The sequence below is a fragment of the Peribacillus sp. TH16 genome, assembly GCF_016651095.1.
Taxonomy (GTDB): Bacteria; Bacillota; Bacilli; order Bacillales; family DSM-1321; genus Peribacillus; species Peribacillus butanolivorans.
In genome coordinates, this window is the sequence record NZ_JAEKEM010000009.1 from 1845488 (window position 1) to 1960830 (window position 115343).

108 protein-coding genes, 6 pseudogenes and 2 riboswitches are annotated in these 115343 nt (G+C 37.0%); of the genes and pseudogenes, 30 read left to right on the top strand and 84 right to left on the bottom strand.

Annotated elements, in window-relative coordinates:
• Positions 1–556 precede the first annotated feature (556 nt).
• From JFV29_RS22910 to JFV29_RS22930, 5 genes are all read right to left on the bottom strand, one after another.
• Entirely contained in the window at positions 557–1435 is an 879-nt protein-coding gene (locus JFV29_RS22910; RefSeq protein ID WP_201186577.1) for a phosphatidylinositol-specific phospholipase C/glycerophosphodiester phosphodiesterase family protein, read from the bottom strand.
• A gap of 417 nt (positions 1436–1852) precedes the next feature.
• Positions 1853–2044, bottom strand: coding sequence for a hypothetical protein (locus tag JFV29_RS22915; protein ID WP_201186579.1), 192 nt, complete (start codon positions 2042–2044; stop codon positions 1853–1855).
• A gap of 308 nt (positions 2045–2352) precedes the next feature.
• Positions 2353–2964, bottom strand: a complete 612-nt coding sequence (locus JFV29_RS22920) for a hypothetical protein (protein WP_201186580.1) — start codon at positions 2962–2964, stop codon at positions 2353–2355.
• A 679-nt stretch (positions 2965–3643) separates the two neighbouring features.
• Positions 3644–3961: a protealysin inhibitor emfourin gene (locus JFV29_RS22925; RefSeq protein ID WP_201186581.1), complete on the bottom strand. Its 318-nt coding sequence runs from the start codon at positions 3959–3961 to the stop codon at positions 3644–3646.
• 32 nt (positions 3962–3993) lie between these two features.
• A complete protein-coding gene (locus tag JFV29_RS22930) occupies positions 3994–5055 on the bottom strand; it encodes a M4 family metallopeptidase (RefSeq protein WP_201186582.1) in 1062 nt (353 codons plus the stop codon).
• Between the two features lie 482 nt (positions 5056–5537).
• Here JFV29_RS22930 and JFV29_RS22935 point away from each other — a divergent pair, with 482 nt between their 5' ends.
• From JFV29_RS22935 to JFV29_RS22950, 4 genes are all read left to right on the top strand, one after another.
• A complete protein-coding gene (locus JFV29_RS22935; protein ID WP_201186583.1) occupies positions 5538–6911 on the top strand; it encodes a PepSY-associated TM helix domain-containing protein in 1374 nt (457 codons plus the stop codon).
• A 27-nt stretch (positions 6912–6938) separates the two neighbouring features.
• The gene (locus JFV29_RS22940; protein WP_201186584.1) at positions 6939–7409 is read left to right on the top strand and encodes a FixH family protein; all 471 of its coding nucleotides are present in this window, start codon (positions 6939–6941) and stop codon (positions 7407–7409) included.
• A gap of 315 nt (positions 7410–7724) precedes the next feature.
• Complete coding sequence (locus JFV29_RS22945) at positions 7725–8261, top strand: DUF4309 domain-containing protein (protein WP_342366598.1); 537 nt, start codon at positions 7725–7727, stop codon at positions 8259–8261.
• A 323-nt stretch (positions 8262–8584) separates the two neighbouring features.
• Complete coding sequence (locus JFV29_RS22950; RefSeq protein ID WP_098175535.1) at positions 8585–9004, top strand: VOC family protein; 420 nt, start codon at positions 8585–8587, stop codon at positions 9002–9004.
• Positions 9005–9308: 304 nt separating this feature from the next.
• On the opposite strand, the gene JFV29_RS22955 is transcribed toward JFV29_RS22950, so the two are convergent.
• The 11 genes from JFV29_RS22955 to JFV29_RS23005 all read right to left on the bottom strand — a co-directional run bounded on the left by JFV29_RS22955 (position 9309) and on the right by JFV29_RS23005 (position 19219).
• The gene (locus tag JFV29_RS22955) at positions 9309–10508 is read right to left on the bottom strand and encodes a phosphoglycerate dehydrogenase (RefSeq protein WP_053347601.1); all 1200 of its coding nucleotides are present in this window, start codon (positions 10506–10508) and stop codon (positions 9309–9311) included.
• A 172-nt stretch (positions 10509–10680) separates the two neighbouring features.
• Positions 10681–10759, bottom strand: a riboswitch (ZMP/ZTP riboswitch).
• A 186-nt stretch (positions 10760–10945) separates the two neighbouring features.
• A complete protein-coding gene (locus tag JFV29_RS22960) occupies positions 10946–12286 on the bottom strand; it encodes a sugar porter family MFS transporter (RefSeq protein ID WP_200964801.1) in 1341 nt (446 codons plus the stop codon).
• Positions 12287–12313: 27 nt separating this feature from the next.
• Complete coding sequence (locus JFV29_RS22965; RefSeq protein WP_201186586.1) at positions 12314–12739, bottom strand: RbsD/FucU family protein; 426 nt, start codon at positions 12737–12739, stop codon at positions 12314–12316.
• Positions 12732–13646 carry a fumarylacetoacetate hydrolase family protein gene (locus tag JFV29_RS22970; RefSeq protein ID WP_201186588.1) on the bottom strand — a complete coding sequence of 305 codons (915 nt, stop codon included), beginning with the start codon at positions 13644–13646 and terminating at the stop codon, positions 12732–12734. The genes JFV29_RS22965 and JFV29_RS22970 overlap by 8 nt, the downstream gene beginning before the upstream one ends.
• Positions 13647–13661: 15 nt before the next feature.
• Positions 13662–14435 (bottom strand): SDR family NAD(P)-dependent oxidoreductase, encoded by a 774-nt coding sequence (locus JFV29_RS22975; RefSeq protein ID WP_201186590.1) that lies wholly within the window; start codon positions 14433–14435, stop codon positions 13662–13664.
• The gene (locus JFV29_RS22980; protein ID WP_201186591.1) at positions 14432–15247 is read right to left on the bottom strand and encodes an SDR family NAD(P)-dependent oxidoreductase; all 816 of its coding nucleotides are present in this window, start codon (positions 15245–15247) and stop codon (positions 14432–14434) included. The genes JFV29_RS22975 and JFV29_RS22980 overlap by 4 nt, the downstream gene beginning before the upstream one ends.
• Before the next feature lie 28 nt (positions 15248–15275).
• Entirely contained in the window at positions 15276–16439 is a 1164-nt protein-coding gene (locus JFV29_RS22985) for a UxaA family hydrolase (RefSeq protein WP_201186593.1), read from the bottom strand.
• Positions 16436–16765 (bottom strand): UxaA family hydrolase, encoded by a 330-nt coding sequence (locus JFV29_RS22990; protein WP_190270905.1) that lies wholly within the window; start codon positions 16763–16765, stop codon positions 16436–16438. The genes JFV29_RS22985 and JFV29_RS22990 overlap by 4 nt, the downstream gene beginning before the upstream one ends.
• Complete coding sequence (locus JFV29_RS22995) at positions 16758–17612, bottom strand: amidohydrolase family protein (protein WP_201186595.1); 855 nt, start codon at positions 17610–17612, stop codon at positions 16758–16760. Before JFV29_RS22995 ends, JFV29_RS22990 begins: the two co-directional genes overlap by 8 nt.
• A 283-nt stretch (positions 17613–17895) precedes the next feature.
• Positions 17896–18390: a VOC family protein gene (locus JFV29_RS23000; protein WP_201186597.1), complete on the bottom strand. Its 495-nt coding sequence runs from the start codon at positions 18388–18390 to the stop codon at positions 17896–17898.
• Between the two features lie 310 nt (positions 18391–18700).
• Positions 18701–19219 (bottom strand): DinB family protein, encoded by a 519-nt coding sequence (locus JFV29_RS23005; protein WP_201186599.1) that lies wholly within the window; start codon positions 19217–19219, stop codon positions 18701–18703.
• A 236-nt stretch (positions 19220–19455) separates the two neighbouring features.
• Positions 19456–19542: riboswitch (cyclic di-GMP riboswitch) on the top strand.
• An 18-nt stretch (positions 19543–19560) separates the two neighbouring features.
• On the opposite strand from JFV29_RS23005, the gene JFV29_RS30740 reads away from it, so the two are divergent.
• Positions 19561–19689 (top strand): anti-repressor SinI family protein, encoded by a 129-nt coding sequence (locus JFV29_RS30740; RefSeq protein WP_242485378.1) that lies wholly within the window; start codon positions 19561–19563, stop codon positions 19687–19689.
• A gap of 301 nt (positions 19690–19990) precedes the next feature.
• Positions 19991–20383, top strand: coding sequence for a YybH family protein (locus JFV29_RS23010; protein WP_201186600.1), 393 nt, complete (start codon positions 19991–19993; stop codon positions 20381–20383).
• Positions 20384–20478: 95 nt separating this feature from the next.
• Here the strand turns inward: JFV29_RS23010 and JFV29_RS23015 are convergent, their stop codons facing one another.
• The 5 genes and pseudogenes from JFV29_RS23015 to JFV29_RS23040 all read right to left on the bottom strand — a co-directional run.
• Positions 20479–21495, bottom strand: coding sequence for a LacI family DNA-binding transcriptional regulator (locus JFV29_RS23015; protein WP_201186601.1), 1017 nt, complete (start codon positions 21493–21495; stop codon positions 20479–20481).
• 157 nt (positions 21496–21652) lie between these two features.
• The gene (locus JFV29_RS23020) at positions 21653–22069 is read right to left on the bottom strand and encodes a VOC family protein (protein WP_201186602.1); all 417 of its coding nucleotides are present in this window, start codon (positions 22067–22069) and stop codon (positions 21653–21655) included.
• Between the two features lie 462 nt (positions 22070–22531).
• The gene (hmpA, locus tag JFV29_RS23030; RefSeq protein WP_201186603.1) at positions 22532–23752 is read right to left on the bottom strand and encodes an NO-inducible flavohemoprotein; all 1221 of its coding nucleotides are present in this window, start codon (positions 23750–23752) and stop codon (positions 22532–22534) included.
• A gap of 321 nt (positions 23753–24073) precedes the next feature.
• Positions 24074–25057: a ketoacyl-ACP synthase III gene (locus JFV29_RS23035; RefSeq protein WP_201186604.1), complete on the bottom strand. Its 984-nt coding sequence runs from the start codon at positions 25055–25057 to the stop codon at positions 24074–24076.
• Positions 25058–25271: 214 nt separating this feature from the next.
• Positions 25272–25568: pseudogene (locus tag JFV29_RS23040) on the bottom strand (DinB family protein); the annotation flags it as partial.
• Between the two features lie 42 nt (positions 25569–25610).
• On the opposite strand from JFV29_RS23040, the pseudogene JFV29_RS23045 reads away from it, so the two are divergent.
• A pseudogene (locus JFV29_RS23045) lies at positions 25611–25832 on the top strand (DinB family protein); the annotation flags it as partial.
• Between the two features lie 115 nt (positions 25833–25947).
• The gene (locus JFV29_RS31260) at positions 25948–26073 is read left to right on the top strand and encodes a hypothetical protein (protein WP_255263999.1); all 126 of its coding nucleotides are present in this window, start codon (positions 25948–25950) and stop codon (positions 26071–26073) included.
• A gap of 242 nt (positions 26074–26315) precedes the next feature.
• Here JFV29_RS31260 and JFV29_RS31800 read toward each other — a convergent pair whose 3' ends face one another.
• The gene (locus JFV29_RS31800) at positions 26316–26522 is read right to left on the bottom strand and encodes a DUF6980 family protein (protein WP_446728262.1); all 207 of its coding nucleotides are present in this window, start codon (positions 26520–26522) and stop codon (positions 26316–26318) included.
• Between the two features lie 177 nt (positions 26523–26699).
• A complete protein-coding gene (locus tag JFV29_RS23050; protein WP_201186605.1) occupies positions 26700–27239 on the bottom strand; it encodes a hypothetical protein in 540 nt (179 codons plus the stop codon).
• Between the two features lie 371 nt (positions 27240–27610).
• Between JFV29_RS23050 and brnQ the strand changes: the two genes are divergently transcribed.
• Positions 27611–28945: a branched-chain amino acid transport system II carrier protein gene (gene brnQ, locus JFV29_RS23055; protein WP_201186607.1), complete on the top strand. Its 1335-nt coding sequence runs from the start codon at positions 27611–27613 to the stop codon at positions 28943–28945.
• Positions 28946–29541: 596 nt separating this feature from the next.
• On the opposite strand, the gene JFV29_RS23060 is transcribed toward brnQ, so the two are convergent.
• From JFV29_RS23060 to JFV29_RS23095, 8 genes are all read right to left on the bottom strand, one after another.
• The gene (locus JFV29_RS23060; RefSeq protein ID WP_201185507.1) at positions 29542–30816 is read right to left on the bottom strand and encodes an IS110 family transposase; all 1275 of its coding nucleotides are present in this window, start codon (positions 30814–30816) and stop codon (positions 29542–29544) included.
• A gap of 190 nt (positions 30817–31006) precedes the next feature.
• Positions 31007–32401: an amino acid permease gene (locus tag JFV29_RS23065; RefSeq protein WP_201186609.1), complete on the bottom strand. Its 1395-nt coding sequence runs from the start codon at positions 32399–32401 to the stop codon at positions 31007–31009.
• Positions 32402–32607: 206 nt separating this feature from the next.
• Positions 32608–33567 carry an L-threonine 3-dehydrogenase gene (locus JFV29_RS23070; RefSeq protein WP_201186610.1) on the bottom strand — a complete coding sequence of 320 codons (960 nt, stop codon included), beginning with the start codon at positions 33565–33567 and terminating at the stop codon, positions 32608–32610.
• A gap of 41 nt (positions 33568–33608) precedes the next feature.
• Entirely contained in the window at positions 33609–34799 is a 1191-nt protein-coding gene (locus JFV29_RS23075; RefSeq protein ID WP_098177981.1) for a glycine C-acetyltransferase, read from the bottom strand.
• 524 nt (positions 34800–35323) lie between these two features.
• Positions 35324–35749: a 3-hydroxyacyl-ACP dehydratase FabZ gene (gene fabZ, locus JFV29_RS23080; RefSeq protein WP_201186611.1), complete on the bottom strand. Its 426-nt coding sequence runs from the start codon at positions 35747–35749 to the stop codon at positions 35324–35326.
• A gap of 213 nt (positions 35750–35962) precedes the next feature.
• Positions 35963–36502: a DUF1697 domain-containing protein gene (locus JFV29_RS23085; protein WP_098177984.1), complete on the bottom strand. Its 540-nt coding sequence runs from the start codon at positions 36500–36502 to the stop codon at positions 35963–35965.
• Positions 36503–36585: 83 nt separating this feature from the next.
• Entirely contained in the window at positions 36586–37101 is a 516-nt protein-coding gene (locus tag JFV29_RS23090) for a histidine phosphatase family protein (protein ID WP_057219775.1), read from the bottom strand.
• A gap of 108 nt (positions 37102–37209) precedes the next feature.
• Positions 37210–37539: a MazG nucleotide pyrophosphohydrolase domain-containing protein gene (locus JFV29_RS23095; protein ID WP_201186612.1), complete on the bottom strand. Its 330-nt coding sequence runs from the start codon at positions 37537–37539 to the stop codon at positions 37210–37212.
• Between the two features lie 97 nt (positions 37540–37636).
• On the opposite strand from JFV29_RS23095, the gene JFV29_RS23100 reads away from it, so the two are divergent.
• Complete coding sequence (locus tag JFV29_RS23100; protein WP_201186613.1) at positions 37637–38218, top strand: LOG family protein; 582 nt, start codon at positions 37637–37639, stop codon at positions 38216–38218.
• 371 nt (positions 38219–38589) lie between these two features.
• On the top strand, positions 38590–38748 hold the full coding sequence (locus JFV29_RS23105) for a hypothetical protein (protein WP_157444057.1): 159 nt from the start codon (positions 38590–38592) through the stop codon (positions 38746–38748).
• Positions 38749–38821: 73 nt separating this feature from the next.
• Here the strand turns inward: JFV29_RS23105 and JFV29_RS23110 are convergent, their stop codons facing one another.
• Positions 38822–39406 carry a LysE family transporter gene (locus JFV29_RS23110; protein ID WP_201186614.1) on the bottom strand — a complete coding sequence of 195 codons (585 nt, stop codon included), beginning with the start codon at positions 39404–39406 and terminating at the stop codon, positions 38822–38824.
• A gap of 110 nt (positions 39407–39516) precedes the next feature.
• On the opposite strand from JFV29_RS23110, the gene JFV29_RS23115 reads away from it, so the two are divergent.
• Positions 39517–40071 (top strand): helix-turn-helix domain-containing protein, encoded by a 555-nt coding sequence (locus tag JFV29_RS23115; RefSeq protein WP_201186615.1) that lies wholly within the window; start codon positions 39517–39519, stop codon positions 40069–40071.
• Positions 40072–40281: 210 nt separating this feature from the next.
• On the opposite strand, the pseudogene JFV29_RS23120 reads toward JFV29_RS23115, so the two are convergent.
• The 3 genes and pseudogenes from JFV29_RS23120 to JFV29_RS23130 all read right to left on the bottom strand — a co-directional run.
• A pseudogene (locus JFV29_RS23120) lies at positions 40282–40500 on the bottom strand (GMC oxidoreductase); the annotation flags it as partial.
• Positions 40501–40637: 137 nt separating this feature from the next.
• On the bottom strand, positions 40638–41456 hold the full coding sequence (locus JFV29_RS23125) for an alpha/beta fold hydrolase (protein WP_201188035.1): 819 nt from the start codon (positions 41454–41456) through the stop codon (positions 40638–40640).
• Between the two features lie 170 nt (positions 41457–41626).
• The gene (locus JFV29_RS23130; RefSeq protein WP_201188036.1) at positions 41627–42082 is read right to left on the bottom strand and encodes a DUF4279 domain-containing protein; all 456 of its coding nucleotides are present in this window, start codon (positions 42080–42082) and stop codon (positions 41627–41629) included.
• 401 nt (positions 42083–42483) lie between these two features.
• Between JFV29_RS23130 and JFV29_RS23135 the strand changes: the two genes are divergently transcribed.
• The gene (locus tag JFV29_RS23135) at positions 42484–43665 is read left to right on the top strand and encodes a YhgE/Pip domain-containing protein (RefSeq protein ID WP_201186616.1); all 1182 of its coding nucleotides are present in this window, start codon (positions 42484–42486) and stop codon (positions 43663–43665) included.
• A gap of 46 nt (positions 43666–43711) precedes the next feature.
• Positions 43712–44242: a PadR family transcriptional regulator gene (locus JFV29_RS23140; protein WP_201186618.1), complete on the top strand. Its 531-nt coding sequence runs from the start codon at positions 43712–43714 to the stop codon at positions 44240–44242.
• 498 nt (positions 44243–44740) lie between these two features.
• Here the strand turns inward: JFV29_RS23140 and JFV29_RS23145 are convergent, their stop codons facing one another.
• The 14 genes and pseudogenes from JFV29_RS23145 to JFV29_RS23210 all read right to left on the bottom strand — a co-directional run bounded on the left by JFV29_RS23145 (position 44741) and on the right by JFV29_RS23210 (position 61438).
• Positions 44741–45484 carry an amidohydrolase family protein gene (locus tag JFV29_RS23145; RefSeq protein WP_056530002.1) on the bottom strand — a complete coding sequence of 248 codons (744 nt, stop codon included), beginning with the start codon at positions 45482–45484 and terminating at the stop codon, positions 44741–44743.
• A 340-nt stretch (positions 45485–45824) separates the two neighbouring features.
• Positions 45825–46733: a PhzF family isomerase gene (locus tag JFV29_RS23150; RefSeq protein ID WP_201186620.1), complete on the bottom strand. Its 909-nt coding sequence runs from the start codon at positions 46731–46733 to the stop codon at positions 45825–45827.
• Positions 46734–46889: 156 nt separating this feature from the next.
• On the bottom strand, positions 46890–47393 hold the full coding sequence (locus tag JFV29_RS23155) for a DUF2716 domain-containing protein (RefSeq protein ID WP_201186621.1): 504 nt from the start codon (positions 47391–47393) through the stop codon (positions 46890–46892).
• 592 nt (positions 47394–47985) lie between these two features.
• A complete protein-coding gene (locus JFV29_RS23160; RefSeq protein ID WP_201188038.1) occupies positions 47986–48627 on the bottom strand; it encodes a formylglycine-generating enzyme family protein in 642 nt (213 codons plus the stop codon).
• Between the two features lie 358 nt (positions 48628–48985).
• Positions 48986–49123, bottom strand: coding sequence for a hypothetical protein (locus JFV29_RS23165; RefSeq protein WP_207205167.1), 138 nt, complete (start codon positions 49121–49123; stop codon positions 48986–48988).
• Between the two features lie 884 nt (positions 49124–50007).
• A pseudogene (gene tnpB / locus JFV29_RS23170) lies at positions 50008–51293 on the bottom strand (IS200/IS605 family element RNA-guided endonuclease TnpB).
• A 467-nt stretch (positions 51294–51760) separates the two neighbouring features.
• The gene (locus JFV29_RS23175; protein ID WP_201186622.1) at positions 51761–52756 is read right to left on the bottom strand and encodes a D-cysteine desulfhydrase; all 996 of its coding nucleotides are present in this window, start codon (positions 52754–52756) and stop codon (positions 51761–51763) included.
• 93 nt (positions 52757–52849) lie between these two features.
• Positions 52850–53203: a RidA family protein gene (locus JFV29_RS23180; protein WP_201186623.1), complete on the bottom strand. Its 354-nt coding sequence runs from the start codon at positions 53201–53203 to the stop codon at positions 52850–52852.
• A gap of 94 nt (positions 53204–53297) precedes the next feature.
• Positions 53298–54683, bottom strand: a complete 1386-nt coding sequence (locus JFV29_RS23185; protein ID WP_201186624.1) for an amino acid permease — start codon at positions 54681–54683, stop codon at positions 53298–53300.
• A gap of 316 nt (positions 54684–54999) precedes the next feature.
• The gene (locus JFV29_RS23190) at positions 55000–56445 is read right to left on the bottom strand and encodes a sigma-54 interaction domain-containing protein (RefSeq protein ID WP_201186625.1); all 1446 of its coding nucleotides are present in this window, start codon (positions 56443–56445) and stop codon (positions 55000–55002) included.
• Positions 56446–56508: 63 nt separating this feature from the next.
• Positions 56509–57768, bottom strand: a complete 1260-nt coding sequence (locus tag JFV29_RS23195; protein WP_309558132.1) for a MalY/PatB family protein — start codon at positions 57766–57768, stop codon at positions 56509–56511.
• A gap of 149 nt (positions 57769–57917) precedes the next feature.
• Positions 57918–59351, bottom strand: a complete 1434-nt coding sequence (locus JFV29_RS23200) for an MBL fold metallo-hydrolase (protein WP_201186626.1) — start codon at positions 59349–59351, stop codon at positions 57918–57920.
• 62 nt (positions 59352–59413) lie between these two features.
• Complete coding sequence (locus JFV29_RS23205) at positions 59414–60613, bottom strand: FAD/NAD(P)-binding oxidoreductase (protein WP_201188043.1); 1200 nt, start codon at positions 60611–60613, stop codon at positions 59414–59416.
• Positions 60614–60655: 42 nt separating this feature from the next.
• A complete protein-coding gene (locus JFV29_RS23210; RefSeq protein ID WP_201186628.1) occupies positions 60656–61438 on the bottom strand; it encodes a sulfite exporter TauE/SafE family protein in 783 nt (260 codons plus the stop codon).
• 970 nt (positions 61439–62408) lie between these two features.
• Between JFV29_RS23210 and JFV29_RS23215 the strand changes: the two genes are divergently transcribed.
• The 5 genes and pseudogenes from JFV29_RS23215 to JFV29_RS23235 all read left to right on the top strand — a co-directional run bounded on the left by JFV29_RS23215 (position 62409) and on the right by JFV29_RS23235 (position 66049).
• Positions 62409–63002 (top strand): YdeI/OmpD-associated family protein, encoded by a 594-nt coding sequence (locus tag JFV29_RS23215; protein WP_201186630.1) that lies wholly within the window; start codon positions 62409–62411, stop codon positions 63000–63002.
• 130 nt (positions 63003–63132) lie between these two features.
• A pseudogene (locus JFV29_RS31265) lies at positions 63133–63459 on the top strand (ArsR/SmtB family transcription factor); the annotation flags it as partial.
• Complete coding sequence (locus JFV29_RS30755) at positions 63460–63852, top strand: SRPBCC family protein (RefSeq protein ID WP_242485487.1); 393 nt, start codon at positions 63460–63462, stop codon at positions 63850–63852. It abuts the pseudogene before it with no gap.
• A gap of 366 nt (positions 63853–64218) precedes the next feature.
• Complete coding sequence (locus JFV29_RS23225) at positions 64219–64614, top strand: DoxX family protein (RefSeq protein ID WP_201186634.1); 396 nt, start codon at positions 64219–64221, stop codon at positions 64612–64614.
• 901 nt (positions 64615–65515) lie between these two features.
• Positions 65516–66049 (top strand): YhcN/YlaJ family sporulation lipoprotein, encoded by a 534-nt coding sequence (locus tag JFV29_RS23235; protein WP_201186636.1) that lies wholly within the window; start codon positions 65516–65518, stop codon positions 66047–66049.
• 480 nt (positions 66050–66529) lie between these two features.
• On the opposite strand, the gene ppsA is transcribed toward JFV29_RS23235, so the two are convergent.
• The 3 genes from ppsA to JFV29_RS23250 all read right to left on the bottom strand — a co-directional run bounded on the left by ppsA (position 66530) and on the right by JFV29_RS23250 (position 71657).
• Positions 66530–69145 (bottom strand): phosphoenolpyruvate synthase, encoded by a 2616-nt coding sequence (gene ppsA / locus JFV29_RS23240; RefSeq protein WP_201186638.1) that lies wholly within the window; start codon positions 69143–69145, stop codon positions 66530–66532.
• An 814-nt stretch (positions 69146–69959) separates the two neighbouring features.
• Positions 69960–70988, bottom strand: a complete 1029-nt coding sequence (locus JFV29_RS23245; RefSeq protein WP_201186640.1) for a D-alanine--D-alanine ligase family protein — start codon at positions 70986–70988, stop codon at positions 69960–69962.
• Between the two features lie 453 nt (positions 70989–71441).
• Positions 71442–71657 carry a hypothetical protein gene (locus JFV29_RS23250; protein WP_201186643.1) on the bottom strand — a complete coding sequence of 72 codons (216 nt, stop codon included), beginning with the start codon at positions 71655–71657 and terminating at the stop codon, positions 71442–71444.
• A gap of 284 nt (positions 71658–71941) precedes the next feature.
• On the opposite strand from JFV29_RS23250, the gene JFV29_RS31270 reads away from it, so the two are divergent.
• Positions 71942–72070 (top strand): hypothetical protein, encoded by a 129-nt coding sequence (locus tag JFV29_RS31270; RefSeq protein ID WP_274607077.1) that lies wholly within the window; start codon positions 71942–71944, stop codon positions 72068–72070.
• 49 nt (positions 72071–72119) lie between these two features.
• On the opposite strand, the gene JFV29_RS23255 is transcribed toward JFV29_RS31270, so the two are convergent.
• The 8 genes and pseudogenes from JFV29_RS23255 to JFV29_RS23285 all read right to left on the bottom strand — a co-directional run bounded on the left by JFV29_RS23255 (position 72120) and on the right by JFV29_RS23285 (position 76978).
• Positions 72120–73409, bottom strand: coding sequence for a M56 family metallopeptidase (locus JFV29_RS23255; RefSeq protein WP_201186644.1), 1290 nt, complete (start codon positions 73407–73409; stop codon positions 72120–72122).
• Between the two features lie 11 nt (positions 73410–73420).
• Entirely contained in the window at positions 73421–73780 is a 360-nt protein-coding gene (locus tag JFV29_RS23260) for a BlaI/MecI/CopY family transcriptional regulator (RefSeq protein WP_201186646.1), read from the bottom strand.
• A 300-nt stretch (positions 73781–74080) separates the two neighbouring features.
• Positions 74081–74263, bottom strand: a pseudogene (locus tag JFV29_RS23265) (SLOG family protein); the annotation flags it as partial.
• Between the two features lie 280 nt (positions 74264–74543).
• A complete protein-coding gene (locus JFV29_RS30035) occupies positions 74544–74726 on the bottom strand; it encodes a hypothetical protein (RefSeq protein ID WP_207205168.1) in 183 nt (60 codons plus the stop codon).
• A gap of 129 nt (positions 74727–74855) precedes the next feature.
• Entirely contained in the window at positions 74856–75272 is a 417-nt protein-coding gene (locus tag JFV29_RS23270; RefSeq protein WP_201186648.1) for a VOC family protein, read from the bottom strand.
• Positions 75273–75432: 160 nt separating this feature from the next.
• The gene (locus JFV29_RS23275; RefSeq protein WP_201186650.1) at positions 75433–75648 is read right to left on the bottom strand and encodes a hypothetical protein; all 216 of its coding nucleotides are present in this window, start codon (positions 75646–75648) and stop codon (positions 75433–75435) included.
• Between the two features lie 469 nt (positions 75649–76117).
• Positions 76118–76489: a VOC family protein gene (locus JFV29_RS23280; RefSeq protein ID WP_056529927.1), complete on the bottom strand. Its 372-nt coding sequence runs from the start codon at positions 76487–76489 to the stop codon at positions 76118–76120.
• Positions 76490–76768: 279 nt separating this feature from the next.
• Positions 76769–76978 carry a hypothetical protein gene (locus JFV29_RS23285; protein WP_201186653.1) on the bottom strand — a complete coding sequence of 70 codons (210 nt, stop codon included), beginning with the start codon at positions 76976–76978 and terminating at the stop codon, positions 76769–76771.
• Between the two features lie 397 nt (positions 76979–77375).
• On the opposite strand from JFV29_RS23285, the gene JFV29_RS23290 reads away from it, so the two are divergent.
• Positions 77376–77882: a hypothetical protein gene (locus tag JFV29_RS23290; RefSeq protein ID WP_201186654.1), complete on the top strand. Its 507-nt coding sequence runs from the start codon at positions 77376–77378 to the stop codon at positions 77880–77882.
• A gap of 615 nt (positions 77883–78497) precedes the next feature.
• Positions 78498–79454: a patatin-like phospholipase family protein gene (locus JFV29_RS23295; RefSeq protein ID WP_201186656.1), complete on the top strand. Its 957-nt coding sequence runs from the start codon at positions 78498–78500 to the stop codon at positions 79452–79454.
• Positions 79455–79648: 194 nt separating this feature from the next.
• Here the strand turns inward: JFV29_RS23295 and JFV29_RS23300 are convergent, their stop codons facing one another.
• Positions 79649–81007, bottom strand: coding sequence for an IS1182 family transposase (locus JFV29_RS23300; protein ID WP_201186660.1), 1359 nt, complete (start codon positions 81005–81007; stop codon positions 79649–79651).
• Positions 81008–81932: 925 nt separating this feature from the next.
• On the opposite strand from JFV29_RS23300, the gene JFV29_RS23305 reads away from it, so the two are divergent.
• From JFV29_RS23305 to JFV29_RS23315, 3 genes are all read left to right on the top strand, one after another.
• Positions 81933–83276 carry an APC family permease gene (locus JFV29_RS23305; RefSeq protein WP_201186663.1) on the top strand — a complete coding sequence of 448 codons (1344 nt, stop codon included), beginning with the start codon at positions 81933–81935 and terminating at the stop codon, positions 83274–83276.
• A 168-nt stretch (positions 83277–83444) separates the two neighbouring features.
• On the top strand, positions 83445–85058 hold the full coding sequence (locus JFV29_RS23310) for an amidohydrolase (protein WP_201186664.1): 1614 nt from the start codon (positions 83445–83447) through the stop codon (positions 85056–85058).
• Entirely contained in the window at positions 85055–85900 is an 846-nt protein-coding gene (locus JFV29_RS23315; protein WP_201186665.1) for a carbon-nitrogen hydrolase, read from the top strand. The genes JFV29_RS23310 and JFV29_RS23315 overlap by 4 nt, the downstream gene beginning before the upstream one ends.
• A 541-nt stretch (positions 85901–86441) precedes the next feature.
• Here JFV29_RS23315 and JFV29_RS23320 read toward each other — a convergent pair.
• The 4 genes from JFV29_RS23320 to JFV29_RS23335 form a co-directional block, all read right to left on the bottom strand.
• Positions 86442–87062, bottom strand: a complete 621-nt coding sequence (locus tag JFV29_RS23320; RefSeq protein WP_201186666.1) for a hypothetical protein — start codon at positions 87060–87062, stop codon at positions 86442–86444.
• A 517-nt stretch (positions 87063–87579) separates the two neighbouring features.
• Positions 87580–88440 (bottom strand): transporter substrate-binding domain-containing protein, encoded by an 861-nt coding sequence (locus JFV29_RS23325; RefSeq protein WP_201186667.1) that lies wholly within the window; start codon positions 88438–88440, stop codon positions 87580–87582.
• Between the two features lie 336 nt (positions 88441–88776).
• Positions 88777–89040 (bottom strand): hypothetical protein, encoded by a 264-nt coding sequence (locus JFV29_RS23330; protein WP_201186668.1) that lies wholly within the window; start codon positions 89038–89040, stop codon positions 88777–88779.
• A gap of 45 nt (positions 89041–89085) precedes the next feature.
• Entirely contained in the window at positions 89086–90279 is a 1194-nt protein-coding gene (locus tag JFV29_RS23335) for an oxalate decarboxylase family bicupin (RefSeq protein ID WP_201186670.1), read from the bottom strand.
• Between the two features lie 916 nt (positions 90280–91195).
• Here JFV29_RS23335 and JFV29_RS23340 point away from each other — a divergent pair.
• Entirely contained in the window at positions 91196–91645 is a 450-nt protein-coding gene (locus JFV29_RS23340; protein ID WP_201188045.1) for an AraC family transcriptional regulator, read from the top strand.
• 72 nt (positions 91646–91717) lie between these two features.
• Here the strand turns inward: JFV29_RS23340 and JFV29_RS23345 are convergent, their stop codons facing one another.
• The 3 genes from JFV29_RS23345 to JFV29_RS23355 form a co-directional block, all read right to left on the bottom strand.
• On the bottom strand, positions 91718–92182 hold the full coding sequence (locus JFV29_RS23345; protein WP_201186671.1) for a DUF3291 domain-containing protein: 465 nt from the start codon (positions 92180–92182) through the stop codon (positions 91718–91720).
• 165 nt (positions 92183–92347) lie between these two features.
• Positions 92348–93103 carry an AAA family ATPase gene (locus JFV29_RS23350; RefSeq protein ID WP_053347677.1) on the bottom strand — a complete coding sequence of 252 codons (756 nt, stop codon included), beginning with the start codon at positions 93101–93103 and terminating at the stop codon, positions 92348–92350.
• 317 nt (positions 93104–93420) lie between these two features.
• Entirely contained in the window at positions 93421–94785 is a 1365-nt protein-coding gene (locus JFV29_RS23355) for an aminotransferase-like domain-containing protein (protein WP_201186672.1), read from the bottom strand.
• A 173-nt stretch (positions 94786–94958) separates the two neighbouring features.
• On the opposite strand from JFV29_RS23355, the gene blaOXA reads away from it, so the two are divergent.
• Entirely contained in the window at positions 94959–95753 is a 795-nt protein-coding gene (gene blaOXA, locus JFV29_RS23360) for a class D beta-lactamase (RefSeq protein WP_201186673.1), read from the top strand.
• Positions 95754–96151: 398 nt separating this feature from the next.
• On the opposite strand, the gene JFV29_RS23365 is transcribed toward blaOXA, so the two are convergent.
• The 4 genes from JFV29_RS23365 to JFV29_RS23380 form a co-directional block, all read right to left on the bottom strand.
• Positions 96152–96697 (bottom strand): response regulator, encoded by a 546-nt coding sequence (locus JFV29_RS23365; RefSeq protein WP_201186674.1) that lies wholly within the window; start codon positions 96695–96697, stop codon positions 96152–96154.
• Between the two features lie 84 nt (positions 96698–96781).
• Positions 96782–97813, bottom strand: a complete 1032-nt coding sequence (locus JFV29_RS23370) for a fatty acid desaturase (RefSeq protein ID WP_053347681.1) — start codon at positions 97811–97813, stop codon at positions 96782–96784.
• Positions 97814–98220: 407 nt separating this feature from the next.
• Positions 98221–99651 carry an aspartate ammonia-lyase gene (gene aspA, locus JFV29_RS23375; RefSeq protein WP_053348174.1) on the bottom strand — a complete coding sequence of 477 codons (1431 nt, stop codon included), beginning with the start codon at positions 99649–99651 and terminating at the stop codon, positions 98221–98223.
• Positions 99652–99671: 20 nt separating this feature from the next.
• Positions 99672–100661 carry an asparaginase gene (locus tag JFV29_RS23380; RefSeq protein WP_053347682.1) on the bottom strand — a complete coding sequence of 330 codons (990 nt, stop codon included), beginning with the start codon at positions 100659–100661 and terminating at the stop codon, positions 99672–99674.
• Between the two features lie 219 nt (positions 100662–100880).
• Here JFV29_RS23380 and JFV29_RS23385 point away from each other — a divergent pair, with 219 nt between their 5' ends.
• The gene (locus JFV29_RS23385) at positions 100881–101279 is read left to right on the top strand and encodes a helix-turn-helix domain-containing protein (protein ID WP_201186675.1); all 399 of its coding nucleotides are present in this window, start codon (positions 100881–100883) and stop codon (positions 101277–101279) included.
• Positions 101280–102174: 895 nt separating this feature from the next.
• On the opposite strand, the gene JFV29_RS23390 is transcribed toward JFV29_RS23385, so the two are convergent.
• The 11 genes from JFV29_RS23390 to JFV29_RS23440 all read right to left on the bottom strand — a co-directional run bounded on the left by JFV29_RS23390 (position 102175) and on the right by JFV29_RS23440 (position 113493).
• Entirely contained in the window at positions 102175–102966 is a 792-nt protein-coding gene (locus JFV29_RS23390) for an ABC transporter ATP-binding protein (RefSeq protein ID WP_057214114.1), read from the bottom strand.
• A gap of 15 nt (positions 102967–102981) precedes the next feature.
• Positions 102982–103929 (bottom strand): FecCD family ABC transporter permease, encoded by a 948-nt coding sequence (locus tag JFV29_RS23395; protein ID WP_274607078.1) that lies wholly within the window; start codon positions 103927–103929, stop codon positions 102982–102984.
• 62 nt (positions 103930–103991) lie between these two features.
• On the bottom strand, positions 103992–104996 hold the full coding sequence (locus JFV29_RS23400; RefSeq protein WP_201186677.1) for a FecCD family ABC transporter permease: 1005 nt from the start codon (positions 104994–104996) through the stop codon (positions 103992–103994).
• Between the two features lie 85 nt (positions 104997–105081).
• On the bottom strand, positions 105082–106056 hold the full coding sequence (locus JFV29_RS23405; protein ID WP_201186679.1) for an ABC transporter substrate-binding protein: 975 nt from the start codon (positions 106054–106056) through the stop codon (positions 105082–105084).
• Positions 106057–106464: 408 nt separating this feature from the next.
• Positions 106465–107316 carry an HAD family hydrolase gene (locus tag JFV29_RS23410; protein ID WP_201186681.1) on the bottom strand — a complete coding sequence of 284 codons (852 nt, stop codon included), beginning with the start codon at positions 107314–107316 and terminating at the stop codon, positions 106465–106467.
• A gap of 109 nt (positions 107317–107425) precedes the next feature.
• Positions 107426–108694 (bottom strand): PTS ascorbate transporter subunit IIC, encoded by a 1269-nt coding sequence (locus JFV29_RS23415; RefSeq protein ID WP_053347685.1) that lies wholly within the window; start codon positions 108692–108694, stop codon positions 107426–107428.
• Between the two features lie 30 nt (positions 108695–108724).
• Positions 108725–108991, bottom strand: coding sequence for a PTS sugar transporter subunit IIB (locus JFV29_RS23420; RefSeq protein WP_053347686.1), 267 nt, complete (start codon positions 108989–108991; stop codon positions 108725–108727).
• 17 nt (positions 108992–109008) lie between these two features.
• Positions 109009–109275 (bottom strand): PTS sugar transporter subunit IIB, encoded by a 267-nt coding sequence (locus JFV29_RS23425; protein WP_056520029.1) that lies wholly within the window; start codon positions 109273–109275, stop codon positions 109009–109011.
• Entirely contained in the window at positions 109272–111338 is a 2067-nt protein-coding gene (locus JFV29_RS23430; RefSeq protein WP_201186683.1) for a BglG family transcription antiterminator, read from the bottom strand. Before JFV29_RS23430 ends, JFV29_RS23425 begins: the two co-directional genes overlap by 4 nt.
• 241 nt (positions 111339–111579) lie before the next feature.
• Entirely contained in the window at positions 111580–112935 is a 1356-nt protein-coding gene (locus JFV29_RS23435) for a DHA2 family efflux MFS transporter permease subunit (protein ID WP_201188047.1), read from the bottom strand.
• A 36-nt stretch (positions 112936–112971) separates the two neighbouring features.
• A complete protein-coding gene (locus JFV29_RS23440) occupies positions 112972–113493 on the bottom strand; it encodes a TetR/AcrR family transcriptional regulator (protein WP_242486933.1) in 522 nt (173 codons plus the stop codon).
• A 274-nt stretch (positions 113494–113767) separates the two neighbouring features.
• Between JFV29_RS23440 and JFV29_RS23445 the strand changes: the two genes are divergently transcribed.
• Together JFV29_RS23445 and JFV29_RS23450 are read left to right on the top strand one after the other, a co-directional pair.
• Entirely contained in the window at positions 113768–114127 is a 360-nt protein-coding gene (locus tag JFV29_RS23445) for a hypothetical protein (protein WP_201186685.1), read from the top strand.
• A complete protein-coding gene (locus JFV29_RS23450; RefSeq protein ID WP_201186687.1) occupies positions 114114–114764 on the top strand; it encodes an O-methyltransferase in 651 nt (216 codons plus the stop codon). Before JFV29_RS23445 ends, JFV29_RS23450 begins: the two co-directional genes overlap by 14 nt.
• Here the strand turns inward: JFV29_RS23450 and JFV29_RS23455 are convergent.
• Complete coding sequence (locus JFV29_RS23455) at positions 114745–115101, bottom strand: hypothetical protein (protein ID WP_201186689.1); 357 nt, start codon at positions 115099–115101, stop codon at positions 114745–114747. The two genes, JFV29_RS23450 and JFV29_RS23455, sit on opposite strands and share 20 nt — an antisense overlap.
• Between the last annotated feature and the right edge of the window lie 242 nt (positions 115102–115343).

The window sequence follows — 115343 nt, forward strand, 5'->3', positions numbered from 1 at the left end:
ACTGCGCGATTATTATTTTCTTCCTGAACTGGGTAATACTCTTCCCTGAAGTTGTAACTTTCATTTCTTGATATGCATTTCACATCACCTACGCGACCATTATCCTATTTTTCGCAATTTTTGTAAAACTTCTCTCATTTGAATCTCTTTCAATTTTCATTATCTTTCGACCTAAATGACTAGTTAAATTGGCTTACTCTTTATAAAATCCTATTAGAAAGCTATAATGATTGATTTCCTCATGGAAACTGGTAGTCAGTTTCAACATATAGTTGTTAACTTGTGTCTATTTTTTGAAATAATAAGCAAAAGCTATGTGAAAAGTGAGTAAAAATGAAATTTCGGTGAACATATGATTCGAACGCAAAAAAGCCTATTTTTGATAGACTTTATTGGTTTCTATTATCTTTTTCCCACTCTAAGAATCTCCTTCAATCTATCTGATATATGTTTTACTTCAAAGAAATATGGCTTAGGGAGGCATCAAAAATAAACCAGATAACCCGCTTCACTAGGATAGGGATCGTCTGGTTTATTAATAAATAATATGAATTGGCTACCACTTAATATGCTGTTTCGTAGGGTGTGGATCATTTTCAAGCAGGTATTGCTGTAAGGCTGGAAGGTCATCTGTGTTTACAAGGTCTACTCCTGCTTTTAGCATCTCATCCCATACAGCTTCACGGCTTGGTAACGCTGCGTCTGGAGTTGCCCAGAAACGAACCATTTGACCGTTAGCATGCGCCGTTTTGACAATGTGATCCAGCTTTTCTAGTTCAGCTTGAGGCATCTTACCAACACCCTGCCATGTAAAATACTTTGTCCAGTTGTCACTGATTACAGGTATGAATTCATTAGGTGCATCAGATCCCAGGTCACTCATTCGGCCATCGAATGTGGCATAACGTACCTTCTGGTTTTCCATTAGCTCACGCGGTCGGTTTCCAGAAATAATGACGGTAACAGCACCTTGGTTTACCTTTGATTTTGAAAATTTTGTAACCATTTTCTTGTATTCTACAAGTTGTTTATTAATTTCTTCATATGTAGCTTTGTCCTCGGATTTAATATCGATCCACAGTAAGAAATCTTGGTCACGATTTTTGTAAACAGAGCCTCTGTTTTGCTTCACTTTTTCTTTTAATGGATCTAAATAAAGGGACTTAAGTGTCCGCTCTGGTTTAACATTGATTTCATCATGGGCTACTAGTAATTCACCGTCTTTTAGCCAGACGTCCGCTTCTACACTTGTGAACCCATGATCCAGTGCATCATAGAGAGGACGTGCATGCTCATAATCATTGTGTGCGTGCGCTTTTGCAAGCGGCACTATAACTTTAGGTTCCTTCTTAACCTGTTCAGCGGAAGCATTTGTTGATGAAAAGGGCATAGCAACAGCAACTGCTAAAGACATCGTTAGCCACCATTTATTCATATTCATTTTCCTCCTCTTTATCATTTCACTTCTATCGTAGCTTTTTATTCTAAGAAAACAATGGTATTTACAGAACCTTAACGGAATTTGAAAAAAGTGTTTACATGAATTAGTTCTTTTACACAAAAACAAGCGTAACTGAAATGCTCAGTTACGCTTGTTTTAAGAGGGTAATCTAGGTAAACCTTTCCTCAATCCACCTGCGATCCTTCATTCCACTACGTCCGGCCCTCAATTCCCTTTTTCGGCGTTCTTGTATTTATTATTATTACTTTTCGACAAGAAGGTTGGCGACCTGAAAGGGCGCAATCTGTTAGTTCTTTATACTGATTAAGATGAACCAGAATTACGAATAAACTCTGTATACCTTGGCGCTGTAAGGCCCGGTCCACTTTCGTAATGCACCCGAAAAGACACCTATTTTTTCGAGTCTTCCTCACCCGTATAAAACTCTCGATAAAGTTCATTGCCTAGTCTGTCTAACCTCAATAGGTCGGGATTACCTGCAGCACGTTGCTCCTTGAGCCATTGATCTCGCTCTTCTTCAGTCATGAACAACAACTTCGAATAGACAATGGATGAAAAAATGACCGCCGGGCTCTTACCCACACAAAAAAGACCCCCTTAAAACGGGAGTCTAAAAGAAATTTGAAATTCGGTCATTTGTAAAAAGCTTCATTCTTTTCTTTAAATCGTTTAATAAAAAAGCTAAATAAAATGCTCGTAAATAAATAATATAACCCTAAAATCGATAAAGAATCTGTTAAAACCAACCATAGATCATTACCTTGAATAACAAATCTCCATAAAAAAATGCTAATCATAAAAATTATTGGGATTAATAGATAATACCCCAAAAAGTATAAGATTTCCTTTGCCATTGTAATCACCCTTTTCAGACCTATAATACCTTATGTTCAAACTATACTATAAAATTCTTTATTTAAAATAGAATCATTCATTTCAACCGTATTAATAGCCCAAGGGCCTACACCCTCTAGACATCTAGTTCCATACCAAGTAAGAGTAGCAGCTAAACCAATTGCATTTCCACCTATACCAATTTTAATTAATAGTTTGGCTGCTTCTTTATACGCCTTTTTCTGTAAATAAGCCCATAAGCCTCCAGTCATAGCTACTTCAATAAGTGCTACTCCAAAATGGTCTTTTAAAGAAGCTACCATACAACTTTTCCAACTCTTCTTAGCAGCTAATGGCTGTATAGGATTAATCACTGTAGTTTCTGCAAGCTTACAACTTGAAGACTCAATCTCTTGTTGGAGAATTTTAAGTTCGTCTATTTCACCAAATTCAGCTTCTAATTTATCAAAATGAAAGCCTACTACATTATTTTCCGAATCATAGATAGCAGCTTCCTCCATTAGAAATTTAAGATCTTTCTCCAACTTAGCTACTTCTTCACTTTCTTTCGTAGACATTGATTCTGCACTCACTGAGGGCCCTACAGATAAAAAAACTAACATCAAAGCTATTAAAGATAACAATCCAGTTTTAAACTTTTTTTTCATTTACTTTCTCCCTTTCCAATTAAATGTAAAACACAGCATAGATTAGGAAATTATCAGCTTAATATGCTTAAAGTTATAATTTTACTATTCAGGTAATTGTTTTAAAAAAAGTTCTCTTTAACAATCACAATGGCAGCCAACCTACGAGAAAACGCCACCCGGATTGAGTGACGTATCTATATCATATATTTGCGCTGGATCCTACCGCGCTATCGCTTGCTTGCCTTACTCAGGCCGAGACTGTGTTTCCCCACCCTTAACAAGTAAGCTTTATGTAGTTATCGTCTATTTTTTTACTAAATAATCGCTATTTTGCTTGACCGCCCTTACGCTCTTTGACTTACTGAGCCGAAGGATTGGAAACGGCTGAGAGCAGACTTTGCCCCTTACACACGTCAAACGGATAGTCTGAGGCATATAAGAAGCAAAGTCGCATTCCTTACGTCGCCTCGTTTGGTATCCGTATGATATGCCCTTCTGAACTTCCGATCTTTCGACCGACTGCAGCTCGTACAATATCGCCCCTGTACGGATTAAAACCTGCCGCAGCACCCTAGAACCGTAGTTCCAACGATAACCGCCCCGACCTTTAATGGATGTCCTCTCCTGCCGCCACCAGCACAGAAGGATTGCTGTTAAATTATTAACTCCAAAATTTGATTATAGTTATCCTTTGTTGTTATTCTGCCATTTTTATTTCAATGGCTAAATTACGTAAATAATCTAATAAGGGCCGTACTTCCTCTGGAGCTGTTGTGTCAGTAAATGAGAAGGACTGTTTCTTTTTTTCATTTACTATATCCAGCTGATATGAAAACGCGTCCGCTCCTTGAGATTTAGCTCCGACCATTTTACTTAGATGAGGATTAGAAAGATCAGCTGTCTTCATTAAATTCTTTAATTCTTCATTTTTCTCCTGCGGCAATTCATTTGTATCTATCTGAAAATTCAAGTCGAGGTTGGCAAATCCCCCTATGCAGCTAAATTGGATATGCATGCTGAATGAAGCCTCCTATTCATAGAATATAACTACTCAGGCAGTCCAACCGCTTTGAAAGCATCTTCAATTGTTTTTATAGCTGTCTCAGTAACTTCTCCACTATCAACAAGTTTTTGTGCTGCCTTGATAACAATTTGTACGAATTGATTGAAATTCGCCGTTGCAAATAAATTCTGCATGGCATTGAACCAAATCAAAGCCGCTTTGTCCGTTCCAATCTCCATAGATACAAGATAAAAAGCCTTGTTTGGTATCCCACTATTGATATGGACACCATGATTATCTCGCTCTCCTCGATAGAAGTTCTTCATATGATCAGGCTGCATATCTTTCCCCATTAATTTATTGTCAAATGCAGTACCTGGAGCTTTCATGGAACGGAGAGCTTGTCCTTTTAGTGTTGGTCCCATTATATCAGCACCGATTAACCAATCCGCATCTTGTGCTGATTGCTTTAAATGAAATTGTTTGATAGTCACTCCAAACACATCTGAGAGATGTTCATTCAAAGCCCCTGACTGGCCTTCATACTCCAACCCACTGGTGAACTGCGTAACACCATGTGTAAGTTCGTGTCCAATTACATCGAGTGAATTTGCAAAATTGCTAAAAATAACCCCATCGCCGTCACCAAATACCATTTCATCTCCGTCCCAATAGGCATTTGTAAATTTATCCCCATAATGAACGTTCAGAATTAGATCAAGGCCTTCGTTATCTATTGAATTACGGTGTAAAACATCCTTAAAATAGTCACGCACAACTCCACTATAATCATATGCATGGTTAACTACAGAATCCCCACTTGATCGATCTCCTTCTTTCCTAGCCTCATTCTGTCGGAGTTTGGTCCCTCCTTTACAATCATAAACATGGCGAGCAGATTCACCTTTACGTTCTGACCCTGCATCAGTTAAAGCAACAACACCGTTAATATCATATTCTTTCATGATTCTACGTCTGCGCACTTGACGGCTTTTCGCTAAACTGATCCGTGCTGCTTCTACTTCATTTTGTGCCAAATTCTCAAGAATGTAGTTAGGTACAATGAAACACTGGCACAGCGATTTCGAACAATCTTTTTTTGGCATATTTGACACTCCTTCATAATTTTTTTTACAAACAGCGCGCCTAGTCTTCACCGTAATTCATGGTAATTAGTAGATTATCTGATTCGTTAACATTTGGTTTTGCTGCTCTCCTTTTATCTACAACACATTTCTATAGATTACTTTCGCCGCACCTACCTCATTTCCCTCCATTCTATCCTACTCTACTACTTGCAAATTTCTTTCTCAGCACGTTCAGTCCTTAGTTCCAGTTGTTCTTGTTTTTCGGTTTGATCACTCATTTTCATTTCCTCTTAAAATAAGCCTCTGTTATAGGATGTTGTTGATTTTCTTGTTGAAATAACTGGGGAGTTTAGTTGAAGTGGGAAATTTATTTAAATAATGAAATGCGCGGTAGAATAACTTTAATTTCCTTTTTTTAATAAAACTTCATATTTTTCTCACAAATATTTTTTATCATCAATATAGTTGAATTTTATAAAGAAAAAGGAGGTCCTGTATAAATGGAAACTGTTAAAACAAAAACTACTATACAAAATCAAAAACAAACAAACACCTCTCTGTATAGAACAGTATGGAGATGGCATTTTTATGCTGGAATTGTTTTTGCACCCTTACTTATTATTCTTGCAGTTACTGGATCAATCTATTTATTTAAGCCACAGATTGAACAATTACTTTATCAAGACTACCACGAGGTTACCCCTCAAGGAGATAAAATACCAGCATCCCAGCAGATTGAGAAAGTGAAGAAACTTTACCCTGATGCAGTGGTGACAAAATATCATCCCGGAGAAAGTGCCTCTCGTTCGAGCGAAGTAAGCATTACTTCTAATAAGGAGTCACTTACAATTTTTATAGATCCCTATACAGGTAAATCTATTGGAGAGTTAAATGATGAAGACAGAATTATGGATAAAATCGAAGAAATTCATGGTGAACTAATGGCTGGCACCTTAGGAGATAGAATTGTAGAGTTAGCTGCGTGTTGGGCAGTTGTGTTAATTGTCTCTGGTCTTTATTTATGGTATCCCAAAAATAAGCTAAGTCTTTCTGGTGTTCTTTTTCCAAGAATAAATAAAGGAAAAAATATTTTCAGAAGAGATTTACATGCAGTACCTGCCTTTTGGATATCAGCAGGAATGTTATTTTTAATTATGACAGGTTTACCTTGGTCAGGTTTTTGGGGAAGTAATTTTCAATCTTTAGCTACCAATTCTGGATCTGGGTATCCTCCTTCTATATGGTCAGGAAGTGCTCCAACATCCTCAATTAAAACAAAAGATATTGCAGATGTACCTTGGGCAGCAGAAAATTTAGATGTACCTATCTCAGATATTCAAGGTTTTATCCCACTGTCCATTGATGATGTAGTTACGATAGCGAATCGTGAGGGTATGCATCCAAGTTATAGCATAAATATTCCAAATAAAACAGATGGCGTCTATACATTGTCAGCTTTTCCACCGAAAGCACAAGATGAAGCAACTATTCATGTTGACCAATATTCTGGGGCAGTTTTAGCTGATTATCGTTATGATCATTACGGTTTTATTGGAAAAATAGTTGCATGGGGAATTACCTTGCACAAAGGGACTCAATTTGGTTTGATTAATCAAATATTCAGCCTTCTTATTTGTTTAGGAATTATTTTTGTTGCCGTTAGTGGTTTTTATTTATGGTTGAAGCGAAAGCCGAAAAAAGGATTAGGTGCACCTAAAGCTCCTCATATAAAGAACATGAAATCCTTTCTAATTCTGTTAATAGGTCTAGGAATTTTGTTTCCTTTGGTTGGTTTGTCGCTTATTGTTGTGTGGCTAATTGACTGGTTAATTATTAAAAGAATATCTGTAGTTAAGAAGTTTATGAATGCATAATTCGAAATGTAAAGGGTGGCTTTTGCCGTGAAAAAATATATATGTATCTTTTTAATTTTTATTTTCATCCTATTGCTAAGTGCGTGTTCACTTGAAAAGAATGTCACTACTCTATACAAAGAAGAAACACCTCTTGAATCGGAAATAATCATACCAGAATCCTTTTCAGCTAATACACAGGAGACTATAAAGGCTGTTCTTACTCAAGGTGGTAAAAGGGTTGTAGGCGCAGATTTTGTTCATTTTGAAATATGGAAACAAGATGGCTCTCTCAAATATAGTATGGAACAAGCTGAGGAAGAGGGAAAAGGCACATATAGTTTAAGGAAAAACTTTGATAGTGATGGTCTATACTATATAAAAGTACATGCTAGTAACGATGGTTCAATAATTATGCCTCAAAAACAGTTTATCGTAGGAAAACTTTCTGAAAGTGATTTAAAAATCTTGCAAAAAGGTATGCATAAACAAGAAGAAAGTCATGAACATCATCATTAAATTTATTTAAAAATCCGGTTTTCTTTGAAAACCGGATTTTTTATGGATATTTGCTTACCGTTGTAAATCCGTTTTTTGTTGTTACTACTAATAAAAGGGGTAATAATTTTGGCTATTATTTTTCTTTACTTTAATAAGTGATTAACTGCAGCATCAGAATTTTGCGGGGATATCGGTTGAAGCAGTATGTTCCCTCCTGTAGAGTACGGTTGGGTTAACAAGAATTTTCAGTGTTCTTTTTTTTTGAAAAATACGTATTATATTTAGGGTGATTCGTCAATTCCTGTTTAGAAAGGGTGTTTAATTTTGAAACAAGTGAAAGGTTTTATCCGAAGCTTCACCATTTTAACACTTGCTTTTCTCATGTTTAGCGGAGGCGCAACTTTTGCTTCTGCTGCTTCAGAATCATCGAAGTCTACGCCAGATCTCTTGATACGAAAAATCATGGGTTTAGCTTATGAATCCCAACAATCGATTAACAGTAAACCTTTTTCTGTTGGTGATTCGTTGAAAAAAGTAGAAAAAGCCTGGGGTCCACCGGAGGATCTAAGTACCGTTGCAGCCAATTATTGGAGCCGCAATGTTCGATTCCTTTATGACGATTCAACAGGTAGAAAAACGATTACCGCCATTGATGATTTTGATCCCCAGCTGCAAACCATTCATTTATCTGAGTTGAAGGGATTGATTGGTAAACCTGTAAGTGAAGAGGAGCAAGAGGGAATGTACTATGTCACCTATACTGATAACAAAAATTATAAAGTTGTTTTCGTGTTTGAAAGCGCCTGGATTAACCCCGATCCAAAATTGTATATGTATACGCTTGAATTGGCAGAAAAATCATGTAAATAATAAGTAACAAGCCACATAAGGAATCGTCTCTGTAATTCATAGGGGACGATTCTTTTACTTAGAACAAAAAAATCATGATGTTTAAGACAAGATCGGCACTTATTCTTACGCATCAAGCTGGGCAGGTTAGCACAATACGAAAAGTTGAAAGTGAATCCAATTAATGGTATTTTTACATTAAAGCTGTACAGTGCTACGACCAAAGTTGCAAGGGAATCATCCCAATTACTGAAGGTTCCTAACGTATTCATTTGATAAAATTTTTAGTAGTTGCCAAGTAAATAGATTTAATTATGAAATGATATACAGAGAGGGATGAGACAATGGAAAATAAATGGCCAAAAGAAATGAAAGTAGCGCAAATCCGAGTTGCACGTCCTACTGATCAACTAAAAAAGGTTGTAAACTTCTATTGTGAGGGATTAGGCTTGAAAAAAATCGGTTCTTTTGAAGGACATGAGGGATATGACGGTATAATGATTGGGCTTCCCAATTCAAACTATCATTTAGAGTTTACTCAACATAAAGATGGAAGTCCATGTCCTGCTCCAACGAAGGATAATCTGCTTGTCTTCTATATTCCTGAAAGTAAAACTATTGAAGAAATCACAAATAGATTGAAAGGTATGGGTTATGATTCAGTATCTCCAGAAAATCCATATTGGGAAAAATCAGGTGTTACAATTGAAGATCCAGATGGTTGGAGAATTGTATTAATGAATTCGCCCGGCATAGGAAATTAAAATAAAAAAACTGCAATTGAAAAGTAAGGTTATCTGAGCATGTTACTAAAAGGATTACACCTTTTCCTCATTCAACCAACGGGCGCGATTCTTTAATAGGAATCGCTTTTCTTATAGAAACAGGTGCTAGTTCTATAGAAGACCACAATAAGTAGTCTCTTATATTTGTTCAAAAATCAACAGCATTACTGTCTAACAAAGCCTAAAATAAAAAAGCCTCAACTCCTTAAAGGAATTGAGGCTTGTACTAATATTTATCATTTGAGCAGGAAAGTACGCTTTCTTCCTGTTCAATTAAAGTATGTTAAATAATACGAGTTGTAACGATGCCTGTGATTTGTTTGATTTTTTCCTCTAAACCAGGAATGATATCGCCGTTTACTTCACCGTCAATGTCAATCATCGTATACGCGTATCCACCACGGCTTCTGTTAACCATGTCAGCGATGTTCAAATTATAGTCTGATATAGCCAGTGTGATCTGCCCAACCATGTTTGGAACGTTTTCGTGGAAAGTTGCCACACGACGCTTTCCTGTATAAGGAAGGGAAGTGTTTGGAAAATTCACTGAGTTTTTGATGTTCCCTGTTTCTAAGAACAACTTCACTTGACGAGCTGCCATAATAGCACAGTTTTCCTCTGATTCTTGCGTAGAGGCACCAAGATGTGGGATTGGAACTACATTTTTCATTTTCAATACATTTTCATTCGGGAAGTCTGTAATAAACCTGCCAACTTTCCCGCTTTCAAGTGCAGCTTCCATATCCGTTTCATTCACAAGCTCACCACGTGAGAAATTCAAAATATGTACGCCCGGTTTCATGATGCTAAATGTTTCTTGGTTAAACATTCCTCTTGTATCATCAGTTAATGGCACGTGTACAGTAATATAATCAGATTCAGCAAACAACTGTTCAATCGTCATAGCGCGCTGTACATTGCGGGACAAGTTCCAAGCTGTATCGACAGAGATGAACGGGTCAAATCCAATCACATCCATGTCTAAACCTAGTGCATCATTAGCTACAAGCGCACCGATCGCTCCTAAACCGATTACACCAAGAGTTTTCCCCTTGATTTCTTTTCCAACAAATTGTTTCTTTCCTGCTTCTACAAGCTTTGGAACTTGTTCTCCTTCACCTTCTAACGTCTTTGTCCAGGCCACACCGGCAAAAAGGTTACGAGATGAAGCCATTAAAGAGGTTAGTACCATTTCTTTTACAGCGTTAGCGTTAGCACCAGGGGTATTAAAAACAACAATTCCTTGCTCTGTGCATTTGTCGACGGGAATATTATTGACACCCGCTCCAGCCCTTGCGATTGCTTTTAAATTATCGCCTAATTCTAATGCATGCATGTTAAAGCTACGAAGAACAACAGCATCAGGGTTTTCACTGTCATTGTCGATAGTAAAGTTATCCTTATTGAATACATTTAACCCGCTTTCAGCAATATTATTTAAGGTTTTGATTGTTTTCAGTTTTTCTAAAATTAATGTGCTCATATTATTTCTCCTCTTTTAATTTATGATAGTTTTTAAATTCCTAAATTAATTAACAAGATGTTAAGCAAGCTACTAATCAAATTTCATAAAAATCTGTGTATTCTCTAATAATGGATTTTAGTCTTCACTATCCTCTCCTAATAAACAGAAAGAGGCAAGGGATAATTTCCCTTACCTCTGCCCAGGCGAACGGCTACGACACTATATGCTCCCTCACGGTTATCCGCGTTTCGCCAGTCACACATAGTCTTTTTAATTAATTATATTTTATCAAATTCTCCATCAACCTTCAACTACAATTTTAAAAGGTTATCCTATTTCAGTTCCTTTGGCAGAATTATTTAGTAGAATTCCCCATTGCTCAGTCCCCTTAGCAAGAAGAATATTCTTCCAATAGATGTTCTATCTTTAGTTCTTGTATTGGAAGGGTTAAACCCTTAAGCAGGTTTAATAGCTTTTTCCATATCTTGCTGACGCCAGTACTCTTCAATTTCTTCTAAAGTTTTCCCTTTGGTTTCTGGTGTTTTATAGTGAATAAATACGCAAGCAACTATTGATAATACCGCGTATATTAAGAAGACATTATTTCCAATGACACTTAACAATGGCGGGAAAGTATACGAAAAAAGAAAATTCAATGTGTACTGTAAAAATGTAATGACTCCCATTCCGATCGCTCTTGCCTGCAAAGGTAACACTTCAGGTATGAATAGCCAGAATACAGGACCTAGACCGATTCCAAACGCGAAGACGTATAAGAACACACAAACCATACTAAATATCGTAAAATCTGAAAATAGTGCTAAACCGATTAATGGTAGGACCTGCCCGCCAATACTATAGATTAATAATGTTTTTCTTCCCAGTTTATCAACAATGAATAGCGATATAGCCGTGGAAATAACTAAGGCAGTACCTATCCCGAAGTTGGCTATATTCGATCCGCTCCACCCGTTAATTTCCACTCCTTCAAAGATGATTGGAGCAAAGTATACTACTGCATTAATCCCAGTGAAGACCTGAAAAAACGTTAATATGAAGTTCATATTTAGAATCTTTTTATACTGGCCAACTAAATGTTTGAATCCGACAGTTTGCTGTTTTAGTGAATAATTAATATCGCTTATTTCATCTTCCACTTCTTTCTTCGATCCTCTTAGTTTCATTAATACTTTTCTTGCACGTTCTTCTTTTCCTGCAGTCATTAGCCAACGTGGACTTTCGGGTGAGATTAGCATCCCAATCGTAAAGATTGCAGCAGGAATAATACCTATTCCTAGCATGATTCTCCAAGAACCACTAGCAGAAAAGGAAGCTCCTACAATGTAAGCACTTAAAATTCCGACATTTACACTTAATTGATATAATGCACCAATTAATCCTCTGATTTTAGGTGGAGCTAATTCAACCAGATATATCAACGAACACATATTGGCTATTCCGCATCCGATTCCAAGGATAAATCGCGATCCTATTAAAACGCTTACATTAGTAGCGAAGGCACAACCAATAGACCCAACAATAAACGTGATGCCTGCTCCTATTAAGAGCGATTTCCTTCCTAATACTTTAGATAAGGAGGTTGAAAGAACAATAGCAGGCAATGCTCCTAAAAGAAGGAAACTTACAATCAATCCTTGGCCGGCTGGGCTTAATCCAAATTCCTCGGTAATAAAGGGAATCGCTGGAGAAATGGCACCAGAATCAAAACCATATAAAAGTCCAGCCAAGCCACCAAAAATCGCATAAACATACATAATATTCGGAATTTTTTGCAAATAACTCACTCCTTTTAGATTCACTAATTAAAGTACACCTTTTTTCAATATAAGATTCGCATACTGTGCACGTTCACTTGTAGCGATAATGGCATATGCCGCCTTACTTCTTTCGTAAAAATCCGTTCTTTCGACTTTTTCTATTTGGACAGGAAAGTCGCTCGTTTTTTTTATTATATCTTCATAGGTCTGCCAGATTACAGGGTTTTTTTCATCGCCTTGAACAGGATTCATCAGCATGACTGGAAACGTAACATACGTATCTAGTGGAAAAAACTCTAATATGGCCCGTAAAAAATCAGCAACGCCATGTCCATGACCATTGATTATCCGGTTGGAATGACTTGCAGCCGGATAGTTTCCGTCTGCAAGTACAATCTCATCACCGTGCCCCATCTCCATCATAACTTTCATCAATTCTGGAGAAATAATAGGCGGGATTCCTTTAAGCATTAGTCAAAACCTTTTCACTTTCTTGAACAAATTTGTTCGTTAGTGTTCCAAGCTTTTCGATTTCAACAGTGACCACATCTCCTGGCTGAATATAAACGCGCTGATCAGCCGGTAAGCCTAATACGACTCCTTCAGGTGTACCTGTTAAAATAAGATCTCCCGGCTCTAACGTCATGTGCTGGGAAATATAACTTACGATTTCTGCGCATGAAAAGATCATATCGGAAGTATTAGAGTTTTGTCTTATTTCATTATTTACGTACGTTTTCAAATTAAGGTTGTTTGGATCTCCTACTTCGTCCGCTGTCACTAAGAAAGGTCCTACTGGACTAAAATCATCACAGGTTTTTCCAAGCAGCCACTGCTGTGTTCTCATTTGCAGATCTCTTGCAGACAAATCATTGACTGTACAATAACCAAAAACATGAGAAAGAGCAGCTTCTTGTGTTACGTTCTTTGTCTTTTTTCCAATTACAATTCCCAGTTCAACCTCATAGTCCAGTTCATTCGTTACATTTGGTATAACAATTTCACTTTGATGACCTGTTAACGTATTATCAAATTTGTTAAACAAGATAGGCACTTCAGGATACGGTGCATTGGTTTCATCTGCGTGTCTTCTGTAATTCAATCCGACGCAAATGATTTTATGAGGTTTTGTAACACTAGGACCGTATATAAGCCCTTCCTCTTCAATAGCTACTGCACTTCCATTTGTGACAGCTTCATTAACCTTTATTTCAAAATCTTTTAGTTCGGATTGATTGAATTCAATTACTTGCATCACATCTGTTACTATATTGTTCCATTCATTCTTCTTAGCAGTTTCTTCGATATCTATTAAGTTATTCTCAATCTGAACAGCCAGTTTCTGCTTTTCACCTTTTATAAAAGTAGCTAGTTTCATAGTTTCATTCTCCTTTTATGCATTTTTCCCAAAAACAACTCCGCCATCAATATATAAAGGCGATCCCATCATGAACGTAGACTCATCTGAAGCTAGAAATAGTGCAGCCTTTGCCACATCACTAGGTCTTCCTAATTCTCCGCTTAACTGTCTTTTCTTGATCGATCCGATTGCGATTTCAGGATCGTCATATGAATTTTTCAAATAATCTTCAACAAATGGAGTTAAGATGGTGCCCGGCAATAAAGCATTTACTCGAATATTATAAGGGGCATAGTCCACTTGCATGGCTTTTGTCAGAGCAAGTACAGCGCCTTTCGTTGCTGAGTATGCGGCACGTTTAACTAGACCCATTTCCGCAGCGCAAGACGACATATTGATGACTACTCCACTTTTTTGTTCCATCATATAAGGAAGCGTGTATTTAGAGGGTAAATAAACTCCCTTCACATTTACACTCATAATTCGGTCCCAGACATCTGGCTCTACTTCGTCCACTCTACCCACATTGCTGATTCCTGCATTGTTGAATAGAATATCTATTTTTTTATACGTCTCAATAATCTGTTGTATTGCAGATTGAACCGCTTCAGGATTCGTCACATCTACTTCGTAAAATGCTGCTTTTCCGCCATTTTCTTCTATTTCAGAAACTGTTCCTTGCCCATTTTCAGCATGAATGTCTGTGATGATAACAAATGCGCCTTCTTTTGCGAATAAACGGGCTGATTCCTTGCCTATACCGCTTCCTCCGCCAGTGATAACTGCTATCTTGTTGAGTAGTCTCATAATGTTACCTCCTGTTCATGATTCATATGATCTTCAGGCTGTGCCGCTTTAACCGTTAATCCGCCATCTACCATTAACAGATGCCCATTGATTTGCACGGCTTCATCAGAGGCTAAAAAGACAACAGAATCTCCAATTTGTTTTTCTGTACCAAGTCTCTTCATTGGATTCGCTTCAATCTCTTTTGCTAGAATTTGAGGATCTGCCAAATATTCATCACACATATCCGTTGCAACGGTGCTCGGTCCGACTGCATTTACATTAATATTGTATTTGCCTAACTCAATCGCCAAGGCCTTTGTTAAATGCGAAGCTGCTGCTTTTGATGAGATATAATGCGGGATTACTGGACTTGTCACAAGAATACTCGCAGTTGATGTAATATTAATGACTTTTCCGTATTTATTTTCGATCATTTTTTTCGCCGCTCTTTGTGTTGTCAAAAAGATCGATTTTACGTTCGTCTGATAGGTATCATCCCATGTTTTTTCTGAAAGACTCAAAAAAGGTTCAAATGGAGCAATACCAGCATTATTCACTAGGATCTCTACCGATCCTAACTCTTTTTCCACTTGGTCTATCATTTGGTCAACTTCTTCTTTCACCCCAACATTTGCTTTCACAACAATCGCTTGAATATGAAACTCTTTTTCTACTTTTTCTTTTAAAGCGTTTGCTTTTTCAAATGAACCGGGTGATGTATAATTGATAGCCACATTAGCGCCTTCTTCAGCTAATCTCATGACAATTGCTGCTCCAATCCCTCGGCTACCGCCTGTGACAAGAGCTGTTCGATTTTTTAATTTACTCATATATAGATCCTCCTTCTCCTATTTGTTTCTACAGGCTGATGCTGATTCGGCTGATACTAAATTCTTGATGGCCTAAAATTTCAGCTTTTGTCAGCTCACCTTGTGCTGTTTTAAGAACCGTTTCGAAAATACGATTTCCTGCTTCTTCTGTTGTTTCTTTTCCTTTCATTACAGGACTTGTATCTATATCAATGTTATCGATCATTTTGATGGCAGTATGTTCATTTCCCGTTATTTTGATGACCGGAATAATTGGATTCCCAGTTGGTGTCCCTCTTCCTGTCGTAAAGCAGACCATATGAACACCAGCGGCAGCCATACCCGATACACACTCGATATCATTCCCTGGTGAATCCATGAAGTAATAGCCGTTCCCTGGAATTTCTTCTGCAAAAGATAATACATCGTTCAAAGGAGCAGTACCTGCTTTGCTTATACATCCAAGAGATTTTTCTTCGATAGTAGACAGGCCTCCCTCTATATTGCCCGGGCTTGGATTTCCGCCACGCATATCTGCCCCAATGCGTTCTACTTCTTTTTCAAATTTATTAACATAGGCATATAGCTTATTTGCCACTTCTTCGCTCACAGCTTTTTGAGCGACAATATGTTCAGCCCCGATAATTTCAGTTGTTTCACCCATTACAATGGTTCCGCCCTTATTTAAGAGCTGATCAGCTGTTTTTCCTAAAGCGGGATTGCTGCAAAGACCAGATGTAGCATCGGAACCGCCGCATTTCACACCTAGTATTAATTCTGATATAGGAACATCTACTTGTGGCACTTTTTCGATTTCCTTGAATAAGCTTTTTGCCAATTCAGACCCTTTTTGAATAGCTTTTATCGTTCCGCCTGCATTTTGGATATCAAGCCACTCAACAGGTTTTCCTGTTTCTTCTTCAATTTCTTGTTTCAAAACTTTGGCATCAATAACCTCACAGCCTAAGCTAATTAAAAGAACTGCACCAACATTTGGGTTTTTCCCCATACCTCCAAGAAGTCTGTGTGTACGTTCCTTGTCATCACCAATCTGGCTGCAGCCATGCTGATGCGGAATAGCCACAGAGTCTGGTACTGCTTGCTGGATTCTATTGGCTACGTGATTTGCACAAATGACAGTCGGGATAATTAACAGATGATTACGTATTCCAAATTTCCCGTTTGAACGACGGTACCCTTTTATCATGCTCATCGTTGTTTCTCCCCTTCCGCCTTATCTCCTCTTCCTCTGATTCCTTCAATATTATGTACATGTACATGTTCACCAGGTTCGATATCACTTGTCGCTGCACCGATTACTTCTCCATATTTGATAACCGTTGCTAATTTTTCAATCGGTTTAATTGCGATTTTATGTCCAAATGGAATCGATTGCTTGGCTGTCAATACCGCTTTTTGGCCATTGATGACGTATAGTAATGTTTCTTCTTCTTCTACATCTTTCAAAAGAGTCGCTACATTATCTTGATCAGACATAACGATGCTCGTAACGTCCTGTTCATAGCCTACTTTACTCATGGCTATCTCCCCTTTCTTTTAATTTGTAAAAGGCTTTCGCATTATTAGAAAATATTTTATCCATTTCCTTATTGGTTAAATTTTCCGGTAAATTTCTTTTGATAATCTGCAGTGCTTCATCATAGCTTCCAGCTGATAAACATACAGGCCAATCGCTGCCGAAAAGCAAACGGGATGGACCAAATGTTTGCACAATATGATGAATATATGGCTCAAAATCTTCAGTTTTCCACATAGCTGGATTCGCTTGCGTCATTAAACCCGACATTTTGCACCAAACATTCGGAAACAGTGATAAAGAGTACATATCCTCTTTCCACTCGCTTAAATCCCCTTTAGTAATATTCGGTTTAGCCATATGATCTATTACTGTCATTAAGTTCGGAAGCGTTTTCAATAAAGTTAAAATCGATGCAATGTGTTTATTATTAATTAATAAATCTAATGGAAGATTATATCTAATAAGCCATTTTAAATTTTCTATCACTTGCTCTTGTAATATCCAATCACTATTTTCTAAATCCTGGAGCATTGGACGCAAACCAACAATTCCCGGTCGTTTCATTAACGAATCTAGTTGCTTCGGAAAAGCTGGAGAAGATAAGTCTATCCAGCCAACTACACCATAAATCCAGTCATACCGTTCATACAATGATAAAAGAAATAAAGTCTCTTCATATGTAGGAGCAGCTTGGATAAGAACAGTTCCAGCAATACCCTGTTTTTCTAATAAGGGATCTAAATCTCCTGGAAGATAATCTTGATAGAGGACTCCCATATCTTTTGAAAGCCAAGAATAGTCAGCTCGGTCAATCTTCCAAAAATGCTGATGAGCATCAATAATCATTTTGACCTCCTATTGTTACTAGAATGTTACCGGTAACATTAAAATAACAACAATATTTTAAATTGTCAATAAATTAATTGCAACAATATCAAAATAAGGATTTGTTAAACAACACTGTTAATATTTAGAGATAAGAAAAAGGACCTATAGCGAGGATAGTTCAGTGGAACAATCTAAAAAAACCTGTATACATTTATACAGGTTTTTAATCAAGCTTTTTATTAAATGGTCTTGTAAAGTGACAACAAAGAAATTCATTTTTAATACCTCAAACAATGTAATCTTATCCCTCATACGCTTGCTTTAATGTTTTGATGTCAATTTTTTTCATTTGGAGCATTGCATTCATAACTCTTGCTGATTTTTCTGGATCGTGGTCGCTTAGCATCTCAGTTAGGGCCGTAGGAATAATTTGCCACGAAACACCATACTTATCTTTCAGCCAACCGCACACTTGTGCCTTCTCGTCTCCGCCTTCGGAGAGTTTGTCCCAAAAATAGTCCAATTCTGCTTGTGACTCGCAATTGACTATAAATGATATTGCCTCTGTAAATTTGAATTGCGGACCGCCATTTAATGCTACGAATTCCTGGCCCTCCAGTTGGAATTCCACGGTCATTACTGTTCCTTCTAATATCCCGTGGATTTCATGCCCCTCTTTTCCATAGTGAGTGATTCTTCCAATCTTGGAATTTTTAAAGATAGAAGCGTAAAATTTAGCCGCCTCTTCTGCTTGTGTATCAAACCACAAGTTTGTTGTGATTTTTCTTATACCCATTTTAAAGCACCTCCATATATTCTCTAAGTCTTAACAAAAAAGGATGTTTTTATTTCCGCTAAGTCTAAAGCTGAAGTTGCAGTTATCTTAGAGTTATCCGTTATTCAAGAATATGGTCCCATTCAAAAAGGACACCTTCTTTTTTTCATAAAGGCGCCCTTTAATGGAATAACTACACCACTTGAAATAGCTGGTAATGCGGAATAATGTGCTAATGTTCATAAACAAGCCACCGCTTAGTGGGTTTGATAATTAACTGGAGCCAATCAGTTAGTTAAAGATGGATAAAAAGTTCCCACTCTTTAACATCTTAATCATTCCGTAATTTGCTTAGCAATTGGAAAATCTGCCCCCTATGATGTGATTCATGTTCAATCAAATGGTACACAACCCACTCAGGTGTGACGTCATATTGTTCAAGAACCCTCGGTTTACGCCAATCTGTTAGATCCATTGAACGAAAGTGGGAAAGAAACACTTCACGTACCTTATTAAGTCGGTTAACATGTTCTTCTACAGTTTGTCCCTCAATATGGGTTAAAGAGCCCTCCTCAGAACGGCATTCTAACGGAAACAACGAGCGTATTTCAGAATCCCATTCAGTAACAAGAACCTCTTCATATAACCAATCTGCCTCGACCAATGCAATGTGATATAACAGCGAGCCAATCGTTTGTCTTTCATCCATTTTTGTATCAAGGATCCCTTGGCTGATTCCAGTTAATTCTGTTAAAAGAGTACGGCGAACATCTTCTAAACACCATAGCCATCCGCCAATTTCTTCTTCATATTCTGGAAATCGAGATACCAGTAAAGCTCTTCTCTCCAAACTGATCATCCTCCTCTTAATCAAAGTCTTACATTCTATTAAAAATGGATGGTTCCTTCTTTAATACAAAAAATCATATTAAATATAATAGTTTTATTCCCCATTAAATATCTTTATTGTCATTCAACAGGTCTCCCAATCGAATTAACAATTTGTTTTTAAAGAATAATAATTACATTTCTACAATTTACGACAACATTAGCACTATCTAGATAGTAATATATAACTATAATAAAATGAGAAAACGGCAAACTAATCGAAAGGTTAGGACGCAAAGCTAACAGGTCTAAGGTCAGATTGACTATGATAGCTGGGCTACCTCTTCAACGGAGGAATAGGTAATGTTACTTCAGACAAATGACAGAGTAAAAGAATTAGATACAGAATGGATTGAACTCATTCAAATGGCTATCAATGTAGAAATACCGTTAGAGGAAATTAGGGGATTTTTATTAGAAGGTAGACAATAGGCCTATGCTTGCTGCCTGACACATTTTTTACACATTAACGCCTTTTTTCTATTTCTTTACTTTATCAAAATAGAAAAGCTAATAATTCACCTTTAGCTGTAATAACTAGGATGGTTTGCTACGGTAATTATTTTCATTGCTACCCTATAGGCAGATTGCCCTTCAAAAATGGCTTTATAGTAATGAAGTTGATTTTTCTTATTTGGCCAAGAGAAGGATTCCTCAACAAGACAGTCGAATATTCTTCACTAAGGGGTAAATTGGAATCCCTATAAATTACCTATCGGATAGGAGGGCAAATATGCAAACTCATGAGTTAGAACTAGTAATAAAGAATGCAGACCGAGCAATAAATAATGAGGATTTCGATCAATTAATGGATTTCTATTCAGAGGATGCTACATTAGTTGTAAAACCTGGAACGTTAGCTAAAGGAAAAGAAGAAATACGTCGGGCATTCGTTGCTATCGCTGATTATTTTAATCATAGTTTAATTGTTAATCAAGAAAAGATGGCAATAATCGAAACAGGTGATACGGCATTAGTTGTAGCAAAAGCCCTTCTGAGTGCCAATCAAAAGACTGATTCGGTATTCTCAATGGAAAGAATGGCTACCTATGTTTTTAAAAAGGATTCGACAGGTACCTGGCGTTGCATAATTGATAATTCTTACGGTGCTGAATTACTTGAATAAGTCATGTACAGATATTTGAATAAATAGAAAAGGCTCACCTTCTTTTAGGTGGTTTTTTCATTTGTATTAATCTCCGCAGCAGAGAAAAACTCCTATTATTTTATAGGAGTTCCAGATGATTTTCTGATTACCAATTCAGGCTTTAAATTTATTGTTCGATAATCAGCTGGACCGACTTCATCTACTCTTTCAATCACTAATTGTGTTCCTAAATATCCGAAGTCATAAGCAGGCTGCGAAGATACAGTCAAAAAAGGATCAAAGTCTGAAAATAATTCTAAATCGTCAAAGCAAACGACAGCTATGTCTTCTGGAACTTTAATCTTTTTTTCTCGTAAACTTTTTATAATTTTAATGGCAATGAAGTTATTCGCTGCAAAAATCGCTGTTGGACGATCAGCAGGAGAAACATTAACCAAATGAGCGATTCCATTCCATCGCTTTTCTTGTTTATAATGAGTCTCTACTAGGAAAGCGGGATCTATCTTTAAATCATTAATTTTTAACGTTTCAATATACGCCTGATACCGCTCTTTCGAAGTGGAAATCGTAAGTGGGCCATGAACCATCGCTATTCTTTGATGACCATAATCAATTAAATGCTGAAGAAGCAATTTTGTCCCTTCATAGTTATCTCCAAGTACTCTATCACACGAAACATCTTCAATTTGCCTATCTATTAATGTAAATGGGATTCTGTTTTTAATAAGTTTCTTTAAGTTTTTGGTCGATTGATCACCTGTTGGAGCAATAATTACGCCATCTACCCTTTTAGAAATTAATGCATTGATATACTCACTTTCTTTTTCGTAGTTTTCATCTGTATTACATAAAATAAGCTGATATCCCATTTGATTAGCCTTATCCGCAGCGCCTCTTGCAACCTTTGTAAAAAAGGGGTTAGTGATGTCAGTTATGATTAATGAAAGTAACTTGGTTTTTTTAATATTCAAACTTTGAGCAGCTGAATTTGGTATATAGTTTAACTCTTTTATAACAGCTTCTACTTTTTCTCTAGTCTTTTCACTGATATTTCCTTTATTATTAATAACTCTCGATACAGTCATCGGTGAAACATTCGCTTTTTTTGCAATATCGTAAATTGTCGTCACTTTTTGTACCCGCCTTTACATTTTCCCTTATATTGTATCATAAGTATAAATTGTTATTTTATACTTTAACAAGCAGGCAATCATGTTGACTCAGGTACGACACTGAACTTCAAAAAAAGACACAGTCCTTAGTGAAGGATTGTGTCTTGAAATAGATTTAATTTTGATTAAATCCGCTTTCATCCATGTAAAATATCTCCCAAAGATGTCCATCTATATCCTGAAAACTCCAACCGTACATGAACCCATGATCAATGGCTTCATTAAAAGGCTTTCCACCAGCATCCAGGGCTTTATTCACAATCTCATCCACTTCTTCCTTACTTTTAACCGATAATGCCACAATAGCTTCCGTACTTTTTGCTGAATCCGGGATTTCTCTCTTGGTAAACGTTTTAAAGTAATCTTCAACCAATAACATGACATATATAGATTCACTGATAACCACACACGTTGCATTTTCATTGGTCATTTGCTCGTTAAACTCAAAGCCAACTTTTGTGAAAAATTCTATTGAGGCATTCAAATCTTTAACAGGCAAGTTAACAAAGATCTTTTCCGCTTGAACTCCCATCAAATTCACCCTCACTCGTTTATTTTATGTTCATTACCCTACTATTCGTTGCTTTTTTCGATAATCCTGCTCGCAACAAAAAAAGGAGATACCGCAGTACCTCTCATCCTAATGTAATATGTACAACAAAGGTTTTTCAAGAACCGTTGGCGAACGCTAATCCTTTCTCAGAAAGAGCACGACGAATTTGCTCCGATGCTTTAGCTCCCATACCATGTAGCTGCAAGACCTCTGCTTCACTTAGCTTAGTAAACTGCTCAAGTTACAAGTACCCACCTCCAGCGAGTGCTCGTTGTGCAGGTTTAGCTAATCCTGTCGGGAGATCGCTTTCGTTATTCTTCATAATCCTTTCTCCTTCTTGTGTAATTAATAAATAGTATTTCAAGACTTCCCTTTCTTCTTATTATCCATGAAAAAAGGACCTTCAATCAAAGATCCTTTTTATTCACAAATTTAATTTACTTATTTTTCTCCTAAAATAGCGAGTGGACTAAATACTTCATAATGAATATGGTCTTTCGATACACTCCATTTACTTAGGGCCTCATTGATTGCTTCCATAAAAGGAATAGGTCCGCAGAAATAAAATTCACTTTCTTTTGATGGAACGATAGATTGCAGGAAGTCTAAACCCACGTATCCTTCTTTATCAAAATGGCCAGAGGTCCGATCGGCTTCTGTTGGTGCACCATAGACGACAATTGATTTTATATGTTGATGATCATTCACAATTTGTTGCAGATGCTCTTTAAAAGCATGTGTTTGGCTGTTGCTTGTTGCATGGATAAACGTAACCTGACGTTGTGGTTGCTTTTCTATAATGGTATTTAACATGCTAAGCAATGGTGTAATTCCAATACCGCCACTAATTAGAACGACAGGTAAATCTGTGTTATCAAGTTCGAAGTCACCTGCAGGAGCAGAAAATTGCAGCGTATCTCCAACTTGCAGCTGTCTATGTAAATAGTTTGATACAATTCCAGATGGAGCATCCCCATGGGCATCTTCACGTTTAACACTGATTCGGTAGTAATCCTTACCAGGTGAATCCGAAAGACTGTAATGGCGTATATGCGTATATTTCTCGCCAGGAATTTCCGCCTTTAGTGTTAGGTATTGCCCAGCATGATAGGAGGCAATGGGTTTTCCGTCTGTAGGCTTTAGGTAAAAGGAGGTTACCGCATCACTTTCTTTTATCTTTTTATCGATATTGAAGCTTCGGTATCCTTCCCATCCACCAGGCTGATGTTCTGTTTCCTCATAGAGGTTTTTTTCAATATCAATAAAGGCATTTGCAATATAGCCATATGCCTTTCCCCATGCCTCTATGATTTCATCTGTGGCTGCGTCACCCAACACATCTTTAACTGCTTGAAGCAACGTTTCACCTACAACCGGATACTGTTCAGGCTTTACCCCTATGGCACGATGTTTCTCAGTAACTCTTTTAATTACAGGTTTTATCGCTTCAAGGTTCGTAATATGTTCACCTGCAGCATAGACAGCATACCCCAAGGCCTCCTGTTGAATTCCTCTTTTTTGGTTGGTTTGGTTAAAAAGGTTATACAAATCAGGCGCTTTTGAAAATAGTAATTCATAAAATCTCTTTCCTATTGGTTTACTATGTTCCTTGAGAACAGGTGCTGTTGACTGAACGATTTCTATGGTCTTAGCATCAAGCATGTTAAAATGTCCTCCTCAAATTTCAGGGATATTTACTGTAAATAGCATTCCCGCTAAATATAGGAGTAAACATGATATTTTGGCCACATTCAACTTATCACTAACCAACCCAAACTTCTTACTAAAGGCGTTCTTCCGCCCATTTGGAGATTTTGAAATTCCCTTAAGATAATTCAAAGACACCATACCTAATAGTACGATGTCTTTGTTTAGTATCCTTGTTAAATTAAATGGGCTCCATTAGCTCAACAAGAAAATAAACTGCTGATCAGTAGCTCTTGATTTTTAAGTAAAGCATCGATTAGTTGAAGAAAAAAAGCGTTATAGAGTCCAATTGATGAGCAATCCTGCTTGTGCTAATCCACCACCGAAACCATATAATAAAATCTTCTCACCATTACTGAGCTTTCCTTCACTTACTCCTTTATCTAAAGCTAATGGTATTGATGCTGAGGAAGTATTTCCATACTCCACTAAGCTATATAATGTACGCTCAATTGGAAAACCACTTCTATCACATATTGACTCAATCATTCTTAAATTTGCACTATGCGGAACAAACCAATCAACATCATTCAAATGAAATTCAGTATTCATCATCACAGTTTGCATTCCTTTTGGAACAGTAGTAACAGCCCATTTATAAACCTCACGTCCATTTTGTACAAGGTTGCCACTATTATTCAAGTCTTCACCATTTATACGTGTCGATAGGTTTGTACTATATAAATGTTTTCCGCCTGCTCCTTCCGAATATAAATGTGAAGAAATAAAACTTGGTTGTTGTTCATCATATTCTACAAGAACTGCTCCTCCACCATCTCCAAATAAAATACAAGTGGCTCGATCTTCATAGTCCATAAGTTTAGATAAAGTATCAGCTCCAATAACAAGAACTTTCTTGTTTAAACCAGATGTTACTAATCCATTAGCTACATGCAACCCATAAGTAAATCCTGCACAAGCAGCGTTTAAATCAATAGCTCCAGTATTCTTAATACCTAGCTTTGCTTGGACTAAAGAAGCTACACTTGGTGTGTTGAAATCAGGTGAAAAGGTACAGACAATAATCATATCAACATCTTCGACTGATTTATCATACCGTTCCATTAAATCCTTTACAGCTTTATAACTTATATCACTAGTAAACTCTTCTTCATGTGAAATTCTTCGTTCTTTAATACCAGTACGTTTAACAATCCATTCATCATTGGTTTCAATCATTTTTTCTAAGTCCTTATTTGTTAACCTTTTTTCTGGAACATAAGAACCTATCGCAGTAATACGTGCTTTGGATTTGAACATAAAATAGCCACCTCGTGTTATGAATTGCATCAATTTTATAACTGATATTAATACCTGGTACTAATTATAAAGTAAAAAAATCTTATGCAACTACCCTTAACCTTTAGCCCCATAAGAAAAAGAGTTGCCACGCCACTCCCTTATTGAAGTAGAGCACTCGTTAGTGAAAGAACTTTTCCATTTAAAGAGGATTTTGTGCTTGAGCTACTCTGTACTATTTAGAATATAGGTAAAGTCCAAAATCTTGCATCACTGAGGTGTGCCCCATTTGACGCAGCATGGTAGCTATATTGCCACGGTGATATGATCCGTGAGTAACAACGTGTAGTACCGATTCAGAAATAGAAGTTTCAAGCAACCCAGCATATGGATTATCCACCACAATCAATTTTTCAAAATCTTTTTGACTGTTCAGAAGTGCTTTGTTTCGCTCAGATAAGTCTAGAAATATTTTTTTCATTTCCTCAATACTTTTCGTTTCCACCTCTTTTCTTAATTGATCCGCATCAATTGTTTAACACGAAATAACTTATGAAAATGGAGGGGAATTAAATTGACACAACCCGTATTAAAAATGTACAACTACCACGTGTGGGCATATGGAGTTATAATTGATCGTTTAAAAGAACTTCCACAGGAAATTTATCATCAGGAAATTCAAAGTGGTTTTTCTTCTGTATCAAAGGTGTTGTCTCACATTTATCTCACAGATTACGCATGGTTTGACATACTCTCAGGCAAAAGTATGAATGAAGCAATGGGGTCTACTGATAAATAATTTTCCGGTAAATCATTTAAGGGAATTATCCCCAACTACTCCTCTTATAGCGAATCATCGAATAATACTCATAAGTTTGTACAAAATACTTATGTTCAAAGGAGGTGTTTATATGCCTAATCTAAATGATAATAAATTCAAAAAAATTCAATCTGAAAGTCAAAAGCAAGGAAAATCACAAGAAGAATATGCTGCAGAACTTGAAATGAACAAATTGAAAAGTCAAAAAAGGAAGTAACCACACCAAATAATGATCATTGGCAGGAAGTTGTTTCCTGCCTTTAATTTACGCTTTTATTGGAATTTATCTTCCAGTGTTTAAAACTCCAGTATTTCTTAAACTCCCTCAGTTTAATACGATAATGCTCACGAATACTCGTTAATTCACAGGTTTCAAACCATTTGGAATAGGATTTATAAACGAACCCTGCTCTGTTATTCAAGTAGAGCACCAACTAATTCAACAAGGGTTTCAACTGATTATTTTCCTTCTGATAACTTTTTACTACACCACGGGCAAAACAAAATTTCGACAGATGATGAACCACCATCGTGAATTATCAACCCGTACTCATTATCTTTTTCATAATAGATTACAAGTTTATCTGGACATTCAAATGGGTTTTCGTGTATCTCACATTTGAAATTCGCGTGATATGCCATATCATCACAGCAATGTTTTTTCATTCAAATTCTCCTTAGGTAATCCACACTTAGTTTGTTTTTTATATTATATTATCAAACTTTATTCAACTAACCGCCCTGTTTGTTACATAAGTAAAAGTGCATTTCATCATATCTCTTTAAAGAATGATTACACCCGTTAGTTGAAGTAAGTCGTATGTTTATTTTATATATCCCACTTTACTTATCCCATTCCTTTAAAAGCTCTTGGTCGATTTCTTCAATGATTTCTTCAGCACCATCTTTTTTTACTACCTTTACTTCTATATCTTTGACATCACTGATGGCATACCAAAACCGTTTATCACCTTCGACCTTGATGATTTTCGCTGGTTCATCACCTGCATATATTTCAGAAATAGAATTATCACTAATTGCTCCTGAATAAATGTATGGAACTTGGTTCATTGAAGACCATTTAACAGGTGTATTCCATCCTGCTCCTCTTGTTTGTTTCCATTCCCATTTATCATTTTCTTTTTCAAAGTAAGCAATAAATATTTGTTCCCCTTGTGCATTATTTTCTTTAAATACTGCAATGGCATCATCTTCATGCAACACATTCATTTGCTTATGAACGAGCGAATAAGAATAATCCTTTTCCCCTAAGTGCATTTCATCTATCGATTTGTGAAAGAAATCTTCAAATGTTTGTTCTTTTGAACAACCAATTAAAAATGCTATACAAATTAAAAACGAAAAAAATATCTTTATTTTCAATCTTATCCCCCTTTGAAATCGTTCTCTTTATTCTATTTTAGCATCAATTCCTAATACATTCTCTCGCTCAAACTTTCGATATCCATCTAGAAAATCAAGCATATACTCACCTCCTATTTTAAATGTTTTATTATTATTAGGAAAAAATTATGCCGCTCTCGGTTATAAAATACTGTCAACTAATTCCTATATGGAATCAACGTAGACTATCTAGTCAATAGGGTATATAATAAAAATTAAATTTTATATTGAAATATTAAAATTATCTGGTTATAATACGATACGTCTTATTAATTTTGTTCGTGTTTAATTTTTAGAAAATTTAATATTTTTTAAAAATAGTAAAATTTAGTTATCATGGAGGTTTTAATTTGTCTAATAAAGTACCATCTTCATTTATAGTAGTGATTGGTTTCATGTTATTCGCGCTATTCTTTGGGGCAGGAAATTTAATTTTCCCGCCGATGCTTGGTCAATCAGCAGGAATGAATATCTGGACTGCTAATGCTGGGTTTTTAGTAACAGGGGTTGGATTACCGTTACTAGGTGTGTTGGCACTTGGTTTTTCTGGAAAAGATGATTTACAATCATTAGCAAGCCGCGTACATCCTGTGTTTGGGATTGTATTCACAACCGTTCTTTACTTAGCAATCGGTCCATTATTCGCAATGCCTAGAACAGGAAACGTTTCTTTTGAGATAGGTGTAAAACCATTCTTACCCGAAAATTCTGGACCGCTTCCTTTGCTTATTTTCACAATCATCTTTTTTACAATTACGTGTCTTCTTTCGCTCAATCCCGCGAAAATTGTCGAAATTGTGGGGAAAATATTAACACCTATCAAGTTAACGTTCATCGGAATCCTGGTAGTAGTAGCTTTTGTTAATCCAATTGGGGATTTTCAAGCACCTGTTAAGGACTATACAGTTCAGCCATTTTTTAATGGGTTTAGAGAAGGTTATTTAACAATGGATACTCTTGCATCTTTTGTTTTTGGCATCATTATCATTAATGCCATTAAAGAAAAAGGAGCAAAAACAAAAAAACAAATTATGATTGTTTGTGGAAAAGCAACTGGAATTGCTGCCGTTATCCTAGCAACCATTTATACAGCTCTTTCTTACATGGGTGCTTCAAGTGTAGAAAAACTTGGACACTTGGATAATGGAGGTATTATCTTAGCAAAAGTCTCGGATTACTATTTTGGAGCTTATGGTGGGATATTATTAGGATTAATGATTACAGTAGCTTGTATAACAACGAGCGTAGGACTTGTTACATCTTGTTCTTCGTACTTCCATAAACTATTTCCAAGGCTACCTTACAAAACAATTGCTATTAGTTTATCGATTTTTAGTGCAATAGTTGCCAATATTGGACTAACACAGTTAATTGCATTTTCTGTACCTGTAATGACAGCTATTTATCCATTAGCTATTGTATTGATTTTCTTAACATTCCTTCATTCTTTATTTAAAGGGAAGGCTGAAGTTTATCAAGGTAGCTTACTTTTAACTTTTATTGTTAGTTTATTTGATGGATTAAATGGAGCCGGTATACACATTTCATCCATTAATAATTTCTTTAATGCAATTCTTCCTTTGTACGAGGTAGGACTAGGGTGGATTATTCCAGCTATTGTTGGAGGATTCATAGGGTATGCCGCTAGCATATTGAAATTCCGTCTTAATCATCAAGTAGATTAATTAAATAAATAATGTATTTTAAAAAGCAGTCTAGGATTAATGCCTAGACTGCTTTTTTATGAATATGGATATAACAAATGATCTCAAATTGGCCGACCACTTTGCCTTGTTTACATCTTTTATCTTTACTCTTATAGAACTCCCTCAGTATGATAGCTATATCTCTCGAATGCTCACTTATTCGCAGGATTTCATAACCCTTGAAAATACATTAACGGTTAAAAGCAATGAGCTCAGATCATTTTGGTTTCATGGAGGCATAGTGAAATAAAGGAGCAATAGGAAACTCCATATTCTACCATATAATGCACATAATCTCCACGCCGCCCCTGGAGGCTTTCCCTCCCATGTCTCAACGGGTCATCGAAAAATATGCCCTCTCATTCCTTCGTCATGCCTATCCAAGGGGTGGAGGCCAGTTATGCTAACCTAATGGGTCGGTGCCCTTTTGTTCAAGAAATCTGGTACTCCGTGCATCTTTGAAATCCTACGAATAAGAAAACATTCGACAAAAAATAAGCTGAAAATAAAGTGTTAATTATTTTCAAGTGAGGTTCCCTTCGAGAACCTGTAAAGCATGATTTATTCAATAAAAACTAGGCTGCTAGAGCTGAAAAAGGTTGTAATTTTTCTGGGGAATAAGATTCATTTCGTTTGGCTATGCCTACAAATACTCGAGCCAGTTTACCAACCAATTTCATAATGGATTTCATTTTCTTTATTTTTTTCACCTTAACATTATTAGCGTGCAACGCTTTAAACTCAGGGTTATTCATGACAAGGCACATCGTCGCTAGGTATAAGAAACGCCGCAGTCTGGATCTCCCACGTTTAGAAATGACAATCTGACCTTTCCATTTACCAGAGCTCGCCTCGGAAAGATGTAACCCTGCATGACGAAGTAGAGAATTACCGTGGGCGAATCCACTTAAATCTCCAGCTTCCCCTAAAATTCCAGCTAAAGAGATTTCACTGATCCCTTTAATAGCCAACAGTTTCTTTGCGAAAGGAATTTGTTGAAGCACGTTAGTGACTTCTTGTTCCACTCTTTCGAGTTGCGTTGTAGCTAGATCATACTCTTCCAGTAGTTGTTCTAAATGTAGCTTGTAAGCATCATGTGCTTGGTGGGATCCGATAGAGCGTTTAGCTAAATCTATAAGTTGATAAGCTTTTTTCAACCCAGGCTGACGCTTCATTACCGATTTCCATTTGGCTACAATATCTTGAGGTTGCATCGATCTTAACTCGATTGGTGTCGGAAACAAACGTAGAGTTGCGATTGCCCCTTTTCCTTTCACATCTTTAAACACTTGTCGTAGCTCAGGAAAGACAACATCTACCCATCGATTTAATTGATTAATAGAACTAACGAGACGTTTTACGATTACGTCACGGTTGGACATAAGAACTCGAAGTTTTTCGAAAGACTCTGAAGCCACATGAACAAAAGAATAGTATCCATTCTTGACCATATCCGCAATCACGAGAGCGTCTTTTTTATCACTTTTGGACTGAGTGTTATCTCGATTTTCTTTATTTCTTTTTACAAGGTGAGGATTGACTGTTACGACATCAATCTTTTCGTTAGATAACCATTTCGATAGATTAATCCAGTAATGACCTGTAGGTTCCATACCGACAATAGTTGTGTCTAAGCTGTTTTTACCTTTTAGTTTATTAATCCATTCTAGAAATCTGTTAAAGCCTTCTTCGTTATTTTCAAAAGTAAGAGGATCACCTACCACGATTCCTCGATAATTTACAGCTCGAGCAACGTGAAATTGTTGGGCGATATCCACGCCAACAACGAGATGTCGATCAGAAATTCGTTCAATGAGTTGATTTTGTTTGTCCTGCATTTTAAAATTCATATTAGGGTTCCTCCTAAGGTTTTGAGTTAGAGTGATGTCTTACTCATATCTTACTGAGGAGCCCTATTTTTTTCAAAGTTAATAATTAACGCTCTACAGGAATGCTAACCTACTTATTTGATTTCAAAAAAAAGGGCTGCCGCAGCAACCCTGGTTTTGAAGTAAATCAATAATTTAAAATCCAAGTAAATTATAGGTTAGCCACTTTATCATCTGTCTGAGCAGCATCTACTGGTATACGTTTGTCTATTCCAAAAGCGTAATAACTAATTACAACGATACCTAGAAAACCAATTCCTACAATAAGCGATATACGTGTTTCATCATTAAACCACATTCCGATTAATACCATAATTAAGAAAGCAATGGTCAAGTAGTTTGTAACAGGTGCAAAAGGCATTTTGAATGGATGATTGACCATTTCAGCACTTTTTACTTTTCTGAATTGAATTTGACTAATCAGAATGACAAACCACGGAATCATACCAGGAAGTACACTGGCACTGTATACATGCACAAATAAATTTTCTGGTGCAACATAACTTAAAACAACACCAATTGCTAACCCAACAATCACACCGAACGTACCGAATAAAGGGACACCACTATTAGATACTTTCGCAAAGAATTTTGGCGCTTGTCCATTTATTCCCAAAGTATAAAGCATACGTCCTGCACTGTAGATACCACTATTGCAGCCTGACATTGCAGCTGTGATTACGACAAAATTAATAATTCCAGCTGCTGCTGTAATACCAACTTTCGCAAAGGTTGCAACAAATGGGCTACCAATTGAACTTAGCTGATCCCACGGGTAAACGGTTACAATAATAAAAATCGCACCGATATAGAAGATTAAAATACGCCAAATGGTACTTTGAATCGCTTTAGTTATCGTGTTTTGCGGATCTTTCGCTTCCCCAGCTGTAATCCCGATTAGTTCTACACCTTGATACGCTGCAACAACTAGTGAAAGAGCAAAGAAGAACCCTTTCCAACCGCCTGTAAATAAACCACCATGTTCCCATAGATTTGATAACCCTATAGCTTCTCCTCCGTTACCAATTCCAAAGAAAATAAGTCCAAATCCTGCAACAATCATTAATATAATTGTTACGATTTTAATCAGTGCAAACCAAAATTCAATTTCACCAAAGGATTTAACAGAAATTAGATTCGCTGCTCCAAGAATCACCATTGCGATCAAACCTGGAATCCAAGCAGGAAGATCCGGGTACCAATACTGCATGTACGTCCCAACTGCAATAATTTCAGCCATCCCAACAATAACCCACTGGAACCAGTTACTCCATGCAGTCATATACCCTGCTAATGGATGAATATACTTATAACCAAATGTTGCAAATGAACCTGTACTTGGCTCTAAATACAACATTTCCCCCATTGCACGCATAATCAAAAATATAAAAATCCCTGAGATTGCATAAGCTAACATTACGGACGGACCTGTCCATTTGATCGCGCTGGCTGAACCCATAAATAAACCAACACCAATTGTACCGCCCAAAGCAATCATCTGAATATGACGACCTTTCAACTCCCTGTTCAAATCTTTGTTGGCCATTCCAATTCCCCCTACACTACTAATAGTCGAAATTTGATGCACGGCATATCGACCGATTGTTTAATTTTATACGCCAATAGAAAGCGCTTACTTTTTAATGGCTGTAAAAAGTGCATCACATAACGTTTAAAAAAAATTCAAAACATCTGAATATAGTAACTCGAATAAAAGAGTTTTACAACTCTTTTATTCGGCTAGTAGCTTATTTATGCCGTAACTAAAAGTGACTTTAATCTCAGCTTTATCAGCATATCCCTCGTCATTTTCTCCAAATCATATTCCGCCTTAAATCCCCACTCTTCCTTTGCACAAGTTGAATCTATTGTATTAGGCCAACTGTCGGCAATACATTGTCTTGCAGGATCGACCTCATAATTCATGACAAATTCCGGAATATGCCTTTTAATCTCGGCTGCAATTTGCTCCGGATCAAAGCTCATAGCAGACACATTGAAAGAATTCCGATGTTTTAATTTTGAGGCATCTGCCTCCATTAATGTAATGATGGCAGCTAAAGCGTCAGGCATATACATCATATCCATATACGTTCCCTCAGCAATGTAAGAAGTATATCTTTTATTTTTAATCGCTTCATAGAAAATTTCAACTGCATAGTCGGTTGTTCCACCGCCAGGAGGTGTAACATACGAAATCAGTCCCGGGAATCGAAGACCTCTCGTATCAACCCCAAATTTATGATGATAATAATCACATAATAACTCTCCGGATACTTTATTCACTCCGTACATCGTATTCGGTCGTTGAATGATGTCTTGTGGAGTCAAATCTTTTGGCGTGGTTGGACCAAACGCGCCAATAGAACTAGGTGTAAATAATTGGCAATCAAGTTCTCGTGCCGCTTCCAAAGCATTAACCAATCCGCCCATGTTTAAATGCCAAGCTAAAAGTGGCTTCTTTTCAGCTGTTGCTGACAATAATGCAGCTAAATGAATAATCGTATCCACTTCATGTTTTTTTGCCATATTAAACATCGCTTTTTCATCTGTAACATCTAAAATCTCAAATGGACCTGATTGGGCAACATCGCTCTCCGTTTTTCGAATATCTGTTGCAATGATATTGTCTGATCCATAAATCTCTCTCATTTTCAGCGTTAGTTCTGAACCAATTTGACCTAAAGCCCCTGTTACTAAGATCTTTTTCATCAAAAATCCCTCCCCTTTTTCACTCTGCAGCAAGCAATTCCTTAAATAATCGACATCTCTTTTCCTACTTTTTCATAAATGGCTAATGCACGATCCAGCATCTCTTTTGTATGAGCAGCTGTCGGCATATTCCGCACTCTTCCTGTTCCCTTTGCAACAGTAGGAAATACGATAGATTTAGCATACACACCTTCTTCATTCAGCCTCTTACTGAATTGCTGTGTTTTTGCTTCATCTCCTATTATGCAAGGTGTAATCGGTGTTTCGCTCTCTCCAATATCAAACCCTAATTCTTTTAGGCCCTTTTTCAAGTAATTGCTGTTTTCCCACAGCTTATTTTGAAGATCTGAGCTATTCATCAAAATATCAATGGCTTCTATACAAGCTGCAACTGCTCCTGGTGTGACAGCCGTTGAAAATAAAAACGGACGGCTTCTCACTTTTAACCAATCAATTAAATCTTTCTTTCCTGCTACATAGCCTCCTACAACACCAATGGCTTTGGATAATGTTCCAATCTGGAAATCCACCTTATCCGATAACCCAAAATGTTTTACTGTTCCTGCACCATTACCTAATACACCCGAACCATGAGCATCATCAACATACGTAATTAAATCAAACTCTTCGGCAATCTCCACAATTTCAGGAAGCTTGGCAATATCCCCATCCATCGAGAAAACTCCATCGGTAATGATCATGACTTTGTTATACAATCCGGACTCCTTTGCTTGACGTGCTTTTGTCCGTAAATCGTCCATGTCGGAATGTTTAAAGGGAATGATCTTTGCTTTAGATAATCGACATCCATCAATGATAGAAGCATGATTCAGTTCATCTGAAAGAATGGCATCATGTTTATCCATCACTCCTGAAATCGCTGCCATATTACAATTAAATCCAGACTGGTAAGCAATGGCTGCTTCTGTATGTTTAAATTCGGCAAGCTTTTCTTCTAATTTGACATGAATATCTAATGTTCCGTTGATCGTACGAACCGCACCGGATCCGACACCATATTTTTTCGTTGCTTCAATGCATGCCTCTATTAATCTCTGATCTGTTGCTAAACCTAAATAGTTATTGGATGATAAATTAATTAACTCTCTGCCTGCAATGGTAATTACCGGACCATTTGGACCTTCTACCGGATCAATAACGTTGTAAAGTCCTTTTTCTTTTAAATCTTCCAAATTTTCATTCAAAAATTGATTTAATATTTCACTAGACATTTCACATACCCCCTCATTGATGGTTGGAATAAATGCAGGATTTTTTTTATGATTTACCTCTATTCTCAAACATTGCATTTAAGAATATTGAATTTTACTCATTTTCAAGAAAATACATGTGTCCTCTCCAAAAATACACGAAGAAGTAACCTAAATCCTTTTGTACTAATAGTTATAAGAATCATAATAATAGAAAAAATTATAGTTGTCCATATTGTGTGGACAAAAAAATTTGGAATTTTTGTAGCTTTGTAATAAATCCCGGTCAAAAATGCGTTTAAATCGTAGAAAATACGAAGAGAATTCCATCATCAATTTCGAAGTTAAACATGGCGATAGATGTGAAAAATGAATACTAAAGGCAGTTTTCTTGTTTATTAAAGTGAACTTCGAAAGAGACCTGATCAGTACGTGTTTCATCGCATATGAAATATGTTTTTAAAAAAAGAGTTGACATGAAATTTGTACCTTTCTTAAACAAAAAAAGCTTCCAGAAGGAAACTTTTACCAAAAATTAATAACTTTTAATCACCAAATGCAAATATTATTTCTGTTTCGCAAACTAATTCCCCATCAACTGTAGCTATACCTTTGCCTTTCCCAATAGGACCTTTTAATCGCGTGATTTCAACTTCAAGAAGGAGTTGGTCTCCTGGTTTTACTTGCTGTTTAAAACGACATTTATCTATACCTGCTAAAAGCCCTAATCGTCCTTGGTTTCCTTCATTAGTTAACATCACAACTGCACTTACTTGAGCCAATGCCTCTACAATTAATACACCTGGCATAACTGGATAATTAGGGAAGTGCCCGTTAAAAAAATCCTCATTTGCTGTAACATTTTTTATACCAACTGCTCTTTTTCCTTCTTCAAATTCCAAAATCCTATCCACTAAAAGAAATGGATAACGATGTCTAATTACTTCCTTAATTTTTTGAATATCTAACATCATTAAAGCCCCCATAACAATAATAATATTTTATTACTAACTATTCATTCAATTCTATCATCTGGTATTAATAGTTGGTACTAAAAACGGTCCTTCTTCAACCTATACTTCCCCTTTAGTCCATAAGAAAAGGAGCTACTGATCAGCTCCTAATAATGAAGTAAAGCACTGGTTTGTTGAATAACTTATTTTATCTGAATTTCTTCAAACTACTCATTGCATCGCTTTTACCATGGTTTCAAGCTTTTTGATCGTTTTCCAATTGCGTGCTGTGGCTGGAACACCTAACTTTTGAAGCTGTGAAGAAAGCTTGGAATTTCGAACACCTTGACGTAAATATAGATAAACTTCTTTACCCTTTATATAACATTCTTCCATTTCACTTTTAAAGTCGAGTAAATGATTTATACCTTCCTTTGAAGGCTCTTTTGCCAAGAGAGAAAGGTGCACACTCTCACCTTCCAATAACAAGTTAACTGGGTATGGACAATTGTTAATAATCTGTTCCAACTCTGTAACCGTTCTCAAGATAACGGTTACTGAAAAACCAAAATAATTTCTAATCTCTTGCTCAATTTGATGTTGTAATTGTTCTGCATTTTCCTCAGACTGAAATACAATATTTCCACTTTGAATATAAGTATTAACTTTATCTAACCCCATATTTGTTAATAAGTTCCTTAATTCTTGCATCTTTATCTTATTGTGCCCACCTACGTTAATCCCTCGCAGAAAGGCGATATAGATAGTCATTTTTGCCCCTCCTTTTTTTCATTTCACATTTAACCTATTTCTAGCATTAACTCCTACCTCACTAATCTGCCCTTCTAGCTATATTAATTTAAGTGAGATGTACTATTAGTAAATCGGATAAGTTGCACGTTCCTAATATATTCAAGGAGATGAATTCCTGTATTATCAGAATTAAACCATACATTATTATTAACTGTTGGTAATTGCAGAAAACTTTCAATAATTTTAGTTATCATTCCACCGTGTGAAATGATAGCAATTCTATTGAACTCTTTACTGTTTTCTTTAATAAAAGAAAAAATTTGTTCACCACGAACCCTAAATTCTAGTTTACTCTCAGTTTCTTGCTTTTCTATAAGGTCATCTAAGTATTCCACTGGGCAACCGATAGTATTGGATAGAATCTCAGCTGCTTTACTAGCTCTTTTCAAAGTACTACTCCAAATAAAATCTGGTGGAAACTCGTTTAATACACGATTAGACATTTTCTTAACTTGAATGAGACCTTTACTTGTTAATGGTAGATCAGTAGAACCTGTGTAATCCTTCTCTAAAAAGTCATCTTCTGATTCACCGTGACGAATCAATAAAATTTGCATTTAATCACCTCTACTTTATTTATATTCCTATATAAATTCTTCAAGGTACTATATGATTCCTCTTACTGGTTCAACTGCTTAACTTTATCAGGTTACTTAATTATGATTCTATACGCTATTCGCATTAGAATAGCGTTCAGATAGTTTCTTTTTATGGGCATTAAACACTTCTTCTAAAGGGATGTTGTACTTGTTCGCAATCACAATTAAATTACCTAACACATCTCCTAATTCTTCGGTTAACTCCTGTTTATTCTCCTCAAACGAACCACTTACTTCATCTGGTCTATCCCTGCCAATCTCAAGTGAGCGAATAGCCCGTGCGACCTCGCCAGTTTCTTCTGCTAAAAAGCCAATCCGAATAAAAATGTCTAATTCAGACCAGCCCCTTTCTTCATAATACTCTCTTACCCATTGTTGAAATTCAGTTACGTTCATATTAACCCACCTTCCATTTTAATAATTTTAGTTTAACAAAATTCCCATATTTCTGTATGATAAGTAAGGAAGACTACTTATTAGGATGTGATATTAATTGAAAACTCTAGCTGTATTTTGTGGATCAAGTAAAGGAGCATCTAATGTCTATTTAGATGCTGCAAAAAAGCTGGGTAAAGAACTGGCTAAACGTAATATTACACTGGTATATGGGGGAGCATGTGTAGGAATTATGGGGGCAGTTGCAGATTCCGTTTTGGAAGCTGGTGGAAAAGTAATTGGAGTAATGCCTAGTTTTCTAGAAAAAAGAGAAATCTCCCATAAGAACCTAACCGAACTAATTGTAGTGGACTCCATGCATGAAAGAAAAGCAAAAATGGCAGAACTTGCCGATGGTTTTATAGCTTTGCCAGGTGGGCCAGGAACATTAGAAGAGTTCTTTGAGATTTTTACCTGGGCTCAGTTAGGACTTCATCATAAACCTTGTGGATTGTTAAATATTAATCATTATTATGATCCTCTTGTTGCTTTATTTAATCATATGTCTGATGAACAGTTCCTGCATGAAAAATACCGTTCTATGGCGCTGGTAGATGTAGAACCAAATGGCCTACTTGATCAATTTAATACATATGAACCACCAACCGTAAAATCTTTTATTACTGAAAAACAAACCTGATTATTCAAAAACAACAGGCCCGTACTCTTCTGCCCCTTTAGTTGAAGATGTAACAATCCCGGTACATATCCAACAGGATTTTTATCAAACTTTATTCAAAATCCACAAAAAGTCCCTATCAACATAGATAGGGACTTTTATTATTTTGATTTAGCAAACTACGATTCTTTTGGTTTTTTGAAGAGCTACCTAAATATCCAAAAATGATAATGGGCACTTGGTTAACTTTCCTGTTTGTCAATTCACTTCATATTATAAGAACAATTATAAGAAATCATTTTAGCAATTACAAACTCATTTCACCTTAGTAAATATAACCTATTATATGGCTCAATCACGTAAGCCTAGCGAAGAAGGGGGGCAGGGTATCAATGAATTTCATAGAAATTATAAGCTTTACTGCTGAATTAGTAGGATTATTGTCAGATATAAATGAGTTTCTAATATCAGATTCTAATGCTAACTTAGGTATAGTATTTGTTGGATTTTTTCATAATAAAAAAGAAAAGGACTCTAATTTAGGAAATTAAGGTACAGTAAACAACTTTTCTTTTTAGGGTAACCACCTATGAGTTAATGCACCCGTTTAACAAGAAACCTGTTTTATTCTACAAGAATCGAAATTGCACTATACACTAATAACAAAGCCATAATTAGATTAAACTGACTTCTATACTTTTTTAGGAACCTTTGAAACAGCGAACCAAACACACTCCAGCTCATAGTACTAAGGAAACCAACAAAAGCTAGAAAAAATGAAAAAAATAGTAAGCTGAAATTTGAAGTATGATATGGAATGATAAAGGTTGATACTGCTGTTATGCCATATAAAATACCTTTCGGATTTACGAATTGTAAAAGCATAGCTGAAAAAAAGCGGTTATTTTTATCCCCATCATCGTCTTTATCATTATTTTTACTACTTATTATTTTTATAGCCAGATACAACATATAGATTGCAGCTAGGAACGTCATAAAAAATTCAATTTTCGGAATGAAATTTTTAAGCAAAAGATTAAAATAACTGGACAATATCATGATTACAAAGAAACCTGCACCTACTCCTAAACAAAATCCAAGTGTCTTTTTAAACCCGTATTTGGTAGCGAATAACATTGCCATAATATTATTAGGACCTGGTGTAAAACTAGTAACAAAAACATATAGCAAAAACGACAATAAAGGCATATTGGACCCTCCTTCTGTGATGTATGTTATAATGTCTAAAATGAACAATATAACGTTTTACTTTTTATTGTACAATACGGACGTTATATTGTATATAAAGGAGTGTATTTATGGAGGAAATAAATCTTATCCTTGCAAAAAACTTAAAAGCCTTTAGAGAAAGTAAAAAATTAAGCCTTGAAAGAGTCGCAGAGCTGACTGGAGTAAGTAAAACAATGATTGGTCAAATTGAAAGAGGAGGATCGAGTCCCACTATTACAACGATCTGGAAAATTGCAAATGGCTTAAAGATCTCTTTTACTTCTCTAATAAATAATCCGCAGCCAGATACAAAAGTTGTTCTAAGAAGTGATATTCAAACATTATCTGAAGACAACGGAAAATATCGAGTCTATCCCTACTTTCCCTTCGAAGATGATAAACGCTTTGAAGTTTATTCAATCGAGATAGAAAAAGGTGGATTCCTAAGTGCTGATTCGCACAGAGAGGGAACTGAAGAGCTCTTAACTGTTTTTGAAGGGGAACTAACTGTACGTGTAAATAACAATGAATACACAGTAAGAAATGGTGATTCTATCAGATTCAAAGCTGACAAACCCCATGACTATCTTAATTCAGGGGAAACATTAACTCGATTAAGTATGATCTTATATTATCCAACTTAAAAAACCCCGTCTTACAAGAACGGGGTTTTTCTTCTGTTTTTATTTGTGCCTTTGTAACAATGAAGCTATTACTAAACCTGCCAATTGAGGCCGCCAAAAAGGCGGCCTTCTTATGGCGCTAACGCACCGGTGAAGAAGAAGGTGTTATTTTCTACTTAAATAAAATGTAAACCTCTCTTAGAGTCTATAATCCAAAATTCATTCCATGTTTTACTCGTCTGATTCACTTTCTTCGAAATCCTCAAATTCATCATCATCAACTACGATAGGGTGAGGATTATTTTGAATGAATCTTACAGCATTTAAACCGATCATCTGAGTAGGTATTGAAGTGTTACCGTCTGGTAAAATAGGAGCGACAGAAAGATCAGCGACTTTAAGATTTTTGGTACCAAAGACATTTAGGAATTCATCAACAACTCCTTTTTCATTGATATCCTTGTTGACCTAAACTGCCCCGTTAGTGCCATAAGAAAAAGGCTGCCTCAGCAACCTGCCTTATTGAAGTAAAGCACCCATTAGTTTAAGTACTATATTTCACAAACTACACTTTTCTGCGTTAATGATTAGTTTTGGAACTCTTCAATTCTATCCAACCATTCATTTAATAGAGTGCTAAAAAGTTGTGGTTGATCAATTTGTAAATTGTGACCTGCTGTATCCAATACAGCAAATGTTCCTCGCGGATACTTGTTTATTATGTCAAGAGCATCTTTATATCCAACCGAAGAGTCTTGTCTTCCTAACAGGAATACACTGGGTTTAATAAAATCAGACTGGTCAATCTTAAAAGAAAACCCATATTTATTCTTAACCTTATTTAGAAACTTTTCATCTCCAATTTTACAACCACTTAGAATTTCTTTGTTGTACCTTAACCATGTATACTCATCAAGTACAATGTTGTTATTTCTAAAATCTTCTAATTCATCCTTTGATAAATTTTCAATAAACTTTTCATCTGTTCTCAATATTTTATGTTTCTCAACTGTTCTATTTTCTGGAAGAGGAATAATAAGAGGACATATAAATGCTGCACCGAGTATTTGTTCTTGATGCTTTTCAATAATGCCCCTAGCTATATAGCCACCGTAAGATTCCCCAGCAATTACGTACTCTTGGTTAGGAATTACAGCTTGAATAAAATCTAAAACAGCATTCAACATTTCATCAGAACTGCTTATTTCGTTATATTCTTTTGTTAATCCCATTCCAGGTAGGTCAATATAAATACGTCGCCACCCCTCCCTCTTAGTAAATATAGGTTCCATACAACCACTCATTAATCGATGGTCCGGAGAATAACCGTGTATCAATAAAATTGGTTTACCTTCCCCTAAATCTTCATAATAAATTTCAGCTTGCCGAACTTTGCAATATGCCATATTAATCCTTCTTTCTATAAAAATCATTCTAACTAACAGTACCTATTCTCTTTTTGTTTCTTCAATTCCTTCTTCGACAACCTGCCCCTTTTGTTGCATAAGAAAAGGAGCTGCTGATGCTCCTGGTAATGAAGTAAAGCGCCTGTTAGTTGAAGAAGGTTTGTGCTTTTTTAGTCTTCAAAATCATTTTCATAAGGGTTTGCATACAAATCAATATCAATTTCAGCCTTAACACTATTTGCAAATTCAATCTGTTCGTGATCCAGATACAAACCCGGTGAATCTCCATTTTCCATAATAATAACAATGAAGATTTTACATTCCAGTTTATACTTTGTTTTTAACTGATTTATTATAGCCGCTTTATTTTTTAACGGTCCTAAAATCTGGTCCATTTGTTCCTTCACATCAAAGGATTCTTGATAGCCTGTACTTAATTCCCAGGCTGTTTCTTTTCGATAAAGAGTTTTCGCTGAAATAACATTTGGATTATAAGGTCTTACGATGACTTCACCCTTTTTATAGGTTTTTGTTGGTTTAATTTCCAACGTTTTGGTCGCATAATCTATTGGAAATTCAGCTGCTCCATACAAGCTGAAGTAAACCATTACTTGAGTTTTGTCCAAGGTCAAATTTCCACTCCCGATAGTTCTCATTTTCCATCTTTTATATGAGAATTATTATATCACCCTTATTCAACTATCCTGCCCCGTTAGCTGCATGAGAGTTACTGTTGCTCCTTTTTGGGTAATCATGGTCATATACGGGAGTTAGAGAAGGGTTTTTTTGCATACAAGGTTGCCGAAGGAATTCAAGTTACAAATGATCTCCCTAATAGTTACCCCCAACAAAGTAGAAGATTTGACGTCCTGCTTTGTTGGGGGTTTTTTCCTCTGCATAAAATTTTTCAATTGACTTATTGAAAAAAATAAAATAAAATTCAAAGTACTTATTTTAAACTACTCTAACTTGAGTACTTTGAATGGAGTAACATGTTAAAATTAACTCAAAAGGATGGATTCAACAGATGAAATTTACTAAATTCTTAAAAACAAGAGGGGCAACTGCGGCAATCTTTATGGGGATTTTCTATGCTGTTGCCATGCTAGGCATCTTCTTGCCTGGGTATACAGCCATTCCAGGAAATGTCGATAAATTACCTATCGCTATCATCAATGATGATGCCGGTAAAAATGGTTCGATGATTGCCGAAAAGTTACAAGAAAATTTACCCTTTAAAGAAATCGAGACGGATATAACCAATAAACAAGCCTTAAAAGATTTAGAGAAAAATGATTTGGCATTAGTCGTACACATCCCAAAAACCTTCTCTGCGAATATGCAAAAAGGTGAAGCATCATCAAGCATTGACTTTACAATCAATGAGGCAGGGGCAACAGTCGTTTCTTCTACCATGAATGCTATCGTAACTGAAATTAACAATCAGTTAAGCACACAATTCTCACAACAAACAGCCCAGGGCGTATTGATGAACTTTAATGTACCAGAAAAGCAAGCCGCTGAATTAGCGGAAAAGATTGAGAAATCCTATGTCGGAAATGTAGTTACAATCAACGAAATACCAGATGGTATGAATAATAATATGCTGCCAATGTTCTTAACAATGGCCGGTTATGTTGGGGCGATGATTGGAGCGATGCAATTAGTAGGTGCATTTAAAGCCAGTCGAGGAAAAGCTAGTAAAACACGTTTATTCATTTATGTGCAATTAGCTGCATTATTGATTGCAGTTATTTCATCACTCGTTGCTGTAGGTGTAGCGTATTTAATTGACAAGCCAAGCGGTGACCTATTCTTCAGTATAGTAGGTCAACAAATTTTAAACTATATGGTATGTTTTAATTTCACAGCGATTTTAATCTTCTTATTAGGTGAAGGCGGCATGATTTTAAACTTACCGATTTTATTAATTCAAACAATAGCAAATGGTGCCACTATTACACGTGATATGATGCATTTACCATATGAATGGATGAGCCACATTTCACCAATGTATTACTCGGTGCAAGCGTACTTTGCAAACCTATATGGCAGCATTAGTCCAAGTCCGTATATTTGGTCAATGGTTGCGGTTGGTGCTGTTTCGATGTTAATTAATATGACTATTGTCGCGTTTATTCAAAAACCAATGCCAGGACAGGTTTCTGAAACAGAAGCTGAAAAGAATGCGGCTGAAATCACAGCTTAGGTTTTGCTACAATAAGGAGATAATACTTCTTAAAGGAGCGTAGGAAATGTCTATTCAAATTTTTATATTGAGCAAGCTTATGGAAGATAAAAATTATCCTTATAAATTAAAAAAGCAGCTTTCAGAACCCATTCCGTTGGATCGCCTAGGCGGGTTAACTGAAAGTAAACTGTACTACCATTTTGAATCATTAGTAAAACAAGGTTTAGTCGAGCCAGTTGAAGTGATAAAAGAAGAACATCGGCCTGATAAACAGGTATTTGCGATTACGGCTAAGGGTCGCGAAGAACTACCAAATAAAATCTATAAATTATTTGAAAGTTCGAATGAAATTAAGGAAATGATTGTTGGTTTAGCCAACATCAAGTATGTAGACCGGGATAAAGTAGTAGATATATTAGAAAAAAAAGTAAAGTCCATCAAGGCTATTTGGGAGCAGCTTGAGAATTTCGAGCCAGACCCTAAAGGCAACGAGAATATTCGTGAATTTTTGGATGGTTATTTTTCGACCAGAACAGATCACACAATATATTGGTTTGAAGAGTTAATTAGAAGGATTAAGACTAATGAATTATAAGTTTACTCAGAGCATGATTTTTGGCAGGAGTTCCATACATTAGATCAAAAAGTAATTAGAGGTTCACAAAATGAATAATGTATATGTCATTACTGGTGGTTCAGGCGGAATGGGCAAAGCGATTGCTGAATTAGTTGGTAAAAAAGGAACACTATTATTAGCTGATATAAATAAAGAACGACTAGAATAAGCAAAACAAGAATTAGCAGTCGCAGGGGTTACTGAATTGTAGATGAATTAACCAACTTTGTTAACCCATTGAAAATTAAAAATTTTAAAGAGCCTTACTAACATTCTTGGTAGTAAGGCTCTTAGTTTTCTATTCATAATTAAATTGTTTCCCTATATGATTACAAAAGATTAAATTAAGTTTTCCCATCATGAAGCTTAATAAAATGGAGTGCCTAGGCGCTTTTCCCTTTAGCTCCATACAAAAAAAAGAGTTTACGTGTACTCACTCACAAACTTTAAATTTTCATTCTAAATCTTAAGGCTGAATTACTTAAAATACCATTTTAACGCATTCGTGTACAATATTTTATCGGATGCTTTTTCATCAAATAGACGCTGAATCAATTCAATGTCTGCATACTCAAAAGGTCTTTTCGCCCTTGTAGATGGCAAATCTGTTCCGAACATAAGAGCGTCTGGATTAATATCATAAATAGAGTGTAAGGCATTCTCAATATTCAATTCTACACGACCAAAACCAGTTGCTTTAACTCGAATGCCTTTATCCACCAGCCTTAATAAATGAGGTAATCCTTCTTCAGATAATCCTAAATGGTCAATTGATATGGCAGGTAATTTTTCAATAGTAGATGCAATTTCGGGTAACTCTTTTGCATCAATATAAAGTTCGCTATGCCACCCTACTAAATCATAAACTCTCCTTGCAAAGTAATCGAGCTTCGATAAATCTTCTGAACCACCTCGTTTTATATTAAAACGTAATGCTTTTACCCCATTTTTATTTAAACTTATAATCTCTTCGTCCGTCACAGTAAAAGGCAATTGCGTAACGCCACAAAATGTTGAACCCATTTGTTTAAGTGCCTTCAATAAATATTCTTGGTCAAACCCTTGGAATGACCCAGATACAATCGCTCCACCTAATACATTCAAATCAGCAGTTTCATTTTGATAATCTTCTACAACATAGCTGGGTGGCAAATATCCTTGGTTTTCGATGATTGGAAAATCAAAATCAATAATATGAAAATGTGCATCAAAAATTCTCATTTCAAATCCCCTTTCTTTTCTTTAACATATCAATTATGGTGCATAAATAAAATTGTGGGTTATTAATACAGATTCATAAGTTTATCTTATTGCACTATCCTGCCCCATTAGTGCCATAAGAAAAAGGCTGCCTCAGCAACCTGCCTTATTGAAAGAAGAAAACTAATAGTATTTGTAACAAGGAATTATTCACTCAACCTCGAGGTAGTTGTAAGGTTATTAAGGGCACAAAATCTAAATACGCTACAATAATATTAATGGTCCAGGTTAAGCTAACCTGAACCATTAAAAAGCTGCCTTTTAAGACAGCCTCGATCTTAAGCTAACGCACGTTGAATGGCTATTCAAGTAATAACTCGGACTTAAATACGATTACAGCATTTCCCGCAATCCTTACTTCCTCTGGTTCCTGATTACAAATTTTCACTTGAACTTCAATGACACCCGCCCGGTTTATAGCTTCGCCCTGCACTGCTTTAAAACTAAATAAAGTATTATCATGTTTGACAAGTCCATGGTGTATTAAGTATGCGCCTAAAGGGCCGTTCGCATTACCTGTAACAGGGTCTTCGTTAATACCAATTGCTGGAGCAAACATTCTTCCATGAATTAAGATTTCGGAGTCGGGAGCATTCATCGTAAACACATAGAAACCATTGCAATTAATTAATCCACTGACTTTTGTTAGTAAATCCATATTAGGGTTTAATCGGTGAAGAAGTTCCGAATTTTTAATTCCAATCATCACCTTGGAATGCCCGGTAGAAACGATTTGTACTGGACAATCTTCTAATAAATCATTTTCACTAATATTGAAAGCTGTAAATATGTTTTCTAAAGCTAGACCATCAATCACCGCATCAAAACTTATTCTACCCTGGGTCATTATAATTTTGTAATCATTATCTTCATTAATCACATCGACTGGTAAAATGCCGGCACCAGTTTTATGATAAACTTTACCTGTATTTAAACTATTTTCAACTGCACGAGCATAGTGGGCAGCGATCGTCGCATGTCCACAGATAGGAACCTCATGAGTAGGCGTAAAAAAACGAATATGTACATCAGATTCGCTATTGTCTGATTTAAATATAAATGCCGTTTCCGAATTGTTAAGCTCTCTAGCAATCCTCTGCATCTCACCCGAAGATAAACCATCTGCATTTGTAATTACACCAGCAGGATTACCTGATAATTTTTCTTTCGTAAATGAATCAATTTGATATAATCGGTACTTTCTTGCCATGTCATTTCCCACCTTTAATATAGTGAATTTCCGGTCCTTTATACTATCTATAATTCTTATTATATTAAAAATTACCCCGTTAGCTCCACAAGAAAAAGGAACCGCAGCAACCACAGTTATTGAAGTAAAGCACCTGTTAGTTCAACAAGGTTTACATTATCCCTGACGTAATATTTTTTGAAACATTTTTGGTTGATGTTTTTCCAAAACCTTTATCAATTCTTTTCCAAAAATAGTTATGGTTCTTTCCCAAGGGTGCCCTAATAATCCCCATTCAAAATTCTTATGAATAAAAAAGTAATAATCACCGTTTGGAAAAATAGGTACTGTCCATTCATCAAATTCACTTTTCGGAAACTCCAAACGGGGGTTTATCCAATAACCTGGATGTTGCCAATCTAACGCATACATATATTCATTTTTCTGTGTGAGTTCTTGAAAGACAAGCAATGATTTTTCCTCTAGGTCATTATAAATCTCATCATAAGTATCTAAATCTACGGACACGTTTAAATACTTGGATACATCATAAGTGATAAATGGATTTGGCACTTCAAAAGATGGAAAGTCTGACATAGCCGGTTCAAATTTAAATGCATCATATATCCTATCCCATACCGCTTTATATTCTAATGTAGATAATTCAATCCAATTTTCCATTTGAATAGCCACCTTTACGATGCTTTTAATGAGGGTTATTATATCATTTCTTGTAGAACTAACCTGCCCAGTTAGTCCCATAAGAAAAAGGCTGCCACAGCAACCCCTGTTTTTGAAGTAAAGCACCCGTTAGTTCAATAACAAAGTCTAGGAATCTCCTCATTCCAAGAACAAAATAGATAAAATTGAATAAAATGCATCCCATTATAAATGGTTACATTAATAAATCTTAGCATATATAATTCTAAGTTTGTGTTGTATGAGAAAGGTAGAGGATCTAGCCAGGGTGGATTTTATTCATATAATTTCAGATGCAATCATAATGAGATCTACTTCCTATTCCAAGATAAAAATGGCAATAGAAAATCTAAGCTCTGAATGATGGTTCGGGAGCTATATGAGGGATCTTTTCTGTTTTAAAGAGGGCTTAAATAAAAAATTATTTAGGTTTTATCAATAAAAAAAGCAGATTTTCCTACGTGGAATGAACCCGTTTTTTTGGATTTCATCTCATTAAACAAACACGTGTAGCCAGTCACTGTTATCCGTTAGTTGTGCTGTAAAACCTCGTAGGTTGACTTGTTTGTTGAAGTTAAAAAGACTGGGCAAGACGGAATCCAAGGTCGTCTATACAAAATGACGGATGGCTACGTCGACGACACGAAGCCCCACAACCCCTGGCCTCTTCAGCCCAGCTACCCCCTCGGAAAATTCGGTAGGAGCCGTACACTTGTTCATCATATAAATCCCAACACCACTCCCAAACATTCCCTAACATATCATACAGACCCCATATATTCGGTTCCTTTCTTCCTACTTCATGGATCTTGCCTCCTGAATTTTCGTTATACCAGGCAATCTTATCAAGCTCTCCGTATCTATAACCAGTAGTCCCTGCTTTACATGCATATTGCCACTCTGCTTCTGAAGGAAGTCGATAACCGTTTGATTCCCAATCACAAATAATGTTTTCACCATCATTACTTATAGAATAACACTCTTTCAGTCCAGCTTTCTGTGACAGTAGATTACAAAAAGAAATTGCATCATTCCAAGAAATATTCACAACCGGTTTTAGATCTCCGTCAAAAGAATTAGGTGATTTATTTGTAATAGCATAGTATAGACCCGTTACAGGATACCGGGCAAGAAGAAACGGTCTTATTTCAGCTTTCCATTTGCTTTTTATTCTATCGTCTCTTAATTCTATTTCTCCCCCTGGAATTTTTACCATAGGATAGTCAATATAACTCTTTATTTTATTAGACACTCTACCTTCCTCCTAATGATCTTGATTTTATAACCTTATTTCATCTTTTCTTAATCCTAATCTCATTATTTCAACTCCTTTAAATATTAAATTCACTCTTTCACTAAGAAATTCCTTCTTAAACTAACCTCCTAGTTCATTAAGGAAAACCAAAATCAAATCGGTACATCTTTTTTATAAACAGTACGACTTAATTTTAAAACTACACTTAAACACATGACAAAACCCCACCTGTTTCCATTTAGCAACTGGTGGGGTTTCTATTTGGCTTCTACATCTACATCAACCGGGAGGTCCATCTTGTGCAATCACGCCCTTTCATTTAAATGGCTAATTTACTGTATTCATCCAACTGATCTTTGGTTAAATTTTTGATGAAGTGGTCGAAGTTGATCGACTCCATTTCATACCTTTCACAAATCTTTAAATAACTTTCATAGGCTTTATCATAAATGTTCATCATCTGATTCCTCCTTCTGTTATATAACAATAAATTTAACTTATAAATAATATATAACAACGTCATTTTATTGTCAATATTATTTTCTGAAAATTCTAAATAAGCATCCTTCCCTTTAGTATTTCCCCCATTGTTCTTCGCTAACCGTCTACTTTAAAAAAAGCCTGACACAGCTCTTCAATTGGATAATTTGCCTTCAATGGGTAAAGTAGTATTATGAATGCCCCCCTTTGTGTAGCTTTAAAATAAAGTTTGCTTAAATTAACGCTTTTAACCTGGATATAAAAACAAATATGAAGAGCATGTTTTGAAAATAGATTAATCAAAACATGCCCTTATTAATTGGATTTATTCTTTTATAAAAAAGATTGATCATTATTGTGTTCCTTCATGAATGAACTAACGCACCAGTTAGTTCAACAAGGATTTACTCTGTGTAGATAATTCCTACTAACTTCGACTTATTGTACAAAAAACTAAAAAAGGTTCGTGGTATCTAATGATAAAAGGAAATGGTTATATTCTTGTTTTCACTGTACTTGTCTCTTTAATAATCATACTTGTTTCGACTACACCAATAATAATTTAAATTTCTTTTATCAATCCCATATCCAAAAAAGAACTACCCCAGCTATAAAAAGAATAGGGAATATTATGATTAATACTCCTATCGTTGCACATCCACTACCCTCACTTATTACTAGAGAGTAACGACTATGCCCAAAATAAAGGGGCTATTACGAACATTGTAGTTATCCCCCAAATGCTGTACTTCAATCTACAAACAATCAGACTTAATTTTGAACTACCCACCACTTATCGACCTTACGGTCTGATTGAAGTGGGGGATTCCTAAGAACATTAGCCTATCGGCCAATTTTTAATTAGGCTACTCCCGTAGTTCCTACGGTTAGAAGCCTTATGGCTTCATTCATTAGATTGAGTCCTGCGTTAATATCTCGATCGTGGTGAGTAGAGCAAAAAGGACAATCCCATTCACGAAGATTCAGATGTTTAACGTCTTTATTTTGGTAACCGCAGCTAGAACACAAATGGCTAGAAGCAAACGTTTTAGATACGGTCACGATTTGTTTACCATACCAGTTTGCTTTGTATTCCAACATTTTTTTGAATTGGTACCAAGATACTTCACTAATAGCTTTAGCTAGTTTGTGATTTTTCATCATATTCGACACTTGCAAGTCTTCCATTCCAATACATCGTGGTTTTTGATGATTTCGGTAGAAACTTTTTGTAAGTAATCCATTCGGGCATTTGAAATTTTTTCGTGTAGGATAGCCACTTTTCGTTTTTGTTTTTGATAGTTTTTGGCTTCAGCCAATGGTTTATTTTGATTCAAGGCTATTTCTTGTCGCCTTGAAAGAATCCGTTGTGCTTTGGCCAATTCCTTTTCGACCGTCCGGAAGAATTTTGGATTTTGATAGACCGTACCATCTGAAAGAATAGCAAAGTTCTTCAAACCAACATCTACACCGCACGAACGATTCGTTTTAGGAAGTACTTGTACATTGGTTTCGGCTAAAACGGAAATGAAATATTTACCCGAAGGGTTCCGCCTGATTGTGGCATTGATGATTCGCCCTTCGACTTCGCGGCTTTTAGCAAAACGCACTAGACCGAGTTTTGGCAATTTGATTTTGTTTCCAACAATTTCAATATTCCCATTCGTATGTTTAGTCGTATAGGACTGGATAGGATTCTTTTTCGATTTGAAGCGTGGTGACTTGTTTTGCTTTTTATAATATCGACTATAGGAATCTGCTAAATTTTCCACCGATTTCTGTAAGGCAATACTGTCTACTTCTTTTAGGAAAGAATACTCTTTCTTTAAAGCTGGAAGTTCTTTGATTGTTGCGTATTTATTCAGAAAAGAACTTTTCCATTCATTAGAGGGCAGTTGGCCGTTCTGCTTCATTTCTTCACAAATATACCAGTAGGCATCTTTCTCCTTTTGTTTGCCTAAAAAGAAGTTATAGACAAAACGGGAGCAGCCAATCGTTTTATTGATTAGAACTAGTTGTTCTTTAGTTGGATAGATTCGAAATTTATAAGCTTTGTTTACGACCATTGGTTTCACCCCCTTATAGTTATAATCAACCACAGAACGTATGTTTGTCAAAAGATTACTTTGGCTTATGCCAACCTCCATTCATCTCCCCCTTACCGTTGGGCTCTCGCCCTTCACACGCTTGAAGAGGGAGTCTTCTGGCGGGAAATGATAAATTATCAAAATCCACAATAAACGAAATAGAGTTGATTCTACTGTATTGTAGAATCAACTCTATTTTTAATTTCTAACTAATCAACATTAAAATTTGACATAGACTTTATAAAAGTTTGATCATTTTTTCTATGCACTTACAAATCTATTAAATTTATATGACTCATAGCTTGTCCATTAAAGACCTAGCAATATTAAAACACTTAAACAAGTTTTTTCAAACATAAAATACTGCTTTTAAACTGAATCAGCAAGCTTCTAATAAAAGGAATCAACTATTTGGAATGGCTGCATAAAAACCAAATTCTATAAGAAACATAGACTACTTTCAATAAATGCAATTTTAACACGAGAACCGGATATTACCTTTCACATCTTTCTTTTTGTTTTAAATTTCAATAAAAGAGAGAAGTATTGGCATATAGCGATGAGGCGCCGCCAGAGTGTACAAATAGTATATTATCATCCGGCTTAAAGGTGCCTTTTTGTATTAAATCAATGAGTCCCGCTACCGCTTTACCCGTATATACCGGATCTAATAAAATCCCTTCTGTTCTTGCCATGAGTTTGACAGCTTCCACCATTTCTGGCGTAGGTAAAGCATAGCCAGGTCCGACATACTCATCAAAACACATAACAGCCTCACGAGGGATTGAATTTGGAATGCCGATGTGTGTTGAAGTTTCTTTAACAAGCTGAAAAACTTTCTCTTCTTGTTCAGCTTTTCCTCTGCTTACGTTTATTCCAATTACCGATATTCCACTTTGATTTCCATGAAATCCGGTCACCAAACCAGCATGCATTCCCCCACTGCCGCTTACACAAACGACTGACTTCATATCGATTCCTTGATTAAATGACTGTGCCAAAATTTCCTGAGCGCAAGCAGCATATCCCGTTGCACCAATCACATTGGATCCCCCGACTGGTATTATGTAAGGTCGATTCCCTTTCTCCGTTACCTCATTAGCTACTTTCTGCATTTCTTGCATTAAGTCCGCTCCATTAGGCACAATTTTGATTTCTTCAGCGCCCAATAAATGATATAAAAAATAGTTACCGTTAAAATCTGGCTCAGGACTTTCTGAAAGTCCTTCTTCCAACACAAGGATGCACTTCATTTTCTCTTTAACTGCAGCGGCTAGTGTTAAGCGGCAATGATTTGATTGAATGCCTCCACATGTAATTAACGTATCCGCACCTTTTTCCATTGCATCGGCAACAAGGAACTCTAGTTTTCTTGTTTTATTTCCCCCAGCCGTCAGACCCAGTAAATCATCTCGTTTAAGATAAATGGATGGGCCCCCAAGAACTTCAGAAAAATGATGTAATTTCTCAATAGGTGTATCGGTTGGTGTATATCGCCGTCTAGGGAATTGTGCTAAATTCATATTAAATCTCCTCCATATTTCTCTGTTTAAGACTAACCATATGTAAATTAAAGAAAAGAGAATTTCATTCTAACATTCTCTTTTCAATTATTATTAAATCATAGCATCTTTAGGCAAACGAGCAACTTCAATCGCACTTCTAGCTGGATAATTATCTGTAAAAAATTCTCCATATACATGATTCATCGTGGCAAAGTGACTCATATCACTTAAAAAAACCGTTGTTTTTATTACCTGCTGTAAGCTTGCTCCCGCCGCTTCCACAACCTTCTTAAGATTCTCCAATGACACCCTTGTTTGCTCCTCAATATTATCAGGCATTTCTCCAGTTTCAGGATAAATTGGAAGCTGCCCTGAAGTATACACTACATTTCCTACTTTAATGGCTTGTGAATAAGGACCGATAGCCTTGGGGGCTTCTTTGGTTATGATTGTTTCTTTTAACATATAAAACACCTCTTTTTTTGTAATCCTATTTATACGGAATTGAATTTAATTTCCCTTTGAATAAAACGCTTACATTTAATTACAGCCTTACCTCTTATTCTTTGCGCTCAAAATCACACTCCATAAGCGGAACTATTTTTGTTTTCTTAATGATTTTATAACCAAGCCAGAGAAGCAAGAAAATAGGAAGACCAATGTACGTCGCTATAATTTCTGCCCAGCTAATTTGATGTCCAGAAAAAAGTGTCTGCCCAAAAATGAAAACCACAAAAAATAACAGCGTGATAACCGGGCCCAACGGGTACCATTTGGCTTTAAACGGCAATTCATTTAGATCTCTGCCTTGAGCTACATATGCCTTACGGAAGCGGTAATGACTAACGGCAATCCCGAACCATTTGATAAATCCGGTAAGGGCTGAAGCATTTACCAACCAAATAAACACTGAACCATTTCCAAAAAGGGAAGCTAAAAAAGAGGCAAGTCCTATAATAGCAGTTGTACAAAGGGCCAACATGGGAATTCCCTTCCTGTTAAGCCGTGCAAAGATTCGTGGTGCCTTTCCTTCTTTCGCCAGTGCCCATAGCATACGTGAAGAAGCATACATTGCTGAATTTGCTGCTGATAAAACAGATGTAAGCAGCACGGCATTCATGACGGAAGCGGCAAATGCCAACCCAGCTCTCTGAAGAACAAGCGTGAAGGGGCTGATAGATACATTTTGAACGCCGGATTTAAGCAGGTTTGGATCCGTATAAGGGATAATCAAACCGATAACAAAAATCGTCAACACGTAGAAAATAAGGATTCGCCAGAAGATTGACCGAATCGCTTTCGGTACATTTTTCGATGGATTTTCGGTTTCACCGGCTGCCGTCGCAATAACCTCAGTTCCCTGGAACGCAAAGCCCGCGATGAGCACTACACTAAAGATAGATACAAGCCCGCCATTGAAAGGAGCATCTCCATGGGTAAAGTTACTGAACCCGACCGAATGTCCTCCCATAATTCCAAAAATCATAGCAACCCCAATAACGAGAAATACGATGATCGAGATGACCTTAATACCAGCAAACCAGTATTCACTTTCCCCATATGCCTTGACTGATAAGACATTTAACATTAGCAACAAACCCAAAAATAGTGCGCTCCACAAGATAGAAGGTGAGTCCGGAAACCAATACTTCATAATAAGAGTAGAGGCCACCAAATCTGCAGGAACCGTTATCGCGGTTGTATACCAATAGTTCCAACCTAACGCAAAGCCTAACGCAGGATCAATATACTTTGAGGCATAGATATCAAAGGCCCCCGGGACCGGTAAGAAGGCCGATAGCTCTCCTAAACTATTCATGACAAAATAGACCATGATTCCTACCAGAATGTATGCTGCTAGCGCTCCTCCCGGCCCCGCAGTGCTAATCGTCGATCCGCTGGATACAAACAATCCTGTTCCAATAGCGCCACCAATAGCCATCATCGTTAAATGTCTGGGTTTCAGCTTCCTTTGTAAGGATGCTTTTGAATTTCGCTCTTATAGGGTGTTGCTTATCTCTGCTTCTAATTTCCCCATAGTGTATCCCCCTTCAATTTGTATGCAAGGCTCATCTGGCTGTTCTTTTAAAAAATCTCTTTATTGATTATTTTCAGAACTTTCAGTCATTTAACAAAATACCTCTACCTTCTGCTTTTGCCCTGACCCCTCTCAAATCCAGGCGAGAAAATGATATATATGCACTCTCCCGCTTTAATTTTAAGTAACTATTAATTGAGAAAAATAGATATTTTTTATGAAGTTAACATAATTTATATTTTTCCAACTTGCGATAAAGAGTAGAAAGGCTAATCTGTAGTTCCCGGGCAATTTGTTCTTTATCATGCCGATATTTTTCAGCTAAGAAATAGCTCTGGATTACGTCTTTTTCATATTCTGAAATCATTTGTTCTAAACTTAATCCGCTACTCTCCACAGTGAGATGATCCTGTTGAAACAGATAGTCAGGTAAATCATGGAAGGAGACGGTATCTGATTCAGCCATATTTGCCATATATTCTACGGCGTTTTCCAACTGCCGTATATTCCCCGGCCAATCATAGCGTATAAGCCATCGCTCCAGCATTGGGTCCAGTCTCAAGGGGTGCCTTTGCATGATCTTACAATGTTTATGCATGAAATGTTCAAGATACAAAGCGATATCATCACGCCGCTCTCGCAAGGGTTTGGTATGTAGAGGGATGACATTGAGACGATAATATAAATCCTCGCGAAAAGTTCCGTTTCGCACCATTTCCTCCAGGTTTTGGTGAGTGGCTGCAATCACCCGTACATTAATCTCGATTGCTTTTTTTCCACCGATTCTTTCAATCTCTCTTTCTTGTAAAACCCGTAATAACTTTGGCTGCAAGAAAAGCGGCATATCTCCAATTTCATCAAGAAAAATGGTTCCGTTGTGCGCTAATTCAAATTTCCCCATTTTCCCATTCCGACTTGAGCCGGTAAATGATCCGCCCTCATAACCAAACAACTCACTTTCCAACAAGCTTTCAGGTATGGCAGCGCAATTAACTGCTACAAATGAATGCATCCGGCGTTTGCTTTCAAAATGAATCGCTTTGGCTAATAATTCCTTCCCCGTACCGCTATCTCCCCTAATCAGGACAGTGGATGGGCTGTTTATAATCCGTCTTGCTTTTTTAATAACATCTTGAAGCCCGGAATCTTTACCAAGAATGTTTTCAAAAGTAATAGATTTCGGGGGGATCGGGATATCTTCTTGTATTTTGCAACCCGGTTCTTTATCAGGGTCCAGCATTGCTAATTTATTGACTAACAATGTACTAACATTGCGTAAAAACTGGATCAGATTCTCTGATTCTATAATCATTTTCTCCTTTTGTTCATGGGAAAAACCAATCATGCCGATGACGCCAACTGGTTTGTCTTGCTTTACAATAGGAAACCCGATGGTAGCGAGTTCTTTGCATTGATTTACGAATTTACAACTCCTACACTGCGACTCATCTTTTTTCACATCATAAACCACTCCAGGCTCCCCTGTTTCCAATATCATTCTGAAAAAGGAGCCTTCCGGAGCCGTTTTGCCAATGAGATCTTTATAGTAACCAGTTCCGCTAATACGAACGCCCTTTTCATCAAGCACGGTTATATCCAGACCAAGGATTCCTGCTGTGTTCTCAGCGTAATCTTGAATAAACTGCTGCATGCCGATAAATCCTGCCATATTATCCTCCTCTGCTATAGCGGTATATGAAATAATAAAATAAATTTATTATAAAATAAATTTCTACGCATTGCACAAAGAGGAGAAAGCTTTTTCTATGCCACCCAAAGCATTTTTCAACATCGAACGCGGGCAAGCGATATTAAGTCGCATAAACCCTTCACCTTCCATACCAAAAATGTGCCCTTCATTCATTGCAACCCTTGCTTCTTGCAACATAAATTGATCCATTTCTTTAATTGAAAACCCTAATTCCCGGCAATCCAGCCAGACAAGGTATGTGCCTTCCGGCTGGATGACTTTGATTTGAGGGATGTTTTTGCTGAAGTAACTCAGAGTGAACTCCAAATTCTCCTGCAAATATTCAAGGAGCTGATCGAGCCATTCTTCTCCGTATCGGTAAGCAGCCTCTAACGCAACAACACCAAATATGTTCGGCGAACCAATGGATAATGTATTAAGTTCTCGATCATACCTATCGCGCAGTTGCTGATTTGGAATAATGATACTTGACGTCTGTACACCCATCAGGTTAAAAGTTTTGCTTGGCGCAATGCAGGTAAGAGAATGATTCGCAAACTCTTCTGATATAGAGGCAAAAGGAATGTGAGTATGTGTCTTATAAACAAAGTCAAAATGAATTTCATCTGCCACAACGAGAATGTTATGCTTCATACAAATCTGTCCCAATCTGGTCAATTCTTCTTTGCTCCATACCCTTCCGATTGGGTTATGAGGACTACACAAAATCAACATTTTTACCGTTGAATCTATCTTTGCCTCTAAATCTTCGAAATCTATGGAATAATGCCCATTTTCAAGCTTAAGCGGGTTGTTTACAATTTCACGGCCGTTCGCTTGGATCACCCGGGCAAAATGATGGTATACAGGAGGTTGGATAATTATTTTGTCACCTGCCTGCGTGAAGGACTGAATCGCCAACGATAGGGCTGGAATCACTCCTGGGCTGTGGGTAATCCATTCTTTCTCAATGGACCATCGATGTCTTCTTTTTAGCCAACCAACAATGGATTCCATATACGAGTCCGGTCTAAGCGTGTAGCCATATACACCGTGCTCCACACGTTGTTTTAATGCTTCGATGATAGGTTGTGGAGACTGAAAATCCATATCGGCCACCCACATCGGTATAACATCCTTTATGCCAAAATGATTTTCTAGATCATCCCACTTTTCGCAGGCTGTACCCAGTCGACAGATTTCTTGGTCAAAATTATATTTCATCGAGTATCTCTCCTTCTTATGTTTGTTTGCACTATGCCTCATTACTAATTTATATAAGCAATTGTCATGCCAACTCATTTCACTTATAAAATCTCCTTATTTTTATAGAGGTTCTTGGTTGAATCCCCTAATGCCGCGGTCATTATTTAAAGACCCTTTCATCCTAAGCATTACCACATTTGCAATTATGGTAAGTATTTTCGCATGGATGATAAAATTCAAAGATTTCATTTAGCATCTCTGGTGGGTCGTAACTTCTTCTGTTTATTCCATTCCTCATAACCACCTACAAGGCTTTGTACTTCTTTAAAACCATGAACTTGTAGAAGGCTTGCAGCGATGGCTGATCTTCCGCCGGTTTTGCAATAAACCAAAATTGGTTTATCATGCGGAATTTTGTGTGCCTGTTCCTGTAAATGACCAAGCATCACATGCTTCGCCTGCGGAATATGGCCTTCCTCCCATTCGCCCATGCTTCGGACATCAAGCACATATATGCGTTCTGTTTGAATAGTGCCATCTATCTGGTCCATTGTCACTTCTTCATACTTCATAACACGTGAATCAGATTCTCCTTCCTGCTCAATGATATATGGTTCCATTGTTGCAACGACACGATCCAATCCAATGGACTGGAGATCATTTATCATATCTGCCACATCAGCATTGCATGCCAGAAGATATATTGGTCGGTCATAATCCAACAGCCATCCCGCCCAAGTTACAAATGATTTGTTATAAGGGATATTAATTACCCCTCGTATATGCTTGGTGGCAAATTCACTGGCCGGACGTGTATCAATGACAATTCCCTGTTCCGTCCATTCCTGCACAATATCTATTGAAACCTCCATACAAAGTGGTGCTGCTATACTTCGAATTTGCTGCGCTCCCTCTTTATTCAACCGCTTCATCATTGAAAAATATGGGGGTGCCTCCGGCTGTCCAGCCAACAGCGCTTCTATAAAGCGATCCTCATTATCATATTGCAGTGCCCAATTTGTCCGTTTTTCATATCCAATGGTTGACGACGGGATTGCACCTAGCGCTTTTCCACAGGCACTGCCCGCTCCATGCCCCGGCCATACTTGCAGATAGTCAGGAAGGTTTTTAAACTGCTGTAAAGACCGATACATCATGCGTGCCATTTTTTCCGAGGACCCGTGCACCCCTGCGGCTTTTTCTAATAAGTCGGGACGTCCCACATCACCGACAAATACAAAATCTCCGGTAAATATGCCGAGTGGATCCTTGGTAGATGCACCCCCATCTGTTACGAGCAGCGATATATGTTCAGGTGTGTGTCCTGGTGTATGTACCACCTCAAAATTGATATTTCCAATGGAAAATACATCTCCATTTCTTAGAAAGCAGTGTTGATATTCAGTTGCGTACTCATATTTCCAGTCCGCCCCTCCTTCATCAGACAAATACAATGTGGCCCCAAGCCTTGAAGCTAGCTCCTTTGAACCAGACAAAAAATCCGCATGGATGTGTGTTTCCGTTACACCCACGATCCGCACACCATGTGCTCTTGCCGTTTTTAAGTAAGCTTCTATATTACGTGACGGATCAACAATGATCGCTTCGCCAGTAGCCTGACATCCCACAAGGTATGAAGCTTGAGCCAGTTTCTCATCATAAAAATACTTGAGTAGCATAAATCATCCTCCTTTTAAGGGCCTTGCTTACTTTTGTTTTGTTATGCCTATCAGAAATGTTTTTACATCATACCTTTAAGCATCCCGTTCCAATACATAACGGGAAGCAAGTTTTTCTTCAATACATACATACTGAACCTCTCACGGGATTGATCGATAGGAAAGGTTTCTTGAGGCTGTAAATCATAATTGAATTCAGCCAGTATAAGCCGCCCGTATCCAGTAACAAGTGGACATGATGTATAGCCGTCATATTTATGAACCATTTGTTTGGCACGCATCCGATGAAGTAAATTTTTCACAAGCACGGGCGCTTGTTTGCGAATTGCAGCCCCTGTTTTTGAAGTAGGCAAGTTTGTGCAATCCCCTATGCCAAATATATTGTCAAAGTGTTCATGCTGCAGCGTATATTTATCTACATTCAGCCAACCATTACTAGCTGCGAGGGAACTATTCTTGATAAAATCAGGGGCGCTCATCGGTGGTACCACATGAATCATGTCATATTGCATATCCACACACTCTTTTGTGTTCAGATTTTCAAATGTCGCTCGTTTCTTGTCACCATCAATTTCAATGAGATGATGCATAAAACATGTCTCGATTTCTTTCCGTTCAATTATTTTATTTAGTGCCTGTTCATATTTTTTTACATTGAAAATGGATGGGCTACCTGAAACAAAAATAACCGAAGATTGCGAGCGAACTCCTGATTTTCTGAAATAATCTTCTGCCAAATACATAATTTTTTGAGGAGCTCCACCGCATTTTACCGGCGTGTTCGGATTGGTAAAAATGGAAGTCCCCCCCTTGAAGTTTCTGATCGCCTCCCAAGTGCTATCAACATAATCATAAGAGTAATTACTACATACCCCATTCTTTCCAATACTCTCTTTTAACCCCTTGATTTCATGCCAGTTAATTTGAATCCCGGCAGCGACAACTAGATATTCGTAGTGCAGTTTCTTTCCGGATGCTGTTACAACAGCATTTTCATCTGGCTGAAATGTGGTTATCGCATCCTGTACCCACACGGCTCCGCTCGGAATAACGGATGCTTCCTCCCTTTGTGTCACAGTTTTGTCAGCTTCGCCAGCTCCCACAAGTGTCCATAATGGCTGATAATAATGTTTCGTCGCAGGGTCAATGATGGCAATGTTTCCGCTCAGAGTGCGAGATTCACGCAGGAGACGGGCTGCAACCGTAATTCCGGCACTGCCCCCTCCTACAATCAAAACTTTGTAATGTGTTTCATTCTTCATATTTGCCATTCTAATCTCCTCATCTCAATTTTATTAAGTAGCTCACCAATCTAACGCTTCAGCATTAATGATTAGCATGTAAATGGCGACCAACATTACAACACCGGAAAATACATAATGGAGCGTACGCTGCTGTTTGCTTAAGCGCACTGCCAGCCAAGCCCCAACTGTTCCGCCGACAACTCCCCCTCCAACAAATGCGAACACAATCCACCAGTTTACAAGGCCAGATAAGGTATAGCTTATAGCTGTCATAAGCCCAAATGTGCCCACAGATACCAGAGAAGATCCAATTGCTGCAATCATTGGCATCCTTGTTACAAAAATTAAACCGGGAACAATCAAAAATCCGCCACCAATCCCGAAAAAACCGGATAACAGCCCCACTAGAATGGCCATGGTGATCAACAGTGGAAGCTTCACTTGATTTTGAAAATCATCTTCCTGACTCTTCGTTTTCTTTGGCATAACCATTTTTACAGCTATGACGATCATCAAAATGGCAAAAAGAAATAACAACTGTTTACCAGGTACCAACTTTCCGATAATCGATCCCGTATAAGCACCTATTGCACCAGGTAGGGCAAAAGTAATCGCCGATTTCCATTGCACATGGCCGGCTCGTGCGTATGGAATAAGGTTTGCATAGGCATTTATAGCCACGGCTGACGCTGACGTGCCAATTACCACATGCGGATCTTTCATACCAACAACGTAAAGCAAAAGTGGAACAGCAAGTATTGATCCACCTCCGCCGAGCAAACCAAGTACGAATCCGACAATAGTTCCTGAAAAAATGGAGAGGAGCACTTGAATAGTTGTCATTCTTTCCTGAGACTCTTACCAACAAAGCTGAGTAGTTGGTGATTCATCTCTCCCTCCTTTCTCTATTTACTCACTATTTATATAAGCAAAAACCATGCCAACTATTTTCTCCTGTAAAACCGCTTGTTTTGCACACTGAACTCTTTGGAAATTCCCAATTTTGCTATCAATATATAAAAAAAGCCTTTATCATCAAGTTTAAATTCTTCCTAGGACTAGGAACTATTTTTGCATCTGTGATAAACTCTTCAAGCTATTTCTATAAAGTGTTTTAACTAACATATCTGATACCAAAAATTTTTTTAGATTTCGTATAACTGAAATAGCGTACAGGAACTTGTTAATGTGTTAGAAATGAGATAATTCACCTTTTGACATACAGATTAGAGCTATCATTCTACGTGTCATAAAGTATGCTTTTTGACAGTAGCTACAACATTGAAAAAAACCTTACATTTGTTTAAAAACGTTAATCATGCTATTCCATTAAAGGGCCATTTAATGGAATAAGACTCTCAAACAAAACTGGATATTTATGTGACATTGTTAAGAAATGCACTTAAACTAACGGGCAGATTATCGACATAAGTTCCCTGTAACTTTCAAGCCAGGTCTGCTTGACATGACACCAATTAATGTCCTACTATAAATCGGACACCAATCGGAGTCTCTTTATAATCCGAAAGTAAGGGGAGGGTGATTTTGACCCATACAAAAAAAATGAGGGATGTGTATGTTGCCCTTGCCGACCCGACCCGACCCGACTCGACGTGAACTGATGGCAGACGTAGAAGAATTACCTCTTCACGTCCGCCTTAACCGATTCAAGCAAGCTTGCCAAGTGGGTCATATGATTCAAGGTTGATGAATATTCAAGTAAAGCCAAAAAGTGACAGAAAGAATTGGAGAAATTGAGAATGATCATTCTTGACGGTCAGCTGATTGAAAAATTGAAGAGGAGTGTTCCTTGATGACAAATAGTAGAATGAATCCTAAGGTTGATGAATTTTTAAGTAAAGCTAACAAGTGGAAGGAAGAATATGAGAAGTTGAGAAATATCGTTCTTGACTGTGAGCTGACCGAAGAATTTAAGTGGATGCATCCTTGTTACACGTTTGAGAAAAAAAACATTGTTTTAATACATGGATTTAAAGAATATTGTGCGCTTCTGTTTCACAAAGGTGCCTTGTTACAGGATACCCATGGGATTCTAATCCAACAAACGGAGAATGTACAGGCGGCGCGCCAGATTCGGTTCACCAATGTTCAAGAAATAGTTGAAATGGAAACCATCTTGAAAGCCTATATTTATGAAGCCATTGAAGTTGAAAAAGCCGGTTTGGAAGTGAATTTTAAGAAGACGACAGAATTCATAATTCCTGAAGAATTTCAAAATAAATTCGATGAAATCCCTGCCTTGAAAACTGCTTTTGAAGCATTGACGCCGGGACGGCAAAGAGCATACATTCGTTATTTTTCTGAACCCAAACAATCCAAAACTCGAGTGTCAAGGGTTGAAAAATGTATGCAGCAAATTCTCAATGGAAAGGGATTAAATGATTAGGGCACTTATATACTTGATGATAGGAGAATAAAACTAATGCTATTATGGAAAATAAAGAAAATGACAGGACACCAATTAGTGTCATATAATAAAGGCACCAATTGGTGTCTAATTTAAAGGGGGGGTGATTTTGAACGATAAAAATCAAGAGCGTGATGTTTATGGAGCCATCGCTGACCCAACAAGACGTAAATTACTTCGTTTGTTGGCAGATGCAGAAGAGTTACCTCTTCACGAATTAACCGCTCAATTTCAAATGGGTCGTACTGCTGTTTCTAAACATTTGGCTATCCTTAAAGAAGCTGGTCTAGTTGCCGACCGTAAAGTTGGTAGAGAAACAAGGTATCGGCTGAATGCTGCTCCGTTAAGAGAAATTGAGGATTGGGTATCGTTTTACAGGAAATTCTGGAATGAAAGAATATTGCTTTTAAACCAAATATTACAGGAGGAACAAAAAATGAATTTAACAGTATCACAAGATTTTAATTTTAAGAGCCCGATCAATAAGGTGTGGAACGCATTAACAGATTCGGATACTCTTGCAAAATGGATAATGGAAAATAACTTTAAACCAATCGTAGGACATAAAAGTCAATTCCGAAATGAGCAGTGGAATTTAATTGTAGATTGTGAAGTATTAGTAGTGGAAGAGCCTTATAAGTTATCTTACACATGGGTAGGTGGTCCGATAAACACTATAGTCACATGGACATTGAAACAAGAGGATGGAACAACCTACTTACATCTTGAACAAACAGGATTCGAAAAAGAAGATCAAGCGTTCAATGGTGCGAAACATGGTTGGGCGAAAATGGGCGAAGAACTAAAAAAAGTGTTAGAGGAAATGTAAGACCAAACCTCTGAACCTGTTTTTTTTTAAGCTAAAAACGTAGAGGAAAAAGCAAACGGCTCAGTATAGGACTGATGCGTTTGCTTTTTTAGTAAAAATATTGATACAAAACACATTACAAATTCAGATGCAATTTTGATTACAATTTCGGATTTTGCAATAGGATATGGAACCCGTCCTCTTTTATGAAAATGGATTTCAAGAAAAGACAATATAATAGGGGAACCGTCAGGCAAATGCGGATTTACAACGCTAAGCCGATTGTCCTGACGAATGTGAAGAGTTGTAAGGAACTACCCAGTAATGGTATTTCATTTTTAAATCAATGATTAAAGGAAGGGATCAAAGGATGAAAACAAAAGAAAAATGATTGCTTATTGGACGGTCACATTACTACTCGCAGCAGCTATTATGTTAAGTGGTATCGGGCAACTGATGCAATATGGGGGAAACGTCGAGTTAGTGACGAATCTTGGTTACCCATTATACATCTTGACCATTCTCGGGATTTGGAAAGTGCTTGGAGTCATCGCTCTCGTTGTGCCAGGTTTTCCTCGGCTTAAAGAATGGGCTCACGCTGGTATCTTCTTTTTAATGACTGATGCGGCTTTATCTCATGCGTTTGCTAACGATTATGGTGATTACGGGTTTCATATTATCCTTCCGCTTTCATATGCTGCACTCAATATCGCTTCATGGGCGTTGAGACCACAAAGCCGCATCTTCTACACCAATAAACGAGGCATTGAGCCAAATTGTTAATCAAATCTCCCAAACAAGAAATTAAAGTTTTATATAAAAGAACTAGGAGGCTTTATTTTCAAAAGAATGCGAAATAATGTATGTGAACTAAGGGCGCAATTGTTGAATAATTAAATCCCAATTTCTCATTTATATCACTGAGAGATTGGGATTTTTAATGCTGGAATATCCTTAATGTTGTAAATCCGCGTATTGCTGGCGGTACCCCCATTGCCATCAAGTTAAAGTTTTGTAGTACCCCCAGAACGAAATTTTTACCACTCTACAGTTATTTATGAGAATTAAATTCATTTTTTTCATTACTAGGGAACAAACATTTTTTTAACGTGATGGAGATAGGGTACAATACCAAATGGAATATCGCGTCCGGTAATCATACCTGCTAACCAGCCGATAATACCTCCAATAATGACCATAAAAAGGACATTTTTCTTCCTCCTTTGAATTTTTAAAAGAATAATCGTTTAAGTCTTCAAGCATTTTTTAATATATTGCTTTTATGAAGCTTATTTATTTTGCCGTTATATTTCCCTCCGTATTAAAAATTATTATCCGACCTAGAAAGACGAATAAAAGATGGAAATAAAAGAATTATTTTTAGAATAACAAGGTACTTTTTTGTTAGTAGCCAACACGAGCTAACCCCCACATATTGATTACAAATAGTTATTATAGTGATTAAAATACAGCGTTTTTTTCGATATTTGCCTAGCTTGATGGGCATGTGGTAGGACACCCGTAAGATCAGAAACAGCAATTATTGAAATAAAATTAATTTCGTTTATTCCCCGTGAAAACTAGGGCAGTATCCTTAGCGATGATATAAAGTTCTTTTTTTATGAATATTTCCGGAAATCCAGCAGATAGTACTAGGGTATAAACTTTTAAAGGAGTGACTAACATGAAATACACATTTTTAACAAGCGCCTTGATTGCTCTATTCCTAACGGGCTGCGGGGTAAGTGATAATAATGATAATGGAAAAAATGTAGGAATGAATACTCGAAGCGATAAAAATAATGCCATGGACAATACCTTGAATGTAAATGACAGAAACAGGGACAACGATTACAATACCAGGCAATTAAGCAATGATGACAATGATAATAAAATGCGCGTGGCTGATGAAGTAGCAAATCGGCTAGAGGACATGGAGGGTGTAGACGGTGCCTCTGTCATTATTACAGATAATAACGCATATGTCGCCGTGAATCTGACAAATGACAAGAACCTGACAAATGACTTAGAAAAGAGAATTGTTGATCATGTAAAAAAACATGATGAAAGTGTAGACAACGTTTATGTCTCTGCGAATCCTGACTTTGTTAAAAGTATGAATGATTATGCCAACGATATTCAAAATGGAAAGCCGATTGGCGGACTATTTAATGAGTTTGGTGATATGGTACAAAGAATGTTCCCGGATGCCAAATAAAAGAGCTTAAAACCTCTGTTTATAATCGACTTGAGCTCATATTGCTTAGGTTCACTATCGGATCAAGATATTGATAAAACGAGGAAGCATTTTGATGTATTTCGTTTAGACCTGCGGTAGGCTTTATGGCCAAAAAGAGGTGCTACCTATTGTTACAGGTAGCACCTTCTCATACTTCTTCAATCCCTAAAAGGGGTACCTTTAGCAAAACGCGGATTTACAACGTTAAGGAATTTCCACTATTAAAAATCCCAATCTTTCAGTGATATAAATGAGAAATTGGGATTTAATTATTCAACAATCGTGCCCTTTAACAGAAGACTCGATTTCAAGATAATCTTAACAGAATTAATATCGATCTTCAGTTACTGCCCCCGTATATGTCCTAGTGACAGGGTTCTTACATAGACCGCAAAGCACCATGATGTCAATGATTTTCCTAATTCGAATGCTCTTCTTTTATGATTTAAATGTAATGAATTATAGTATTTCTATATAACCTTCTGTTCCATTTACTCGAATACGTTGCCCATCTTTTATCAGCTTGGTGGCATTTTCAACACCGACAACGGCAGGTAAGCCATATTCACGTGCGATGACTGCTCCATGGGTCATCAGTCCGCCAACTTCGGTGACAAGTCCTTTTATGGATACAAACAATGGTGTCCAGCTAGGATCGGTGAAGGTTGTAACCAGTATATCTCCATCTTCTAGATCTGCATCTTCCATTTTTAAGATGACGCGTGCTCTGCCCTCTATAACTCCGGAAGAAACCGGTAGACCTACAATAGCTTCGGCTGTGAGATTTTCTCGTTTGTACTCCCCAACAATGATTTCACCATCAGACGTGATAACACGTGGTGGAGTTAGTTTTTCATATAATTTGTACTCGTCTTTTCGTTTGCTGATGATTTGGTAATCTAGTTTATTTGTGCGTACGACTTCGTGAAGTTCTTCAAAAGTGAGATAGTATATATCTTCTTTTTCATGAATAACGCCCGCTTGTACGAGTTGTTCGGCTTCTTTCAGTAAAGCCTGCTTATAAACGAAGTAGCGATTAACCATGCCGTATTTTGGATATTCCCGATAACCGATGAAATTCCGGATTAGGTCGATCATTCGTTTTGTTTCTTTGGCTTTTTGCTCACCATCCGGTAATTGCTTCAATCGATCTAATAACTCTTGTTCTTTTTTCAAAGCTTCCTGTCGCCCTTGCTCAAATTTCCGATTGCTAGCATTAGGCTCAAAGTTTTTGATATTACTAAGAATCACAGGGACAAGTGTAGTTGGTTTTTCGCTCCAACGAGTTTTAGTAATATCGATTTCTCCGGTACATCGCATTCCGTATTTGCTGAGATAATCATAGATAGCGTCTTGGGTTTCCTGTCCACCATCAAACTTAACCAGTTCATCCAAAAAGTTATCATCTTTTACATGTTGTAAATAATCAATTACTTCTGGATAAGGACGAATCACATCTGCGACATCCAATAGCGCCAGACCCATTTCCGAAGTAATATTGTTTGGTACAGATTGAGAAAGGGTGTCGGCTGCGTTTTTTTCACCTAACCACTCGTTCATATTTTCATTGATCCATGATGAAGCATCTATAGCAGCCATAAACACAGCTGAACTTTGTGGGTCAAATAAAATCTTCTTTAATATCTGGATATCTTCCAGAATAAAATCAAATAAATCCGATCCTAATTTCGTTTGGATGTTTTGTTTTAACTCTTCTATCGATGTTTGACTACTCTTAATCAAATCAGAAACGATTGTCGGGTCGTTTTCGATTTGTGCCTTAGAATCCGCAGACGACACACTTTTATTGCTTTTACCGGAACTCTGTTCTTGCTTATCATTTGGTAAAGATTTTATGAGATCTCCTCGCTCTATTATGGTCATAAGTGCGTCTCTCATGAGCGGATCGTGTTGTCCCATGGCATCTAATAACATTTTTCTGCTGTCAGGTGAAGCCAGCATATGTGTGACATCAACAAACAACCTTCCACCAGCTTTACGCATGGGTGCATTAGTCGTTAACAGGAAAAAAGACAATCCCAGTGGTTTCATGGGATCGGTCATCATTTGTTGATGACCGACAGATACATAAACATGATTTTCTTGATCATTCGCTTCAGGGATCGGGTATAAAGTAGTGATTGGCCGACTCTGGACAATATAAAATGTATCATCAACCAAACACCATTCGATATCTTGTGGGTAACCAAAATAAGCTTCGATCTGTCTTCCTGTGCGTGTTAGTTGTAAAATTTGTTGTTCAGTAAGTGTTTGAGTCTTTTGCTGATCAGGATCAATCTGCTTGGTCTCTGTTCCGCCTTCTTTAAGTCCATAGATAGCCAATTTTTTGGTTGCTATCATCTTATCGACGATTTCCTCTTCCTGTACTTTATAACAATCGGCAGATACCAAGCCGGAGACAAGGGCCTCTCCTAGTCCAAAGCTAGCATCGATCGATAGTAGCTTTCGATTGGAAGTAATTGGATCAGCAGTAAATAAAATCCCTGAAGCCTGTGGGAAAATCATCCGTTGAATGATAACTGATAGGTAAACTTGGCTGTGATCAAATCCGTTTTGGATTCGGTAAATTACTGCGCGATCAGTAAATAGGGAAGCCCAACATTTACTGATATGCTGTAAGATTGCTTCTTTTCCGATGATATTTAAATAGGTATCTTGTTGACCGGCAAAAGAGGCGTGTGGTAAATCTTCAGCAGTTGCACTGGAACGCACTGCATAAGCATGTTCATCGCCAAACTGGGAGAGATAGTGAGCAACAGCCTTCACTACATCGGAAGGAATCTCTACTTCCATAATGATTTTCCGAATCTTCCTGCTGATTTCACCAATTTGATCTCGATCCTCTACTTTTAGCAGTGTTAGTTGATCCAACAATGCGTAGAATGCTTCATTTTGTTCGAGGGCTTTTTGATAAGCTTCTGTCGTAACACAAAATCCTTCTGGCACTTGTATTCCATGAATCTTCGATAGTTCCCCTAAATTAGACCCTTTTCCTCCGGCGAGCAAAAGTTGCGTTTTATCGATCTCCCGAAACTCTAGTACATATGGTTTCATTTCTTTCCCTCCCATTTATCTCTCAATACCAAGACGAATCATATTACAAAAATTGTTCATCTGATCAACCAATTACGCTGTCCACTCGTTCCTACTCCTGGCGAAGTTCCATGTTCCCTTAAAAAAATAAAAATAGTGGTTGACTGAAAAGGATTTTATGATGTATAATTAAAATAGGGATAGTTTATACAAAAATACATAATTGATATATCTATATAAATTTACCACAGTTTCTCATTTTTATCAATGTATTTACACGACATAATTGTTGCAAATTCAAAGGAAGAAAAACCCCATTTTACAAGACAAATGACTCACAAATAATTTTGAATTTTAGGTCGTGATTTTCATTTGATAACTACGACTTCTTTTTGTTTTCCTGTGTTGCAAATATACAATACACGCAAACCTCCAAGAAATTCACCAATTACTTTTATGACTGTAGCTTTGAAACAAAGTTTGATCAAATTAATACAAGAAACCTAAATGAATAAATAGAAAGGGCATGTTTTGAAAAAAGATTAATCAAAACATGCCCTTATACTATTTAATTGGATCAATCTTTTATAAAAAAGATTGATCATTTTTGAGATCCTTAATGAACTAACGCACCTGTTAGTTCATTAAGAAAAGTGATTCTTATTAAAGAATCGCGCCCTTTAATTGAATAACTAAAATCTGACTTCACTTATAAAATCACTTAATTCTTACTACAGATTCGTACCTGCTAATAATACGATATTAAACTGTAAGACTCTAAAAACAAAAGCACTGACTACACACTGCTTTTGTTTACGTATGATATATCTTGTTCTTATGAGTATTTCTTGAAAGATTCTATTATTAGTAATTCGCATAAATCTTCATAACTTATTTGATTAGCATGGGCTTCTTTAGGTAATAAACTAGTTTGCGTCATACCAGGTAGAGAATTTGCTTCAATACAATAAATTACATTATCCTGATCAACAATAAAGTCAATTCTAGAATAGACTTTTAATCCTAATAAATTATGTACTTTTAACGCCGTGTTTTGTAATTCTTCAGCTAGACTATTTGGAATATTTGCAGGAGATATTTCTTCACTTGCACCTTCTTGATACTTACTTTGGTAATCGAAGAAACCTTTCTTAGGAATAATTTCTATAACAGGTATAGCAGCATTTCCAATTATACCCACAGAAAACTCTCTACCATCTATTTTTTCTTCAATTAGAATAGTATTTGAAATATCCTTTATTTCTTCTAATGCTTTATGAAGTTCATCAGAATTATTAAGAATTATCACTCCTATACTAGAACCGTTGTCATTTGGCTTGAAAACTACTGGATAATTAATTTCTGGTAATTCTTTATCGAAATCATAAATATCCCATTTCGGCGTTTTTATCCCATTAAAAGCCATTAATTCTTTTGAAATTATTTTATTCATCGCTAATAGACTGCCCTCATAGGGACTACCAGTATATTGAATACCGTATATATCGAATAAGGCCTGTAATTGTCCATTTTCACCAATTCCACCATGAAGAGCAAGGAAGCAAATATCGGCATCTTGACAAATTTCTAACACATTAGGACCAATTAAAGACTTTTGATTATTTTGCTGTTTTCGTAATACTTCCAAATTAGGTTTTTCTTTAGGCACATTATAAGTATATGTTTCTTTTCTATATTTTTTATAAGCTGATTCAAAATCAGAAACATCTTGTAAACCTTTATAAATATCTAGTAATAATACATCATGATTTTTTGAAACTAAAGCATTAGAAATTTGAGCACCAGAAGCAAGAGAAACATCCCTTTCATCACTTAATCCGCCAGCTAATACAACTATTCTCATTTTTTACCTCCTATGACGATTATTTACTATTAATTAAATAGTTTCACCTCATTCATTATATATTAAGAATGGAAATGGAAAAAGTTTCATAAACACTTATGTCTTATTTCGGATAAACTTTGCACCAGTCCTTCACTAAACTGCTAGTTACTTTAAGTACAATTCTTCACTAAACTGCTAGTTACTTTAAGTACAATTCTTCACAACCCCTATATACTTCAACATAATTATCCATTTATTTTAAAAGTGAGTTACTCAACTAAATGGCCCTTTAATGGAATAACATGACTGACGTTTTTAAACGACTTTATTGTAAATTAAACAACTTTAATGTCACTTAACAGTATTCCTTATGGAACTATCCTGCCCCGTTAGTTGCATAAAAAAAGAGCTGTATAAACAAACAGCTCAAAGATTTTCTACTAAAGCACCCGGTAGTTGAAGAACGATTTTTTAGAAATCAATAGAATTAGCTATTTGAACTAGTATTTCGGGTGTTACCTTATCAGAAACTTTTTTATCAATACCGAACATATATTCCCAATCATCTCTTTCAAACACTAACAGATTATAACCCTTAAATGGTTTTTCCATATACTTTGCAACACTTCCGTTATCTAGCTTGAAGGTTTTTGAAACATACTTGTCACTAAATCTTATTTGATGCATAATTGGTCGAACATCAATTTTAAAATGATTTTCAGCTATTTGGTCACTTATAAATTTATCTTCAAAAGCATCATTTATCTGGCTAATTCCTCAAAAGATTCAGGAGTATCGTTTGTATTACCATAAACTTGTCCATCATTTGTTCTAAAAAATAAATACCTATATAGTTCCTTATATTGCCGAATTTGTTTGAGATAACATGATTGTTTAGGTGACTGTCATCCTTTTTACTCTTCTTCCACCTTAAATTTAAAATCCTGGTCTACTAGCTGATCGAGAAGAGCTTGGAAAACACAGCGCCTATCTCCGTCTTGAAAACGTTCTTTTCGTTTGACTTGGTAGCCGCGCTATTGGCAAGACCAACAAAGTGGAAGGCATTTGAGTTTTATTATGAAAAAATGATGATGGAGTAAATGAAAAAACTAATCCCGGATTTCAGGACTAGTCTTTGGAGTAATTTATTTATTCTTCATTTGTTGCGATTACACGTGGTTCCGTCGTACTATTTGATGCATCAGTATCAATAACTGGATTTCGCTCTTTGCCTTTATTTGTTGTGATTACATGTGGTTCTGTCGTACTATTTGATGCATCAGTATCAATAACTGGATTTCGCTCTTTGCCTTTATTTGTTGTGATTACATGTGGTTCTGTCATACTATTTGATGCATCAGTATCAATAACTGGATTTCGCTCTTTGCCTTTATTTGTTGCGATTACATGTGGTTCTGTCGTACTATTTGATGCATCAGTAACAATCACTGCATTTCGTTCTTTGCCTTCTTTCAGTGTTGGTGGCTCTTGGCCAGTTGCCGCAAAGACGGTCATCCCTCCAATGACTAATGTACATGCAAATACTGTTCCTAAAACCGACTTTTTCTTTAAGGTCATAATGGACACTATCCTTTCTTCAATCCCGTTTTTACTAAAATGGTTACAAAGCGGCGTAACCGTATAGGTTTCATCTGCCATATTGATGAGAGATAGTGCATATGCTGACTTTGCCTTATCTCCAAACTGTCTAATAACCCTTTCGTCGCAAGACAATTCAATGTCTCTGTTTACTAAAAAATACATAAGCCAAACTAATGGATTAAACCAATGCAAAGCTACCATAATCGTTAAAATTACTTTCCACAAAACGTCAAAGCGTTTAATATGAATTAATTCATGCGTGAGAATAAACTGAATATTTGCAGCGTCTTCCCAATTTGTTGATTTCGGCAATAAGATGACTGGTTTAAAGATTCCATATGTTAACGGGGTTGTAATTCTATCTGATACTGCAATTTGAATCGTTCTTTTTAACTTATGATCGTTTAGCCATTGATCGAGATACTCATTATTCTTCACTGGAATGGCTGTTTGAAATTCTTTATATAATCTAACATAGGCCACTATAAAGAATAGCAAAACCCCTATACCCCCACATGCCCAAAGGTACTGAACGAAATCGCTTGTCATCACAAGCAAAAGCTGATCATAGAACGTACTTGATGTTTGTGCAATTTCGATTGTATTGTGCATACTTTCCGAATCATTTGAGTGAGTGAGCGTAACAAATAAGTTTTTCAGCATAGGCTGTATGCTCAACTTTGAATAAAAAGAGTAGGGGATGAGTAGTTTAAATGCAACGATTCCCCAAAGAATTAAAAATGTTTGCTTTGGCACTTTATTTCTTACTAACATCCTCATCAATAGCACAATGATGAGGAGGAGAGATGCGTCTACACCCATGTTGAGAATACTCATATCATAATTCCTCACTCAAAATCTTTAACAATTTGCTTTAATTTATCGATCTCACTCGCGGACATTTTTTTCTTGTCTAGTAAGGATGCGAATAGTAAAGATTTAGAACCATTAAATATTTTATCAATCAATTCCGTCGTTTCTTGTTCTTGTATCTGTTCTTTTCTGATGATTGGATGACAGATAAAGTTAGGTTCAATTCTTTCAATGGCCTCTTTTTTTATACATTTTTTTATGACTGTATAGGTGGTATTTTTATTCCAACCTATTCGTTCGTTTAACATTTGTGTGAGCTGTTTAGCTGTCAAATCGCCTTCTTCCCATAAAATATTCATGACTTGTAATTCCGAATCAAACAATTTAACTTGCATACGCGCATGCTCCTTTTCTTTAGTGGACTATTGCAATAGTTTGCCACACACCAATACTACCGCGATAGTCTGTAGTTGTCAAGACTATTGAGATAGTCCGTTAGAGAGAATCCATTTTAAGGGCATAATTATACGGATAAATTAACCTTTGGATACTGTGTCTAAACCCATTTAAAATTCAATAAAAGCTTAGTAAAGTCTTCTTCGATGATGACTCTTTTAATTTGCCTCGGCTTCACTTCACAGGTGACATCAATCTGAATTTTAAGTGCAGGTTCTAAAGCAAATCTGAATTCAATGTAACCTAGCACTCCATGATTCTACACCTTGCTGACCACTAATAATAACCCATTCTAACCCTTCATCAATAAGTGTACGTAGACGGTCTTCAAGCGCTTTTTTCACGATAGCGCCAGGATGCTTGTCATTGATAATCCCTAGTTCGTGTGGTTTATAGCCAGTGATAATAATTCGCTGTAGCAACAAAACGCCCCATAAGCTGTATATTATGTAGTACTAATATACAGTAAGGGGCAGGTGAAAACGAATTCCAATAGGTTGTATAGTTGTACCCAAGTAAGGTTAAATGTTAATTAAAATGCAAATAGTGTTAAGACTACAGCTACAGCAGCACATAGGCCTAAAAACCACCATGTATCTGTAAAGTCCTCTTTGGAGTCACTATTCATGTAAAGTACTTCCGTTCTGTTTTATCTTAATCTGTCCGTTCCAAGACCAATTTGTCCAAATTCGAAGTTTCGTTTCAAATGGTCCTCGATTCTTTAAATAAGCAAGGCTGAAAATACATTGCAAACTGTAAAGAATTATTAGATAAATCCCATAAACAAGTTGCTTTTAAATTCCAGTCAAGCGACACTACCTCAACATCTTTAAGTGAGCCGATTATAGATAAATCTTCTACTCTCATTTCATATATATACAGCATTTTCGGATTGACTAGTCTCAATATAGTATTGATTTCATTTTGGTTTACTGTGTAAATCGCACCCGGTAGTTAAGTAACTTTATTTGACTTTCTGTTTAAACACTCGTCCCGAAATGGCGAATCGGGTTTTCAGCCTTGCGGCATTTTGCTCATATCCATATACAACGCGTTCCACCGATGACCGTCCGGATCGGCAAAACCGCAGCCGTACATCCAGCCACCCTTCTCGCCCGGCTTGCTGAATACAGTGCCGCCGGCACGTTCGGCTTTCAAGGCGAACTCATCAACTTCATCCCTGGAGTTCGCCCCCAGAGAGAATAACACTTCAGTGCCCTGCCACGAATCCGCAACCGCATTACCAACAAAACCGCGGAACGCGGATTCCGGGAAGAGCATCAAAACAACCTGATTGTCGCCGACGATCAAGCTAAATGAGCCGTCTTGACTCGCATACTGCTCATTCAACCGAAAACCGAGCTGGGTATAAAACGCCTTTGCCCGTTCTGGTTCTCGCACTGGCAGGTTCAACCATAATTCTCTCGACATACCTAACAACCTCCTGATATAGAGATGCAGTAATCACTCACCCCTATATAATTTCAATGCTTATTATAATCTTTCCTTCTTGTTTGGAAAAAATCCTTATGCAACTATCCTGCCCCGATAGTTGCATAAGAAAAAACTGCCTTAAAGACAGCTCTGATCTTCAGCTAACGCCAAAAAAGCGATTCTCAAGAAGAACGTCAACCAAAAGTTCATTTTCAATAGATGGCTTTTCTGTTCCGATATATGGTGTAGTGATAATAAGATAAGAATTGTCTATCTGGTCAGCAATTCTTATTGCTCCATATTTACCCTTTGGTAAATTCACAGCAAAAACATCTCCATTTGTTACTATGTTTTTAGCCTTTTCTTTAGCCATTTTGAATCCTCCTATGGAATAGATACAACCTTAATATTTAATTATAATAGACGATTTTCATCTTCAACTAAACTTCCCCTTTAGTGCCATAAGAAAAGGAGCTGCTGATCAGCTCCTGGTAATGAAGTAAAGTACCTGTTAGTTCTATAAAAAAAGCGATTCTTATTAAAGAATCGCACCCTTTTTTGAATAAATAATTTAGTTTTTTTGTAGATTCATAAGGGTGACTTGAAAATTTAATAAATTTCAAGTAAACCATCCTTATGACGACAAAAGAAAGAACCCCTTTTAGTATTGAATAGATTCATAAATTAATCGAAAATTGGAGAACAATCTAACATAATAAAGGGAGACCTTTTCAAGACTCAATACCCATAACTTCTCATGTTCTACATTTTTACCGTCACCTTAAATAGTGAATTTCACGTTTATTAAAGGATAATTATATGTTCCTGTTGCATCCTCCATTTCATCTGTGTTGATCAACAAGAATGGGATTACCATCAGGATCTTCAATTGTAAAGCTTGCAGGCCCTTCGGTTGTTTCATCTGCTTCAGACAGTATTTTAATTCCATTTTCTTTAAGCTGATTTTGAATGTCTCGAATGTCCGTAAACGAATTGAGATTTTCGGCATTTTCATTCCATCCTGGATTAAAAGTTAGAATGTTCTTTTCAAACATTCCTTGGAATAGTCCAATTATGCAACTTTCATTTTTCATAATGAGCCAATTTTGGGTAATATCCCCTCCGAAGACTTGAAATCCTAAATTTTCGTAAAATGATTTTGATTTGTTAATGTCTTTTACACTTAAACTTACAGAGAATGCGCCTAGTTTCATAATTCCTCCATTTAAAAAATTAATAATTCAGAAAGTTCGCTGCGTAAATTAAGTATACATCATTACTTTGAAGAACACATTTCAGTTTGTCCAATTTTTATAAAGTAAAACCAAAGCCCAGTTAATATTCCATTAAATGGCCCAATTGTTGAACAAAGGTCAAACAGCACTCTTCAACTAATCTGCCACTTTAGTGAAATCCACTTTTATTCCCCCTAAAATAAAAATAGTGCCAACTTCTCATTAATAGAAATCGGCACTTCGTTTATTCGCTATACATTATCGTGTCGCTTTAGGCGGTTGGCACACGTCACATTTACGTTGGTTATTATTTTTAAATTTCGTAAATGTTTTTTCAAAGTTGCTACCACATGTACATTTAAATAGTAACTTTTGAGAAAAACCGTGATATTCAGTCGTTAGCAACTTACTTTCCGAATTGTTCTCAACAAAATCTTTAATTTTACCAATCGTCCATTGTTTATTCATTCTCTTACACCTCCATATTTTATCGCTATGCGGAGGCTTTTCTTGGCATCCGTTCAATTATAGGTAAAAATAGTAATTATCTTAAGTTATCCATTATAACATGAGCTGGCACTCAATTAAACAGATGGAAGATATCTTATTAAACTCCCTCCTAATAAGTCCAAGTAGATTTATAATTTTTTCTTTATGTTTATTACATATAAAAAAACAGATCATCTACTTAGAATTGATCTGTTGGACAAGTTAAGGAGTATCCGAATGAAAATTCATATCGAGGTTCAATTATTTGCAAATTAGGGAAAATAATTATTTAAATAATAAAATACTGCGATAAAAAATGTTACAATATATTTGTTAATAATAGGAAAAACACATTAGACTGCTCAGGAGGTTTTTTTTGAAATTTTCATTAGGAAAGAATAAGGTTCTAGCCATGCTTCTAGCTTTATCTGTAGTCATTATTGGATGTTCTAATAGTGAGGTTACAGTGACAGAAGATATGGATCAATTCATTACAGATACAATAATAGAAGAAGGTAAAGCTTCTGTCAGTTCGACTGATAAACAATTCGAAGCTCACAATATTTTTGGGACCGAGGAAAAAGATGGTTTAACCAACATTTATCTTCACACTGTTTATGAGGGATATGATAAAGTAACTGGAGGCGAAATTAAAGCAGGGTTTTCTTATCCTGTACTGATTAAATTAGCAAAAGAGAAAAATGTATACGTAGTAAAAGAGTACAGGGTTCCAGAAGATGGAGCAGAATATACAAAATCAATTGAAGAGATGTTTCCTAAAAAATATGCCAAAAAAGCAATCAACAACAAACAAGGTACTGTTCATAAATTGGAAAAAGAGATCCAAAAAGAGGTTGATAATTGGCTAAATAGTACAAAGTGACGAAATTAATATTTTTCTCATATAACTCCTCCTAATTTTTAATACAAAGTTAATTATACATACATTAATTTCAAAAAATATATAAAAAAGTTAAATATTGATTAAATGTACAATACTTTGTAAAGCTTTGTTGTAACACAATAGTTTTTGGGCTTTTTCTGATTTCGAATCAAGGTTCGGCAGCTGAAAAACAAAGGGATGATTATACCTTTGGAGAAGTAGAAAATATTATAGTTGAGCATTTGAAAGCAAACGGGTGCTCATTTCCCTCGTTGGAGATAAGGATTATCACCCGCTAAATCTTGCATGCTAGTAAGCCGTAGCCCACCGCTATGGCTTTTTTTTGGTCGTACTTTCTGACTTTCTCATCACCCATTACAAACAAAGTACATGCATAATAAATTCCCGTTTGGTATGCCCGTACTGCCACTCAAACGTAGTCTCCTCTATCCTCGTCGTAGTATCTTTTTATATACTCGATGGAGTCTTTCCTTGGATGTTTAGCTACATAATCCGGCTCCTGAAGGATGTCAGGTCAAAGAGGTATTCATTAGACACGAAATAAAACATATACTGAATGATACTTATGATCAGATTAGAAAGGAGAAATCAGCTTTGACAAAATATCGGATCATGACCTTTGATGGAGGCGGCACCTTAGGGGCTTTAAGTTTACAACTTTTGAACAGACTGGCTCAGCAAAATCCAAAATTAATTAGTCGAACCAATGTTTTTTCGGGAAATTCAATCGGTTCATTCACTGCCCTTGCGTTAGCAAGTGGAAGATCGCCGAAGGAGACACTCCAGTTTTTTAAGGATAAAATCCTGCCGGCATTCAGCGTTTCCCGACCAGGTGGACCTGTTTATAACCAACAATTACCATATTCTGGTTTCATTAAAGCGGTACAAACATTTTTCCCACCAGATCTTCTCCTCAAAGACTTAAAAAGACGAATTGTTGTCCCTGCATTTCATTTATTCTCACCGGAGCTGAATCGTTGGACTCCTGTGTTATTCCACAACTTTCCTGGCTCTCCCTATTTAAATGAGAAAGCGAGTGATGTAATACTACGGAGCAGTGGTGCTCCCGCGACGCAACGAGCCTATCAAAACTACGTGGATGGGTATACAGTAGCAACTAACCCCAGTACAGCCAGTATCGCGTTTGCAGTGGGGAAAGCCAAACAGCCGTTGGATCAAATTGCGGTATTATCCATTGGAACAGGTGAAGAGCCGACTCAATTAAGAAGAGATACAAAGGGGTGGGGGATGGTGAGTGCAGATAACATACGCCCCGAAAATATGAAGAACCTTCCCCCAAATTGGGGAGTTCTTTTGGACCGATCGCCCAATGAACCCTTACTGCCATTTCTTCAAATAATCGCTAGTGGATCCGGTTACTATGAATCCATGGTCAGTTCTCAGCTTCTAGGAAATCGTTTTTTTCGGTTAAATCCACGGATCCCTAATTTATCCAAAACGGACCCTTCTGTGGTTCCCACTGTCATTTCAATTGCTAACAAAACAAATTTACAATCTGCAATTCAATTTATAGAGAAAAACTGGAATTAATAAAATTATCCCATAAATCTGATTGAATTTTTTTCATTTTAAGAATTTGGATTTTTTATAAGAAAACAGCCAGAACCTGGCTGTTCAGTTTGTAGACAAAAGGGGTTCGGAATGTTTTAATTCCGGACCCCTTTTGAAATTCCCTTTGAATTTTGCTCAAGATTAAGAGATTGGGCCTCTACGAGCCCACTTTATTAAGCCATTCTTGGACCTTGCCATGTCCAATTGGCTATCTTCTTTAAATTCATGGCAGCGAAAGTAAGCATCGCCTGCATCGACAATTTTTTAAGTCCCCTTAAAGTAGTCCAACGCATACCATGCTTTTCTTTTGCATCTGCGAATACACGCTCTATTGTTTCTTTACGTTTCGCATATATAGGTTTTACATCCTTGTGATGACGCAGATGATCTGCTTCTTCCATATAATTTTGCCAGATATGGCGTGTCACCACTTTTTGATGATCTTTGCTTACTGTACACTGTGATAAAAATGAGCATGTCGCACAAGTGTGTTTGGGTGATTTGTACTCGCGATAGCCCTCTTTATTTGTTGTTGAGTACTTTAAAATCTCGCCCGATGGGCAGAGATAACAATCAAAATGTTCATCGTAAACATAGTCATGCTTGCGAAAGAACCCTTCTTTTGTTCGTGGACATGTATAGGGTAAAGCTGGTGTGATTTCTTTCCCAAAAAGGTAGCTTGTAATGGCTGGTGTTTTGTAAGCTGCATCTGCGGCAACAGCTTCAGGTTTTCCAACTTTCTCAATCACTTGTTCAACAAGAGGCTCTAAGATATGACTATTATGCGTATTTCCCGGTGTTACAATCGTCCCCAGCACAAAACCGTTGCGGTCCGCAGCCGCATGAAATGAATAGGCAAACTGTTTTGTTCGTTCATCTTTTACATAGTAGCCACTCTCAGGATCAGTTGTACTTTCTTTAATTTCTTTGGTTTCTTCTTTATCAAATTTATCCGGTGGAAAAGGCTTCTTTCCATTGTTTTCACGATCTTGATTTATTTCTTCTTGAAGGCGTCCTTGATATGCTCGTGTTTCCTTACGAACGATTTTCTTTTCGAATTTCCGCTTATTCGCACTGGCTTTCACATGTGTTGAATCAACGAATACGTGCTCTGCACTTATTAACTTTCTTTCTGAAGCTGTCATTAAGATACGATAAAAAATCCGTTCAAACAGGTCTGTATCTTTAAAGCGACGCTCATAATTTTTCCCGAACGTTGAGAAGTGAGGTACTTTATCATGGAAACCGTAACCTGAAAACCAACGGTAAGCCATATTCGTTTCAACTTCTTCAATCGTTTTACGCATCGAACGAATACCGAAGGTATATTGAATGAATGTCAATTTAACTAAAATAACTGGATCAATACTTGGGCGCCCTATCTCTGAATACATATCTTTCACCAAGTCATAAATGAAAGTGAAGTCAATGGCTCCCTCAATTTTACGAACCAAATGGTTCGCTGGCACCAGTTGATCCAAAGTAATCATTTCAAGTTGATCTCGCTGAATAGAATTATGTTTCGAAAGCATCGTCATCACCTCAAGTTTTAGTACTTCTATATTAAAACAAAAAGGACTGTAGGCAAAAGTGGTTATATCTAATTGTTAAAACAAAGTTGATTGGAACGGAAGGTGCGAGACTCCTGCGGGAAATGCGTGTCCAAGGGAGACCCCACAGGCGCAAAGGCGCCGAGGAGGCTCCCTGACCGCCCGCGGAAAGCGAGTGCTTGGAGTGGAAATCAACGTCGAATTTTTACAACCCCTCAAAAAACTGTAGACAAACTCGATTTTCATCGAGTTTGTCTACAGTCTGAACAGCCAGAACCTGGCTGTTTTTATTTATTTATTTATTTATTTATTTATTCAGTTCTTCTTCAACTAATCTGCCCTGTTAGTGCCATAAGAAAAAGGCTGCCTCAGCAACCTTCCTTAGGTGCCCCCTGTATATCTGATCATTACATTAAAATATATATTTTTCCTTAATATTCTGCATTGAGTTATGAAGTCCTTCTTGAATAAACCTGCCCTTTAGCTCCATGAGAAAAGAGCTGATCGTCACAGCTCTTTAAAGAACAAACGCACCAGTTAGTTTAACAAGAAAAAGTTAGGCACTTCTATTTCACGTAATGTTTTTTGAAATCTAGTTTAAGTATAAACCCTCACAATCTAATAGAGTAATGTAGGACCCCTAGTGTACGAATAACAATGACATCCTTTTAAAGTAGATTACTTTAAATAGGGTGATTTTTTATGCAAATGTGAATAAGGTATGCAATTTTACATGTTTTTGGAACTTAATTGTGGTCTCAAGTACAAATTTCTTCTCATTTGATAAAGGATTTCTTAAGGCTTGTGTCACCACAAAAGAAGGTCGTTTACTAATTATGAGAAAATGGCATATTTTTTGCTTTGTTTTATTTGTAGAAACTAAAACAGAAATAAAGGGGGTTGTTATATGTCAGATTCAAAAGGGATGAAGAGGTCGTTAACGCTTATTCCTGTCGTTCTATTTGGTTTTTCATTTATGGCGTTGGCCACTGTGTTTAGTACATATGGAATCGCGGCTCAATTATCTCATGGTATGGTTCCAGGATCCTACTTACTCGCTTTAGGTGTGATGTTCTTTACGGCATACAGTTATGGACAGATGGCAAAGGTTATACCTTCAGCAGGTTCTGCTTATGCGTACACCCAAAAATCAATCAATTCTTATGCTGGTTTTCTCGTAGGTTGGTCGATTTTAATGGATTATTTATTCATTCCAATGGTCAACTACTTATTATTTAGCATTTTCTTCTCGGCAGCTTTTCCATCTATACCGGCATATGTTTGGGTATTAAGTTTACTGTTGATTGTGACAGTGATTAATGTGATAGGTGTAAAAATAGCGACAAAAGCAAATGCTCTCCTTACAATTTTAGCCATTCTTTTCATCGCTATATTTATCGGATTATCCATCCGTGAAATTACCGGTGGCACAGGAACGGGTACACTTTGGAGTTTTGATTCTTTTTATAATACGAATGAGCACTTTTCTTTCATAGTCGCAGGAGCAGCACTTCTTTGTTTCTCATTTCTTGGGTTTGATTCTGCTACAGCATTTGCTGAAGAGACGATTCAACCTGAAAAAACCATTCCCCGCGCAATCTATATCATCATGTTTACAGGAGGAATTCTATTTATAGCCGTTTCATATTTTGCACATAACGTATGGCCTTTATATGATACGTTCAGTAATGCGGATGCAGCAGCTAATGAAATTATTACATTAGTTGGCGGAAAAACATTTGCTACTCTCTTCTTAGCTGTCTATGGGTTCACCGCCTTTGGATCTGCAATGTCTTCTCAAGCAAGTGCATCACGTGTCCTCTATGCAATGGGGCGTGATGGACAATTACCGAAGCGATTCTTCGGAACTCTTCATAAAAAATATAACACTCCTGTTAATAACATTCTTGTAATTAGTGGGTTTTCACTACTTGCATTAGTTTTAAGTTTGACATTAGTTGCTTCATTTATAAATTTCGGAGCCTTCCTTGCCTTCACTTGTGTTAATCTCTCTGTAATTTTTTATTACTTTATCAAGAACAAACAGCGATCTTTCAAAGGAACCATTCTATATTTAATCATCCCACTTATTGGAGCCGTTCTTGATTTATGGTTACTTGTGAACTTAGATATTCACTCAAAAGTACTTGGAGGGATTTGGTTTGTGCTTGGGTTTGTGTACATGCTGGTATTAACAAAAGGATTTAAAGAGTCACCACCAGAAATAAACCTATCAGGTGAACATACTTAAAAATAAAGGGGAAATTATCATGATAAAAGAAGATACAATAATCAAAAGTAATAGCATTTTTATAGGATTAGGTGAACAGCCAGAGTTAATTTGGCATAGAACTTGCACTTTTTAAATAAAACAAGTGGCATGCGAAAATAAGATTTTACTCTATAAGGAGAGGTTACAATGCCGATCATAGCAGATATTGTTATTAGTGGGAATGCAGTTTTAACTGGGTCAACAGACTCTCCCGTTCCAGCGTCTATATTAATCAAGGAAAATAAAATTATAGAAGTTTTAGAATTAGGTTGTTTTGCTGAATATGTAGATAGTCAGACGAAGATTTACCATTTTGGTGATCAACTGATTATGCCGGGTTTCCATGACTTCCATATCCATTTGTTGTTAGGAGGTTTATTGAATGATAGCGTTCGGCTCAATTCAGCGAAATCGGCAAAAGATGCCGCTGAGATGGTTAAAGCATACGCAGACACCAAAATAGATGACCCCTTTGTCATAGGGTGTAGCTGGGAACAAAGCCTTTGGGAGGATGGGCAGCCGCATCGATCCTTCTTGGACGAAGTAATTTCGGACAGACCGGTACTGTTATATCAGGCTGAATTTCATAGTGCATGGGTGAATTCCAAAGCGTTGGAATTGGCAGGAATCGATAAAAATACGAAAAATCCTCCATACGGCGAGATTGTTAGGGATGAAAATGGGGAGCCTACAGGATTATTACTTGAGCACGCTGTAGGTTTTGTCACGAAAGCATTACCTATTAATCTTGAAATGCAAGAGAAGTTACTCAATAATTTTTTACGTGAAGCAGCTAAATACGGAGTTACTTCTGTTCATGATTTATTAAGGATCCCAGAAATGGGTGTGGAAGAAGCTGAATTGTATGGTGAATATGAAAAACAAGGTAAGTTAACTGCAAGAATTCATTTTGTTGCTCCCTTAAACGGAGATTTGGGACTGGCAAAAAGTTTACGTGAGAAATATACATCCAATTTGGTTCAATTCTGTGGCTTCAAGCAGTTTGTCGATGGAGTCACCACCAGTCATACTGCCTATTTGCTAGATGAATATGCAAACAATCCAACGACAAAGGGGAATACAGTTTTTCCTGAGGAGACGATTAAAAATTGGACAGTAGAAGCTGATGAAGAAGGATTTCGGGTTCGCTTCCATTGTATTGGGGATGGAGCGGTTAAATTAGCTTTGGATTCTTTTGAAGCAGCACAGCGGAAAAATGGGGTGAGAGATTCCCGTCATGTAATAGAGCATGTAGAAATGATTCATCCTGATGACATTGAAAGGTTTAACAAACTAGGAGTACTTGCCTCTGTTCAGCCAGAACATATCAACGTTTCACAAAGGGAGGTGTACGAGGACTTAATCGGGCAAGAGCGAATGAAATATACCTTTTTACTAAAAACGATGATAGATAATGGCACAAATGTTGTATTTGGCACCGACTATCCAGTTGTAAAGTTGGAACCGTTGTCAGGGATTTATCGTGCTGTTACAAGGCTAGATGATGAAGGTGTAACATGGGATGAAAAGGAACGAATTTCATTAAAGGATGCGCTACTTGCTTATACTGCGGCTCCGGCATATGGGTCTTTCCGTGAAAAAGAACTAGGAACAATTGAGGCTGGAAAACTTGCAGATATTATTGTCCTTGACCGTAACTTATTTGATGTCCCATATGAGGAAATCAAAGATGCAAATGTTGTTTTTACCATGGTAGACGGTAGGGTTGTCCATGAAATTGTTGGGGAGGTATCCATATGAGCAAAGTGAAGATAGGATTAATTCAATTGACTTGTGATGAACGAATTGAAGTGAATGTAGAAAAAACAAAAGTGAAGGTCAGAGAAGCTGCAGCTCAAGGAGCAAAGGTTATTTGTTTACAGGAACTCTATCATTCTGAATACTTTGCTCAAACAGTTTCTGTAGAGAATTATCTATTAGCAATCCCTTTAGACCACGTAGCTATAAAGGAGATGCAGGAACTTTCCAAAGAGCTAGGAATCGTGTTAATCGTTCCTTTCTATGAATGGGTAGCAAAAGGGATTTATTTTAATAGTGCTGCAGTTTTTGATGAAAATGGACAACATTTAGGCACAACACGGAAAAACCATATCCCAGACGGGCCTCAATACCATGAAAAATATTACTTTACGCAAGGAAATACAGGGTATCCAGTGTACGATACGAAATTTGGGAAGATTGGAATCGGCATCTGCTGGGACGAGTGGTTTCCGGAGGTAGCCCGTATTTTGACATTGAAGGGAGCAGATATACTATTCTATCCCTCCGCAATTGGTTCGGAGCCGGATCATCCAGAGCTATCCACTAGAAGAACCTGGACCAAAGCCATCTCTTCACACGGCATTCACAATGGAGTATTTGTAGCTGCGGTTAACCGAGTCGGCCAAGAAAAAGATATGAGATTCTATGGTGGAAGTTTCATAAGCAATCCAATGGGGGATATTGTCCAATCATTAGATGAAGAGGAAGGAATCCTGGTCCAGGAAATCAATATAAAAGAAATCGAGTTTGCAAGAAATCTCCTACAATTTTTAAGGGATCGACGAACGGATACATACGGGCCGATTTTGGAACAATGTTAGGGGTACCTGTCCTATGTATAAGTACGTACTAATCATTTATAATTTTCTATTAGAAAATGTTGAATCCAATAAAACTAATTGGTAACTCTTTTGAAGTTAGCTCAAATAAACCGAATAAACGTTATGTAGATATAAGAGCATAATGCAACTCTTGCTATATTTCGTTCGGATTATGTATATGAGGAAACAAATAATAATCACGGATTGGGGTCCTACCAATTTATTGAATTAAAAAACAACATAATAAACTGAAGGGACTGCCTTATTTTATATAAGACAGTCCCTCTTCCTTTAAGTCATTCGTTCGTCATCCTTGCTTTTGATAATGACTTCATATGGATCGTCCTTCACCTTTTCTCAAATTTCATCTGTCATGATAAACTCTTCAATCATCGCCTGCCAATTCAGTGGCTTTTGGTATGGCGCTAGGAAGTTTTATTCACGCCTTCCCAATTAGCTGTATAAGAAAATTACTCTGCATTTCACTTTTTTGTACAATAGACGCACTTTTTCGAAGTAAATTCCGGTCTCACTATTTAGGTTATAATTGCGGGACGATACCTAGCAATTTTTTAGCCTTTAGCCATATCGTCAATGCAGTTGTCCAAAGGATTAGTGCGGAGCCGAAGCCGATTATCGATAACGGTGCAATGATTTGATGCTCAAACAGCGTGACACTCTCAGGCACAACCAGTAATGTAATAATCGCAAGTAAACAGAGGAGTAATCCGGTAACATAGTAGATTCTTAATTGAAAAAGATGCGCCAAAGGTAAAAAATGAATACCCACAATTAAGGCGATAATTGCCGGTATTAGATCAGTAAAATTAGTTGCGTTACAGATGGCAATTGCAATCCCGATTGCCAAACCTTCCGCAATGAAGGTTATGTTAAACCAAAACCTTATACGCTTCCAGCGCCTGGCCTCTTCTTGTGAGACCTGATTAGATAATCGTTTTGATGCTCGTATTAATGAAATCCCACCAATAATCAACGTAATACCTACGAAAACAGCAACTAACTCCACGTAAGGAAATCCCCAACCTTGCAATCCCATTACACCTGTGCCTGCCCAAAGCGTACCGAAAAACGCCATGAATAGTAAACCACTTGCAGATCCGCGAACAGCAGCTCTAGAAATGATTCTTGAAGTTTGTACCATGAATAAAGGTTTCCTTTCATCTTAAGTATTTGATCATTACACCTTTCTTTGGCATTGGCGATAAAAAAAACCACATCCCTTTTTCAGTATATTCGGGCGTGCAAATTACTGAACTATTCTGCCCCATATGCTCTTCAAAAAAAGCGACACTTCATTATTGAGGTATCGCAACAGTTCGTTTAAGAAGAATTAGTTTAGAATAAATTCAGTTATCTTTTCCTGCGAAGCACCTTTATTATAAGTCCAAATAAAACTATACCAGTTAAAGAACCCACAGTGTATGACCAAGAGGAGTAATCAAAGATATTATAAAACATGTGTTTCTTGTTTATCAATCCTGCCTTGCATACAAAAAAAGTTGCCTTAGCAACCTCCCTTATTTAGTAAAGCACCCGTTAGTGAAACAAGAAAAAGGCGAAGTAATTTACTCTTCTGATTTTATTTTTACAAAAAAAAGCTTCCCTAGAAACTGACACGGCAGTATTAAGGGTAGCTTTTTAAGGAGCATATCTATATTCTATTCCATCCACTTTTTGTAGAGGTCGTCAAATTTTCCCTGGAGCTTCATTTCATCCATCCACATTTCCAAGTAGCTTGCATAAATGAAATCACCTCGTGGGATCATATAACCTTTTTCACTGTTTGTGAAAGGCTTGTCAGTTAGAGCCGCATACAGTCTGGGATCAGCTTTAGCATACAGCATTGCTTCTACTGTGTCTGTGATCATAACATCATACGTACCTTCTGCAACAAGATGAGGGATATCAAGATTGTTTTCTACAACAGTTACGTTAGCATTGCTTAGATACTGACGAACAAATGCTTCGTTTGTTCCGCCTGGATTTACGCCAATGCGTACAGAAGGCTTGTTGATATCTTCAATGGTAAGATAATTGTCTTTATCTTTCTTGCGAATCAAAGGCACCTTACCGAATGAAAGGTAACCTTGGGATACATAAGCGCTTTTTTGTCTGGCTGTGTTGCGAGTCACACCGCCCACAGCGATATCAAATTTGTCCGCTTGTAGGTCTTTCATCATCGTTGGCCATGTGGTAGCGACAAATTCTACCTCCACACCGAGGTCTTTGCCAAGCTCTTTGGCAGCGTCCACGTCAAAGCCTTCATACTCATTTGTTTCTGGGTTCAAATAGGTAAAAGGTTTGTAGTCCCCGGTCATTCCTACCCGAATGTATCCTCGTTCGATTATTTCATCAAGCTGGGAAGTCTCAACATTTTTCAAATGCCCTGGTGCATTTTCTGATGCGGGTTTAGCCGATACGATTTGCGAGGAGATCAGGTCGTGACCGACGTACCCTGTACCTAGCAAGGATAAGCTGATCACTCCAGCCATTAGTGTTTTTTTCCAATCTTTAAACATGTGATTCCCCCTCCATTTTTTGCTATATTTTTAGAAATAATCTACCAATTATTAAAATACGACAACATCAATGAATCACCTTCAAAACAAATAAAAATGCCACTTTTTTATATTTAGGTTAGATTAGCGTAACAGTTGATATTAAAAGGACTACACATATTAGACATATCTAAAATGTGTAGTCCTAATTTAATTTCTTGTTGAACTAACGCACCCGTTAGTTTAAGTTCAAAGTTTCACAAAAACTTAATAAAGAAAGGTCCTTCAAGATAATTCTCATAGGACTCCTTAAGAACAAACTTTTTAAAAGAATTTTTTCATACTTTCCAACTAATTTTAAAAAGCATCCATGGAATTTCGATAAACCACCCCTGGTTGACAATAGTTCGATGGTTGGAGGAAATAATTCTTCCCCACTGCAACCTCATAGAAAATTAATTGGTCAGATAGAACTCTAAATGTTTTTTTATATAAGTTGGTAACAGCCTCATCACTTAGGTAAGTTTCTATCAATTCTTTTTCGCCATTAATCGCTTCCCCTCTTGCTTTTATAACAGCTTGTGTAATCTCAGTTGCATGGTCGTAAATTGTCTTGTACATAGTAATCACCTCCACAACTATATGGATAAACAAATCTACTCTTATCTACCTGTTTTTTGGATAGTAGGAAAACCCGGGATATTTCACAACTGGCCATTTCTCCTTGCGTAGAAAATCGAGAAATTCTGATCCAACATTTAAGTTGCTTTGAACTAATTCTTTAGGAGTCAGTGCCATCCATTGATTCAGCGACACATCTTCAAAGCGGTCGCTTTTGAACATCTCTAAAAACCATAATGTTTCTGTACCCGTGTTTTGAATATAGTGTCCAGTAGCAAAGGGTACATATCCGACATCACCAGCTCTATAATCAAATGTACGTGCTGCACCGTTTCCAGTAAATACAGTCATTCGCCCTTGTCCGGTAAGGTAATACTGCCACTCGTCGTTATTGGGATGCCAATGAAGTTCTCTCATTGCACCCGGTTCAATCTCAACGAGTGCTGCTGCGATTGTTTTTGAAATTGGAAAGTTGGAAGAATCCACAATTCGTACACTACCACCAGGCGTTTTGATTGGTGTTTGTTTCAACAGCTCGTGCTTAAAGGTAAAAGGGACTTCACCGTAGGGTGACTGGACTTCTTGACTTTCCAGTGAACCTGGTTCCTCCCCCTGATAGATATATACCTGTTCAGAAGGAATGGAGTTAAACGCACTCTCTGGTACTCCAAAATTGGCCGACAAAACATCTTTTGGAGTATGTGCAAACCAGTCGGAGATGGATAAGGTTGAAAGATCGGAAAAGTTTCCGTCATCGAAGACGAGCAGAAATTCGCAATGTTCCAACCCTTGAATCGAATGTGGGATACCTGGGGGAAAGTACCAAAGGTCACCAGGCCCCACGTCGGCAATAAAATTTCGTCCATGTTGGTCAACCGAGGTTATACGTGCCCGTCCCAACAGCATATAAGACCATTCTGCCTGTTTATGCCAATGGAGTTCACGTACTCCGCCGGCCGTTAAGCTCATATTTACTCCAGCAAGAGTAGTCGCTATCGGAAGTTCCCTGGCGGTGATCTCCCGTGACCATCCCCCGTGATTTAATGTCATAGAAGTGTCTGAGAATGAGAATTTCAAGTTAGGAACTAAGCCTGCATCTGTAATAGGTGGGACGAGCATATTCGGATTTTGAATATCTCGCATAATATTACGCGGGCCAGAGTCAATCCCTCCAGCTCCATCACTTCGGATAGGTTGAGGCACGTTCCCACCCAATTGATTAATAGTTCGTTTATCCATCATTACACTCCTCGTTTATGGGATTATTAAGGGAAAATTCTTTTTCATAGTGTATGACTTGGGCTTCAAATGGTTACTGTGCCTATTAATAAAAAATACAGGGGCATCCCTTAATGAAGAAATGCTCCCTTAGTTTAAAATTAATATTAGAAACCACTTCTAAAATTTTTGTTGTTCAACTAAACTGCTAGTTACTTGAATAAGAAAAGGGCTCTACTTCTAATTAAAGTAAAGCACCCGTTCGTTTAAGAAGAAAACTAAAAGAACAATTGCCCCAGTAACCCTATAAACAAGATTGATAATATAAAAGTTGGTATTGAAATTAATATCTTATTTCGCAACCTAATATTCTCGAATTGTCTATATATCTTACTTACTACTCGGTAAACGATGATTATGATAGGTAAGCTTATACATATTGCTATTAAATCAACAGAAGTAAATGGTTTACCTATGTATTTATCAAGAGGAATGTTGATAACAGAAAGTGCTGAAAATAAGATGAATTGATAAATACAAAATCTTACATAATTCAAAGTTGATTACCCCTATTCGATGGCTATTAATATATCCTTTAAAGAATACTTTTACATTTAGTATATTTCATCAGGAAATTTTTTCTCCCCCCCCTTATTCAACTAAACTGCCCCGTTAGTTGCATAAAGAAAAAGCTGCCTTAAAGACAGCTCCGATCTTAAGCTAACGCACCCGTTAGTTCATTAAGAAAAGCGATCCTTATTAAAGAATCGCGCCCGATTATTGAAGATTGATAGTGATGTAAAGCACCCTTTAGCCGAAGAAGCAAAACTATTATTTAACTCAAAAAAATTTAAAAATTAAAATGTATATATTTTTAAAGCATGCTACATTCAAAATGTATCAAACAAATATAAACAAAGAAAGGAAGAAAGAATTTATGAAATTTAAAGTCAAAACACTTCCAAACTATCGTATCGCTTATGTGCGACGAGTTGGTCCATATGGTCCTGAAAATATTGAAGTAATGGAGAAGTTAAAAGAATGGGCTAGGGAGAAAAATCTTCTTAAATCGGCAATCCTACTTGCAATTCCACAAGATAACCCTGAGACAACACTTCCTGAAAACTGTAGGTTTGATGCTTGTATTGTGATTTCAAAGGATTCTCAAATGGATGATTCAATTTGCGAAAGTGAACTTTCTGGTGGAAAATACCTTATTTACGAAATCAAACATACAGCAGAAGATATTCAAAAAGCATATGCTGAAATTTTTCCATCTATACAAAGATTTGGATATCAAATTGATAACAAACCCATCTTGGAAAGATACACTGGTGATATGGTTAATAACCCTTATTGCGAAATATGCGTACCAGTAAAACCGTAATAGTTGATTAGCTTTTTTCTAGTTTGATACTTTATCAATGGATAATTTCCCAATTAATAAAGGGTAACCCTGCTACTTAATCAAGAACGTCTCTCCTTTTTCATCAAATGCATGCTTAAAATCAAATGCAAAAGGAGTGGGACCATGCTGAATATAATAGTTATATCTCTTGAATGCCTCCTCCCATGAGACATCCGTCTCCTTTTCTGTCCACCAAACTACATAAGAAAGGTGTTTCTCTGGATATGGCTCGATCCATCTGCTTCTATCTCGTAATGCTTGCATATGCTGTCCTGAATAGGTAAAGCGATATAAGGATTGAAGGCTTCTCCATACAGTTAGTGTGAGAATAGGAGAACCATTTCCCTTTACGGTTTTGTCTGGGAAAGGGACTCCTTCAGGTGAAAACGCCTCTATAAGTCCTGATTTAGTTGCCTGACGATATACTTCATTTCCCACTTGAAAAAATTCACGAGAGGCAGGGTGGTCATAGGGGTGGTTTAGCCTACCAACAGTATAGATTGAAACTAATGCCATAAATAGCCCTCCATCTATAGTCTTTTCCTAGATATATTCAAGTGAAAATGTGAAAATTCCTTCTTCAGCTAACCTGCCCCTTTAGTTGCATAAGAAAGAGGTCGCCTCAGCAACCTCCCTTATTGTAGTAATGCACCCGTTAGTAGAAGAACACTTGAGCTACACTTATTGGAATAGATGATGAAGCAACCGATCTTTATCTTCAAAAAACTGTTTCATTAATAAATAGTGATTGGACTCCTCTAAAGTTACTTCACTCAATCCACCCTCTTTTATTTCAATAATTTTAGCATCTGGATAGGCCATAATTATCGGAGAATGGGTGGAAATGATAAACTGGGACCCTTGATTAACAAGTTCATTTATTCTGGCTAACATCGATATTTGTCTCAGTGGTGACAAAGCTGCTTCAGGCTCATCTAGGATGTACAGACCATTGCCTTGAAATCGTTCTATAAAAGCTGAAAAAAAAGATTCACCATGAGATTGTTGGTGAAGTGATTTTCCTCCAAAGGAATCTATAATTTTTCGACCACTCGATGGCTCCTTGTCTAATTCCTCTATATTTGTAGCTAAATTATAAAAGGTTTCCGCCCTAAAGAAAAAACTATCCTTCGGCTTATATACCCCCTTTTTTAAACGGAGATATTGCTCTAAATTTGAGTGTGAATCATAACTGGAAAAGTTAAAATTTAAAGTTCCACCTTCTGGGTTAAATCCAAATGCAATAGCAATCCCTTCAAGCAAGGTTGACTTCCCCATTCCATTTTCACCTATAATATAAGTAACATTGGGATGAAAAGTTAATTCTTGCAAGTGCTTAATTACAGGTAGATTAAGTGGGAAATTTTCATATGAGGAAATTTGATCTCTTTTAAGGTAGGTACCCCTGATAAACTGTGAATCATGATATAGCTTCATTATTAATCACCTCGTGTCAAATTACAATTCTTTAGCTATAACCATATAAACTTCTAGGAACCTTTACGACAAATAAAGCGAGCTTCATATGTATCATTATCATAAAGTATAGCAGATCTATTTACACTATATTCCCTTAATATAAAGTGTAATCTCCCGTTTCTCAGAATTTTATAGAGGTTTAATTTAGCTAGTTATCTTCTATTCTTTAGAGTTATTCTGCTTACTAAGACATGTGCTTCACCATTCCCAGAAACAGATTCTAAATTAGGTTCTTTGAATTAATTAGTTGTCACCTAGTCATATTTTACATAAATTCACATAGACATGTTTCTCTGTTTAAGAAGTTTCCTAATAGATTCGGCAATTTTTTGTACACCAATACTGATAGAATCATCTTCAATTTGAGAAACACTAAGTCGAATAACATTTTCTTTTTTACATTCTGGCATGTACATTTTTCCAACATCGTCCACATACACACTTTCCATCATTAAATGTTCAATGAGATGTTTAGCTTTTAGAGGATAAGGTAATTCAATGGTTGAATAAAAACCCGATAATGAACCGGAAAAAGAAGCAGAAGAAGGCAGATGATCTCTATAGGCTGTCTGTAATAGCCTCCCTTTGTTTCTATACATCTCCCTCATTTTTTTTATATGTGCATGAAACATTCCATTTTTGAAGTAAATTTCTAGTGCACCCTGTGTAAGAACAGGGGTATGTAAATCTGCAGCAAATTTGGCCTGCAAAAATACTTCTTTCATCGAGTCAGGTATGACTGTCAGGCCCAGCCTCAAACCAGGAAGTAATATCTTAGAAAAGCTTTTTGTATAGATAACCCTTCCTGAGGTATCATAGGCAAACATCGGGTCCTGCTTCAAATTGAAATCAAGATCTCCCATATAATCATCTTCAACGATATAGACATCATATTGTTGTGCCAATTCCACAATCTTCTTTTTTTCAGCATTCGAATAACTGTAACCAGTTGGGTTATGAAACCTTGAAGTTATGTAAAAGAACTTGATGCTATTCTTTTTAAATATTTGTTCCAAATCATGCAAATCTATCCCAGTTTTCGTTACCTCTATTCCATAAACAACAGCATTCTGATGTTTTAGAGACTCAATGAATCCAGAATGTGTTGGCTGTTCAATGCAAATATTATTCTTTCCATTGGGAAATGGAAGTGGGACAAAAAGATGAAGGGCTTGTTGAGATCCAGTTACAACAAATATTCTTTCGGGTACGGTAAAAACCTGGAGGTCCTGTAAATGCTTCGCTAGCTCTAAACGAAGCGAACGCAATCCTTGAATCTCTGAATAGGAAAACATTTCTTCTTTATATAAATCAATCGCCTGGTTGATGCAATGTTTAAAGTCAAGATATGGCATTGAATGTTTATCGGGACCTGCAGACAAAAAATCTATTTTCTCATTCTCTATGTGACCCTTTTGGCGAAGAGAGTAGTCCTCGACAACATAATAACCACTCTTGGGAACAGAATAGATTAAATGTCTATTCTCCATTTCCTGGTACGCCTTGATCACACTGTTTTTACTGCAAGAGAGCTCGTCCGATAAAGCCCTGATAGAAGGCAGCTTGCTCCCTGTCCCCAATGAACCTTGAGCTAGCCGATGATTAATGACCTCGATAATCTCCTCGTATATCCTCACCATTTTTCCCTTCCCTTCTAATCTGTATGGGCACAGCATAAGAAAAACATCGTTTAGTTTCTCAACGGAAATAAGTATACTTTAGCTATCAAATCTTGTTAACTATTTTTGATTGCAGTAATGAAGGCCTGCATTGCTGCTGATCCATCAATCCATGACTTTAAGGAGAGTGTGAAATGAAAACCCTAAAGGTATTTCTAATGCTTATTGTACTCCAATTTAGTGGTTCAATGAGCAGCATTCAAGTAAGTGCAAACAACCAGAAGGTGAAAGTACTGCAAGTTGGGGAATCGTTCGATGGGGTACAAGGGACAACCGTAATACAAAACATTAAAACTGATAAGGTATATATCTATAACAAAAAGAGAAGTAAAGTGCGCTTTACTCCAGAATCGACTTTTAAAGTGCCAAATGCATTAATCGGCTTACAGACAAAAGCCGTACATGATGAATATGAAGTGAAGCGCTGGGATGGTGTACTTAGGGAATTTGAGGATTGGAACAGGGATCATACCCTGGCTTCAGGCATGAGACATTCAGTGATCTGGTATTATCAAGAAATGGCCCGAGATATTGGTGCAGAGGATATGCAGAAATACGTGAATCGAATCAATTATGGTAACAGGGATATATCCGGTGGGATTGATCATTTCTGGCTTGACAGCAGCATAAAAATATCTGCCCAAGAACAAGCTCGTTTTATGGAGAACCTCGTAGAAGAAAAACTACCCTTTGATAAACAGCATATGAGAACAGTAAAGAGAATCATGATTAATGAAGAAGCAGACTCATATGTTCTCCACGGAAAAACAGGTACACGCCTTTCCGATCTGGGATTAGGCTGGTATGTAGGTTACATCGAAACAGACAAAGGGAAATGGGTCTTTGCAACGAACATTAACGGAAGCGGAAGCAAAGCAAAGACGATTACAGTAGATGTTCTGAAAGAGTTGAAAATTATTAACGAATAAACCTTCACGTATGCTTCTAATTAGATTTTACAATATGAGGAAAAATTAAAAGGAACCGATTGATTCAGGTTCCTTTTAATTTCCTTTATGTTCTGCCTTCTCTTAGACTGATATTCCAACCAAAACAGAAACCTTTTTCATATTACCTAAGCTACAACAATTTTACATAAGTGTATGTATGGCAATGAATGACACATTAAGCAAAGTGTTGGTCAGCATACTTGCGGTTTTTTGAAGGATTTCGACCCGTGACTCTTCTCCTTCAGTCATAAAAAAAAAACAAAAACTCCTTTCCACAATAGAAAAAGAGTTCAAAAAGAATTTTTAATCTATTACAACATAAATCTCACAAGTAGATTCCTGAGAAGTTGTTTATTTTTGGGTGAAGTTAATAATTTCTAACCGGTTGGTAATTTCATTTTATCTTTGATTGTTGAAAAATATTTTCTTACAGTCCCAATTGTGTTACCTTGCTGATTAGAGGGTTCAATTGTGGTTTGAGCATCGGCCAACAGTCCTAACACTCCCATATCCTGTTCATTATTGTTGGAAGCATGATCTATAAGTTCGGGGGAGTAAATTCGCTTTCCATCCATTATACTGCGAATCGAACAGGCTAACTCGTCGCTTGGGCTGTCCTTCAATAAATATCCTCTTACATTAGCTTTTAACGCACGTTGAAAATAACCATTTTTCCTGAAAGTTGTTAAAATAATTACTTTGAAATCAAATGGCTTTAAAGCTTCTGCTGCCTCAATTCCACTCTTTTCAGGCATTTCTATATCCATGATACAAACATCCGGCTGTAATTGGTGCACAAGTGTAAGTGCCTCTTCTCCATTACGCGCTTGCCCGACAACTTCAATATCATCTTCAAAATTAAGTAGGGAACTCATTGCCTCTAACAGCATTTCCTGATCCTCTGCAATTACAATTCGAATCATTTAAGTTCTCTCCTTACCGGGCAGTTTTATATTAATCAAAGACTCCCCCTATAATCAAGGGGAGTCTGTCCATAAATGGTGCAGTTAAATCTCAGATTTCACTTTAGCAGAAACACTTTTTTCCGCTACATATCTTAAATCTTTGAAGCCAATAAAATTCTTATTTTCCTCATCCCACAGGCGGAAACGGATTGACCGTAAACTTGTAGCAAGAGTAATCGTTGGTACGTTCTTTAAAGGAAGGGTATTATTATGTGCCTCTTCTAGTTTATAGTTAGGTACCCTTGGACTTAAATGGTGCACATGATGGTATCCGATATTACCAGTAAGGAATTGCATCAGTTTTGGAAGCTTATAAAAAGAACTTCCTTCCACTGCTGCTTTTACATATTCCCATTCCTTATCTTCTTCAAAATAAGAATCCTCAAATGTGTGCTGTACGTAAAACAGCCAAATGCCTACTGAACCTGATATTAAGAATATGGAACCTTGTACTAAAAGAACCGACTGCCAACCAACTGCCAAGCAAAGTAATCCTACTAAAACAACGATTAGTACATTGGTCAAATAGGTATTCATTTTTTCCTTCTTTCGAGCACCTTTTCGGTTAAATCTATTTTTAAGAAGGAAAACATAAATTGGACCTATTCCGAACATTACCAATGGATTGCGATAAAAACGATAGGCTAAACGTAGTTTAAGTGGTGCTGCCAAATATTCATCCACCGTAAGTGTCCAAATATCTCCCGTACCTCGCTTATCTAAATTACCACTTGTAGCGTGATGAACAGAATGCTCATGCCCCCACTGATCAAACGGGAATAACGTTAAAACACCCATAGCTGTCCCCACTATTCTATTGATACGGCGGCTTTTAAAAAATGAATGATGGGTACAATCATGAAAAATAATGAAAATTCGTGTCAAGAAGCCAGCAGCTATCACGGCTGGAACTAATGCTAGCCAATAAGAAACGGAAAGGCTTATATATGTTAAGTACCATAAGATAATAAATGGCCCCAACGTATTGATAATCTGCCATATACTTTCCTTTGTGGTTGATTGTTCAAAAGGAGCAACTTGTTTTCTCAAGTTTTTAGTATTTTGTATGGTCATTATTCAAATGCACTTCCTTTTGTTTTTGTTGTTACTTCATATTATAAAGGAAGGAAAATGACATTGTTAGTACCTGGTGTCATGACTAGCATATGACATTTGTCATGTACAAGTTAAATTTATACTACACACTTGCCTATGATATTTCCCTAAATTTCTGAACAAAGGACGTAATATCAGAAACATCCTAGTTTCCTTAGCCTTTAATTCTAGGAGTAGTCAATGCGTTTCTATGGGGTCTTGGTAGAATGCTGCCCCCAAAATAGCTTCTAAATCTAAAAAAAGTTAGCCTTCACTAAAGGCTAACTCAAAAGTTCAAATTAAGAATAAAAAAATCAAGAACTATGCCTTTAACCTTTAGGGCATAATAGGCATAGTTCTTCCAATAAAAATTCTATATATTAAAGTTATTCTCGATCGAAAAGAGAAGCACCTGCAATACCAGGCTTTGTCATCTCATAAGGGTTTAGAATTAAATCTAATTCTTCTTCTGTTAACACATCATACTGTAAGCAAAGTTCGCGAACTGATTTGCCTTTTAAAATCGCTTCACGTGCAATACGTGAAACCACTTCGTAACCAAGGTGCGGGTTGACTGCTGTAATCACTCCAACACTTTGTTCGACATAATCTTTTAAATGTTGCTCATTCGCTTCAATACCTTCTAAACAATAATCTGTAAAGACATTGAATGCATTATTCATAATGCTAATTGATTGCAATAAATTGAATACAAGTACAGGCTCCATTACGTTTAATTCTAATTGTCCTGCTTCTGATGCTAAGCAAATCGTATTATCATTCCCAATTACTTGGAAAGCAACTTGATTAATTAATTCTGGCATTACTGGATTTACTTTTCCTGGCATTATTGATGAACCTGGTTGACGTGCCGGAAGCGAGATTTCACCTAACCCAGCTCTTGGCCCTGATGCCATCAAACGTAAATCATTAGCAATTTTAGACATATTCATCATACATACTTTCAATGCAGCTGACACTTCAGTATAGGCATCCGTATTTTGTGTTGCATCTACTAAATGCTCTGCACCTACAAGTGGCAATTCACTAATTTCAGCTAAATAAGTAACAACATTTTCGATATAACGTGGATCTGCATTTAATCCAGTTCCAACAGCTGTTGCTCCCATATTCACTTCATATAAATGCTGACGTGATTGACTAATTCTTTTTATATCTCGCTCTAGCACGCGACTATATGCTTCAAATTCTTGGCCGAGACGAATTGGCACTGCATCTTGAAGATGTGTACGGCCCATTTTGATAACATGATCAAATTGTTTTGCTTTTGCCTTTAAAACTGACGCCATCTTTGTCATTGTTTTTATTAACTGCTCTAATAGTCGTAGTGTTGATAAATGAATAGCAGTTGGAAATACGTCATTGGTTGACTGCGACATGTTAACGTGGCTGTTTGGACTAACTTTTGCATAGTCACCTTTTTCGTGCCCCATTAATTCTAACGCTCTGTTCGCAACGATTTCATTGATATTCATATTCATCGATGTACCCGCGCCACCTTGAATTGGATCAACGATGAAATATTCATGCCATTTTCCATCAATCACTTCATCTGAAGCTTTAACGATAACGCTTCCAATTCCTTCATACAAACGTTTTGTGTCCATATTTGCTAAAGCGGCTGCTTTTTTTATCATGGCTAGTGCACGAATCATTTCTTCATTGACTTTGTAACCGGTAATCGGAAAATTTTCTACAGCGCGCATAGTTTGTATTCCATAATAAACATCTGCTGGTATTTCCTTTTCACCTAGAAAGTCTTTCTCAATTCGGCATGTTCTCTCGTCTATCATCATTTCCCCTGCTCCCCCATGTTTCAAAATGTAATATCTTCTGCAATTGGTGTTTCCATCATTTCCTTCACCTTTTGTGGATCCTGTGTCTTGCCTAATACCCACATCAATTTAGGAACGATGGCTTCTGTATTCATATTTCTGGAACGAATGATTACATTCTGATTTACTTTACGCCCCACTTCGTATATATCCATATCCTCCCCTTCCTCTAAACATTGAGTAGTAATGACAACAGATATTCCACACTCTGCCAATTCATTCAATTTCTCCAAAATGTTTCTTCCGTGAAATGGAATACCGCCGCTTCCATAACTTTCTATTACAATCCCCTGATATTCGTTTTTCAGAAAATCAAAGAATTCTGGCTTAATTCCAGGATGTAACTTTACCAAAGCAACATCTGTACAAAGGGAAGTATCTAATTTAACTTCCTTATTCTTTGATAAATGAACAGACTTATTATACTCTATTTTATCTTTATATATAGTAGCAACATAAGGGTAATTAATACTTTCAAACGAGTCATAGCTTTTCGTTCTCAATTTAATGGCCCTTGTTCCCTGAATGACTCTACCATCAAAAACTACATATACTCCTCCGATCCCTTCACAAGCAAACCGAATTGCGTCCGAGATATTTCTTTTGGCATCTGTTTTTTTAAAGGCAATTGGGATTTGAGACCCTGTAACCACAATTGGTTTCTCTACATCTTGTAACATATATGAGAGCGCAGCTGAAGTGTAGGCCATTGTATCTGTCCCATGGGTGATTACAAAGCCATCGTAATCATGGTAGTGTTCATGGATGGATTTTGCCATTTCAGACCAATATTCCGGTTGCATATTTGTACTATCAATATTCATCAAAGGCTTACTATCAATCTGACAGAGTAAATCTAAACCCGGTAGATGACCTAAAATTTCATCAGCTTTCATCTCTGGAACCAGTCCATTTTTCCCTTCTAACGAAGCAATTGTACCACCAGTCGTGAGAAGCATCAACCTCTTCATAATTATACCTCCTCTATAACTTACCTATATCGGTATTTACAATTACTATAAGTATAACGACAGAAATAAATGCATTTTTCATTAAAATTCGCGTTCCGCGAACGCTATTTGTATTATAATTTTATAAAAGAGGGAAATCAAGCAAAATATTATTCGCTTCGCGTACATTTTATATTATTATAATGGTATAAGAATAAGAAAAAGAAGGAGTACTGGAAAATGATATTAAACAGAATTATCTCATTAAGAAAGAAAAAAAGATGGTCATTGCAATACACCGCTGATCGACTCGGGATTGCCAAGAGTACATATGCAGGTTACGAGTCCGGATATCGTCGTCCATCATTAGAATCTATTAAGTCAATGGCTGATTTATTTGATACTTCGATTGACTACATTCTAGGTAGAGTTGAACATTCAACTTTTCTGCCTAAAGAGATTTCCACAGAGTCCGTTCAATTCATGGAATTAACGGATCCCTTAAATTTGGAGCTGGCTGTCGATGGAATATCTCTTTCTGAAGAGGAAATGATACAATTTATTGCTTTTATTAGAGCTAAGCGAGAATTGGAAAGAAACTGCTATAAACAATATGTGACAAGAGATTCATTGGGCTAAGGCCGTAATGGATTCTTAATCAACCTCAAATTTTTTCAACAAAATAAATAGATATAACCAAAATACAGAATATTCTAATCATAGAAATTCAACTTTAAGTATGATTATATAATCCCATTAACTGAGATTATTTTGTTTTTGCTATCTGTTTATTTTCGCTCCAGAACCACAAAATAATTATTTCCCTAAAAGTTTATCATCAGGAACAGTAGGTGGTTTATTTGAATATTTCAAGCTGAACCACCGTAAACAGTGGTTTTGCTTGAAGAAGCCCCTTTTTGTTGGTTATATTATCAAAAAGATTAGAAAATCTTTGGAATCAAATAGAAATGGTTGCAATCGATGAGCATGATCCTTAAGATCACTTGGTGAGATGCTGCCTTTTGCAAAGGATTCTTTTTGACAAGTTTCTTCTATTGTATGATGATTTTTTAAAGATTCCTTGTCATATTCCCTAGCCAACTTATAAATAGTCTGATCATTTAATGAATTAAGTTATCCACTCTTTATAACAGAACATTACAATTTCTGAATTTCGATTTTCTCCATTTCTTTCTTCCTCTTCTTTGAAACACGTTCACGGCCTGATATCCAAATCCCCATCAAGATTACTGTCCAAATAAACCTAGAAAAATTGCCCCCTTATCATCAAACAGAAAGAACCCATTTTGAAATAGAGCTAATCAAAATAGGTTCTGTACTTACATATAAGATTGTGATTTTTATCCATCTTCTTTTAGAAGTCCCATGAGTAAAACGCGGAAAAGATACCTGGACTTCATTGGTGAAAAAATTTTAAATAATCGTTCGTGTAAACTTCATAAGCTGGCAATTTTATGGAAACTGAGAATCTATGTTTCTAGGGAGTAGATTTTGCACCAGAACCAAAATACTTTTAATTATCTTGAGATAAACCAATTGGAATACAAAGTGGCGTTTGATCAACAGGGTTCTCAATAATACAACAATCTAGTCCAAAGACATCCTTAATCATATCTTTTGTAAACACTGTTTCAGGATGTCCCTCTTTATAGATTTTTCCCTTAACAATGCTAATTAGATGATCAGCATACTGTGCGGCTTGATTTAGATCATGTAAAACCATGACAATCGTACGCCCATAAGTTACATTTAAATCTCGTAGTAATTCTAATATTTCAATTTGGTGTGCTAAATCTAGATACGTTGTCGGTTCATCTAACAGTAAAAGATCCGTATCTTGTACCAAAGCCATTGAAATCCACGCTCTTTGCCTTTGTCCTCCAGATAGTGCATCCAATGTACGATCAGCAAAATCAGTCATTTTTGTTGCAGATAACGCACGGTCTACAATAGCATGATCTTCTGGAGTTTGTCTGGAAAATAAGCCTTTATGTGGATGCCTCCCATAATAGCATAGCTCTTTAACAGTTATATCTTCAGGAGCTTCCGGAGCTTGGGGTAAAATAGCCAATTTCTTTGCAACTTCCTTGGAAGATTGATGATGAATAGCTTTTCCATCTAAATAGATCGTACCTTGTTGCGGTATTAATAATCTAGCTAGAGACCGTAAAATAGTAGATTTGCCACAACCATTAGAACCAATGATAATACTGATCTTACCTTCAGGAATTTCTAAATCGATATTATCCAGGATTTGAGTTGTTCCATAAGAGAGAGAAAGATTCTCTGCCGATAATGTTGTCATAATCTCCCGCCTTCCTTATGCTTTTTTTCGTTCACTACGTAATAGATATAAAAAATATGGCACCCCAATCACAGCTGTGATTATTCCGGCGGGTATTTCTACTGGAGGAAACAATCCTCTTCCTAGGCTATCAGCAACGAGTAGAAAGATAGAACCAAAGAGAGCTGAAGCAGGAAGTAAAACCTTAAATTTAGATCCTACTACTCTTCGAGCAATATGAGGGGCAATTAAACCAATAAACCCGATAGAACCAACTGCAGCAACACATACTCCAATTAAAATTACAGAAACACTTAGTAATATAAATCGTAGAATTTTTGATCTTTCACCGAGACCTGTAGCTATATCGTCTCCAAGGCTCAGTACATCCAATTTAGAAGTTAATCCAATTAATACCGGGACAAGAATAAGACATGGAAGCAATATAAATACTTGATCCCATCCTCTTCCCCATAGACTACCTGTCAACCACAAGAGTGTCGTATTCACATCATCTGGGAACTTGACCATAAAATACTCAATGCCCGCTTGACATATTGCCCCTAGAGCAATTCCCACCAAAGCTATTGTATTTGGTTGAGCTCCTTTTTTATAAACAAATATCATCAAAATTGCCGCCATGATAGCCGCTCCGATAAAAGCTGAAAGGGGTAGAATGATAATTGGCGATTTTGGAAATAAAACAATTACTATAACCGCTGCCAATCCTGCCCCTTTTGTTACCCCAATCACATCAGGAGAAGCCAATGGATTTCGAAGAACACCTTGCAGAATAGCTCCAGCTGTTGCCAATCCCGCACCTACTATCACAGCAATCAAAATACGAGGTATTCGGTAGTTGTGCAGAATAAACGTCTGACTTTGAATGCCATCTCCTAATAAATTTTGTATAATTTCTAAAGGTGAAATATAAATGGCCCCTAACCCTAGACTCACCATTGATAAAATTAGCGTCGTTACCATCAGCAGAAGGAGAATTGAATAAGGGTACACATTTGGTTTCAACACAAACCTTTGTTTTAGTTTCATTGTTTAATATTCCTGCCTCTCTTCGCTAAGTAAAGGAAGAATGGCGCACCGATTATAGCTGTTACAATTCCTACCGGCGACTCAAAAGGATAGGCGATAAACCGAGCGAGAATATCTGCATAAACTAAGAGTAAAGCGCCGAATAATGCAGAAAAAGGGATGATTCTTCGATAATCTCCCCCCACTAGTCTCCTAACAATATGAGGAATAATCAATCCAATAAAGCCCACTGGGCCTGCGACTGCCACAGAAGATCCTGCCAAGATAATTACCAATATCCCTGCTAAAATGCGGATTCGATACACCCGTTGCCCAAGTCCTTGCGCCATATTTTCTCCTAATACAAGGATAGAAACAGATCGAGAGAACAATACAGCAACAAATAGCCCGGAAAGAGACCATGGAAGAATCATGTTAACATGCGTCCATGTTTTTCCATTAATAGATCCTACTAACCAATAGAGCACATCTTTCGCTTGTTCATTAAAGATAATCATACCTTGCGTTAAAGAAGATAAAAAAAAGTGAACAGCCATTCCGGCCAATGCCAGCTTTACTTGTGTCATTCCTCCTCCCGAAGCAAAAGAATAGACTGCCATTCCTCCCACTGCTGCACCAATAAATGCAATGCAAACTAGAGAGACAGAAGAGAGGTTAGGAAAAAAAACAAAAGATGTCACAATAAAAAATGAGGCACCGGCATTAACACCAAATACTTGTGGAGAAGCTAATGAATTCCGGGTAATAGCCTGCATAAGAGCACCCGCCACCGCTAAATTAGCACCGACTAATGCTCCAACTAAAGCTCGAGGTAAACGAAGAGTCCTTATAATAGTCTGTTCTTTAGACGAGTCCACCTCAAAAAAGGACTTCAAAACCATTGCTACATCTATATCAGCTGCTCCCACAGAAATACTTGTTATAACTCCTAAAATTAACAAAACTATTCCAGCTATAGCCGTACAATACACTTTCATTTTACTTCTAACTACAGTATCCATTGACTATACAACACACTTCCTAACAAAATTTATAACTAATAGAAAGAGAAGTAAGAATTAGATCTCTTACTTCGCTTTTGTTCCTTTATTTTTCATCTAGCATTTTTAAAGTGTCTTTAGCAATAGCCTCCGCGGATACAACACCACGGTATCTCGTCCATAAATCTCGATCAACACTATAAACTTGTCCGTTTTTTACAGCCTTTAGGTCTTTCCAAAGAGGATTGTCCTTCCACTCATCAGTAAGTAACTTACCCTCATTGTTCGCTAAAAGTAGCACATCTGGATTAATCTCGACAAGCTGCTCTAGATTCATCTCAGCATGTGGTTGTTCTTGCTGAATAGCATTTTTCAATCCCAGACGTTCAAGCAATTCTCCATCATAAGAAGAAGAAGTATGAGCTTGGAATGAAGTATCTCGAACAACTGCAGGTAAAACCGTCATATTTGAATTAACATTAAGCTTTGATTTAAGTTCCTTAATCGTTTTTTCATGCTCACTTAACCTTTTTTCTGCGGCCTCTTCCTGATTTACTGCTGTTGCAATCGTTTTAAAAGAATCCAAGTTTTCTTGATATGTAGATTCCCGACTTTTTAAGATAACGGTAGGAGCAATCTTCTGTAAATCTTTATAAATACCTTTATGTCGCTCAGCATCTGCAATAATTAAATCCGGCTGTAAAGAACTAATAACCTCTAAATTAGGCTGTTCACGTGTTCCTACAGAAGTATAATCTATTTCTTTACCTACAAGTTTTGTAATCATATCTTTTTTGTTGTCATCTGAAATTCCAATAGGGTTTATTCCTAGAGCATTTAAAGAATCAACGAAAGATAACTCAAGTGTAACTATTTTTGTAGGAGTATTTTGAATTTCTGTTTCTCCCATTTCATGCTTAATTGTTCTTATTTCTTGATTTTTTGTTTCGGCAGAATTCTGTTTCTTCTCTGCTTCTGTCGTTTTTTGAGAGGTATTACATCCTGTTAACAACATCATAATAGTAAATAACAGGATTAATATTCCCCCTCCAAATGTTCTTACTTTATTAAATCCTCGCATTTTTTGCACCCCTTCTGTCTTCTATACCTATTTAACTAATTCTCCAACGAGATAATCATAATTGAAAATGATTATCATTACTGTTGTTATGATAAAGTCAGAGATTGATACCGTCAATATTAAAAAAGTTTTGTGATTAAAAATCATTATGACCATTAAGACAACCTGCATGCATTTTATCGTTTACAGTTTTAACCACTGATTCGTGACGTAAACCGGTTAGATTATAAAAGAAAGGATTAGGCAAGGATTGAAGTAGACCTGGAAATTCCGTAAAAAACCCTAACTAAAAGAGATAGTTAGGGTTTTTAAAGTTTACATAAGTCAGATTGATAGACACATATTATATGAGAAATAAGAGAATAGATGAACGTTATGGGTACTTCCTCTACAGCAAGGGGTTCTTTCTTAAGGTAATTGAAACATTTTCTTCAAAAAGCGATACAAGCCATCTTCTCTATAAGAATACTCTGTCACTTCATCGGCTTGTTCTTTGACAAGGTCAGTGGCATTTTTCATGGCCGTACAATGCCCAGCGAGTTTAAATAGAGGGAGGTCATTTTCTCCATCGCCTACTGCCAGGATATTTTCCGGTGCTAGCTGGAAATGCTTCAGTAATATTTGAACGCCTGTTGCTTTTGAGACACCTTCCACCGTCACTTCCACGTTGTGATGCGTAGAAGAAGCAGTCGTAAAAGCATTATACTGCTTGATCTTTTCCAAATCTGCTTTCCATTTCCGAATGACATTCATTTCATTGCTGAAAAAGTAGATTTTGGCGACACTTTTTATATCTAATTGTTCTGACCAGTGGATTTTCCCATCCATTGCATCCTGTCTTGATAGCCATTCATTTTCTTCGACTGTTGCAGGCTTTGGCCCCAAACCCTGTTTAACCATAAAGACTTTATCTTTAAGTAATGCCATCCGTGATCCGTCGTTCGGATGAACTTCGTAATAAATCTCTCCCTCTCCTGCTTTGGCGACCAATTCTTCCACAAGTTCAGGCGACAGAGTGTGTTCGACAATCTGCTTCTTTCCAATAAATGCAGACATTCCATTCGCAGTTACCATTCCATCCACTTTCAAATCAGCCGGCAAAACGTCTCTTACTTCTTTTAACGTTCTTCCCGTTGCAATAAAAATCAACTTTCCACTTTCTCTAAGTTCGATTAAGTAATTTTTCAGTGTCTCATTCACCGTATTCATTTCATTCAGTGTCGTGCCATCCAAATCTAGTACAATTACTTTATAATCCATACCATCACCTCATAAATTTCTATTATGTAATAAAAATGCCAACAGCCTACTATCTATAAGATCTTAGGCTGTTGGCAGATATATGATTTTTTCCTTATTCAATATCAGATTAAGATAATCCTAATAGTTTCATAATACTTAGAATTAAGAGACCAACCACACCGAAGTCTGAATCACCAAATGTGGTACCTTCAAACCCTACATCTCCTAAGAAGACCAAGAGAACCGCCGGCAGAAAACTAATAATGATTCCGTTGGCAAATGATCCTAGCATCGCTCCACGTCGGCCACCCGTAGCATTTCCAAATACACCGGCAGCTGCCCCGGTAAAGAAATGTGGTACGAGCCCTGGAACGATAACTTTTAATCCTATTGCCGGAAGAAGGAACATGGATAATAGTCCAGCTAAAAAACTGAATAAGAACCCGATGATCACTGCGTTTGGAGCAAATGGAAAGATGGTTGGACAATCTAACGCTGGCTTTGTATCAGGTGCCACTTTATCCGCAATCCCTTTGAAGGCAGGAACGATTTCAGCAATTAACATCCGTACCCCCGCAAGAATGATGTACACACCGGCCGCAAATGTAATGGCCTGGATGAATGAAAATACGATGAAGTTAGAACCACCGGATAGTTTCGTTTCAATATAGTCTTGACCCGCAAACAACGCAACAATCACAAAGAACAATGTCATCGTTAATGATACAGCGACTGAAGTGTCCCTTAAAAATCCTAAAGATTTAGGAACCTTAATCTGCTCCGTCGTCTTTTCCTTATTTCCAAACCATTTTCCAACAGTAGCGGAAACAAAATACCCGATCGTTCCAAAGTGGCCGATGGCAAAATCATCGCTTCCGGTAATCTTCCGTACGTATGGTTGAAGGATAGCAGGGAACAACACCATGCATACCCCTAATATAATAGAACCGACCAGGATAAGCGGAACACCGTTAAGCCCTCCGACCGACAGGGTCACCGCAATTAAACAAGCCATAAATAATGTATGATGGCCAGTTAAAAATATATATTTAAATGGCGTGAAACGAGCTAGTAAAACATTGACAACCATACCAAATACCATAATAAGTGCAGTCGAAGTACCAAAATCACTTTGTGCTGCTGCGACAATGGCCTCGTTATTTGGTATGACGCCTTGAACATTGAACGCATGATCGAACATTTGACTGAATATATCAAGGGCGCCAACAAGTACTGTCGCTCCCGCTCCAATGATAATGAAGCCCATAACTGTTTTTAGCGTTCCGGATACAACATCAGCACTGGACTTTCGCTGTAACAGCAAGCCAATGAGAGCAAACAGCCCTACTAGTATGGAAGGTGTACCTAAGATGTCATTCATGATAAGTTCCAGCATTGCCTCTCCCCCTCTTCATTCTGTTTTAAATTACAGATGTGACGCTAATTTCGATGTAATTTCAGGAATGCTCATCATGTTTTCCAGGGTAACAATCGTACGAGTCCCATCATCAAGCTGACCTACAATATCCGCTGCTCCAAGGAAAATATCCGCCTGTACCGTTTTTGCGGATGTTAGATCTGTATGATCTACCTCCGCCGTTTTTCCCATTTCCGTTAATGCCTTTTTCACATTCATCTCCATAATGAAACTGCTGCCTAATCCGTTCCCGCACACTACCATGATTTTCTTCATATCAATCTCTCCTTTTTTTATCCTAAATGCGACTCTAATTTAGATTTGATTTCAGGAATGCTCATCATATTTTCAAGCGTAACGATTGTTCGGGTTCCATCATCTAGCTGGCCTACAATATCCGCTGCTCCAAGGAAAATATCCGCTTGCACTGTTTTTGCAGATGTAAGGTCTGTATGATCTACCTCCGCTGTTTTTCCCATTTCCGTTAATGCTTTTTTCACATTCATTTCCATTATGAAACTGCTGCCTAATCCGTTTCCGCACACTACCATGATTTTCATTCCGCTTCCTCCTTTGAATATTTATGAACATACTCCATAAGTACAGATTTATCTGCAGTCTGTAAAATCTCCTCAATATTAGCTGGTTCATTCAATAATTGAGTGAGCTGAATTAATGCCCGTAAATGCGAATCGTTATCTACAGCTGCCAAAACAATAATCAACCGGACCGGTTTATTTGGTGCGAAGTCCACAGGTTCGTCCAATTTCAATAGACTCATGGATAAAGAGCGAACTCCCTGCTCCGGACGCGCATGAGGTATGGCCACTCCAGGCGTGATGACCACATATGGGCCATTCGTTTCGATAGCCTCAATCATGGCTTCCACATATCGCTCTTCGACAGTTCCTAAATCCACGAGAGGCTTGGCCGCGACTTGAATGGCTTCTTTCCAATTTGAAACATGCGACTTTAATTGAATCGTTTGTATGTTGAGTAATTCTTCTAACACAGGCTTCTCTGCCTCCTTTAAAGAAAATTGGGTTACTTTTGGTGTGTGATTATACACATTTGATTGAAGTGCCTTTTCAAGCTGATCCGGTTCATGAATGGTTGCATACTTGGAAATGACTTTTAATAATGCGGCAACATCTACATTGTCCGTCGTATACCCATACAATTCCTGCATGACTTGCTGACGCAGCTTATGTTTGTCCTGCATTTCTAAAATAGGCGGTACAACAAATAAAGTTGCTTTTGTTCTCATATGCACCGTTGAAAAAACAAGATCGTACGACAGTTGATACTCAGCGGCATTTCGAACAGACAAAACATCCAGAAACAAAATATCCGGAAACAATTCTCTCAATGTATAAATGAGAATATTGCTGATTCCTATACCATTCGGGCATACAACAATCGCTCTTTTTCGATCATCCAATGTTGTCCCTTGCTTGCGCAGCCATCCGCCAAAATAAATAGTAAAGTATGCTATTTCTTCTTCAGATACTGAACGGCCAATCTCTTTTTCTAATAACCATAGAGATTTTTTGGTCAGATGATGCAGTTCAGGATAGACCTTCTGCACCCGTTCTGTCATCAGATTCATTTGTGGGAGCCCATATTTTAGACGATGATAAGCCGGTTTAAAATGAACGTACAATTGTTGGCATAGCTGTTCTTTATCATGTAAATGAACAAAAGCCAATCTCTCAAACTCTTCCACAATCTCCTGCAAAAGATGTTGAATGACTTCATCATCCTTAAGAGGGGAAATATCCTTCGTTCTATTCATACTTAGTAAATGTAAGGTTGCGTATAAATTTTCCGTTTCGCTCCATATTGATTGAAAAGCATCGGTTTTGGTCATTTCCTCAACCATTTTATATTCTTCAGTTGTAACAAAAGGCGCCCAGCTCTGATCAGATTGTAATTCTTCTCCTTTTCCAATGAGCTGATCTGTACATAAAAACAAATATGTCAGTTCATAAAGCCGCTCATCCGTAAAGGTAATGCCCAATTTACGCTCGATTCTTTCAAGCTGTAACCGGATTGAGCTTATTTGTTTTTCTTGATTTCCCCATATGCACTCCAAGATCAATTCACTATTTGGGCTGTTCAGTACATCATGTACGAGATGTTCGATGATATATCTCTTTAATCGACTTTCACCCTTCATCACGTAACCATCTTGTTTGGAATACTGGATCTTAAGCGCTATGTTCTTGTTTTTCTCCTTAAGCCGCTTTAAATCTTTCAACACAGTATTTCGAGAAAGCCCTGTGATCGATTGGAAATGATAGACCGATAATTCTTCCTGGCTTAGTAAAATCATGAGGTAAAATACTTTTTCTCTATCTGTCTCTGAAAATATATAATTGCGTTTTGTCAGTTTTACGTTCAATTCTTCATCTCTGATGTTTCCAGAAAAGGAATAGCCTGTTTCACGATTATATTGAATGGGCTGATATCCTTGAAATTGGAGCCAGTCATTCGCTTTATTCAGGCCATATTGTATTTGCCTTCTTGTCAGACCGGTTTGTGCTTCAAGTTCTTTCATTTTTGAAATGGGCGAATGCTGTAATAGTTTTAGTAAATTGGCGCTTCTTTCATCTAAAAACATTCTCTTATCCCTCTCCCTGCTTCTACGATATCTTACTTCTTATTGAAAATGAATCGTTTCTAAGTCCGATTGTTGTCACATGGACTGCACAACAATATACTCTATAAACATTTGTGCACATTATGGCTCATGAATAAATACTACTACGTTAGAGAAAGAAGCGTTTATATAAAATAAAAAACAGATCACCTACTAGACGGTGATCTGTTTTTTTAAGCTTATATAATACTTTGAGCATATGTTACTTCGGTTTTTTCATGAACAATGAAAGTACCACATTCACGATGGCGAAAATTAAACTAATTTTAAATACAAGTGATGAACCTGAGGCAGCAGCTGCCGGTAAATCATTTGCCACATCAGTCAAGTAGCCATTTTGCTTCGCTGAGAATAGCGAAACCATGACCGCTATACCAATTGCCCCTGCTACTTGTTGAGAGGTTTGCGTAATCGCAATACCATCTGGATAGAATTGTTTTGGCAATGCATTCAATGTATTCGTTTGTACTGAAGCAAGTACCATACCAATACCAAGCATCATCACGATATGCGTAACAACCATAATCCATAGTGCTGTTTCTGTACCATACATTCCATATAGCCCGTAGCCAATGACAACGAGAATCGTTCCTGGTGTAATCACGGCACGAGGTCCATATTTATCAAATAGCCGCCCGATTATTGGGGCAAAAACGCAGTTTAATAGACTACCAGGCAGCATAATCAGCCCAGTGGCGAACGCAGATACCAATAAAGCCATTTGCATATACATTGGTAACACAACCAGCATCGATAACATGTTAAGGAACGTAATCATGTTCATCGCAAGACCAAGTACAAATAGTGGGTACTTGAAAGCTTTTAAATTCAACATTGGGTTTTCCATCTTCGTTTGTCGAATTGCAAAGAGAATCAGGGCGATCAACCCAACGATGATCGTGCCAAATACCGTCGTACTCGTCCAACCGTGATCCCCGCCTACACTTACACCGTATACAACTCCTCCAAAACCAATCGTCGATAACACAACTGACAGGATATCGATTGATACTTGTCGAGTTTCATTGGCATTCGGAATATAGAAATAGCCAAAGATAAGGGAGAATAATAAGAACGGAATCGTAATCCAAAATATCCAATGCCATGATAACGTATCTAAAATCATCCCTGCCAATGTAGGACCGAATGCCGGACCTGCCAAAATGACTAAGCCCATCACACCCATTGCCCCACCACGTTTATTCGGTGGAAAAATCGTAAAAATGACATTTTGCGTCAATGGCAAAATAATCGCCAGTCCAGCTGCTTGAATGACACGTGCTGTCAATAACACGCTAAAAACCGGTGCTACTGCAGCGAGAACCGTTCCGATGATTGAAAAAAATAAAGACGCCATGAACATTTGGCGTGTTGTGAATTTTTGCATTAAAATTCCTGTTACCGGCACTAAAATACCAAGCGTTAAAAAGTAGCCTGTTGCAAGCCACTGTATTGTCGTCGCATCCACGCCAAAAATTTGGCTTAATTCACCTAAGGCGATATTCAATGCGGTTTCACTAAATAGCCCAACAAAGCCTGCTACCAAAAGAGCAGCCATTATGGGTCCTGTTTTAATATTTTTATGATTCACTTGTTAAAACTCCTTCAATTTATTGGGTAACAATTGCGAAATTACTTTTAGCGGCTTTGCCGATGTTTCGGCCAAACAAAGCATCATTGCCCCTTCGATAGAGGCTGTGATCATCAATGCAATATTGGAAGCTAACTCTTTTGAATATCCATCTTCCATAAGCTTTTTAAAATAAATCCCTTGAATTTTTGCATAGAGTTCGGCGCAAGCCTTTCGTACAGGATCACTTAATGTGGCCATTTCACTTACCATGCTGCTAAATGTGTAACCCGTAATCGTCCCTTCCGTTTCTAAATTGACGATTAGCTTTTCAATCATTGAATTTGTCGCTTCTAACGTTGTCGGATATCTTTCAAAAATATCCACGATATCCAACGTAATTACTTCATTCAAAAAATGAAGGCAATCAATTAATAATTCCTCTTTTCCATTAGGAAAGTGGTGATAAAGCGAACCTTTCGTAACATTACATTTCGTTAAGTCCAACACCTTTATATCCTTTTTGTTGGAAAAGAATCGTTGCATTGTCGATTATCAACGATTTAGTATCCATTTCCGTAGCACACCCCCACCATACCAACCGGTCTATTTGTTACTATAACAAAAAAATTTCTTTGAATGTAAGTACTTTTTTGCCTCTCTATATAACGAATTCACAATTTAGACAAACTTTTTATAAACTGCATTTTAATTTTTAAAATGCACATTTGATTACTAGTTGACATTTTGTATACATATGTATACAGTTAATACATAATACAATGTGTATACAATCGTATACACAGGAAGGGGTTTTATAATGAAAAATGAAAAATTCAAGGATTTCAAGAGAGAGGGACATCACCGTGGTGAGCATCACAAAGGAAAAGAGCATGGTTCACACCATCGTGGTCCAAAAACGTTTCGCCGCGGAAGGGCAATTGCTTTTTTAGAAATGATGAATCTTAAACGTTCAACCATCAAGGAGCAATTAGATAAACCAGAGTTTCAATCCATAAACCAAATCTTAGTCGGTGAATTGAAAGCCATCGATATGTTAATCAACGAATTTATTCAATTATTTGAAATACAAGAAAGTGAGGCAGCCGATAAGAAAAGTGAAGAAAAGGAAGCTTCCAATAATGATGAGAAAGGAATTGAAATGAATGAAACAAATTAACAGTTATATCGATTCATTGTTTTATACCCAAGATGCTCTTTTGGAAGAAGTCATTACGACCATACAAGAAAATGGAATGCCGTCCATATCGGTATCTCCCTCATCTGGAAAACTTCTTACCATGCTTATATCCATTTCAGGAGCTAAAAATGTTTTGGAAATAGGAGCTCTTGGGGGCTATAGCGGAATTTGCCTTGCCAGGGGATTCGGCAGCGAAGGAAAATTAACCTCCCTTGAATTAAAAGAGTCATACGCAAAGTTAGCTTATGCCAATCTATCCAAAGCTGGCTTTGGCGATCAAGTATCATATATGACCGGAGCAGCTTTGCAAAGCCTTGAAAAACTCGTTGGTGATAACAAGCGATTTGATTTTTTCTTTATAGATGCTGACAAGGACAATTATGAAAATTACCTGCAATATTGCATTAGACTGGCGGAACCGGGTGCTTTAATCGTCATGGATAACGTACTTGTGGGAGGCAGTGTGGCGGATCAGGATGCTGAACCTAAACATTATACTGCATTTATGAAGACATTCAATGAAACTGTGGCCAATCATCCTCAATTAGAATCCCTGCTTATTCCAATCGGTGATGGGCTGACCATTTCAAAAGTAATCAATCAAACTCACGAGTAAAACTGCTAAATTTACGAGTAAATAGTTCAAACTCACGAGTAAACAGCTCAAACTCACAAGTAAACTGCTCAAACTCACGAGTAAACAGCTCAAACTCACGAGTAAACAGCTCAAACTCACGAGTAAACAGCTCAAACTCACGAGTAAAACTGCTAAATTCACGAGTAAATTGCGAACTCTGAGTAAAACTGCTAAATTTACGAGTAAATTGCACAAAATCACGAGTAAAACTGCTAAATTCACGAGTAAATTGCGAACTCTGAGTAAAACAGCTAAATTTACGAGTAAATTGCACAAAATCACGAGTAAAACTGCTAAATTTACGAGTAAATTGCACAAAATCACGAGTAAAACTGCTAAATTCACGGTAAACAGCTCAAACTCACGAGTAAAACTGCTAAATTCACGAGTAAATTGCGAACTCTGAGTAAAACTGCTAAATTTACGAGTAAATAGTTCAAACTCACGAGTAAACAGCTCAAACTCACAAGTAAACTGCTCAAACTCACGAGTAAACAGCTCAAACTCACGAGTAAACAGCTCAAACTCACGAGTAAACAGCTCAAACTCACGAGTAAA

Bases quoted from the DNA above. Each gene is read 5' to 3' on its own strand.
- JFV29_RS22910 (WP_201186577.1), bottom strand. From the start codon at position 1,435: ATGAATAAATGGTGGCTAACGATGTCTTTAGCAGTTGCTGTTGCTATG.
- JFV29_RS22920 (WP_201186580.1), bottom strand. From the start codon at position 2,964: ATGAAAAAAAAGTTTAAAACTGGATTGTTATCTTTAATAGCTTTGATG.
- JFV29_RS22925 (WP_201186581.1), bottom strand. From the start codon at position 3,961: ATGCATATCCAATTTAGCTGCATAGGGGGATTTGCCAACCTCGACTTG.
- JFV29_RS22930 (WP_201186582.1), bottom strand. From the start codon at position 5,055: ATGCCAAAAAAAGATTGTTCGAAATCGCTGTGCCAGTGTTTCATTGTA.
- JFV29_RS22935 (WP_201186583.1), top strand. From the start codon at position 5,538: ATGGAAACTGTTAAAACAAAAACTACTATACAAAATCAAAAACAAACA.
- JFV29_RS22950 (WP_098175535.1), top strand. From the start codon at position 8,585: ATGGAAAATAAATGGCCAAAAGAAATGAAAGTAGCGCAAATCCGAGTT.
- JFV29_RS22955 (WP_053347601.1), bottom strand. From the start codon at position 10,508: ATGAGCACATTAATTTTAGAAAAACTGAAAACAATCAAAACCTTAAAT.
- JFV29_RS22965 (WP_201186586.1), bottom strand. From the start codon at position 12,739: ATGCTTAAAGGAATCCCGCCTATTATTTCTCCAGAATTGATGAAAGTT.
- JFV29_RS22970 (WP_201186588.1), bottom strand. From the start codon at position 13,646: ATGAAACTAGCTACTTTTATAAAAGGTGAAAAGCAGAAACTGGCTGTT.
- JFV29_RS22975 (WP_201186590.1), bottom strand. From the start codon at position 14,435: ATGAGACTACTCAACAAGATAGCAGTTATCACTGGCGGAGGAAGCGGT.
- JFV29_RS22980 (WP_201186591.1), bottom strand. From the start codon at position 15,247: ATGAGTAAATTAAAAAATCGAACAGCTCTTGTCACAGGCGGTAGCCGA.
- JFV29_RS22985 (WP_201186593.1), bottom strand. From the start codon at position 16,439: ATGAGCATGATAAAAGGGTACCGTCGTTCAAACGGGAAATTTGGAATA.
- JFV29_RS22990 (WP_190270905.1), bottom strand. From the start codon at position 16,765: ATGAGTAAAGTAGGCTATGAACAGGACGTTACGAGCATCGTTATGTCT.
- JFV29_RS22995 (WP_201186595.1), bottom strand. From the start codon at position 17,612: ATGATTATTGATGCTCATCAGCATTTTTGGAAGATTGACCGAGCTGAC.
- JFV29_RS23000 (WP_201186597.1), bottom strand. From the start codon at position 18,390: ATGGGTATAAGAAAAATCACAACAAACTTGTGGTTTGATACACAAGCA.
- JFV29_RS30740 (WP_242485378.1), top strand. From the start codon at position 19,561: ATGTTACTTCAGACAAATGACAGAGTAAAAGAATTAGATACAGAATGG.
- JFV29_RS23010 (WP_201186600.1), top strand. From the start codon at position 19,991: ATGCAAACTCATGAGTTAGAACTAGTAATAAAGAATGCAGACCGAGCA.
- JFV29_RS23020 (WP_201186602.1), bottom strand. From the start codon at position 22,069: ATGGGAGTTCAAGCGGAAAAGATCTTTGTTAACTTGCCTGTTAAAGAT.
- hmpA (WP_201186603.1), bottom strand. From the start codon at position 23,752: ATGCTTGATGCTAAGACCATAGAAATCGTTCAGTCAACAGCACCTGTT.
- JFV29_RS23035 (WP_201186604.1), bottom strand. From the start codon at position 25,057: ATGTTCAAATCCAAAGCACGTATTACTGCGATAGGTTCTTATGTTCCA.
- JFV29_RS31260 (WP_255263999.1), top strand. From the start codon at position 25,948: ATGCCTAATCTAAATGATAATAAATTCAAAAAAATTCAATCTGAAAGT.
- JFV29_RS31800 (WP_446728262.1), bottom strand. From the start codon at position 26,522: ATGAAAAAACATTGCTGTGATGATATGGCATATCACGCGAATTTCAAA.
- JFV29_RS23060 (WP_201185507.1), bottom strand. From the start codon at position 30,816: ATGAATTTTAAAATGCAGGACAAACAAAATCAACTCATTGAACGAATT.
- JFV29_RS23065 (WP_201186609.1), bottom strand. From the start codon at position 32,401: ATGGCCAACAAAGATTTGAACAGGGAGTTGAAAGGTCGTCATATTCAG.
- JFV29_RS23070 (WP_201186610.1), bottom strand. From the start codon at position 33,567: ATGAAAAAGATCTTAGTAACAGGGGCTTTAGGTCAAATTGGTTCAGAA.
- JFV29_RS23075 (WP_098177981.1), bottom strand. From the start codon at position 34,799: ATGTCTAGTGAAATATTAAATCAATTTTTGAATGAAAATTTGGAAGAT.
- fabZ (WP_201186611.1), bottom strand. From the start codon at position 35,749: ATGTTAGATATTCAAAAAATTAAGGAAGTAATTAGACATCGTTATCCA.
- JFV29_RS23085 (WP_098177984.1), bottom strand. From the start codon at position 36,502: ATGACTATCTATATCGCCTTTCTGCGAGGGATTAACGTAGGTGGGCAC.
- JFV29_RS23090 (WP_057219775.1), bottom strand. From the start codon at position 37,101: ATGCAAATTTTATTGATTCGTCACGGTGAATCAGAAGATGACTTTTTA.
- JFV29_RS23095 (WP_201186612.1), bottom strand. From the start codon at position 37,539: ATGAACGTAACTGAATTTCAACAATGGGTAAGAGAGTATTATGAAGAA.
- JFV29_RS23105 (WP_157444057.1), top strand. From the start codon at position 38,590: ATGAATTTCATAGAAATTATAAGCTTTACTGCTGAATTAGTAGGATTA.
- JFV29_RS23110 (WP_201186614.1), bottom strand. From the start codon at position 39,406: ATGCCTTTATTGTCGTTTTTGCTATATGTTTTTGTTACTAGTTTTACA.
- JFV29_RS23115 (WP_201186615.1), top strand. From the start codon at position 39,517: ATGGAGGAAATAAATCTTATCCTTGCAAAAAACTTAAAAGCCTTTAGA.
- JFV29_RS23125 (WP_201188035.1), bottom strand. From the start codon at position 41,456: ATGGCATATTGCAAAGTTCGGCAAGCTGAAATTTATTATGAAGATTTA.
- JFV29_RS23135 (WP_201186616.1), top strand. From the start codon at position 42,484: ATGAAATTTACTAAATTCTTAAAAACAAGAGGGGCAACTGCGGCAATC.
- JFV29_RS23140 (WP_201186618.1), top strand. From the start codon at position 43,712: ATGTCTATTCAAATTTTTATATTGAGCAAGCTTATGGAAGATAAAAAT.
- JFV29_RS23145 (WP_056530002.1), bottom strand. From the start codon at position 45,484: ATGAGAATTTTTGATGCACATTTTCATATTATTGATTTTGATTTTCCA.
- JFV29_RS23150 (WP_201186620.1), bottom strand. From the start codon at position 46,733: ATGGCAAGAAAGTACCGATTATATCAAATTGATTCATTTACGAAAGAA.
- JFV29_RS23155 (WP_201186621.1), bottom strand. From the start codon at position 47,393: ATGGAAAATTGGATTGAATTATCTACATTAGAATATAAAGCGGTATGG.
- JFV29_RS23160 (WP_201188038.1), bottom strand. From the start codon at position 48,627: ATGGTAAAAATTCCAGGGGGAGAAATAGAATTAAGAGACGATAGAATA.
- JFV29_RS23165 (WP_207205167.1), bottom strand. From the start codon at position 49,123: ATGAACATTTATGATAAAGCCTATGAAAGTTATTTAAAGATTTGTGAA.
- JFV29_RS23175 (WP_201186622.1), bottom strand. From the start codon at position 52,756: ATGAATTTAGCACAATTCCCTAGACGGCGATATACACCAACCGATACA.
- JFV29_RS23180 (WP_201186623.1), bottom strand. From the start codon at position 53,203: ATGTTAAAAGAAACAATCATAACCAAAGAAGCCCCCAAGGCTATCGGT.
- JFV29_RS23185 (WP_201186624.1), bottom strand. From the start codon at position 54,683: ATGATGGCTATTGGTGGCGCTATTGGAACAGGATTGTTTGTATCCAGC.
- JFV29_RS23190 (WP_201186625.1), bottom strand. From the start codon at position 56,445: ATGGCAGGATTTATCGGCATGCAGCAGTTTATTCAAGATTACGCTGAG.
- JFV29_RS23195 (WP_309558132.1), bottom strand. From the start codon at position 57,768: ATGAGTTGGCATGACAATTGCTTATATAAATTAGTAATGAGGCATAGT.
- JFV29_RS23200 (WP_201186626.1), bottom strand. From the start codon at position 59,351: ATGCTACTCAAGTATTTTTATGATGAGAAACTGGCTCAAGCTTCATAC.
- JFV29_RS23205 (WP_201188043.1), bottom strand. From the start codon at position 60,613: ATGAAGAATGAAACACATTACAAAGTTTTGATTGTAGGAGGGGGCAGT.
- JFV29_RS23210 (WP_201186628.1), bottom strand. From the start codon at position 61,438: ATGACAACTATTCAAGTGCTCCTCTCCATTTTTTCAGGAACTATTGTC.
- JFV29_RS23215 (WP_201186630.1), top strand. From the start codon at position 62,409: ATGACAAATAGTAGAATGAATCCTAAGGTTGATGAATTTTTAAGTAAA.
- JFV29_RS30755 (WP_242485487.1), top strand. From the start codon at position 63,460: ATGAATTTAACAGTATCACAAGATTTTAATTTTAAGAGCCCGATCAAT.
- JFV29_RS23225 (WP_201186634.1), top strand. From the start codon at position 64,219: ATGATTGCTTATTGGACGGTCACATTACTACTCGCAGCAGCTATTATG.
- JFV29_RS23235 (WP_201186636.1), top strand. From the start codon at position 65,516: ATGAAATACACATTTTTAACAAGCGCCTTGATTGCTCTATTCCTAACG.
- ppsA (WP_201186638.1), bottom strand. From the start codon at position 69,145: ATGAAACCATATGTACTAGAGTTTCGGGAGATCGATAAAACGCAACTT.
- JFV29_RS23245 (WP_201186640.1), bottom strand. From the start codon at position 70,988: ATGAGAATAGTTGTATTAGCTGGCGGATTAAGTGATGAAAGGGATGTT.
- JFV29_RS23250 (WP_201186643.1), bottom strand. From the start codon at position 71,657: ATGCATCAAATAAGATTTAGTGACAAGTATGTTTCAAAAACCTTCAAG.
- JFV29_RS23255 (WP_201186644.1), bottom strand. From the start codon at position 73,409: ATGAGTATTCTCAACATGGGTGTAGACGCATCTCTCCTCCTCATCATT.
- JFV29_RS23260 (WP_201186646.1), bottom strand. From the start codon at position 73,780: ATGCAAGTTAAATTGTTTGATTCGGAATTACAAGTCATGAATATTTTA.
- JFV29_RS30035 (WP_207205168.1), bottom strand. From the start codon at position 74,726: ATGCTGTATATATATGAAATGAGAGTAGAAGATTTATCTATAATCGGC.
- JFV29_RS23270 (WP_201186648.1), bottom strand. From the start codon at position 75,272: ATGTCGAGAGAATTATGGTTGAACCTGCCAGTGCGAGAACCAGAACGG.
- JFV29_RS23275 (WP_201186650.1), bottom strand. From the start codon at position 75,648: ATGGCTAAAGAAAAGGCTAAAAACATAGTAACAAATGGAGATGTTTTT.
- JFV29_RS23280 (WP_056529927.1), bottom strand. From the start codon at position 76,489: ATGAAACTAGGCGCATTCTCTGTAAGTTTAAGTGTAAAAGACATTAAC.
- JFV29_RS23285 (WP_201186653.1), bottom strand. From the start codon at position 76,978: ATGAATAAACAATGGACGATTGGTAAAATTAAAGATTTTGTTGAGAAC.
- JFV29_RS23300 (WP_201186660.1), bottom strand. From the start codon at position 81,007: ATGCTTTCGAAACATAATTCTATTCAGCGAGATCAACTTGAAATGATT.
- JFV29_RS23305 (WP_201186663.1), top strand. From the start codon at position 81,933: ATGTCAGATTCAAAAGGGATGAAGAGGTCGTTAACGCTTATTCCTGTC.
- JFV29_RS23310 (WP_201186664.1), top strand. From the start codon at position 83,445: ATGCCGATCATAGCAGATATTGTTATTAGTGGGAATGCAGTTTTAACT.
- JFV29_RS23315 (WP_201186665.1), top strand. From the start codon at position 85,055: ATGAGCAAAGTGAAGATAGGATTAATTCAATTGACTTGTGATGAACGA.
- JFV29_RS23320 (WP_201186666.1), bottom strand. From the start codon at position 87,062: ATGGTACAAACTTCAAGAATCATTTCTAGAGCTGCTGTTCGCGGATCT.
- JFV29_RS23325 (WP_201186667.1), bottom strand. From the start codon at position 88,440: ATGTTTAAAGATTGGAAAAAAACACTAATGGCTGGAGTGATCAGCTTA.
- JFV29_RS23330 (WP_201186668.1), bottom strand. From the start codon at position 89,040: ATGTACAAGACAATTTACGACCATGCAACTGAGATTACACAAGCTGTT.
- JFV29_RS23335 (WP_201186670.1), bottom strand. From the start codon at position 90,279: ATGGATAAACGAACTATTAATCAATTGGGTGGGAACGTGCCTCAACCT.
- JFV29_RS23340 (WP_201188045.1), top strand. From the start codon at position 91,196: ATGAAATTTAAAGTCAAAACACTTCCAAACTATCGTATCGCTTATGTG.
- JFV29_RS23345 (WP_201186671.1), bottom strand. From the start codon at position 92,182: ATGGCATTAGTTTCAATCTATACTGTTGGTAGGCTAAACCACCCCTAT.
- JFV29_RS23350 (WP_053347677.1), bottom strand. From the start codon at position 93,103: ATGAAGCTATATCATGATTCACAGTTTATCAGGGGTACCTACCTTAAA.
- JFV29_RS23355 (WP_201186672.1), bottom strand. From the start codon at position 94,785: ATGGTGAGGATATACGAGGAGATTATCGAGGTCATTAATCATCGGCTA.
- blaOXA (WP_201186673.1), top strand. From the start codon at position 94,959: ATGAAAACCCTAAAGGTATTTCTAATGCTTATTGTACTCCAATTTAGT.
- JFV29_RS23365 (WP_201186674.1), bottom strand. From the start codon at position 96,697: ATGATTCGAATTGTAATTGCAGAGGATCAGGAAATGCTGTTAGAGGCA.
- JFV29_RS23370 (WP_053347681.1), bottom strand. From the start codon at position 97,813: ATGACCATACAAAATACTAAAAACTTGAGAAAACAAGTTGCTCCTTTT.
- aspA (WP_053348174.1), bottom strand. From the start codon at position 99,651: ATGATGATAGACGAGAGAACATGCCGAATTGAGAAAGACTTTCTAGGT.
- JFV29_RS23380 (WP_053347682.1), bottom strand. From the start codon at position 100,661: ATGAAGAGGTTGATGCTTCTCACGACTGGTGGTACAATTGCTTCGTTA.
- JFV29_RS23385 (WP_201186675.1), top strand. From the start codon at position 100,881: ATGATATTAAACAGAATTATCTCATTAAGAAAGAAAAAAAGATGGTCA.
- JFV29_RS23390 (WP_057214114.1), bottom strand. From the start codon at position 102,966: ATGACAACATTATCGGCAGAGAATCTTTCTCTCTCTTATGGAACAACT.
- JFV29_RS23395 (WP_274607078.1), bottom strand. From the start codon at position 103,929: ATGGTAACGACGCTAATTTTATCAATGGTGAGTCTAGGGTTAGGGGCC.
- JFV29_RS23400 (WP_201186677.1), bottom strand. From the start codon at position 104,996: ATGGATACTGTAGTTAGAAGTAAAATGAAAGTGTATTGTACGGCTATA.
- JFV29_RS23405 (WP_201186679.1), bottom strand. From the start codon at position 106,056: ATGCGAGGATTTAATAAAGTAAGAACATTTGGAGGGGGAATATTAATC.
- JFV29_RS23410 (WP_201186681.1), bottom strand. From the start codon at position 107,316: ATGGATTATAAAGTAATTGTACTAGATTTGGATGGCACGACACTGAAT.
- JFV29_RS23415 (WP_053347685.1), bottom strand. From the start codon at position 108,694: ATGCTGGAACTTATCATGAATGACATCTTAGGTACACCTTCCATACTA.
- JFV29_RS23420 (WP_053347686.1), bottom strand. From the start codon at position 108,991: ATGAAGAAAATCATGGTAGTGTGCGGGAACGGATTAGGCAGCAGTTTC.
- JFV29_RS23425 (WP_056520029.1), bottom strand. From the start codon at position 109,275: ATGAAAATCATGGTAGTGTGCGGAAACGGATTAGGCAGCAGTTTCATA.
- JFV29_RS23430 (WP_201186683.1), bottom strand. From the start codon at position 111,338: ATGTTTTTAGATGAAAGAAGCGCCAATTTACTAAAACTATTACAGCAT.
- JFV29_RS23435 (WP_201188047.1), bottom strand. From the start codon at position 112,935: ATGGCTGCTCTTTTGGTAGCAGGCTTTGTTGGGCTATTTAGTGAAACC.
- JFV29_RS23440 (WP_242486933.1), bottom strand. From the start codon at position 113,493: ATGCAACGATTCTTTTCCAACAAAAAGGATATAAAGGTGTTGGACTTA.
- JFV29_RS23445 (WP_201186685.1), top strand. From the start codon at position 113,768: ATGAAAAATGAAAAATTCAAGGATTTCAAGAGAGAGGGACATCACCGT.
- JFV29_RS23450 (WP_201186687.1), top strand. From the start codon at position 114,114: ATGAAACAAATTAACAGTTATATCGATTCATTGTTTTATACCCAAGAT.